The 115,343-nt window shown below is 57.0% G+C and carries 111 protein-coding genes and 1 other RNA gene (1 of these 112 running past the window's edge); 33 read left to right on the top strand and 79 right to left on the bottom strand.

Annotated elements, in window-relative coordinates:
* Positions 1-97, bottom strand: partial view of a cation efflux transmembrane domain-containing protein gene (locus LA5095_RS22995; protein WP_055119257.1) — the 5' end (the start) only. 542 nt of this gene lie to the left of the window's left edge; only the first 97 of its 639 coding nucleotides appear in the window; the start codon lies at positions 95-97; the stop codon falls past the left edge of the window.
* Between the two features lie 85 nt (positions 98-182).
* On the opposite strand from LA5095_RS22995, the gene LA5095_RS32150 reads away from it, so the two are divergent.
* Together LA5095_RS32150 and LA5095_RS22985 are read left to right on the top strand one after the other, a co-directional pair.
* A complete protein-coding gene (locus LA5095_RS32150; RefSeq protein ID WP_082442541.1) occupies positions 183-602 on the top strand; it encodes a MerR family transcriptional regulator in 420 nt (139 codons plus the stop codon).
* A 16-nt stretch (positions 603-618) separates the two neighbouring features.
* Positions 619-1,398 carry a methyltransferase domain-containing protein gene (locus LA5095_RS22985; protein ID WP_055119750.1) on the top strand — a complete coding sequence of 260 codons (780 nt, stop codon included), beginning with the start codon at positions 619-621 and terminating at the stop codon, positions 1,396-1,398.
* 7 nt (positions 1,399-1,405) lie between these two features.
* On the opposite strand, the gene LA5095_RS22980 is transcribed toward LA5095_RS22985, so the two are convergent.
* The 12 genes from LA5095_RS22980 to zapE form a co-directional block, all read right to left on the bottom strand.
* Positions 1,406-2,965 carry a hypothetical protein gene (locus LA5095_RS22980; RefSeq protein ID WP_144436117.1) on the bottom strand — a complete coding sequence of 520 codons (1,560 nt, stop codon included), beginning with the start codon at positions 2,963-2,965 and terminating at the stop codon, positions 1,406-1,408.
* A gap of 89 nt (positions 2,966-3,054) precedes the next feature.
* A complete protein-coding gene (gene lpdA / locus LA5095_RS22975) occupies positions 3,055-4,458 on the bottom strand; it encodes a dihydrolipoyl dehydrogenase (RefSeq protein WP_055119252.1) in 1,404 nt (467 codons plus the stop codon).
* Positions 4,459-4,503: 45 nt separating this feature from the next.
* On the bottom strand, positions 4,504-5,262 hold the full coding sequence (locus tag LA5095_RS22970) for an SDR family oxidoreductase (protein WP_055119250.1): 759 nt from the start codon (positions 5,260-5,262) through the stop codon (positions 4,504-4,506).
* Between the two features lie 51 nt (positions 5,263-5,313).
* Positions 5,314-5,928 (bottom strand): LysE family translocator, encoded by a 615-nt coding sequence (locus LA5095_RS22965; RefSeq protein ID WP_055119248.1) that lies wholly within the window; start codon positions 5,926-5,928, stop codon positions 5,314-5,316.
* A 28-nt stretch (positions 5,929-5,956) separates the two neighbouring features.
* Entirely contained in the window at positions 5,957-6,334 is a 378-nt protein-coding gene (locus LA5095_RS22960) for a hypothetical protein (RefSeq protein ID WP_055119246.1), read from the bottom strand.
* 12 nt (positions 6,335-6,346) lie between these two features.
* On the bottom strand, positions 6,347-7,858 hold the full coding sequence (gene odhB / locus LA5095_RS22955; RefSeq protein ID WP_055119244.1) for a 2-oxoglutarate dehydrogenase complex dihydrolipoyllysine-residue succinyltransferase: 1,512 nt from the start codon (positions 7,856-7,858) through the stop codon (positions 6,347-6,349).
* Between the two features lie 62 nt (positions 7,859-7,920).
* Positions 7,921-10,908, bottom strand: coding sequence for a 2-oxoglutarate dehydrogenase E1 component (locus LA5095_RS22950; protein WP_055119242.1), 2,988 nt, complete (start codon positions 10,906-10,908; stop codon positions 7,921-7,923).
* Positions 10,909-11,109: 201 nt separating this feature from the next.
* Positions 11,110-12,015: a succinate--CoA ligase subunit alpha gene (gene sucD, locus LA5095_RS22945; RefSeq protein ID WP_055119240.1), complete on the bottom strand. Its 906-nt coding sequence runs from the start codon at positions 12,013-12,015 to the stop codon at positions 11,110-11,112.
* Complete coding sequence (locus tag LA5095_RS22940) at positions 12,016-12,474, bottom strand: hypothetical protein (RefSeq protein ID WP_144436116.1); 459 nt, start codon at positions 12,472-12,474, stop codon at positions 12,016-12,018. It lies immediately after the preceding gene.
* Positions 12,475-12,560: 86 nt separating this feature from the next.
* Complete coding sequence (gene sucC, locus LA5095_RS22935; protein ID WP_055119236.1) at positions 12,561-13,754, bottom strand: ADP-forming succinate--CoA ligase subunit beta; 1,194 nt, start codon at positions 13,752-13,754, stop codon at positions 12,561-12,563.
* Between the two features lie 78 nt (positions 13,755-13,832).
* Complete coding sequence (mdh, locus tag LA5095_RS22930; protein WP_055119234.1) at positions 13,833-14,795, bottom strand: malate dehydrogenase; 963 nt, start codon at positions 14,793-14,795, stop codon at positions 13,833-13,835.
* Positions 14,796-14,968: 173 nt separating this feature from the next.
* Positions 14,969-16,126, bottom strand: coding sequence for a cell division protein ZapE (gene zapE, locus LA5095_RS22925; RefSeq protein ID WP_055119748.1), 1,158 nt, complete (start codon positions 16,124-16,126; stop codon positions 14,969-14,971).
* A 183-nt stretch (positions 16,127-16,309) separates the two neighbouring features.
* On the opposite strand from zapE, the gene LA5095_RS22920 reads away from it, so the two are divergent.
* Positions 16,310-16,852, top strand: coding sequence for a GrpB family protein (locus LA5095_RS22920; RefSeq protein ID WP_055119232.1), 543 nt, complete (start codon positions 16,310-16,312; stop codon positions 16,850-16,852).
* A gap of 82 nt (positions 16,853-16,934) precedes the next feature.
* Here LA5095_RS22920 and LA5095_RS22915 read toward each other — a convergent pair whose 3' ends face one another.
* The 3 genes from LA5095_RS22915 to LA5095_RS22905 form a co-directional block, all read right to left on the bottom strand.
* Positions 16,935-17,720, bottom strand: coding sequence for a DUF7662 domain-containing protein (locus LA5095_RS22915; protein WP_055119230.1), 786 nt, complete (start codon positions 17,718-17,720; stop codon positions 16,935-16,937).
* Positions 17,721-17,794: 74 nt separating this feature from the next.
* Positions 17,795-18,322: a protease inhibitor Inh/omp19 family protein gene (locus LA5095_RS22910; RefSeq protein WP_055119228.1), complete on the bottom strand. Its 528-nt coding sequence runs from the start codon at positions 18,320-18,322 to the stop codon at positions 17,795-17,797.
* 99 nt (positions 18,323-18,421) lie between these two features.
* Positions 18,422-18,877, bottom strand: coding sequence for an arsenate-mycothiol transferase ArsC (locus tag LA5095_RS22905; RefSeq protein ID WP_208992834.1), 456 nt, complete (start codon positions 18,875-18,877; stop codon positions 18,422-18,424).
* A 232-nt stretch (positions 18,878-19,109) separates the two neighbouring features.
* Between LA5095_RS22905 and LA5095_RS22900 the strand changes: the two genes are divergently transcribed.
* The 4 genes from LA5095_RS22900 to LA5095_RS22885 all read left to right on the top strand — a co-directional run bounded on the left by LA5095_RS22900 (position 19,110) and on the right by LA5095_RS22885 (position 23,274).
* Complete coding sequence (locus LA5095_RS22900; protein ID WP_055119226.1) at positions 19,110-19,487, top strand: MAPEG family protein; 378 nt, start codon at positions 19,110-19,112, stop codon at positions 19,485-19,487.
* Positions 19,488-19,593: 106 nt separating this feature from the next.
* Positions 19,594-20,487: a GNAT family N-acetyltransferase gene (locus LA5095_RS22895; RefSeq protein WP_055119224.1), complete on the top strand. Its 894-nt coding sequence runs from the start codon at positions 19,594-19,596 to the stop codon at positions 20,485-20,487.
* Between the two features lie 99 nt (positions 20,488-20,586).
* Positions 20,587-22,476: a DNA helicase RecQ gene (recQ, locus tag LA5095_RS22890; RefSeq protein ID WP_055119221.1), complete on the top strand. Its 1,890-nt coding sequence runs from the start codon at positions 20,587-20,589 to the stop codon at positions 22,474-22,476.
* Positions 22,477-22,551: 75 nt separating this feature from the next.
* Positions 22,552-23,274 (top strand): outer membrane protein, encoded by a 723-nt coding sequence (locus LA5095_RS22885; RefSeq protein ID WP_082442540.1) that lies wholly within the window; start codon positions 22,552-22,554, stop codon positions 23,272-23,274.
* Between the two features lie 144 nt (positions 23,275-23,418).
* Here the strand turns inward: LA5095_RS22885 and msrA are convergent, their stop codons facing one another.
* The 8 genes from msrA to sdhC all read right to left on the bottom strand — a co-directional run bounded on the left by msrA (position 23,419) and on the right by sdhC (position 30,770).
* Positions 23,419-24,063 (bottom strand): peptide-methionine (S)-S-oxide reductase MsrA, encoded by a 645-nt coding sequence (gene msrA, locus LA5095_RS22880; protein ID WP_055119216.1) that lies wholly within the window; start codon positions 24,061-24,063, stop codon positions 23,419-23,421.
* Between the two features lie 115 nt (positions 24,064-24,178).
* The gene (locus LA5095_RS22875; RefSeq protein WP_055119214.1) at positions 24,179-24,556 is read right to left on the bottom strand and encodes a VOC family protein; all 378 of its coding nucleotides are present in this window, start codon (positions 24,554-24,556) and stop codon (positions 24,179-24,181) included.
* A 90-nt stretch (positions 24,557-24,646) separates the two neighbouring features.
* Positions 24,647-26,089 (bottom strand): cell envelope integrity protein CreD, encoded by a 1,443-nt coding sequence (gene creD / locus LA5095_RS22870; protein WP_055119212.1) that lies wholly within the window; start codon positions 26,087-26,089, stop codon positions 24,647-24,649.
* 347 nt (positions 26,090-26,436) lie between these two features.
* Positions 26,437-27,219, bottom strand: a complete 783-nt coding sequence (locus LA5095_RS22865; protein WP_029064184.1) for a succinate dehydrogenase iron-sulfur subunit — start codon at positions 27,217-27,219, stop codon at positions 26,437-26,439.
* Between the two features lie 68 nt (positions 27,220-27,287).
* Positions 27,288-28,133, bottom strand: coding sequence for an FkbM family methyltransferase (locus LA5095_RS22860; RefSeq protein WP_208992833.1), 846 nt, complete (start codon positions 28,131-28,133; stop codon positions 27,288-27,290).
* 12 nt (positions 28,134-28,145) lie between these two features.
* A complete protein-coding gene (sdhA, locus tag LA5095_RS22855) occupies positions 28,146-29,972 on the bottom strand; it encodes a succinate dehydrogenase flavoprotein subunit (RefSeq protein WP_055119209.1) in 1,827 nt (608 codons plus the stop codon).
* A gap of 5 nt (positions 29,973-29,977) precedes the next feature.
* A complete protein-coding gene (gene sdhD, locus LA5095_RS22850; protein ID WP_029064181.1) occupies positions 29,978-30,361 on the bottom strand; it encodes a succinate dehydrogenase, hydrophobic membrane anchor protein in 384 nt (127 codons plus the stop codon).
* 10 nt (positions 30,362-30,371) lie between these two features.
* Positions 30,372-30,770, bottom strand: coding sequence for a succinate dehydrogenase, cytochrome b556 subunit (sdhC, locus tag LA5095_RS22845; protein WP_029064180.1), 399 nt, complete (start codon positions 30,768-30,770; stop codon positions 30,372-30,374).
* Between the two features lie 296 nt (positions 30,771-31,066).
* Between sdhC and LA5095_RS22840 the strand changes: the two genes are divergently transcribed.
* Entirely contained in the window at positions 31,067-31,774 is a 708-nt protein-coding gene (locus tag LA5095_RS22840; protein ID WP_055119207.1) for an aquaporin, read from the top strand.
* 63 nt (positions 31,775-31,837) lie between these two features.
* Here the strand turns inward: LA5095_RS22840 and LA5095_RS22835 are convergent, their stop codons facing one another.
* From LA5095_RS22835 to LA5095_RS22820, 4 genes are all read right to left on the bottom strand, one after another.
* Entirely contained in the window at positions 31,838-32,743 is a 906-nt protein-coding gene (locus LA5095_RS22835) for a glutaminase (RefSeq protein ID WP_055119204.1), read from the bottom strand.
* A 55-nt stretch (positions 32,744-32,798) separates the two neighbouring features.
* The gene (locus LA5095_RS22830; RefSeq protein WP_055119744.1) at positions 32,799-33,497 is read right to left on the bottom strand and encodes a sulfate transporter family protein; all 699 of its coding nucleotides are present in this window, start codon (positions 33,495-33,497) and stop codon (positions 32,799-32,801) included.
* Between the two features lie 134 nt (positions 33,498-33,631).
* Entirely contained in the window at positions 33,632-34,558 is a 927-nt protein-coding gene (locus LA5095_RS22825; RefSeq protein WP_055119202.1) for an ornithine cyclodeaminase family protein, read from the bottom strand.
* A gap of 10 nt (positions 34,559-34,568) precedes the next feature.
* Positions 34,569-35,651, bottom strand: coding sequence for an alanine racemase (locus LA5095_RS22820; protein WP_235808785.1), 1,083 nt, complete (start codon positions 35,649-35,651; stop codon positions 34,569-34,571).
* A gap of 164 nt (positions 35,652-35,815) precedes the next feature.
* Here LA5095_RS22820 and LA5095_RS22815 point away from each other — a divergent pair, with 164 nt between their 5' ends.
* Positions 35,816-36,742, top strand: a complete 927-nt coding sequence (locus LA5095_RS22815; protein WP_055119199.1) for a LysR substrate-binding domain-containing protein — start codon at positions 35,816-35,818, stop codon at positions 36,740-36,742.
* Here LA5095_RS22815 and recR read toward each other — a convergent pair.
* Positions 36,739-37,344, bottom strand: coding sequence for a recombination mediator RecR (gene recR / locus LA5095_RS22810; protein ID WP_186009650.1), 606 nt, complete (start codon positions 37,342-37,344; stop codon positions 36,739-36,741). The genes LA5095_RS22815 and recR overlap by 4 nt on opposite strands.
* A gap of 25 nt (positions 37,345-37,369) precedes the next feature.
* Positions 37,370-37,690: a YbaB/EbfC family nucleoid-associated protein gene (locus LA5095_RS22805; protein WP_029064172.1), complete on the bottom strand. Its 321-nt coding sequence runs from the start codon at positions 37,688-37,690 to the stop codon at positions 37,370-37,372.
* A gap of 11 nt (positions 37,691-37,701) precedes the next feature.
* Here LA5095_RS22805 and LA5095_RS32485 point away from each other — a divergent pair, with 11 nt between their 5' ends.
* Complete coding sequence (locus LA5095_RS32485) at positions 37,702-38,016, top strand: hypothetical protein (RefSeq protein ID WP_144436115.1); 315 nt, start codon at positions 37,702-37,704, stop codon at positions 38,014-38,016.
* A 19-nt stretch (positions 38,017-38,035) separates the two neighbouring features.
* On the opposite strand, the gene LA5095_RS22795 is transcribed toward LA5095_RS32485, so the two are convergent.
* The 5 genes from LA5095_RS22795 to LA5095_RS22780 all read right to left on the bottom strand — a co-directional run bounded on the left by LA5095_RS22795 (position 38,036) and on the right by LA5095_RS22780 (position 41,656).
* Positions 38,036-39,967 (bottom strand): DNA polymerase III subunit gamma/tau, encoded by a 1,932-nt coding sequence (locus LA5095_RS22795; RefSeq protein ID WP_208992832.1) that lies wholly within the window; start codon positions 39,965-39,967, stop codon positions 38,036-38,038.
* Between the two features lie 73 nt (positions 39,968-40,040).
* A complete protein-coding gene (locus LA5095_RS22790; protein WP_055119191.1) occupies positions 40,041-40,469 on the bottom strand; it encodes a hypothetical protein in 429 nt (142 codons plus the stop codon).
* A complete protein-coding gene (locus tag LA5095_RS22785) occupies positions 40,459-40,716 on the bottom strand; it encodes a hypothetical protein (RefSeq protein ID WP_055119189.1) in 258 nt (85 codons plus the stop codon). Before LA5095_RS22785 ends, LA5095_RS22790 begins: the two co-directional genes overlap by 11 nt.
* A gap of 130 nt (positions 40,717-40,846) precedes the next feature.
* Positions 40,847-40,944, bottom strand: an RNA gene (ffs, locus tag LA5095_RS32145) — signal recognition particle sRNA small type.
* A 79-nt stretch (positions 40,945-41,023) separates the two neighbouring features.
* Positions 41,024-41,656, bottom strand: coding sequence for a LysE family translocator (locus LA5095_RS22780; RefSeq protein ID WP_055119187.1), 633 nt, complete (start codon positions 41,654-41,656; stop codon positions 41,024-41,026).
* Positions 41,657-41,811: 155 nt separating this feature from the next.
* Between LA5095_RS22780 and LA5095_RS22775 the strand changes: the two genes are divergently transcribed.
* The 7 genes from LA5095_RS22775 (at position 41,812) to LA5095_RS22745 (ending at position 48,886) form a co-directional block, all read left to right on the top strand.
* Positions 41,812-42,231, top strand: a complete 420-nt coding sequence (locus LA5095_RS22775; protein ID WP_055119742.1) for an HIT domain-containing protein — start codon at positions 41,812-41,814, stop codon at positions 42,229-42,231.
* Positions 42,232-42,310: 79 nt separating this feature from the next.
* Positions 42,311-43,258 (top strand): NAD(+) diphosphatase, encoded by a 948-nt coding sequence (nudC, locus tag LA5095_RS22770; protein WP_055119184.1) that lies wholly within the window; start codon positions 42,311-42,313, stop codon positions 43,256-43,258.
* Entirely contained in the window at positions 43,255-43,833 is a 579-nt protein-coding gene (locus LA5095_RS22765) for a histidine phosphatase family protein (protein ID WP_055119182.1), read from the top strand. The genes nudC and LA5095_RS22765 overlap by 4 nt, the downstream gene beginning before the upstream one ends.
* A gap of 99 nt (positions 43,834-43,932) precedes the next feature.
* Positions 43,933-45,114, top strand: coding sequence for a lytic murein transglycosylase (locus LA5095_RS22760; protein WP_055119740.1), 1,182 nt, complete (start codon positions 43,933-43,935; stop codon positions 45,112-45,114).
* Positions 45,115-45,239: 125 nt separating this feature from the next.
* Complete coding sequence (locus tag LA5095_RS22755; protein WP_055119180.1) at positions 45,240-47,267, top strand: putative bifunctional diguanylate cyclase/phosphodiesterase; 2,028 nt, start codon at positions 45,240-45,242, stop codon at positions 47,265-47,267.
* 239 nt (positions 47,268-47,506) lie between these two features.
* A complete protein-coding gene (locus LA5095_RS22750; RefSeq protein ID WP_144436114.1) occupies positions 47,507-48,118 on the top strand; it encodes a hypothetical protein in 612 nt (203 codons plus the stop codon).
* A gap of 147 nt (positions 48,119-48,265) precedes the next feature.
* Positions 48,266-48,886, top strand: coding sequence for a hypothetical protein (locus LA5095_RS22745; RefSeq protein ID WP_055119175.1), 621 nt, complete (start codon positions 48,266-48,268; stop codon positions 48,884-48,886).
* Positions 48,887-48,895: 9 nt separating this feature from the next.
* Here the strand turns inward: LA5095_RS22745 and LA5095_RS22740 are convergent, their stop codons facing one another.
* The 7 genes from LA5095_RS22740 to LA5095_RS22710 form a co-directional block, all read right to left on the bottom strand.
* A complete protein-coding gene (locus tag LA5095_RS22740) occupies positions 48,896-50,527 on the bottom strand; it encodes an ABC transporter ATP-binding protein (protein WP_055119173.1) in 1,632 nt (543 codons plus the stop codon).
* Positions 50,528-50,537: 10 nt separating this feature from the next.
* Positions 50,538-51,641 carry an ABC transporter permease gene (locus LA5095_RS22735; protein ID WP_208992845.1) on the bottom strand — a complete coding sequence of 368 codons (1,104 nt, stop codon included), beginning with the start codon at positions 51,639-51,641 and terminating at the stop codon, positions 50,538-50,540.
* A 93-nt stretch (positions 51,642-51,734) separates the two neighbouring features.
* Complete coding sequence (locus LA5095_RS22730; protein ID WP_055119169.1) at positions 51,735-52,856, bottom strand: microcin C ABC transporter permease YejB; 1,122 nt, start codon at positions 52,854-52,856, stop codon at positions 51,735-51,737.
* Positions 52,857-52,916: 60 nt separating this feature from the next.
* A complete protein-coding gene (locus tag LA5095_RS22725) occupies positions 52,917-54,809 on the bottom strand; it encodes an extracellular solute-binding protein (protein ID WP_055119167.1) in 1,893 nt (630 codons plus the stop codon).
* Positions 54,806-56,686 (bottom strand): extracellular solute-binding protein, encoded by a 1,881-nt coding sequence (locus LA5095_RS22720; protein WP_055119738.1) that lies wholly within the window; start codon positions 56,684-56,686, stop codon positions 54,806-54,808. Before LA5095_RS22720 ends, LA5095_RS22725 begins: the two co-directional genes overlap by 4 nt.
* Positions 56,687-56,800: 114 nt before the next feature.
* Complete coding sequence (locus LA5095_RS22715; RefSeq protein WP_208992831.1) at positions 56,801-58,186, bottom strand: diguanylate cyclase; 1,386 nt, start codon at positions 58,184-58,186, stop codon at positions 56,801-56,803.
* 188 nt (positions 58,187-58,374) lie between these two features.
* A complete protein-coding gene (locus tag LA5095_RS22710) occupies positions 58,375-58,926 on the bottom strand; it encodes a c-type cytochrome (protein ID WP_055119163.1) in 552 nt (183 codons plus the stop codon).
* Between the two features lie 186 nt (positions 58,927-59,112).
* Between LA5095_RS22710 and LA5095_RS22705 the strand changes: the two genes are divergently transcribed.
* The 3 genes from LA5095_RS22705 to LA5095_RS22695 are packed head-to-tail and all read left to right on the top strand — an operon-like array spanning position 59,113 to position 61,813.
* Positions 59,113-59,859, top strand: coding sequence for a 3-deoxy-manno-octulosonate cytidylyltransferase (locus LA5095_RS22705; RefSeq protein WP_055119162.1), 747 nt, complete (start codon positions 59,113-59,115; stop codon positions 59,857-59,859).
* Between the two features lie 29 nt (positions 59,860-59,888).
* Entirely contained in the window at positions 59,889-60,779 is an 891-nt protein-coding gene (locus tag LA5095_RS22700; RefSeq protein ID WP_055119736.1) for a prephenate dehydratase, read from the top strand.
* 32 nt (positions 60,780-60,811) lie between these two features.
* Complete coding sequence (locus LA5095_RS22695; protein ID WP_055119160.1) at positions 60,812-61,813, top strand: adenosine kinase; 1,002 nt, start codon at positions 60,812-60,814, stop codon at positions 61,811-61,813.
* 53 nt (positions 61,814-61,866) lie between these two features.
* Here LA5095_RS22695 and LA5095_RS22690 read toward each other — a convergent pair whose 3' ends face one another.
* The 32 genes from LA5095_RS22690 to dnaK all read right to left on the bottom strand — a co-directional run bounded on the left by LA5095_RS22690 (position 61,867) and on the right by dnaK (position 96,165).
* Positions 61,867-62,487, bottom strand: coding sequence for a 2,3-bisphosphoglycerate-dependent phosphoglycerate mutase (locus tag LA5095_RS22690; RefSeq protein ID WP_055119157.1), 621 nt, complete (start codon positions 62,485-62,487; stop codon positions 61,867-61,869).
* A 22-nt stretch (positions 62,488-62,509) separates the two neighbouring features.
* Positions 62,510-63,322: a 4-hydroxy-tetrahydrodipicolinate reductase gene (gene dapB, locus LA5095_RS22685; protein WP_055119155.1), complete on the bottom strand. Its 813-nt coding sequence runs from the start codon at positions 63,320-63,322 to the stop codon at positions 62,510-62,512.
* Positions 63,323-63,514: 192 nt separating this feature from the next.
* Positions 63,515-65,644, bottom strand: coding sequence for a polyribonucleotide nucleotidyltransferase (pnp, locus tag LA5095_RS22680; RefSeq protein WP_055119734.1), 2,130 nt, complete (start codon positions 65,642-65,644; stop codon positions 63,515-63,517).
* A gap of 329 nt (positions 65,645-65,973) precedes the next feature.
* Positions 65,974-66,243, bottom strand: a complete 270-nt coding sequence (gene rpsO, locus LA5095_RS22675; protein ID WP_055119153.1) for a 30S ribosomal protein S15 — start codon at positions 66,241-66,243, stop codon at positions 65,974-65,976.
* Positions 66,244-66,783: 540 nt separating this feature from the next.
* Positions 66,784-67,728, bottom strand: coding sequence for a tRNA pseudouridine(55) synthase TruB (gene truB / locus LA5095_RS22665; RefSeq protein WP_055119148.1), 945 nt, complete (start codon positions 67,726-67,728; stop codon positions 66,784-66,786).
* Positions 67,729-67,949: 221 nt separating this feature from the next.
* Positions 67,950-68,363, bottom strand: coding sequence for a 30S ribosome-binding factor RbfA (rbfA, locus tag LA5095_RS22660; protein ID WP_055119731.1), 414 nt, complete (start codon positions 68,361-68,363; stop codon positions 67,950-67,952).
* A gap of 193 nt (positions 68,364-68,556) precedes the next feature.
* Positions 68,557-71,298 carry a translation initiation factor IF-2 gene (gene infB / locus LA5095_RS22655; RefSeq protein WP_055119145.1) on the bottom strand — a complete coding sequence of 914 codons (2,742 nt, stop codon included), beginning with the start codon at positions 71,296-71,298 and terminating at the stop codon, positions 68,557-68,559.
* A gap of 29 nt (positions 71,299-71,327) precedes the next feature.
* Entirely contained in the window at positions 71,328-71,963 is a 636-nt protein-coding gene (locus LA5095_RS22650) for an RNA-binding protein (RefSeq protein WP_029064144.1), read from the bottom strand.
* A gap of 91 nt (positions 71,964-72,054) precedes the next feature.
* Positions 72,055-73,710, bottom strand: coding sequence for a transcription termination factor NusA (nusA, locus tag LA5095_RS22645; RefSeq protein WP_055119729.1), 1,656 nt, complete (start codon positions 73,708-73,710; stop codon positions 72,055-72,057).
* Between the two features lie 73 nt (positions 73,711-73,783).
* The gene (rimP, locus tag LA5095_RS22640) at positions 73,784-74,377 is read right to left on the bottom strand and encodes a ribosome maturation factor RimP (protein WP_055119144.1); all 594 of its coding nucleotides are present in this window, start codon (positions 74,375-74,377) and stop codon (positions 73,784-73,786) included.
* A 288-nt stretch (positions 74,378-74,665) separates the two neighbouring features.
* On the bottom strand, positions 74,666-75,352 hold the full coding sequence (gene trmB / locus LA5095_RS22635; RefSeq protein ID WP_055119141.1) for a tRNA (guanine(46)-N(7))-methyltransferase TrmB: 687 nt from the start codon (positions 75,350-75,352) through the stop codon (positions 74,666-74,668).
* Between the two features lie 89 nt (positions 75,353-75,441).
* On the bottom strand, positions 75,442-76,614 hold the full coding sequence (gene metK / locus LA5095_RS22630) for a methionine adenosyltransferase (protein ID WP_055119139.1): 1,173 nt from the start codon (positions 76,612-76,614) through the stop codon (positions 75,442-75,444).
* A gap of 112 nt (positions 76,615-76,726) precedes the next feature.
* On the bottom strand, positions 76,727-77,131 hold the full coding sequence (locus LA5095_RS22625; RefSeq protein WP_029064139.1) for a helix-turn-helix domain-containing protein: 405 nt from the start codon (positions 77,129-77,131) through the stop codon (positions 76,727-76,729).
* A gap of 190 nt (positions 77,132-77,321) precedes the next feature.
* Positions 77,322-78,938: an apolipoprotein N-acyltransferase gene (gene lnt, locus LA5095_RS22620; protein WP_082442538.1), complete on the bottom strand. Its 1,617-nt coding sequence runs from the start codon at positions 78,936-78,938 to the stop codon at positions 77,322-77,324.
* A 105-nt stretch (positions 78,939-79,043) separates the two neighbouring features.
* On the bottom strand, positions 79,044-80,249 hold the full coding sequence (locus LA5095_RS22615; RefSeq protein ID WP_055119137.1) for a hemolysin family protein: 1,206 nt from the start codon (positions 80,247-80,249) through the stop codon (positions 79,044-79,046).
* 36 nt (positions 80,250-80,285) lie between these two features.
* Positions 80,286-80,801, bottom strand: a complete 516-nt coding sequence (gene ybeY, locus LA5095_RS22610) for an rRNA maturation RNase YbeY (RefSeq protein WP_055119135.1) — start codon at positions 80,799-80,801, stop codon at positions 80,286-80,288.
* A 15-nt stretch (positions 80,802-80,816) separates the two neighbouring features.
* Positions 80,817-81,947: a PhoH family protein gene (locus LA5095_RS22605; RefSeq protein WP_209012216.1), complete on the bottom strand. Its 1,131-nt coding sequence runs from the start codon at positions 81,945-81,947 to the stop codon at positions 80,817-80,819.
* Positions 81,944-83,428 (bottom strand): tRNA (N6-isopentenyl adenosine(37)-C2)-methylthiotransferase MiaB, encoded by a 1,485-nt coding sequence (miaB, locus tag LA5095_RS22600; RefSeq protein ID WP_055119133.1) that lies wholly within the window; start codon positions 83,426-83,428, stop codon positions 81,944-81,946. The genes LA5095_RS22605 and miaB overlap by 4 nt, the downstream gene beginning before the upstream one ends.
* A 138-nt stretch (positions 83,429-83,566) precedes the next feature.
* On the bottom strand, positions 83,567-84,430 hold the full coding sequence (gene olsA, locus LA5095_RS22595) for a lyso-ornithine lipid O-acyltransferase (RefSeq protein ID WP_055119131.1): 864 nt from the start codon (positions 84,428-84,430) through the stop codon (positions 83,567-83,569).
* On the bottom strand, positions 84,423-84,872 hold the full coding sequence (locus LA5095_RS22590; RefSeq protein ID WP_055119129.1) for a Fur family transcriptional regulator: 450 nt from the start codon (positions 84,870-84,872) through the stop codon (positions 84,423-84,425). The genes olsA and LA5095_RS22590 overlap by 8 nt, the downstream gene beginning before the upstream one ends.
* 45 nt (positions 84,873-84,917) lie before the next feature.
* On the bottom strand, positions 84,918-85,406 hold the full coding sequence (rimI, locus tag LA5095_RS22585) for a ribosomal protein S18-alanine N-acetyltransferase (protein ID WP_055119126.1): 489 nt from the start codon (positions 85,404-85,406) through the stop codon (positions 84,918-84,920).
* Positions 85,403-86,095: a tRNA (adenosine(37)-N6)-threonylcarbamoyltransferase complex dimerization subunit type 1 TsaB gene (gene tsaB / locus LA5095_RS22580; protein WP_235808782.1), complete on the bottom strand. Its 693-nt coding sequence runs from the start codon at positions 86,093-86,095 to the stop codon at positions 85,403-85,405. The genes rimI and tsaB overlap by 4 nt, the downstream gene beginning before the upstream one ends.
* 162 nt (positions 86,096-86,257) lie before the next feature.
* Complete coding sequence (locus LA5095_RS22575; RefSeq protein WP_029064132.1) at positions 86,258-86,815, bottom strand: NifU family protein; 558 nt, start codon at positions 86,813-86,815, stop codon at positions 86,258-86,260.
* A 187-nt stretch (positions 86,816-87,002) separates the two neighbouring features.
* The gene (locus tag LA5095_RS22570) at positions 87,003-87,497 is read right to left on the bottom strand and encodes a universal stress protein (RefSeq protein WP_055119721.1); all 495 of its coding nucleotides are present in this window, start codon (positions 87,495-87,497) and stop codon (positions 87,003-87,005) included.
* A 68-nt stretch (positions 87,498-87,565) separates the two neighbouring features.
* Positions 87,566-88,870, bottom strand: coding sequence for an ATP-dependent protease ATPase subunit HslU (gene hslU, locus LA5095_RS22565; RefSeq protein WP_055119121.1), 1,305 nt, complete (start codon positions 88,868-88,870; stop codon positions 87,566-87,568).
* A gap of 3 nt (positions 88,871-88,873) precedes the next feature.
* The gene (locus tag LA5095_RS22560; protein ID WP_055119119.1) at positions 88,874-89,392 is read right to left on the bottom strand and encodes a GNAT family N-acetyltransferase; all 519 of its coding nucleotides are present in this window, start codon (positions 89,390-89,392) and stop codon (positions 88,874-88,876) included.
* Between the two features lie 6 nt (positions 89,393-89,398).
* A complete protein-coding gene (hslV, locus tag LA5095_RS22555) occupies positions 89,399-89,959 on the bottom strand; it encodes an ATP-dependent protease subunit HslV (protein WP_029064128.1) in 561 nt (186 codons plus the stop codon).
* Between the two features lie 131 nt (positions 89,960-90,090).
* The gene (locus LA5095_RS22550) at positions 90,091-90,666 is read right to left on the bottom strand and encodes an NADPH-dependent FMN reductase (RefSeq protein ID WP_055119117.1); all 576 of its coding nucleotides are present in this window, start codon (positions 90,664-90,666) and stop codon (positions 90,091-90,093) included.
* A gap of 129 nt (positions 90,667-90,795) precedes the next feature.
* Positions 90,796-91,932 carry a peptidoglycan-binding domain-containing protein gene (locus LA5095_RS22545; protein WP_055119115.1) on the bottom strand — a complete coding sequence of 379 codons (1,137 nt, stop codon included), beginning with the start codon at positions 91,930-91,932 and terminating at the stop codon, positions 90,796-90,798.
* Positions 91,933-92,213: 281 nt separating this feature from the next.
* Entirely contained in the window at positions 92,214-92,876 is a 663-nt protein-coding gene (locus tag LA5095_RS22540) for a class I SAM-dependent methyltransferase (protein WP_108873258.1), read from the bottom strand.
* Between the two features lie 80 nt (positions 92,877-92,956).
* Positions 92,957-94,084 (bottom strand): molecular chaperone DnaJ, encoded by a 1,128-nt coding sequence (gene dnaJ / locus LA5095_RS22535; protein ID WP_055119716.1) that lies wholly within the window; start codon positions 94,082-94,084, stop codon positions 92,957-92,959.
* Between the two features lie 164 nt (positions 94,085-94,248).
* Positions 94,249-96,165 carry a molecular chaperone DnaK gene (dnaK, locus tag LA5095_RS22530; RefSeq protein WP_055119111.1) on the bottom strand — a complete coding sequence of 639 codons (1,917 nt, stop codon included), beginning with the start codon at positions 96,163-96,165 and terminating at the stop codon, positions 94,249-94,251.
* Positions 96,166-96,510: 345 nt separating this feature from the next.
* Between dnaK and LA5095_RS22525 the strand changes: the two genes are divergently transcribed.
* The 3 genes from LA5095_RS22525 to LA5095_RS33310 all read left to right on the top strand — a co-directional run bounded on the left by LA5095_RS22525 (position 96,511) and on the right by LA5095_RS33310 (position 98,365).
* On the top strand, positions 96,511-97,323 hold the full coding sequence (locus tag LA5095_RS22525; protein WP_055119109.1) for a glycine-rich domain-containing protein: 813 nt from the start codon (positions 96,511-96,513) through the stop codon (positions 97,321-97,323).
* A 23-nt stretch (positions 97,324-97,346) separates the two neighbouring features.
* Positions 97,347-97,970 (top strand): alpha-ketoglutarate-dependent dioxygenase AlkB family protein, encoded by a 624-nt coding sequence (locus LA5095_RS22520; protein ID WP_055119714.1) that lies wholly within the window; start codon positions 97,347-97,349, stop codon positions 97,968-97,970.
* A 221-nt stretch (positions 97,971-98,191) separates the two neighbouring features.
* Positions 98,192-98,365 carry a hypothetical protein gene (locus LA5095_RS33310; RefSeq protein WP_235808781.1) on the top strand — a complete coding sequence of 58 codons (174 nt, stop codon included), beginning with the start codon at positions 98,192-98,194 and terminating at the stop codon, positions 98,363-98,365.
* Here the strand turns inward: LA5095_RS33310 and LA5095_RS22510 are convergent.
* The gene (locus LA5095_RS22510; RefSeq protein WP_055119107.1) at positions 98,352-98,792 is read right to left on the bottom strand and encodes an MAPEG family protein; all 441 of its coding nucleotides are present in this window, start codon (positions 98,790-98,792) and stop codon (positions 98,352-98,354) included. The two genes, LA5095_RS33310 and LA5095_RS22510, sit on opposite strands and share 14 nt — an antisense overlap.
* Positions 98,793-98,907: 115 nt before the next feature.
* Here LA5095_RS22510 and LA5095_RS22505 point away from each other — a divergent pair, with 115 nt between their 5' ends.
* Positions 98,908-99,495: a TetR/AcrR family transcriptional regulator gene (locus tag LA5095_RS22505; RefSeq protein WP_055119105.1), complete on the top strand. Its 588-nt coding sequence runs from the start codon at positions 98,908-98,910 to the stop codon at positions 99,493-99,495.
* 79 nt (positions 99,496-99,574) lie between these two features.
* Here the strand turns inward: LA5095_RS22505 and ubiB are convergent, their stop codons facing one another.
* Together ubiB and ubiE are read right to left on the bottom strand one after the other, a co-directional pair.
* Positions 99,575-101,155: a 2-polyprenylphenol 6-hydroxylase gene (gene ubiB / locus LA5095_RS22500; protein WP_055119104.1), complete on the bottom strand. Its 1,581-nt coding sequence runs from the start codon at positions 101,153-101,155 to the stop codon at positions 99,575-99,577.
* A gap of 3 nt (positions 101,156-101,158) precedes the next feature.
* Positions 101,159-101,962, bottom strand: coding sequence for a bifunctional demethylmenaquinone methyltransferase/2-methoxy-6-polyprenyl-1,4-benzoquinol methylase UbiE (ubiE, locus tag LA5095_RS22495; RefSeq protein ID WP_055119102.1), 804 nt, complete (start codon positions 101,960-101,962; stop codon positions 101,159-101,161).
* A 161-nt stretch (positions 101,963-102,123) separates the two neighbouring features.
* Between ubiE and mutM the strand changes: the two genes are divergently transcribed.
* The 9 genes from mutM to gyrB all read left to right on the top strand — a co-directional run bounded on the left by mutM (position 102,124) and on the right by gyrB (position 112,123).
* Positions 102,124-103,017 carry a bifunctional DNA-formamidopyrimidine glycosylase/DNA-(apurinic or apyrimidinic site) lyase gene (gene mutM / locus LA5095_RS22490; RefSeq protein ID WP_055119100.1) on the top strand — a complete coding sequence of 298 codons (894 nt, stop codon included), beginning with the start codon at positions 102,124-102,126 and terminating at the stop codon, positions 103,015-103,017.
* A 113-nt stretch (positions 103,018-103,130) separates the two neighbouring features.
* Positions 103,131-103,904: an enoyl-CoA hydratase gene (locus LA5095_RS22485; protein ID WP_029064115.1), complete on the top strand. Its 774-nt coding sequence runs from the start codon at positions 103,131-103,133 to the stop codon at positions 103,902-103,904.
* Positions 103,905-104,079: 175 nt separating this feature from the next.
* A complete protein-coding gene (rpsT, locus tag LA5095_RS22480; RefSeq protein WP_055119098.1) occupies positions 104,080-104,346 on the top strand; it encodes a 30S ribosomal protein S20 in 267 nt (88 codons plus the stop codon).
* An 82-nt stretch (positions 104,347-104,428) separates the two neighbouring features.
* Complete coding sequence (locus LA5095_RS22475; RefSeq protein ID WP_055119096.1) at positions 104,429-104,761, top strand: hypothetical protein; 333 nt, start codon at positions 104,429-104,431, stop codon at positions 104,759-104,761.
* 230 nt (positions 104,762-104,991) lie between these two features.
* Entirely contained in the window at positions 104,992-105,432 is a 441-nt protein-coding gene (locus LA5095_RS22470) for a rhodanese-like domain-containing protein (RefSeq protein WP_055119093.1), read from the top strand.
* A 155-nt stretch (positions 105,433-105,587) separates the two neighbouring features.
* Positions 105,588-107,063, top strand: a complete 1,476-nt coding sequence (gene dnaA / locus LA5095_RS22465) for a chromosomal replication initiator protein DnaA (protein ID WP_055119092.1) — start codon at positions 105,588-105,590, stop codon at positions 107,061-107,063.
* A gap of 168 nt (positions 107,064-107,231) precedes the next feature.
* Entirely contained in the window at positions 107,232-108,350 is a 1,119-nt protein-coding gene (gene dnaN / locus LA5095_RS22460) for a DNA polymerase III subunit beta (protein ID WP_055119090.1), read from the top strand.
* 38 nt (positions 108,351-108,388) lie between these two features.
* Positions 108,389-109,537, top strand: a complete 1,149-nt coding sequence (gene recF, locus LA5095_RS22455) for a DNA replication/repair protein RecF (protein ID WP_055119088.1) — start codon at positions 108,389-108,391, stop codon at positions 109,535-109,537.
* 132 nt (positions 109,538-109,669) lie between these two features.
* On the top strand, positions 109,670-112,123 hold the full coding sequence (gene gyrB, locus LA5095_RS22450) for a DNA topoisomerase (ATP-hydrolyzing) subunit B (RefSeq protein WP_055119086.1): 2,454 nt from the start codon (positions 109,670-109,672) through the stop codon (positions 112,121-112,123).
* Positions 112,124-112,524: 401 nt separating this feature from the next.
* Here gyrB and LA5095_RS22445 read toward each other — a convergent pair whose 3' ends face one another.
* Positions 112,525-112,821, bottom strand: coding sequence for a hypothetical protein (locus LA5095_RS22445; protein WP_055119084.1), 297 nt, complete (start codon positions 112,819-112,821; stop codon positions 112,525-112,527).
* Positions 112,802-114,832, bottom strand: a complete 2,031-nt coding sequence (locus LA5095_RS22440; protein WP_144436113.1) for a PHP domain-containing protein — start codon at positions 114,830-114,832, stop codon at positions 112,802-112,804. Before LA5095_RS22440 ends, LA5095_RS22445 begins: the two co-directional genes overlap by 20 nt.
* Positions 114,833-115,343: the final 511 nt, after the last annotated feature.

Here is a 115,343-nt window from a genome sequence, read left to right as displayed (position 1 = left end):
TGGCCGCGTTCAAACCGATCACGAGCCAAAGACGCCGGCGGTAGTCTTTCGACATACCGTCAAACGTTCCGTGAGAGTGTCCGCAGCAGGCGCCCATTTCTTTCTCCGTAAAGTGTCTTGATTTCTTCCTTGCAGAGTCTTCTAATCCCTATAGCGACTAGAGCTTCAAGAGGTTTTTTTTGATGCATTTTTCAATCGGCGAACTGTCAAAGCAGACCGGTGTGAAAGTACCGACCATCCGGTATTATGAAAAAGAGGGCCTGATTGACCCGCCTGTGCGCACCGAAGGCAATCAGAGGCGGTACCGGGAAACCGACCGTGAGCGTCTCCGTTTCATCAGGCACAGCCGGGATCTCGGTCTTCCCATGCCGGCGATCCGCGACCTGATCGAACTCAGCCAGCACCCCGACAAGCCCTGTCACGAAGCGGACCGGATTGCGTCCGACCAGCTCAAGTCGATACGCGAGCGTATTGTTCATCTGAAAAAACTGGAGGCGGAACTCGCCCGGATAGCAACGAGTTGCCGAGGCGATCATACGGTGACCCAGTGCAATGTGCTCAAGGCGTTCGGCGATCACAGCCAGTGCCTGGACAATCACTGAAACGGAAGACGATCAGATGCTCCAATTCGACGAACGGACAACGAAGCTTCTGGAGGAGGCCTATCTGGGGGCGGATTTTTCCAGACGCAGGCGTGCCTCATTCGATGCCTTGCGACCAAGACCAGGTGATATCATTGCCGATATCGGCTGCGGCAACGGACTGCTGACGCTCGAACTTTCCCGCACCATCGGAGACGCAGGAAAAGTTCTCGGCATCGACCCGAGTGAAGACATGCGTGACGCTGCCGTCAAGCGCTGTGCACAGTGTTCAAACGTGAAGATCCTGCGCGGCACCGCCACAGAACTGCCGCTTGAGCGAAATTCCGCAGACAAGGCGGTTTCGTTGCAGGTGTTCGAATATCTGGACGATCTTGCCGGCGCCATAGCCGAGGTTAAGCGCATTCTGAAGCCCGGCGGCCGGTTGGTTGTCGGTGACATGCACTGGGACACCACGGCCTGGTTCAGCGACAAGCCGGAGCGCATGAAACTGATGCTCGACACCTGGGACAAACATCTCGTGGAACGTTGCGTCCCCGCCGTGTTGCCGCCCATCTTGCGTGATGCCGGTTTCCGGGTCGACAACGTGACCGCAATCCCGTTCAACAGCACCGAATTGCATCCCGACGGTCTGCCGAACATGATGATCCATCTCATGAAACCATATGTTGTCAGCAAGGGTGCGGTGTCGGAGGACGACGCGAATGACTGGGCCGAGGAACAGGTTCAGCTCTCCAATTCAGGACGCTTCTTTTTCTCGATAACCCACTTTGTCATAACGGCTTCGAAGCCGGGTTGAGGTCTCCTCAATTTGCCGGAACCGTAAACTCGCGATCAGACGCGTAGTCAGTCACCATGATCCGGTCATCATCCCGCTGAAGGCGAAGCATGGTCCATCGTTCCGCCGGAAGGCGGCAGGAATGCCGACCCATGACACAGGAAAGCTGGGGCAATCGCCGGTAGTCGACATCCTCGGCGAGCGCTTTGGCAATTGCGGTGTGTCCCTTGAGATAGGCAAACAGCGTATAGGGGCTCAGATACCAGACTTCACCAGCTCTCAATTCGTTCAATTCCTCTGCGCGCGCCAGCGGGAACTCCCGACCCCATGTCCATGAAACAGCATCGCGGGTCTGATGATCGAGATAGTGATGCGCCATGGTCTCGTCGATGAAGACCCGGTTGTCTGCATCAATATCGTTCCAGTAGTCCCGGGTTGCTGCAACCCGGCCCGACGCACGTTCGGAGAGGACATAAAAAACCAGGAAATTTGCCGTGAGGACGAGGAACACCAGCGTGTAAAGCACGTAAGCGGTTCTCAGGAACCGTTTCCTCGTGACTGCGTCGAGCGCCACCAGAAAAACCATGCTCGCAGCGAGATTGCGTACCAGAACCTTGTCGTGAAGAAATGCAGCAAGTCCCTGACCGGCGGACAATAGCAGGCAGACAAGCGCGGCAGGGCGCGACCATCTTGTCAGCGCAGCTCCGACAACGGCAAATATCGCCGCCCTGCCAAGCGCCTCATCATTGATCCCGTGTCCGGTCGACCTTGCTGCATGGAAGACGATCTGGTCGACGAACTCGCGATACTGAAAGTCGATGCTGAGCGAAAAGATCACCAGTCCCAGAGCAAGCGCGACGGCATTTTCGAAGAACAATGCAACGATCTTTGCTTCCCGGAACACGAACCTCCAGATGTCGTGAACAACAATAGCGCCGAGGCCCCAGGCGAAGAGAGCTGGTGAGGCCAGTGGTGCAAAGACCAAGGCCAGCTTCGCAAGTGTCCTGAGACAGGATACCTGCAAATCCGCCCTTCCGGGGTCCTTCAGTCTTGCAGCCCAGAACAACAGGGAAAGGCCCAACATCCAGAAGACACAGGCAGTGACCTCAAGCCGGAACCCGGTCACGACATAGGTCGGGACGAGTAACAGCGGCGCGACCAGCGCGGCTTTCGGCAATCTGATGGCCAGGCACAGGGCCGTGAAAGCAAGCGTCGTCAGCAGGAAGCAAAGATACTCGTAAGCAACGACGCTTTGTCTGCTGACACCGAACTGATCCAGGAACAAGCCGGAAAGGATCAGATGGAAGCGGGTATAAAGATGATAGTTTTCAAGTCCGGGAAACTGAACTGCAAGCAGTGGATTGCCGTGATTTCCTGTCGTGGCATATTCCGCAGCCCAGGGTATGAAAAAGAGATCATCCACATGCGCAATCGTGTGATCCGGCCAGAAAAAGACAGGTGCCGCCAGGCCGGCAAACAGCAGCCAGAGGCAGGCATGCAGTATCGTGAAGCTGCTGGCGTCGTCATTTCGCACGATAGCCCCCCGGCTTTGCGATCCCTTGTCCGCGAGGCCTATCCGCACCGGCATCGCAACTCCAGCCAATACAAGCAACGGGCGCCGCAGCCAATGATGCCTGCAGCGCCCGAATTCCGTCAATTCTCAGCGCGTTTGCCCACTCAGGAGTGAATTGGCTTTGCAAAAGTGGCAAGCGCGGCTTCCTTGACCGCTTCGGACATGGTCGGGTGCGCGTGACACGTTCTCCCCAGATCTTCCGAAGAGCCACCGAATTCCATTAGAACCGCTGCTTCATGGATCATCTCGCCTGCGCCGAAGCCGACGATGTGAACACCGAGGACCCTGTCTGTCGCGGCATCTGCCAGTACCTTCACAAAACCGTCGGTGTGATTCATGGCACGAGCTCGGCCGTTGGCGGAGAAGTTGAATTTACCGGACTTGTACTCGACGCCGCCCGCCTTCAGTTCCTCTTCGGTCTTGCCGACAGAGGCCACCTCCGGCTGGGTGTAAACGACCCCGGGAATGACATCGTAGTTCACGTGTCCGGCCTGACCTGCGAGAATTTCGGCAATCGCGACGCCTTCGTCTTCTGCCTTGTGCGCCAGCATCGGTCCGGCAACCACGTCGCCAATTGCATAGATGCCGTCGACATTCGTCTTGTAGTGCGCATCAATCTGTACACGGCCGCGATCATCAAGAGCGACACCTGCCGTCTCAAGTCCGAGGCCTTCCGTATAGGGACGGCGGCCGATGGCGACCAGGACAATGTCGGCCTCGATTTCCTGAGCGTCTCCACCCTTGGCGGGCTCGACGCTGACAGAAAGGCCCTTGCCCTTTTTCGTGACGCCGGTGACCTTCGACGACAACTTGAATGTCATGCCCTGCTTTTTCAGCATCCGCTGGAAGTTCTTGGAAACATCCCCGTCCATCGGACCAAGGATCTTGTCCATGAATTCGACCACGGTGACCTCTGATCCGAGCCGGTTCCAAACGGACCCCAGTTCGAGGCCGATGACGCCACCACCCACGACAACCAGCTTGCCCGGAACCTTTTCAAGTTCCAGAGCGCCGGTAGACGACACAATCTGCTTTTCGTCAATCTCGACACCGGGCAGCGGCATGACATCGGAGCCGGTCGCGATCACGATGTTCCTTGCTTCCAAGACGGACGCACTGCCGTCGTCGGCGGTGACCTCCACCTTGCCGGCCCCGAGGACCTTGCCGGTACCGGTGTGAACGTCGATCTTGTTCTTCTTCATCAGGAAGGCGACACCGTTGACGTTGGCATCCACGGTGTCGGTCTTGTGCTCCATCATGCCGGGAAGATCGACCTTCGGTTTCGAGACCTTGATGCCGAGCTTCTCAAAACCATGGCCTGCTTCCTCGAACATCTCCGACGCATATAGGAGCGCCTTGGAGGGAATGCAGCCGATATTGAGGCAGGTGCCGCCAAGGGTTGCGCGTTTTTCGACAACGGCGGTTTTCAGACCAAGCTGAGCCGCCTTGATCGCACATACATAGCCGCCCGGGCCGGTTCCGATGACGACAAGATCATATTGGGACATTTTGGTCGCCTTTGCCTCTTTCAGTTTCAGATCCAGTTTGCCGGATCAAGGTAGGATTGCCCGGCCACCGGACACGTCCAGGATGGCTCCGGTCGTGTAGCTGGACTGGTCGGACATGAGCCAGATGATTGCATCCGCCACTTCATCGGCGGTCCCCGCACGTTTCATGGGGAGTTTCGATTGCACTTGAGCCACCCTGTCAGGCAACCCGCCGGATGCATGAAGTTCCGTGTCGATGATACCGGGTCGAACGGCATTCACGCGAATGCCTTCGTCGGCAACTTCAAGTGCGAGTCCCACCGTCATCGTGTCGATCGCCCCCTTGGAGGCAGCGTAATCGACATATTGCGCCGGCGATCCCAGCTTGGAACCCGCCGAGGCGAGATTGACGATAGAGCCACCCTGTCCGCCGTGTTTCGTCGACATGCGTTTCACGGCCTCTCGGGCACACAGAAAGGAACCGACCACGTTGATCGTGAAGATTCGGTTGAGGCGCTCGACACTCATTTCGTCGACGCGTTGGGAGACGTCGACCACACCGGCATTGTTGACCAGTCCTGCAAGGCCGCCGTGCTTGTCCGCTTCTTCGAACAGGCGGAGGATATCGGCCTCGCTGCCGACATCGCCCTGCACAGCGACAGCCTTTCCGCCCTGCTGCTCGATTTCGGCAACAACCGCATCGGCAGCCGCCTTGTTGGCGGTGTAATTGACAACAACCGTTTGCCCCGGAATACCGAGTTTCCGACTCACGCTGGCGCCAATTCCCCGGCTTCCGCCCGTTACGATGAACACACTGTCAGACATCTACTCTCCAGAACCTGCTTGATTGGACACAAGCCGCCGATTTGAAACCCGTCACTGCTCCGCGACTGCCAGCCTGAGGCCGAATCCGGTGAAGGCAGCTGCGATCGTCCGCCGCATCCAGACCATGACCCGTTCGCTCTTCAGGACCTTTTCTCCGACCAGCGATGCAAACAGCCCATATCCGAGAAAGACGACAAAGGTCATGGCCATGAAGACGCCACCGAGCATCAGCATGTCCTTTGTCGGGTTCACTGCAGAGGGACTGACGAATTGCGGCAAAAACGCCATAAAGAAGACGGTCAGTTTCGGATTGAGAATATTGATCAGGAAGGCGGTTCGTGCCGTCGCGACGAAGCTCTTGCGCACTCCCCTGTCCGCCTTCAGGTCAACAGGACCGCTGTCATTCAGTGTCTTCCAGGCCAGATAAAGCAGGTAGGCGACACCGGCATATTTCACCACCTGAAAGATCAGGGCACTGGTGTGCATGAGAGCTGCCAGTCCGACGACGGACGCCAGGATCGCCGGAACGATCCCGATCGTACAGCCGACGGTGGCGGCAAGAGCCGCCTGCCGTCCCTTGCCGAGCCCGACGGCGACCGTGTAGACGACCCCGGTCCCGGGGACCAGGACGACGATCAGGGCGGTAATCAGAAATTCCAGACTCATTTCGGTCCCCAGACTTTCCCTGCTCTTGTCAAACGTGGTTCTTTGCCTGGTTCTTGAGATAGTGGTAAATCGCAAGCCAGATCGCCGCCAGGATTGTGCCAATTATCGCAGCGGACACAATCCCCTCGTAAAAGCCGCGCGTTGCGAACCCTGCCGCAATCAGGCTGTAATAGACTACCGTGAACCCAAGGTTAGCCAGGGCGGCTCGCAGGATACGGCGGCTCTGCAGCCAAATCTCGATCGCAAGCCATGACGCCAGGCCTGCGATCGCGGCACCAAAAACCGAGTGCAAGGTGACCGAAGAAGCGCCCACACCCAGTGTGGAGACCAAATTCCATGTGGCTCCCAGCGCGATATAGGCCAAGAACCCAAGGATCAACCAGATTGGAATTGGCCTGCCGAACATTTGCGGTGTCCCTTAAAGATCCAGAACCAGGCGTTGCGGATCTTCCAGGCTTTCCTTGACGCGGACCAGGAAGGTCACGGCTTCCTTGCCGTCGACGATCCGGTGGTCATAGGACAGCGCCAGATACATCATCGGACGGATCACCACCTGACCATTCACGGCCATCGGGCGATCCTGGATCTTGTGCATGCCCAGAATGCCGGACTGCGGCGCATTCAGGATCGGAGACGACATCAGCGAACCATAAACACCGCCATTGGAAATGGTGAAGGTACCGCCGGTCATGTCGGCCATGCCGAGCTTGCCGTCACGTGCCTTGCGGCCAAGATTGCCGATCTCCTTTTCGACTTCCGCAATGGACATCTGGTCCGCATCGCGGACAACCGGAACCACGAGACCCTTGGGTGTGCCGACGGCGACGCCGATGTGGCAGAAATTCTTGTAGATGATGTCCGTGCCATCGATCTCGGCGTTGACAGCCGGGATCTCTTTCAGGGCATGGGTGACCGCCTTGGTGAAGAACCCCATGAAGCCGAGCTTGACGCCATGCTTCTTTTCGAACAGGTCCTTGTATTCCTTGCGCAGATCCATGACCGGGCCCATGTCCACTTCATTGTAAGTGGTCAGCATTGCGGCCGTGTTCTGCGCATCCTTCAGGCGGCGCGCGATGGTCTGGCGCAGCTTGGTCATGCGGACGCGCTCTTCACGTCCTTCATCATCAGCTGCAACCGGACCCCGGGCGACCTGCGTCGCTGCCGAAGCGGATGCAGCAGCGGTCGCGCCGGACGCAATCGCTCCAATGACATCTTCCTTCAGAACCTGACCGCGCTTGCCGGAACCTGCAACCTGACCGTCGGCAAGATTGTTTTCCGCCATCATCTTCTGTGCCGAGGGCGCTGCTGGCATCGAAGTACCTGAGGCTGACGGCACCGGTGCCGAAGCGGCTGCAACCGGGGCGGCAGCAGCTGCAGCACCCGAAGGATCGATCTGGCAGAGCAGAACGCCCGGCTCAACCGTGGCACCTGTCTCCGCCGCGATCTTCACGACGGTTCCGCCGACAGGGGCCGGAACTTCCTGGGCGGCCTTGTCTGTTTCCAGTTCGACAAGCGTATCGTCCGTCTTGACGACGTCACCGACCTTGACGCTCCATTCACCGACTTCAGCCTCGGTGACCGATTCACCGGCGCTCGGCGTGATCACGTCCACAAGCTCCGCCTTTGCCGCGGGAGCTGCCTCTGCCTTGGCCGTAGCAGGCGCGGCGGCAGCCGGTGCGGCCGCAGCTCCGGCGCCTTCTGCGATCTGTCCGAGAAGCGCACCGACCTCTACGGTGTCCCCTTCGTTGACCACGATGCTTTCAAGCGTCCCGGCGGTCGGGGCCGGTACTTCAACGGTCACCTTGTCGGTTTCCAGTTCCACGAGCGGCTCGTCCTGACTGACGGCGTCGCCCGGCTTCTTGAACCACTGTGCAATAGTTGCTTCAGAAACGGATTCACCCAGAGTGGGCACGCGAATTTCGGTTGCCATGGTCGCCTTCTCTTAAAATTACCCGGCCAAATTTCGGAAGGGGCCCTCGAGCCCCCTCAAGATCAGTTTCCAAGAGACTCTTCAAGGAATTGCTGCATTTGCGCGAGATGCACGGACATCAGACCTGTCGCGGTCGATGCCATCGCGGAACGACCGGCATAACGCGGCCGCCGGTGCTTGGCGTCGATCTGTTCCAGGACCCATTCGATATAGGGCTCAACGAAGAACCAGCTGCCCATGTTCTTGGGCTCTTCCTGACACCAGACCATTTCGGCCTGGGGGAAGCGGGCAAGCTCAAGCATCAGCGCCTTCTTGGGGAACGGATACAGCTGCTCGACACGCATCAGGTACACGTCATCGACGCCGCGTTTCTCGCGTTCCTCAAACAGGTCGTAGTAGACCTTGCCTGAGCACATCACGACCCGGCGGATCTTGTCGTCCGACACGAGCTTGCCGTCCGAACTCAGATTGGGACCCCAATCATCCCAAAGCAGACGGTGGAATGTGGTGTCCGGACCGAGTTCGTCGATCCTGGAGACCGCTTTCTTGTGGCGCAGGAGCGATTTCGGCGTCATCAGGATCAGCGGCTTGCGGATATCGCGGCGCAACTGCCGCCGCAGGATGTGGAAATAATTCGACGGTGTCGAACAATTGGCAACCTGCATGTTGTCTTCCGCGCAGAGTTGCAGATACCGCTCGAGACGGGCAGAGGAGTGTTCCGGCCCCTGACCTTCATAGCCGTGCGGCAGAAGGCAGACGAGACCGGACATGCGCAGCCACTTGCGTTCCCCTGACGAAATGAACTGGTCGAACAGGACCTGCGCCCCGTTGGCAAAATCGCCGAACTGGGCTTCCCACATGGTCAGAGCACGCGGCTCGGCCAGTGAATAACCGTACTCGAACCCGAGCACCGCCTCTTCGGAGAGCATCGAATTGATGACCTCGTAGCGCTGCTGGTCCGGCGAAACATGGTTGAGCGGGATATAGCGGCTTTCGTCTTCCTGGTCGTAAAGGACCGAATGACGCTGGGAGAATGTACCGCGCTCACAATCCTGGCCCGACAGGCGCACCGGATGGCCTTCCTTCAGCAAAGAGCCGAAGGCAAGCGCTTCCGCTGTTGCCCAGTCAATCCCCTCGCCGGTCTCGATCATGCGTTCACGATGCTTCATGAAGCGCGAGATGGTGCGGTGGATGTTGAAGCCTTCCGGCACATGGGTCAAAGCCCGGCCGATCTCCTTGATCTCGGCAATCGTGAGCCCGGTTTCGCCGCGGCGAGGGTCTTCCTCATCGCGGGCCCTCTTCATGCCGGCCCATTTGCCGTCGAGCCAATCGGCCTTGTTCGGCTTGAATGCCTGACCGGCATCGAATTCGCCATCCAGGTGCTCGCGCCAGTCCGCCTTCATCCGGTCGACGTCTTCCTGACTGAGCACACCTTCCTTGATCAGGCGCTCGGAATAGCGCTGCAACGTCGTCGCGTGCTTGCGGATCTTGCGATACATGATCGGCTGCGTGAACGCAGGCTCGTCGCCCTCGTTGTGACCGAAGCGGCGATAGCAGATGATATCGATGACCACCGGACGCTGGAATGTCTGGCGGTACTCGATCGCGATCTTGGCTGCGAACACGACCGCTTCCGGGTCGTCCGCATTGACGTGGAAAATCGGCGACTCGATCACCTTCGCCATATCGGACGGATAGGGCGAGGACCGCGAGAAGCGCGGGTTGGTGGTAAAGCCGATCTGGTTGTTGATGATGACGTGAACAGAACCACCGGTACGATGGCCGCGCAACGCTGACAGGCCGAAACACTCCGCGACGACACCCTGGCCGGCGAATGCCGCGTCGCCGTGCAGCAGCAGAGGCAAGACGGTGTTACGTTCAACCTCGGTGGTCTCGATGAATTTGCCGTTCTCGTCGGCCGCAAGCTGGTCCTGCTTTGCACGCGCCTTGCCAAGTACGACCGGGTTGACGATTTCCAGGTGAGACGGGTTCGCTGTAAGCGACAGGTGAACGTTGTTACCGTCGAACGTCCGGTCGGATGATGCACCGAGGTGATATTTCACATCGCCGGAACCTTCCACCTCGTCAGGTGCATAGGAACCGCCCTTGAATTCGTGAAAGATGGCGCGATGCGGTTTGCGCATCACCTGGGAAAGCACGTTCAGCCGGCCACGGTGCGCCATGCCGAAAACGATGTCCTTGAGCCCCATCTGGCCACCGCGCTTGATGATCTGCTCAAGTGCGGGGATCAGGGCTTCGCCGCCATCCAGGCCGAAACGCTTGGTGCCGGTGTACTTGACATCCAGGAACTTCTCGAAGCCTTCCGCCTCGACCAGCTTGTTGAGGATTGCCTTCTTGCCCTCGGAGGTAAAGGCAACCTGCTTGTCCGGGCCCTCGATGCGTTCCTGGATCCAGGCTTTGGCCGCCGGGTCGGAAATATGCATGAACTCGACACCTAGTGTCGAGCAATAGGTCCGTTTCAGAATATCCATCATCTCGCGGATGGTGGCGTATTCCAGACCCAGAACATGGTCGATGAAGATCTTGCGGTCCCAGTCGGCTTCCGTGAAGCCGTAGGACGACGGATGCAGCTCTTCGTGATCACCCTTGCCGGCAAGACCCAGCGGATCGAGATCGGCGTGAAGGTGACCGCGCATGCGGTAGGCCCGGATCATCATCAGGGCACGAACCGAATCCCGGGTCGATTGGTGAACCTCGGCGTCGGAAACAGGCTCGCCCCTGGCCTCGGCCTTTTTCTTGAGCTTGTCACCGAGCTGCTGCTCTATCGGTGCCCAGTTGCCGTCAAAGGCATTGACGAGATCGCCATTGGCTTCGATCGGCCAGTCCTTGCGCTTCCAGGGAGCACCGCGTGCTTCCTTGAGCACTGCTTCCTTTTCATCCTGGAAGGCCGCAAAGAAGTCCTGCCACTCGGCATCAACCGAGTTCGGATCCGTCTTGTACTGGGCATAGAGGTCTTCGATATAGGATGCGTTGGCGCCGTAAAGCAACGACGTCAGTGCGAATACGTTGTTCGCTTCCTGCCGTGCCATGTCCTTTAGCGGAGGGCTGCTCCGCCCTTTTTGTTATGGCGGGCCGAAAATAGACCCGCGGCCGGTTCCCTACAAAGACCGGAGAATCACCGGCCCCTCGAAAAGTATTACGACACTTTGTCGCGCCGTAACCTATCCTTTAACCATGCAGCAGGAAACGTAAACAGTTTCCGTCACCTGCTGCATAGAATTCTTGTGATTTCAGCCTTTCAAGGCTTCCAGAAGCGTCTCGCCAAGCTTGGCGGGAGACGGTGACACCCTGATGCCGGCTGCTTCCATCGCCGCGGTCTTGTCTTCCGCGCCGCCCTTGCCGCCGGAAATCACGGCTCCTGCATGGCCCATCGTGCGTCCCGGAGGCGCAGTCCGCCCCGCAATGAAACCGGCCGTCGGTTTCTTGCGGCCCTTCTTTGCCTCATCGATCAGGAACTGAGCTGCATCTTCTTCGGCTGATCCACCGATCTCACCGATCATGATGATCGATTCGGTTTCATCGTCGGCCAGGAACATTTCCAGGACGTCGATGAACTCGGTTCCCTTGACCGGGTCACCACCGATACCGACAGCGGTCGTCTGGCCGAGGCCTGCATTGGTTGTCTGGAAGACGGCTTCATAGGTGAGCGTGCCGGAGCGCGACACGACACCGACAGAACCCTTCTTGAAGATGGAGCCCGGCATGATGCCGATCTTGCACTCTTCCGGTGTCAGGATGCCCGGGCAGTTCGGGCCGAGGAGACGTGAACCGGACTTGTCCAGCTTCGCCTTGACCTTGACCATGTCGGCAACCGGGATGCCTTCGGTAATACAGACGATGAACGGGACTTCCGCATCGATCGCCTCGATGATCGCTGCACCTGCACCTGCCGGCGGCACATAGATCACGGAAGCGTCCGCACCGGTTGCCTCCCTGGCTTCACCAACACTGGCGAAGATCGGCAATTGCGCGGCACTTTCGACAGAGCCCCAGGTTTCGCCGCCCTTTTTCGGGTGAACGCCGGCGACCATCTTGGTGCCATAATATTCAAGCGCCTGTTCCGTATGGAACGTGCCGGTCTTGCCGGTCAGGCCCTGAACAATGATTTTCGTGTCTTTATTGACGAGGATGGACATTTAGCTGCCTTCCTTAAAGATGATCTTCTGAACCGAAAAATTGGAAAACGCACCTTCGATAGACTGAGAGCCGACAATATGAGCTCGTTGCTGCGGCAATTCTAACAATACCCGCACTCCTGTGGTGTTCTGCAAATCGACCCTAGAACTGTCGGGCAAAATTGCCAAAAGAGACTCAGCCAAATTCGAGCAGTGCAGCGGAGGATCGCCCAAGGTTTTAGGCCCCGTATTCTGCCCTCCAAACGGAAGAAAGTTTGTTGAGCAATCAACCAACCTCATGTCCGTAAATTCAACTTCTCGATAGTGAAATTCCAGGCCATCTTGAGTGAACAAGCGAACGAAGTAAGTTTGTTTTGTTTTATGCTCATCGCTTTTGTTCAGCGAATTTGCTTTTGCAAAACTTAAAACCTCTTCTGAATTGTTCCCATTATTCACGCAGAGAGCCACAAATTCGTGCAACGGGCACCTCGCAAACGCGGGGTCCGTTCCGACAACAGCTGAAGCTATTGCTGAAAAGACTATTGCGTTTAGAGCCCGCCGCATGATCAGCCCTTGACCGCTTTCACGATTTTCTGGGCGGCGTCGTCGAGATCATCGGCGGCAATTACGTTCAGACCGCTTTCGTTGATGATCTTCTTGCCGAGTTCCACGTTGGTGCCTTCCAGGCGGACAACGAGCGGAACCTGAAGACCGACTTCCTTGACGGCAGCAACCACGCCTTCCGCGATCACGTCGCAACGCATGATGCCGCCGAAGATATTGACCAGGATGCCCTTCACGTTCGGATCGGACGTGATGATCTTGAAGGCCGCGGTCACCTTCTCCTTGGAGGCACCGCCACCGACATCAAGGAAGTTCGCCGGCTCGGCGCCGTAGAGCTTGATGATGTCCATGGTCGCCATGGCCAACCCGGCCCCGTTGACCATGCAGCCGATGTCGCCGTCGAGCGCGACGTAGGCAAGATCGTGCTTGGACGCTTCGATCTCTTTTGCATCTTCTTCGGTGATGTCGCGCAGTTCCATGATGTCCGGATGACGGAACATGGCGTTGCCGTCAAAGGATACCTTGGCATCGAGGACGCGCAGGCGTCCGTCCTTCATGACGATCAAAGGGTTCACTTCCAGAAGGCTCATGTCCTTTTCGACAAAGGCCTTGTGCAGGATCGGGAACAGGGTCATGCCGTCCTGGCGCGCCGCGCCGTCCAATGCCAGCGCGTCGCAGAGCCTGGCGGCATCTGCTTCGGTCACGCCGGTTTCCGGGTCGATCGGCAAGGTTATGATCTTTTCGGGGGTCTCTTCGGCAACCGCCTCAATGTCCATGCCACCTTCGGTGGAAACGACAAAGGCCGGACGTCCGACCGTGCGGTCCACGAGAATGGAGAGATATAGTTCGCGCTCGATGTCTGCACCGTCCTCGATATAGAGACGGTTGACGACCTTGCCTGCTTCGCCGGTCTGCTTGGTGACAAGCGTGTTGCCGAGCATGTCCTTCGCGTGCGCGGTGACTTCGTCCAGAGAGAAAGCCAGCCGGACACCGCCCTTGGCATCGGCCGGCAGTTCCTTGAACTTGCCCTTGCCACGGCCGCCGGCATGGATCTGTGTCTTGACGACCCAGAGCGGACCGGGAAGTTGCTTTGCCGCGGCTTCCGCCTCATCGGCGGAGAATATGGCGACGCCGTCGGCGACCGGAGCGCCGAAATCCTTCAGCACAGCCTTTGCCTGGTATTCATGAATGTTCATGTGTTTCCCCCGTTGTCGGAGGACCGTCCTTTCCAGGGTTGAAAAGAACGATCGCTGCTTACCCGAGACAGTCGACGCTTAGGCGAGCGCCGGCTGAATTTTCTTACAGGCTTCAACCAGACCGTCGACCGAACCGACGGACTTTTCGAAGTTGGCCTTCTCCTCGCCCTGAAGGTCGATTTCGATGACGCGTTCGACACCGCCGGCCCCAATGACAACAGGGACGCCGACATATGTGTCTTTCAGGCCATACTGACCGTCGAGGGCGGCCGCGCATGGCAGGACACGTTTCTTGTCCTTCAGATAGCTTTCCGCCATCGCGATGGCGGAAGCCGCCGGGGCGTAGAAAGCCGAACCGGTTTTCAAAAGGCCGACGATCTCGGCGCCGCCATCACGTGTGCGCTGAACGATTTCGTCCAGACGCTCGGCGGTGCACCAGCCCATCTTGACCAGATCCGGCAACGGGATACCGGCAATTGTCGAATAGCGGGTCAACGGCACCATCGTGTCGCCGTGACCGCCCAGAACGAATGCCGTCACGTCTTCAACGGAAACGTTGAATTCCTCCGCAAGGAAATACCGGAAGCGGGCGCTGTCGAGCACACCGGCCATGCCGACGACCTTGTTCTTCGGCAGCCCGGAGAACTTCTGCAGGGCCCAGACCATTGCATCCAGCGGGTTGGTGATGCAGATGACGAACGCATCAGGCGCATGTTTGGCGATGCCGGCTCCGACCTGCTCCATGACCTTCAGGTTGATTTCCAGAAGATCGTCGCGGCTCATGCCCGGCTTGCGCGGCACGCCCGCAGTCACGATGACCACGTCCGATCCGCTGATCGCTTCATAGCCGTTTGCACCGGCCAGCTTGGCATCGAAGCCGTCTACCGGGGAAGACTCTGCCAGGTCCAGGGCCTTGCCCTGCGGCACACCTTCCGCGATATCGAAGAGAACGATGTCTCCCAGTTCCTTCAAACCTGCCAGATGAGCGAGCGTGCCACCGATCTGACCTGAGCCGATCAAGGCAATTTTATTTCGCGCCATGTCGAAAGTTTCCCTTTACGTAAGATGGAACTACATGCCATCCGCTGATGACTGAAGATGGCACTACCCCCTTTGCCGCCCCTGCGCAAGTTCGCCAAAAGAATATTGCGTTTGGGGCAGCAAAATTTCTCAATTCCTCTCGCCTGCGTAATTCTCCTATACGGAATGCAGACCTAAGCGTGTATTTCTCGTCTCTCACCCGCAAGGTAGGCTTCGGAGCGCATTTCGATCAAACGCGAGCTCGTCCGGTCGAACTCGAAAGCTTCCGTGCCATCTTCCGACGTGTAAAGTTCCTGGGGTTCCGCCTCAGCGGACACCACAATCCTGATGCCGTTATCGTAAAGCGTGTCGATCAGGTTGATGAAACGTTTGGCCTCGTTCCGACGTGCCTTCGACAGGACCGGGATGTCCTCGATGAAAACCGTGCTGTACGCATTGGCGATCCGAAGATAGTCGCTTGCGCCCAGGGGCTGCATGCACAGGTCGTCAAAGCTGAAACGGGCCGCACCGGACGCAACACAGGGAACCGGAATTTTCCGTCCCTTGTTTTCAAGTTCTTCGGCATGCGATTTCATACCGTGCGTCAGCTTTGTCCAGAGGCGATCCATCTCCGTGTCCGCTTGCTGTCCCAGCGGCGTTACATAGACCGGGGCTCCTGCCAGCTTTTCCAGCCGGTAGTCGGTCGGCGAGTCCAGGTGAAGAACCTCGACCTGCGACTTCAGCATGGTGATGAAGGGAATGAAGAGCTGGCGGTTCAGTCCGTCCTTGTAAAGGTTCGACGGATTGACATTGGAGGTCGCGACAACAATCACGCCCTTTTCGAATAGCTGAGTGAACAGGCGGCCCAGGATCATTGCGTCGGCGATATCCGTCACGGAAAACTCGTCGAAAAGCAACAGCCTGGTTTCGGCAGCAATCTGGTTGGCCACCGGAAGTATGGGGTCATCCCCCTTGACCTCACCGCGTTTGTGAGCCTGCCGATGTTCATGGATGCGCTCGTGTACATCCGTCATGAATTCGTGAAAATGGACCCGGCGCTTCCGCTGGATGACGGTCACCTCGTAATACAGGTCCATCAGCATGGTCTTGCCCCGGCCGACGCCACCCCACATGTAAAGGCCCTTCACCGCAGACCACAACTGGTTCTTCTTCTTGGCGAACAACCAGCCGAGCGAGCTTTTCTTCGAAGCAAGCCGGGTTTCCGCAAGCCGGGTGTTGAGCAGGTCGAGATGCCGGACGGCTTCCCGCTGAACGGGATCTTCCTTGATTTCACCGGATGCGATCAGGGCATCGTAGCGGGCACTCAAGGCGCGGTTAACCGGCAGTTCCATCTTCAAGAGTGCGGCTCCCTCCATGAGAATTCATGGGGCTGTGGCCAGCGAATGGCCTCGACTGTCAACTCGGCGAATAAGGTCATCAGACCACAGATGCAAGTCAAGTTATGGTTTAAAACTGTTACACTGCTTCACGCCGGGGCCTATTCAACCGATTGAAAGCTAACAATATCAAAACAAATGGCTATTAAGCTTTTTTCTCATGACCCAGACTGGATCAAACAGGCCGAATTGCTGATTTTCGACCTGTCGCGCCTGCTCGGAGATAAAGCGTCGAGAATCGATCATGTCGGGTCCACTGCCGTTCCCGGACTTTCAGCCAAACCAAAACTCCACATCGACATTACGCTTCGCCCGGATATCGAACCGGTTTCGCTCTGCCCTCCGTTTTACCTTTTCGGCTACGCGAACCCCGGAATTGTTCGCCGGGAGGGCGAAATTCAGCTCACCAGACCGGCCGGCCGGAGAATGTTTCCATACCTGCCCTGCGGACGCCCAACACTTATGGCCCACAGGCTCTGCCTGTGCCGATCCGGGCGCACAGCATCAAGACACCGGCGTAATTTCAGAGATGCACTCAGGAGCGATCCGGTGACCGCTGCAAACTATCAGCAACTCAAGCAGGAGCTGGTAGCAAGGTTTGGTCCTGCAGAAGACTGGGAGCGCTACAACTCGGGAAAAACGTCATTCATCACGAATGTGCTCAGCCAGCTCCGCACTTGATCTGTGAACAATAAAAACGCCCGCAACCGGCGAGCCGGATGCGGGCGAACTGCACAGGGAGGGGACACTGTGCTGGAGGAAACTACCTCAAAAGCAACGTCGACTTTCGGCCACTTTGCAGTTCCTGCAGATAAAGCAGCTGCGCAACCAGATAACATTCGGACTGATCATCAAGGTTTGCCTTGCGGCCTCGTCCGTCCGTAAGAAGCCATGCGTTTCCGGGTTTGACGACATCGCACTCGATCGGCGCAGCCGGATCAAATCCGGCCTTTTCGATTAACTCCGGGCCAATGCGTGAATCGTCCTCGGCATCAAGACCTTTCATCTCGAGCCGTAATCCCCTGTAAGCACGGGACACCGCGAGCGTGGCGACGATCCCGGTGACGACACTGTCACCCTCCATAGCCGCGAACCGCAGGACACCGCCCTGCTGGGGTATCGAACTGCTCGAGCATGGTGTGTTCTGGACTTCGCCCAGAAGCTCCCATTCCGACCTGAGGGTCACGGTCGCAGGCTGTCGAAGCGCCGCCATCTCCTTCGCAAGCCGCTTTTCAGCAGCCCGTTTCGGATTCTTGGAGTGTTTTTCAGCAACGGCAGCCCGCGCGACGGCGACCGTTCCTCCGATCCGCAACCGTCTGAAAACGATGACGTCGCGCATCAGGTCTGTGCGCTCGACGCGCCACCCCGCATCAAGCCATGAATTCTGGTGAACCAGACTGCCGCCTGAATTCGCCCACCACGTCCGGTGCTCCCGCGCACTTTTCGGCAGGCATGTACCTAGAATTTCTTCCAGTTCGTTGAGCTTGGGAGCCCAGACGACATCTTCAAGACGGGACAGGTGTTCGCGTAAAGGATCGTATTTTGACATTTGCACAGCCTTTCCGATAGCAATGCAAACATACACCTATTACGCGCAGTGTCCAGCAAAAATACTGAGGGTATTTAACGGTAAAGTGAAATGGGTGAGCCAACCGAGGTTTGACCGTTAAACTTCCCGGGTTCGCTGGAATAAAGTTGTGCCACGATCACACCGGATCCGTCCTTAAGAACCACCTGGTTACCGTTCAGGTCCCATGCAGAGATCCCTGACAGAGTTGGCGTACTACAACCTCTGGTGTTAGCCCGGTAGCCGCCTGACCAGGTCGTCAGCGTCATGAAAGCCATGCAGTTGTCACCGGCTGAAGCGAGCTTCCAGCCACCCAGAAGATCCGTACGGCCGACTTGTTGTGCATTGCCCGGAGCCGAGACAGGATTGCTCGCCAGATCAGCAGGCGCTCCCGTGCCATCCGTCGTTGTTCCGACAGGCGGTGCGGCATTCGGATCAAGTGGTGCAAGCGTGCCTGCCCCGACCGGTGTTGTCGGCGTTGCCGGCAAAGGTGCCGCATAGTTCGGGCCTCCGGAAAGTCTCTGGCATCCCGCCGCCAGAACCACCATTCCCAAAACCAAAACCAGTTTTCCCGCGCGCATCATGACGAATCAATCCCTCACCATCGTCCTAATTGGAGGCATCTCTTAGCCTACAATTTGTATAAAATCCAAAACACTGCAAAATTGCGTGTACTTTCCCAGTCACGCAACATTCCACACAGATGATTTCCCCAACCCGTTTGACGGTTCGATCAAAAAATCTATCGCGGAGCGAATTTCCTGAAAGCTCTCGACACAGGCGCCGAATGTTTCCCTTTCGGCAGACGCGCCGACAATACTCCACCAATGGCTGGAGGTGGTAGATTTCCAAAGTGGCGGTAACGTGACGGGAGCCATTTCGGTGAGATAAATGACCCGGTCCGGAATGATGGCATGCGGCATCAGGAATATATCGACGGATTTGGGCGCAAGGCCGCTTGCATCAACTCCGCAGGCCGACAGCAGCCTATTCACGTGCCGGTTCAGGCAGACTGCAGGATTCGTGCCTGCGGAAAATGCCCTCATCAGACCCCTTGCCCTGAAATTCAGATAGGCTTCGGCCAACGGCCCCAGAAAGGCGTTGTCCGGACACAGAAACAGGACGGTTGTCTTTGTCACCAGCAATTCCCCAAATCGGCAGGCGAGAATCATTTCACCTTCTGCGCCTTCGCATAAACGGACGACGGGATGAGAATGTGACAAAGCCTGTGTCCAGATGATTTTCATGAGGATTTCGGGGCCGGCGGTATTTCTGCAAGGGTGATCCGGCAGCGTCGCTTCCAATCTTTTTCTCACAATCTTGCAATTCTGACCTATTTGAAATGGTGACACATTCAACAAGGACCCAAACATGCCGATTGCCATCTGGTGCATTCTCGCCGCCGCAATTCTTCCTGTTCTGTCGATTTTTCCTGCCAAGCTCAGCAAGGACTACGACAACGAGAACCCGAGAAATCCGGATTTTTGGCGTGACGGCTTCCGCGCCCGGGCGCAAGCAGCCCAGGTCAACGGGTTCGAGGCCTTTCCGTTTTTCGCGATTGCCGTTTTCGTTGCCATGAGCCAGGGCGCATCGCTCTACTGGATCGATCAGCTGGCGGTCCTGTTCGTTCTGTTGCGGCTGATCTACGTGTTCTGCTACTGGACGGATCGCGCCACACCACGCTCAATCGCGTGGTTGGCATCCTTCATCACAATTGTGGCACTTTTCACAAGTTCACTGTGGAGTTGATCCGTCCCTAGACCGCAAATTAATTCAGGGAGCATTTGCACCACGCGGCCGATTTCGCTAACGATGCAGGTGAGTAGTACAGGTTACCGATGGGCAGAGGTGCATTGTGCGGACGACAGACCAGACGACAAACACCTTGCCGGCGCACCGTCAGGCAGCGTTGCAGCGGCAGGTAGCCGACCAGCATATCGTTGACGCACTGATAGCGGAACGCGGTAAACTCGTGATGGCGAGCCCCTGGTGGCCCTTCATCAAGCCGTTTGCCTATCGCATTCTGCGTTATCGTTCCGCTGTGGATATGGCCGATACCATTGCCCAGATGGAGGCGGTCGACGTTTTCGCCCGTCTGAGTGACATTCTCACGCTCAACGTCACGACCAAGGGGCTCGACCGCGTTCCAACCGAAGGTCCGGTTGTCCTCGTGTCCAACCACCCGACCGGCATTGCCGACGGCATCGTGCTGTACGACGCGATAAAATCGCGGCGCACCGATCTGGCGATCTTCGCGAACAGGGATGCGATTCGCATCAACCCGCGCCTCGCAGAGATGATCATTCCGGTCGAATGGCGCGCTGATTTCAAGAGCCGCGAAAAGTCCAAGGAGACGATAAAACTGGCGTCCTCCGCGTTTGCAACAGAACGTGTGGTGGTGCTGTTTCCTTCAGGACGCCTTGCCTACTGGCACCAGGGCAAGTTGACGGAACGGCCCTGGATGACATCGGCCCTGGCACTTGCGCGGAAAAACAAGGCGCCGATCATCCCGATGCATATGGGCGGACGAAACTCCGGTCTTTTCTATTTTCTTGCCCGAGTCTCGACCGAGTTGCGGGACATGACGGTCTTCAACGAGTTGCTCAACAAGCAGAACGCGAAATTCAACGTTCATTTCGGCAAACCGATCCGTCCCGACCGGTTGCAGGGCGACCTCACGGAACTCACCGAACAGATGCGCATCCACTGCGCCGAAACCCTGGCCGGCGACCCCGACGCCGAATTCTGATTAAATTTCCGGTCGATTGCGAAAATCATCCACAGGCCGGTTTGCCCTTCGCCTGCGAATAAGACATGGTGCGGAAGACTTTAGGGAAGCAGCCGCCTCATGCCAGTCTCGCCCGCTCTTGCCGCGGATGACTCAACACTCGTTCACCTCAGCGATCCGCCTTCGGTCCGTCCGGAGCCGAAACCGCTTGCCGTTCTGCAGAATGTGTTCGGGTACAGCAGCTTCCGCGGCAAACAGCAAGCCGTCATCGAAACCCTCATTGACGGCAGAGATGCCGTTGTCCTGTTTCCGACAGGAGCCGGGAAGTCACTTTGCTTTCAGATCCCGGCCCTGTGCAGACGTGGTGTCGGAATTGTCGTCTCTCCGCTGATCGCCCTCATGAAGGATCAGGTCGGTGCCCTGTGCGCCGCCGGCGTCCGTGCGGCCGCACTCAACTCGACCCTGTCAGGTGAAGATCAGGCTGCTTTGAGAGAAGAGTTGCGCCGCGGCGAAATCGACCTTCTCTACGTGACACCCGAGCGCCTAGGCAACGAGAGCTTCCGCAAGTTTCTGGATACGCTCGACATAGCACTCTTTGCGATCGACGAGGCGCATTGCGTCAGTCAGTGGGGGCACGATTTCCGCCCTGAATACATGTCGCTTTCATGCCTCGCCGAAAGATACCCCGGCGTCCCCAGGGTCGCCCTCACCGCGACCGCCGACCCGCATACGCAAGAGGACATCCTTTCCAGACTGAAACTGGAAGAGGCAAAGGTTTTCGTTACAAGTTTCGACCGACCCAACATCCGCTATGAAATCGTCGAACGATCGAACCAGCGCCAGCAATTGCTGGACTTCCTCGCAAAGCACAAGGGTGAAAGCGGCATCGTCTACTGCCTGTCACGTGCCAAGGTTGAAGATATCGCCGCGTGGCTGTCTGCCAAGGGAACGAGGGCATTGCCCTATCATGCCGGCTTGCCGGCAGACCAGCGGGCCGCCAACCAGGATGCCTTTCTCCTGGAAGAGGGCCTGTGCCTTGTCGCGACGGTTGCCTTCGGCATGGGGATCGACAAGCCGGATGTGCGCTATGTCGCGCATCTTGACCTGCCCTCCTCCGTCGAAGCCTACTATCAGGAAACGGGTCGGGCAGGACGCGACGGAGCGCCTTCAGAAGCCTTCATGGCCTACGGTATGGCTGATCTGGTGCAGCGGCGGCGCATGATAGCGGAAGGCGACGCTCCGGACGAGGTCAAGCGGGCGGAAAATACGAAGCTGAACGCGTTGCTGGGCATCTGCGAGACGGTAGGATGCCGCAGGCAGGCGCTTCTGGCTCATTTCGGGGAAACCTATCCGCAACCCTGCGGCAATTGCGATACCTGCCTCTCACCGGTTGAGACCTGGGACGGGACGGAGGCGACCCGAAAACTGATGTCCGCAATCTACCGCACGGGTCAGCGTTTCGGCACGGGACACGTGATTGACGTTCTGCTCGGCAAGTCCAATGAAAAGGTCTCCCGGTTCGGACACGAAAACCTGTCTGTCTTCGGCATCGGCCAGGATCTGTCGCAAAAGACATGGCAATCGATCGCACGACAGTTGGTCGCGGCGGGCTTCGTTGATGTGGACCATGCCCAGTTCGGAGCGCTTGTGCTCACCGAAAGCGCGCGGCCGGTCTTGCGCGGAGACAAAACAATTGCCCTGCGCAAGGACAGAAGCGCTGCCGGACTGAAACAGACACGTTCTTCAAGATCGGCATCCGTCGCGGACGAACTCGAGGACGAGGACAAGCTGCTTTTTCAGCGATTGCGGCGTCTCCGGACACAGATCGCGCGGGATCAGAATGTTCCTCCATACGTCGTCTTTCCCGATGCGACGCTCGCCGGGATAGCGGCTGCCAGACCGGTCAGTGCCGACGCACTTTTGGGCATATCAGGCGTGGGTCAGTCCAAGCTGGAGAAATATGGCGAAGCTTTCATGGACCTGGTGGAAGCTTTCGAAGCCGGCGTATGATTTCGTTAACCTTAATCAATTCTTGAGATTTCAGCCCGCATTCTTCTCCGCAATAGTTGTGTGCGGAGCTGATACATGCGGATTTGGATTGCCTGCCTGGCTGTTCTACAAACTTTGGTCTGCGGACAGATTGCGACGGTTTACGCGGCCGACCTGTTGAATGAAGGAATTCCAACCGCCGATGAATTGAGACTTCGGCCACAGACCTGGTCGGGCTTCAGCGGTGTCGCCTTTGCCGGTGGCGGAGTGGTCTCCGGCCGTGACGGTGTCGGATGGGACCTGACCATGCACTCCGGACTTCTTGGTGCCGCGGCCGGCTACGACACCCAGTTCGATCGGATCATCCTGGGTGGCCATCTGGAGGGATTTTTCTCGAACTTTCAAAAAACGACCGACAGCGGCAATGTCCGACAATCCGCGGAATGGATCGCCTCCATCACCGGACGGCTCGGCTACGATGCCGGCCGGTTCATGCCATACCTTACGGGCGGCCTGGGTATTGCCAAATACAAGTTCGAACAGACCCGCCCCCGCGAGGTGATTGATTTACTTGCATACGACTACGCCGTTACCTCGCCTGATAGCTTTTCAGGTGGAACCGTGACCGACACCAGGATGCTTTACGGACCTGTTGTCGGAGCGGGCGTCGAAACCAGACTGACGGACAATCTGTTTCTGCGCCTCGACTACAAGCATTTTCATTTTCTCGACCGGGATTTCCGTTTTCAAAACGGACAGACGTTCGAAGCCGGTGCAACGGCCGACATCGTTGATCTCGGCGTAGGTTTCCGCTTCTGAATAACGGGGACCTGATCCAACACCCCCGATGAACAAGCGAAACACCGCAGATGGTTCTTGCCGTCGATCGGGTCGTTTTCGACACCGGTCACAAAACCCGCCAGCATGCTGGCGGGCCATTTACATCCAGATATCGAAAGTCCTTTACGAACCTGCTTTGGGCAATCCCTTGTAAGCCTCGCCTCCCCACACGGATTTTACCCTCGCATCGCGCCCGCAGGCCTTGCGATAGCCCTTGTATGCCTCAGCCCGGGTAACATAGCCGAACCGCGTCAGCGTCCTGACATCGCTTTTGTAGTAAGCCTGATGGTAATCTTCCGCCGGCCAGAACACGGCCGCCCCCTCGACAGGCGTAACGACCTTTCCGCCAAGAGACTTGTTGGCCTTGTCGATTTCCGCTTTCGCCGCCTCGGCCTGTTTTTCATCCAGGGGATGAATGGCAGTGGAATAGCCAAAACCGCGATCACAGAACTGGCCGCCTGCGTCTGTTACGTCAACCGTGCGCAGAAAAATACCTACAAGGTCGCCATAACTGATCTTGGTCTCGTCGAAGTCAACCTGGACAACTTCCCTGTGTCCGCCGCGCTCATAGTTCTTGTAAGTCGGGTTTTGTGTCTTGCCGCCGGCATAACCGGACACGACGTCACGGACGCCAGGCAGTTTTTCAAGATCCGATTCAACACACCAGAAACAGCCTCCGGCAAATACGGCTGTTTCCGCCTGTGCCGGTGCAAATGGTGCAGCAACGGAAAGAGCGGCTACGAGAGAAAGCGGTAGAAGTCGCATCATGACAGTCCTCCATGAGTTGCCGGTAGAGGTAACGCATCCGTGCGCCAAGGCAACTCAACTCCATTTCCCTGCCTCGCACATCCGTGTGAGCAGATCGTGACCTGCCCGGCTCCGGTCAGGTGTCCCACTCGGTCGCCGCATCCTCGAACCCGGGCAATTGCGGATGGACCACGCAGAAACGATGCCCGCTGGTGGCCTGCATCACCGTCCAGCGATCCAGCTTGCTGACGATCGTTGCGCCAAGCGTTTCGAGCCGCTCGACCTCCCTGTCGGGATTGTCTGCTTCGATATCCAGGTGAACGCGTGGTGCGTGTTCGACCAGTTGCAACAAGATGCCGATTTCACCCTCCTTGCCATAGAGGCGGCGATAACGCGGACTTTTCGGTTTCTCCTCTACGGTTCTGCCGAGAGCACCCGCCCAGAATGCGGCATGGTCGTCAATATTTCCTCCCTGGCAATCGATCACCAGATCTCCCAAGCGACTCTTGTGCATGCAATCCTCCAACAAATTTCAAGAGAACAAATATCGAACAAAACGAGGCGAGCCGCAAGACCCGCCTCGCTCCCTTCGCGTCTTTTCGGGTCAAGCCGGCTCAGTTGCCGAGCGGTCGTTCGATTTTTCGTGGCCGGACCAATCGATCTTCTGGGTGACGAACATTGTGATCGCCAGCGCGACGAACCCTATGACAGACCCGATCAGCAGCGCGTAGTCCTGCTCGCGCATCAAGGCAAACAGGACACCGAAGATGCTTGCGAGAACCGCGAGCATCACAAGACCCGCTGTGCGGCTTTTCAGCGAGGTACCGACATAGACCGCATTGAGAACGGTCGCCGCGCCTGCGGCAGTCAGATACGCCAGCGCATAACCGACATGTTCAGCGAATGCGAGCAGCATGACATAGAAAATAATCAGGGAAAGGCCGACCAGTGCATACTGGATCCAGTGAAAGCGCCAACCGGACCGCATCTCCAGAACAAAGACGGCAAGGAAAGTCAGACTGATAAACCCGATCGCGTATTTCAGCGATCTGGAAATCGTCTGGTAGAAATTGACCGGTTCCACGAACTTCACACCCAGGAGCTTGTCCTGAAGCGGTATATTGCTAGTTTCCAGCATCTTCGGAATGCCGCGGGCGAGATAGGGAATGGTCCAGGCGGCGTCAAAACCGCTATCGGTAATGGTTCGCGTTTCGGGTAAAAACGCGCCAGTGAATCCGGGGTGCGGCCAATCGGATTGGAGCGCCACCTTGGTAGTCTGTCCCGCGGGAGCAAAATAGATTGCAGTCGAACCGTTGAGCTGCAGGGGGATGTCAAAGGCAAAACCCCTTTGCCAGGTTCCAGGCGGCACGGCAGCATTGATCCCCGATGCCTTGAAGGAGCGGTAGGCATCCCGGTCGCTCGTCATTTTCAAGGGACCGGATCCCGGCTCGAACGGAATGGATCGTTTCCCGTCGAGCCCGAGAGCGATCTCACTCTTGAGTGCCCGAACGTCGCCGATACCGATGACCAGAACCGCCTTGTCCGCGGCAACGTCGATCGTGCCGCCATGCTTCGGTTCGAACATATCGTCTGCAGGTGCGGAAAACGCTCCGCTCAGATTGACCCGGCCGTTGTAAACCGGAAGCGCATAAATGGATTTCCTGCGTTCTTCAACGGTGATGTCGCCGGTTACATCCAGACGCTGCGGGAAGAGCACGGCTGTCCGGCGCACCGTTTCGGTCTTCAATTTGTCGCTCGGCCCGGTGGTGTAGGTCTCCGTGAACGGGATCACCAGATAGGGGCCGTTGATCTCCTGGGTTCCGCCCCAGGATCTGGCGATGTCACGTGCGACTTCGGTTGCCCTGTGCGAACGTTCTTCAACCAGCACCCAGACAAAAACACTGGGAACGAGAAGCAGGAAGGTGAGCAGACCGATCAGGACGAATTTTACCGCGGGTGAGTTCAGGAAAGTCAAAAACCTGGGCGCACTGGATCGCTGCGTTGCCTCAGGACCATCCGGCGCATTGTGGCTTAGATCGTCAGTCATCAATAATCCCTCTGCCAAGCGGGTGCGAAACGGAAACGGCACCCGTCAATCGGCGAGACCCTCGCATTGCACTTGGGAGATTGCCGGGCGAAACCGGGCAGGGATTTCAGGGATTTTGTGCAAATTCCGTGCAGGCGCCAAAGAAACGATGAGATACTCTATCGGGTCTTGAATTGTCGTTTAACGAGACATCGAAAGACGCACATTTGTCACCCCGGCCCTGCGAAACTGAGACCGGGATTCGTCTTGGCGCACCACGTCAAGCCGGAATGACAAGCTGAACCACCAATACGCAAAAGGCCGCCCGGAGGGCGGCCTTCGCAAATTGTATGGGAACCAACCGAAACTCAAACCCGGCGTTCGACCATCATCTTCTTGATTTCGGCGATCGCCTTGGCCGGGTTGAGGCCCTTCGGGCAGGCTTCGGAACAGTTCATGATGGTGTGACAGCGGTAGAGGCGGAAAGGGTCTTCCAGATTGTCCAGACGCTCACCCGTCGCCTCGTCACGGCTGTCGATCAGCCAGCGATAGGCCTGAAGCAAGATCGCCGGGCCGAGATACCGGTCTCCGTTCCACCAGTAGCTCGGGCACGAAGTGGAGCAGCAGGCGCAGAGGATGCATTCGTAAAGACCATCCAGTTTGACGCGGTCATCGTGGGACTGGAGCCATTCCTTTTCCGGTGCAGGAGAAACGGTTTTGAGCCAGGGTTCGATGGATCGGTGCTGGGCATAGAAGCGGGTCAGATCCGGCACCAGATCCTTGACAACTGCCATATGCGGCAGCGGGTAGATCTTGACAACGTCGCCGGCGATCTCGTCCATGCCCTTGGTACAGGCCAGGGTGTTGGTGCCGTCGATATTCATGGCGCAGGAGCCGCAGATGCCCTCGCGGCATGAACGCCGGAACGTCAGCGTCGGGTCGACCTTGTCCTTGATGTAGATAAGCCCGTCCAGCACCATCGGACCACAGTCGTCGGCATCGATGAAATAGGTATCGACCCGCGGATTTCGTCCATCGTCCGGGTTCCAGCGGTAGATCCGGTATTCGCGCAGGTTGGTTGCCCCTTCCGGCTTGTCCCATACCTTGCCTTCCGTCACCGTGGAGTTCCGGGGAAGCGTCAGCTGAACCATCTCGTTACTGCTCCGCGTTGGGCCCTCAATTCGCGTCAAGGCGCATTCGGGCCGGTATTTCTTCTCGCTCAGCCCTTGAGTTCGAAGATCATGTTGTCATCGGTCCGGCCCGTTACCTCATAGCCGCGGCTTGCCAGTTCGGGCAGGCAATCCTCGGACCAGTAGGGCCGGCAATTCGTCTCAAGAAGGATCACGCGGGGCCATTGCTGCCTGTCCGCGTGTCTGAGGAAAGGCAGCACCACCCGGTCCTCAAAACCTTCCACGTCAACTTTCAGGATATCAATCGCCGCAACGCCATGCTGGTCGGCAATCGCCGTCAGGGGTCGAACCTTCACATAAGTCGGCTCCCAGTTTCCCGCCCACTCGCCTGTGGTCAGGTCCTTGACGAAGGTGGCGAACCCGCAATTGCTCGGCTCGAGCCAGAGCGGCAGCGTGTCTTCCTGGGCCCCGACCGCAGAATGGACCACCGTAACGTTGTCCAGATCATTGGCCGTGACATTGAAGCTCAGCTTGTGTGCCGTCTGCGGATTGGCCTCGATCGCCAGCACACTTGCCCCGCGTCTTGCCGCAAAGACCGAATAGGAGCCAATGTTGGCACCAACATCGACAAAGACCGTTCCCTCTCCCAGATGCGGTTCGAGCAATTCATGCTCCGCGCGCTCCGGCAATCTGCCCTTGGCGAGCATCTTGCGGTCGTCATAGTTTTCGCCGGGATAGATCCGGAACTTGAGACCCTCGGCCTCCAGATCGTATGGACCCTTGAAAATATACGCAACGAAGGCGCGGATGCGCTTGCGCAACCCGCGGGAAAGGTCGTGACGGTCGGCAAGGCGCCAGGCGGCACGAACCATGCGTTCGGCAGGATAGGTGCCAAACGGGCTTCTGGTGTCCAGTTCTGTTGCGGCCTGGCTCACGAACCGGTCTCCCTAGTAGACACGCGCTTTCGGCGCGATCTTTTTCGGGTCGATGCCGCCTTCCTCGAAGGTGGTCAGCGGGTCGGTCACGACCGGACGGTAGTCAAGTTTCACATCGCCCGCCTCGTTGACCCAGGCAAGCGTGTGCTTGCGCCAGTTCTCATCGTCACGGCCTGAGAACGGACCATCCTTGTAGTCCTCGCGTGCATGGGCACCGCGGCTTTCCTTGCGGGCTTCCGCGCCATAGACGGTGGTGATCGCGTTTGCCATCAGGTTTTCCAGTTCCAGCGTTTCCACCAGATCGGAATTCCAGATCAGCGAGCGGTCGGACACCTTGAGATCCTTCATTTCACCCCAGATCGCGCTAAGCCGCTGGCAACCGGCTTCAAGGCTTTCCTGGGTGCGGAACACGGCAGCGTCTTCCTGCATCGCATGCTGCATCTTGTCCCGCAATTTTGCTGTCGGGATCGAGCCGCTGGCATTCCGCAGCGTGTCAAACCGGTCCATGATCTTTTCACAGGAGGCTTCGCTGGGGGCAGGGGTCGCCTCCTTCGGGTCGACCACTTCTCCAGCCTTGATCGCAGCTGCACGGCCAAACACCACCAGATCGATGAGAGAGTTCGATCCAAGACGGTTTGCGCCGTGAACCGACGCGCAACCGGCTTCGCCGACCGCCATCAGGCCTTCCTGAATGCGGTCGGGGTTCTTGCCGTCGGCATTGAGAACCTCTCCCCAGTAGTTGGTCGGCACACCGCCCATGTTGTAGTGAACCGTCGGCAGCACCGGGATCGGGTCCTTGGTCACGTCGACACCTGCGAAAATACGGGCACTTTCGGAAATGCCCGGCAAGCGCTCCGCCAGCAAGGCAGGGTCCAGGTGATCAAGATGCAGGAAGATATGGTCACCCTTTTTGCCGACGCCGCGGTTTTCCCGGATTTCCATGGTCATGCAGCGCGAAACGACATCGCGGGATGCAAGATCCTTGGCCGAAGGAGCGTAGCGTTCCATGAAACGCTCGCCTTCGGAATTGACCAGATAGCCACCCTCCCCGCGCGCACCTTCCGTAATAAGGCAACCTGAACCGTAAATGCCGGTCGGATGGAACTGGACAAATTCCATATCCTGAAGCGGCAGGCCGGCACGGGCGACCATGCCTCCACCGTCACCGGTGCAGGTGTGCGCCGACGTTGCGGAGAAATAGGCGCGGCCATAGCCACCTGTTGCCAGAACCACCATCTTGGCGGCAAAGCGGTGCATGGTGCCGTCATCAAGGTTCCATGCGATCACACCCTGGCAGACGCCATCGTCGGACATGATCAGGTCGAGCGCGAAATACTCAATGTAGAATTCGGCGTTGTGTCGCAGGGACTGGCCGTAGAGCGTGTGCAGGATTGCGTGACCGGTCCGGTCAGCCGCCGCGCAGGTGCGCTGAACGGGGGGGCCTTCGCCGTAATTTTGCATATGGCCACCGAACGGGCGCTGGTAGATCTTGCCTTCCTCTGTGCGCGAAAACGGAACGCCGTAGTGTTCCAGCTCATAGACCGCCTTCGGTGCCTCCCGGGCAAGATATTCCATGGCGTCGGTGTCGCCGAGCCAGTCCGACCCCTTCACGGTATCGTACATGTGCCATTCCCAGCAGTCCGGCGTCATGTTGGTCAAAGAGGCGGCAATTCCGCCCTGGGCCGCCACTGTGTGAGATCGCGTCGGAAAGACCTTGGTGATGCAGGCCGTGCGCAATCCCTGCTCCGCCATGCCGAGTGTCGCGCGCAGGCCGGCGCCACCCGCACCGATAACAACCACGTCATAGGTGTGGTCGACAAATTCATACGTTTTGGCCATGCGGGTTAGCCTCCAAAGCCAATCTTGAGCACTGCGAAGATGCAGCCGAAACCGATAAAGGCGCAGAAAAAGGTGTTTGCCATCAGCGTCAGAAACTTGAGGCCTTCACCATGGATGTAATCCTCGATGATCACCTGCATGCCAAGCTTCATGTGATAAACGCCGGACAGGATCACCAGAAGAAGGATGATCGAAACGAGCGGGTTCCGGAGTGTCTCAACGACATCGCCATGGGTGGACCCCTGCATCGCGATCACCAGGATCACGAAGAATGAAATCAGGAACACATTGGCGACGGCCGTCACACGCTGTTTCCAGAAGTGATCCGTCCCTTCCTTGGCTGAACCGAGGCCGCGAACCTTGTTGAGGGGGGTGCGCATATCCGTCATGACACTCTCCTTATCGAACCATATAGCCGATGATCCAAAGGATCAGCGTGAGAGAAACGGAACCGATGATGGTGGCTTTTGCCAGCCACTCGCGGGCTTCCTTGCCGAACCCGGCACCCATGTCCCAGATGAAATGACGCAACCCGCCGAGCATGTGATGCACCAGCGCCCAGGTAAAGCCGAACAGGATCAGCCTGCCGAGAATCGAGCCGTAGATCTCGTTGACGAAATCAAAATAGGAGGGACCTGCGGCGGCGGCGATCAGCCACCACGCCAGCAGGATTGTTCCGAAATAGAGCGCTGCTCCGGTGATACGGTGCAGGATGGACATGACCATCGTCAGAATTGGCTTGTAGATCTGAAGATGGGGCGATAGCGGGCGGTTGCCTCGCAAATCGGCGTTCGACATGGAATTCCTCTCCCGTACGACGCAACCTCACGTTTACGCAAACGTAAGGAAATCAGAGCGTTACATAGAACGGTTCTAGCGCCAAGAAGGCGTCGCGTCAAAACATCAAAAAGGTGAATCTGAGACGTCACTTTCCCCGGCGGTGCACTTAAATCGTTAAAAACCGCGAAAACTCTTGTCGCAGTGCACAACATCAAAGAACTTTCCAGACGATCAAATTTGGGTAACTCTCTCGTACGTCACCGCAATTCCGGTGATCTTGTCCGGATTCCCGGCCTGATTTGGAGGCAAGTAGAATGAAAAAAGCGATTGCTGAATTTGTCGGTACCTTCACCCTCGTGCTCTTTGGTTGCGGCGCGGCTGTCATCGCGGGAATGGGTACCGGTGCGACTTCAATTGACGTACTTGGAATTGCGTTTGCATTTGGACTTTCCATTGTCGCAATGGCTTACGGCATCGGAATGATCTCGGGATGTCACATCAATCCGGCTGTCAGCCTCGGGGTCCATCTGGCTGGACGCATGTCCGCCGGAGAGATGGTCACCTACTGGATCGCCCAGGTGCTTGGAGCCCTTGCAGGGGCCGCGGTCCTGGCCATCATCCTGAGCGGCAAGGCCAGCGGCTGGGACGGCGGCCTTGGCCAGAATGGCTGGGGGGCCGGATATCTCGGCGAATACAACTTGCTGTCCGCGCTTGTCTTTGAGGTTGTCGCAACCTTTCTGTTTCTTGTCTGCATTCTTGGCGTTACGCAGAAAGGCGCACCGTCCCATCTCGCCGGACTGGCCATCGGCCTGACGCTGGTCGTCATTCACATTGTCGGTATCAACGTCACCGGCGTATCGGTGAACCCGGCGCGATCCCTCGGCCCCGCAATCATAGGCGCGGGAAGCAATCCCGGAGCGCTGGCCCAGGTCTGGCTGTTTATCGTCGCCCCCCTCATCGGCGGAGCTGCGGCGGGAATCCTATTCAAGACCGGCCTGCTTTCAGCCGAATCGGAAGACTGACCACTGTCCCTGCGAATTGGCAGCCGGATGCTGTTCCGGCTGCCAGCCAGTCCCAGGCCCCACCTATCCGAAAACGGACCAACCGGTGCGTTTTGCGAACATTTCCATTGCCTCGGTTCCCAGCTTGGAGTTGCCGTAGCGGTTGAGGCCCGGCGACCAGACGGCAATCGATGCCCGGCCGGGTGCGATCACCAGTATTCCACCCCCAACGCCACTCTTGCCGGGAAGCCCCACGCGAAATGCGAAGTCGCCCGAACCGTCATAGTGACCGCAGGTCATCATCATCGCGTTGATGCGACGCCGCCGCAGTGCCGCAACGAGCGGCGGTGTGTTTGCTGATTCGATCAGAAACCGGCCTGCCATGGCCAGTTGCCGGCAGCTCATTTCAATGCCGCACTGGTGACAATAGGTCCCCAGAACCTTGTCGACGGATGACCGCAGGTTGCCGCAAGAAGCCAGATAATGCGCAAGGGAGAAATTCCGGTGCCCGGTGGTCAACTCCGATTGCGCAACTTTTTCATTGATGTGGATGCTGTCATCGTCGGCGGCCGCACGGATAAACCCCAGCAATTCACCAAGCGCTTCGCGGGGATTGGACCCGGCAAGGTAGGTATCCGTCGTCACGAGGGCACCAGCATTGATGAAGGGATTGCGCGGTATCCCGTCTTCACGCTCCAGCAGGAGGATTGAATCAAAGGAAAGACCGGAAGGTTCCCGACCGACGCGATACCAAAGCTGATCTCCGACGCGGCCAAGTGCAAGAGCAAGTGCGAACACTTTTGAAACGGACTGGATGGAAAACGGAACTTCAGCGTCACCCGCTGTCAGGAGGCGGCCGTCCTCAAACGCGACGGCTATTCCGAACTGGTCGGGAATCACGCCGGCCAGTTCAGGGATGTAGGTTGCGACCTCACCCTTGTCCGGACTGGCTTCAGCAACTTTGGCGATTTCAGACAGCAGTTCCTGCATGGGCCCCTCCGGTCAGCCTCGATCCTGAAAACGCCGACCCGCGGCCCGCAGTTCGTCAGATAGCTGCGCCGGATGCAAGTTTCTTGTAAAGATGCAGCATGAAAATGGTCGCGAATATCGGCGTGACAAGGTTCAGGATCGGCACCGCCAGAAGACAGGCAATGACAAGGCCGCCGAGGAAAACCGTCCCTCCACGCGCCTTTCGGAAAGCTCTTGCTTCGGCTGGAGGCATGTACCGCATGGCCGCGAACTCGAAGAATTCACGACCGAGAAGGTAACCGTTGACCACGAAAAACGCGACGAGATTGATACCCGGCACCAAGAGCAACAGCAGCGCGAACAGGTTGCCGAGAATGACAACGCCGGTGAACTTGATTGTCTGCACCAGGGATTTGGAGAGAGGCAGGGCATTGCCGGGGCGATCCCCGGGATAATCCTTCCCGTCGACAATGTCGGCAATGTCGTCCTGAAAGAGGCCTGCCAGCAGTGCCGAGATCGGCGCGATCAGAAAACCGAGTACAAAGACAGCACCGATACCGGTCAGGATGGAAATCGACCATTCCGTCCAGCTGATCCATGCGCTGCCGTCCCCCCACTCGTTTGCAGCAACACCCAGGAAATGCCCGACGATTCCCTGCAGTGCGATCCAGATTATGATCAGGATTGCCAGCGTAAAACCCAGCATTTTCCAGAAAATCGCCCGGAATTGTTGTTCGAATACCTCGGACATGGCGCGGGAAGCGGCTTGAAACATGAAACCCCTGTGAGAATAGACACTGCTGGATGGGAGATAGGAGATGAACCGATTGATCGCAAGGTTGCCAGGGACCGCATCCCCGACATTCACCGACCGTTACCGCCCGACATTTCCGTTCCGAGATCCGGCCTTTAGCTCTGCTCGCGTTCGACAAGCTCGAGAACGGTCCTGGCAACATAGAGGTCCTGGACGGACAAGCCTGAACTGTCAAAGATGGTGATCTCATCGTCGTCAGTCCGCCCGGGTGCGCGACCACACAACACGTCTCCAATCGCGGCAAGGTACAAGTTTTCAGCTGCATGCTGGAACTCTCCGATGCTGCGCGATTGACCGGGCAGGTCGCAAAAGAGGCTGGCATTTTCGAACAATCCCGGAGGGAGTTCCTGCTTGCCGGAAGTGTCTGACCCCATTGATGCGACATGTGATCCGGGCTTTACCCAGTCCGCCTCAAACAACGGTTCGCAAGAGGGAGTTGCAGTAACGACAATATCCGCCCGGCGACAAGCTTCCTCGGCCGAGCAAACGGATGCTTCCAGTCCTCCCCGCCGGAGGCCGTCTGCAAATCTCGCCCCTTTTTCCCGGTTTCTTGCAACGACAAGAACATGCGTGATCCCGCGTATGCGCGACAAGGCCTGAACCTCGAACCCGGCCTGATGGCCTGCGCCAAATATCGCGAGGGTTGATGCATCTTTCCTCGCCAGAATTTCGGCAGCAACGGCGTCGGCTGCCGCGGTGCGAAAAGCATTTAGGTGCCCAGCCTCGACCGCCGCGCCGATGCGTCCGGTATCCTGGTCAAACAAGAAGATAATCGAGTTGTGCCGCGGAACACCCAGTCTGTCATTGCCCGGCCAATAGGAACCGATCTTTAGACCCGCAATCTCGGCAACTGCGCAGGACTTGATTGCATAGACGTTGTTCGGGTCACTGCCATGACCAATCACGACCGGAAAGGTTGCCGTCTCGCGATCGGCGGCGGCTATGAGCGCGTTTCGAACGGCTTCGTATGCCAATTCATGTGTGGCCAACCGGGAGGACACTTCTTCCGGGACGTATTTCATGATCTTTTCCTCACCAGCCGCTGAACCGTTGCCAGGTTTTCAATGACACGCCCGAACCTGCGGGCAGGACGTTGTAGACGCCAAAGTTGCCGGCGGTCGCGCAGGCATGCACCGGCAATATTCTGAGCAATGCACCAACGGGCAGTTCCGGCAGTGCAGAACTGCTCCCGGGCCGCACGGAAACAATTCCATGTTCCTGATTGGCCTTGACTACGATCAGATCGGAATAGGGTTTTCCGGAAGCGTCACACACCAGCCCCAATCCCTGATCGACCCGCTGCCGGGAAGTTCCCTTGTCCTGCGACAGCGCCATCCAGCCTGCGTCCGTGATGATCCAGCCCTTTTCGCGTTGATGTCCGACAACGGTGGTCAGGACAGACAGTGCAATATCATCGATCGTGCAAACGCCGATGCCAGCCTGGAAAAGGTCGAAGAATACATAGACGCCGGCGCGGACTTCGCTGACGCCGGTGAGGTCTTGCGCTGCATGCGCCGTCGGCGTCGACCCGACACTGACGACCGGGCACGGCAAACCTGCCGATCTTAGGGTTTCAGCTGCAAGAACGGCTGCTCGCCGCTCCCTTTCGGCAAAATCTGAATGTGCCGCATGACCACTCACTTCATAGCTTTCACCAGCATGTGTCAGAACGCCCCGGAGTTCGGCAGCTCCCTCATCAAGGATACGGCCCACCTCCACAAGCACCGGGTCGCCTGGATCAATTCCGCTTCTATGGCCATCACAATCGAGTTCGATCAAGGCCGGAATGGATTTGCCGGCTTGCCGAGAAGCCTCTGACACAGCCCTTGCCTGCTCCACGCTGTCGAGAATGACTGAAAGATCACAGCCCTTTTCACGAATCTCAGCCACACGTCTCAGTTTTTGCGGGGTAATTCCGACGGCGTAGACAATGTCCCTGACACCGGCGGCGGCAAACACCTCGGCCTCGGCCAACGTGGATACCGTTGCAGGTCCCGTTCCTCCCGCGAGCAGCACTTTGGCAACATCAACGGATTTTGCCGTTTTGAGATGAGGCCGCAGCAGCGCTCCCTTACCGGAAACGTGAGTTTCGAGCCTTTGGATGTTTCTCCGCATTCGGCTCTCGTCCAAAAGAAGAGCGGGTGTTTGCAGGTCGGACAACGGGCCGTGTTCCATCTTGAGTGATTTCCTCGCGGGACAGGTGGAGGACACCAGAATACAATTTCAATACCCATAGTTTCCATTAATCATTTCTTTATTTTATGATAAGCTGCCACTTAATGCTGGAAACCAAAGATCTTCGTTTCTTTTTAGTTGTTGCCGCGTCCAGTTCCCTGGCTGCGGCGGCCCGGGCCCTTGATGTCACGCCGCCTGCCGTGTCCCAGCGCCTTGCACAAATCGAGACGCGAATAGGCCTGCAGCTTGTTGAGCGCGGTCGCGGTCGTCTCACATTGACGACAATCGGCGATGCGCTGGCTCAACGCGCTGAGATTGTGCTCGATGAAATCGAAAACATAAACGAAGAGATCCTTGCCCATAGAGACAGGATCTCCGGGCCTCTGCACGTGATCGCGCCTTTCGGTTTCGGTCGAGCGCATGTTGCACCCGTGCTGTCACAATTGGTGCAAGACCACCCGGACGTTTCCCTGAATCTCACATTGAGTGATGCACCCTATCGGGAAATCGCGTCAGGTAACTGGGACCTTCTCATCCATGTGGGTCAGTTGAGAGACTCGTCGCATATTCAGCGAAAGCTGGCCTCGAACCGGCGGTTTCTGGTCGCCTCGCCGGCGTATCTGGAAAATTGGGGAACACCCGCACATCCCGGAGATCTTTCCTCGCATAGATGCGGAGTGGTTCGAGAAGATTTGGCAGACGTCACCATGTGGAGTTTTTCCGAGGTTGACGGGCCGGAGCATTCCATTCGGATTCATCCGGTTTTTGCCAGCAACGACGGTGGAGTGATCAAGTCCTGGGCACTCGATGACCTGGGAATCATCCAGAGATCGGAGTGGAATGTTGCAAGAGAAATTGGCCAGGGCCAGCTTGTCCAGCTGTTGCCGGACTTCCGGCTGCCAAATGCCGACATCGTCGCCCTTCTCAGCCCCAGAACCCTTCGGACTGCCCGCGTAGATCACGCATTGAAACGCCTTGTCGACGCTTATTCATCGCCTCCCTGGAACGCGCCTGCGAGCAATGAGAGTTAAAACTGCGTGCGCGCCTTCAGCGCCTGGGCGAGCGTGCCCTCGTCGAGGTAATCGAGTTCGCCGCCGACAGGAACACCGTGGGCCAGCTTGGTGACATTCACACCAAGTGGTGACAGCTGATCCATGATGTAATGGGCCGTCGTCTGGCCTTCGACCGTTGCGCTGATCGCCAGGATGACTTCACTGAAATCCCCGGAACCGCAGCGATCGACCAGCGCGGTCAGGTTGAGGTCTTCCGGGCCAACACCGTCGAGCGGGGACAGCGTACCGCCAAGCACATGATAACGTGCCTTGACGGCACCGGCGCGTTCCAGCGCCCAGAGGTCGGCAACATCCTCCACGACAACAAGTACGGAGCTGTCACGCTTTGGATCGGCGCAGATCGTGCAAGGATCGGACGTGTCCACGGTGCCACATATTGAGCAAATACCTATTTCGCTGACCGCGACACCCATGGCATCTGCCAGCGGAACCAGCAACTGCTCCTTCTTCTTGATCAGATGAAGAGCCGCACGACGGGCTGAGCGCGGGCCAAGACCGGGCAGCTTCGTCAGAAGCTGGATCAACCGCTCGATTTCCGGTCCCGCTACACTCTTTTGCACCATCAACTGCCTCCCCAAACGGTTGTCAGAATGGAAGCTTCATGCCTGCAGGAAGCCCAAGCCCACCCATCAGTTCCTGGGTTTTTTCCTGGATTGCCATCTCGATCTTCGCGCGAGCGTCGGTATGGGCGGCCATGATCAGGTCTTCAAGGATTTCGCCTTCATCCTCTTTCAGGAGCGACGGGTCGATCTTGAGGCCTTTCAGGTCGCTTTTACCGTTGAGCGTGACCCTGACAAGGCCGGCACCCGCGACACCTTCTGCCTCGATCTCGACGATCTGTTCCTGCAGCGAGCCCATCTGCTCCTGCATTTCCTTGGCCTGCTTCATCATCTTGAGGAAGTCCATGGGATCTCTCCTTGAGTAACCGGTTGCGCCGGATCGATATCTTTCATCTGGGGATAGCGTTTAGAAGAACAATAGGGGAATTACCACCCCTGTTCCCATTGTGCCCCAGCCCGCTACGGCTTTTTGAAACAGAGAAAAAATATCCTGGCGATAAAATAGAGACCCAGACAAAAGAAGCCGCAGACAATTCCGAGAACAATCAGGAATTTCGTGAAATCTTCAATTCCGCTTTTGGAGATTGCAAACATTGCAAGGAAGCAGGTTATTCCTGTCACGAAAAACAGGATAATGTTCCGCTTTATTTTTTCCTCTCTCGCTATATCTGAGCTGGCGCTGCGGCTCTCGTCAATCGTCTTCATCGTCGCCCAACGCTTCGTTCAGCAGAGGATCCGCCACCATTGGATCGGACATCGCAGCCTCGTCTTCCTCCGTCACCTGTACCTTGACGTCAACTACCCGGGCGCCCGGAAACTGCGCAAGCAAGGCGGCGACGGTCGGGTGGGACTTGGCATCGGACAAAAGTTGCTGCTGGTTGGCTTCCTGCTCCTCATGGATCGTTGGACGGCCGTGCTCGCGCGACACGACGACAAACCATCTTTGTCCGGTCCATTCCAGCAGTTTGCGGCCGAATTCGCCTGCGATATCGGCAGGGGCATCGTCCGTTGGCTGGATCTCGATCTTGCCGGGTTCAAACTTTACCAGCCGCATTTGCCGCTGGATCGCGACCTTCATCGGGATATCGCGTTTTTCCGAAGCCAGCGCCACACAATCGTGAAGGGTCTTGAGGGAATAGGCCGGCTGTTGGGGAGCCTCCTCCCGAGGCCTGACGTCGGGCGCCACCTGCTGACCGGGCATGCCCCCCTGAATTGTTGCGAGCTGTGGCCTGACGGCGCCCTGCATTGCAGGTCCATTGCCTTCGGTTCCGGGAGACTGACCGGCGGAAGAGCGCGGCATCCCGACCGCCATCGCCTGGGCACCACCTCCGGACGGACCTGTTGTGGTGTTAGCGTCACCGGATTGGACTGGTCCGCTCGCGAAGGGGTTCCGGCCGTCTTTGACCTGCGCCAGCAAATCACCCGGATCGGGTAGATCCGCCGCATAGGCGAGGCGCACCAATACCATATCGGCAGCTGCCAGCGGCTTGGAGGAGGCCTGTACTTCCTGAACACCCTTCAGCAGGATCTGCCAGGCCCTGGACAAAAGACGGATCGAGATTGCATCGGCGAATTCCCGTCCACGTGCTCTTTCCGCCTCGGTGACAGACGCTTCGTCTGCCGATTTCGGTGCCACCTTCATCCGGGTCACAAGGTGGGTGAAGTCGGCAAGGTCCGTCAGAACAATCGCCGGATCGGCGCCCACCTCATACTGAGCCTGAAGTTCCGCAAGCGCGTCTTCGATCCGCCCTGCCATCAGATGTCCGAACAGATCGATCACCCGCGCCCTGTCGGCAAGACCGAGCATCTGCCGAAGGTCATCGGCTTCGATCGCACCGGTTCCATGCGCCATCGCCTGATCGAGCAACGACAGCGAATCGCGTGCAGAGCCTTCACCCGCCCTGGCGATCAGCAACAGGGCGTCATCGGAAATCGCAATGCCTTCGGCATCCGAAATACGGCGCAGCAATCCGATCAGTTTCGACTGTTCGATCCGCCTGAGGTCGAACCTTTGACAGCGCGACAGCACCGTAATCGGAACTTTCCGGATTTCGGTTGTTGCAAAGATAAACTTCACATGCTCCGGCGGCTCTTCCAGCGTCTTCAAGAGACCATTGAAGGCGGCGTTCGAAAGCATATGCACTTCGTCGATGATATAGACCTTGTATCGCGCCGTTGCCGGGCGATAGCGTGCGGCATCGATGATTTCTCGAATGTCGCTGATGCCGGTATGAGACGCCGCGTCCATCTCGATGACATCGACATGGCGGCCTTCCATGATCGCCTTGCAGTGCGCCCCTTCCCGGTCAAGCCTGACCGTGGGTCTGTCGGCTTCGCCCGGAACTTCATAATTGAGGCCACGTGCCAGGATCCGGGCGGTTGTCGTCTTTCCGACCCCGCGCACACCGGTCAGCATCCAAGCCTGTGCAATGCGACCCGTTTCGAAGGCATTTTCCAGCGTCTGGACCATCGGCTCCTGGCCGACCAGGTCTTCGAAGGTTTTCGGCCGGTATTTGCGCGCCAGAACGCGGTACGCGCCGTCCAGGCCCTGTGCGCCGGATTCAGTATTGCCTGTCGTGCCCGGCGCCGGCGCGCCTTCATTCGGAAAACCTGACTCATCCATGAGCCGCACCATACCGACTTTTTCGAAAATGGGGACGGGCTTTTGAAAGTTTTTCTGTGAACTCTGGAAGGGTCTATGCGTTCGTCGGCCCAACTGTCCCGCTGATTTCAAACCTGTCGGGCAACAGGAACATCTGTCTGGCATTTTCGCTGGAGACACGCTCCTTCGAGTACCAGGCGTCCATAAGAGAGCGCGAGAAAAGGTCCGGGTTCCTTTCCAGAAACTCATCGAAATTCGCGTGCGGGGTAACTTCCATGCGTTCAGCCAGCAATCCAAGAAAGGCGAGTGTTACCGTCGTGTTGAATTTGCCGCTCGCGCCTGCCTTTGTGGCAATCTCCTTCAACGCGCTGCCATAGCGCGCGGCCGCCTCGAGAAAGTCGTATCTTTGAAGCATCTGGCAAGCGACACCGATGTGATCACGGTGTGTGAAGGACCTCGCGTCCAGGATGCGCGCCTCGAACAGATCAGTCAGGTCGCCGTAGTTTCCCGGTTCAGCTTTCATCTGTCCGATCCTTTAGTTTGTGACTGTCCGAGGCGCCCAGATCGAGGTCGTAAACGCTTTTCAGCTGTTCGATCTTGCGGAGCGTTTCTTCAGTAAACGGCGGTTTGTTTTCAAAGCAATGAAGCGCCAGGCCTTCAATCAGATCGCCCAACGACATGTCCAGATGCTCTGCGAGGCCTTTGAGAACCTTCAAAAGCCGCTTCTCGAGACGGACGCCGGTCTGGATACGTTCAACGGATTTACTCATGATTGTTACATTGGTACCAAGGTAACAATTTGTCAAGCAATGCCGCGTTCACGCAGGTCCTGGTGATGCACGCAAACAAAAAACACCGCACGATGCCGGGCGGTGTTCGAAACAGGACAATTGAAGAAGGGTGGGAGGCTGGCACGATGACCCGTGCCGAGGCTCGTTAGGGCTGCTTCCTTCCGGATCTGACCCGGTTGGCGAGTGGCTCGTCCACCACCAACCTCCCGAGCGCCTTATATCAGAAACAGCATGGGGTTTGGCAAGGGGCTCGTCGAGTTTTTTATTTGCACCGAATGATTGGCGTTCATGGACGCAAACTTGCCAGTTTCAGCCCAAAGGCCATGAACACCAGACCGGTAACACCTTTCAACCAGCGCTGGAACGACGGACTGCCGGCAGCCTTTGACATGCGCGCAAGCAACATGACCATCGCGCCGAACCAGACCACATTGATCAATGCGTGGATGCCGACCAGCGTAAACGCAGCGAACATTGCGCCGTCTCCTACCGGAATGAATTGGGGAAACGCAGCCAGGTAAAACATGGAAACTTTTGGGTTCAAGGCATTGGTCAGGAAACCTTCACCGAATGCCCGCGCCAGCGTGCGACGGTGTCTTGCAGGACGTGACGAGGGTGCAAGTACCTTTCCTGAAAATGCATCCCGCAGCGCCTTCATGCCGATCCATATCAAATACGCCGCACCGATCATCTTGACGACAAAGAAAGCGTCAGCGGAGTGGACCAGGATCATTGATATTCCGAGAACCGACAAGGTTCCGTGCAAAAAGAAGGCAGCCACGAAGCCACCGATATTCGAAACCGCGGCCAAACGACCCGAAGTCGGAACGGTCTTGGCAATCAGCACGCCGTTCGGCCCCGGCGACAGCACCAAAAGACCCGCAACAACAGCAAAACTCAATATTGTATCCAATGGCATGACACTATCCGGAACAGAGGAATGAAAGGCGGGATAGGCGGTTCTGGAAAACCGGTTCGCATCTGTCGCAATCTACCCATATGCTGGTTAAAAGCAATCTGAGCGATACCCCCCGGTCGAGCGTTTACTCGATCAACATTACCGGATCACGTTTCATGTCTTCATTCGCCCTCAATCCCCGTCTGGAAGGTGACAGTCTTTTTGTCGCCGACTTGCCGCTGTCAATGCTCCGGCTGATGAAGGATGCCAACTACCCCTGGCTGCTGCTCGTCCCGCGGAAATCCGACCTCGTTGAAATCATAGATCTGGATGAAGCGGAACAGGGGCAGTTGATGCAGGAGATCGCGCTGGTGAGCAAGCTCCTGAGAACCGTGTCGAATTGTGAAAAACTCAACATCGGAGCACTCGGCAACCAGGTCTCTCAGTTGCATGTCCATGTCATTGCCCGTTTCCGGGACGATGCGGCGTGGCCAGGTCCTGTCTGGGGCGTCGTGCCTCCCCGCGAATACGATCCGGAGAGCGCAGACAATCTGATCGATCATCTTCAGGACGCCCTGGCCGACGCAATTCGCTAGGCCTTGCTGGACAGTCTCATCATGCCGCCCTAGGGTACGGCCCAGATTATGACCCGCCAGATTTTCCAGGGATCCCAACATGAATCCAGCAGCAGCCAGTCTCCAGGCAATGGAGATGAGCTTTATTGCAAATACCCTCGATCGGCAATCAGAACGGCGCGGGAACACAAATTACATCAATGAATTACTTGAACGGCCGGGCACTCGGATCGTTCTGTCCACCGACAAGACGCTCGTCTTCAAGGCCGCATCGGAACCGGAAATCGGGCACGACCTGGCTTCGGCACTGGCACTTGGCGCGGCTGCCGATGAAATGGTGTTTCTCGGCCTGAGACCGAAAAACGGTCAGGCCATGTTCGCCACTACCGTGCCACACGACGATGAGGAACTTGCCGAGCGAGCAGATCTGAATGTGCAGGACCTCAGGACGCTGGCCCTTCAAAACGCATTTTCCGACGAAGACCTGAGCGCCCTTGCCCAGGCGCGTGCGCTGATCCACTGGCATCGAACCCACCGGCATTGCTCCAGTTGCGGCGAAAAATCCGTCATGGCCGAAGCGGGTTACCGGCGCGACTGTCCATCCTGCGGCACACCGCATTTTCCACGTACCGACCCTTGCGTGATCATGCTGATTACCCACCAGGATCGTGCCCTGCTTGGCCGCCCTGCCCGCTTGCCTGAGGGCATCTACACGACGCTGGCAGGTTTCATGGAGCCAGGCGAAACCATCGAAGGGGCGGTTCGCCGGGAAGTCTTCGAGGAAAGCAGAATTGAGGTGGGAGATGTCAACCTTGTCTCCAACCAGCCGTGGCCGTTTCCCGCGAACCTGATGCTTGGGTGTATTGGAACGGCAACATCATTGGATATCGAGATCGCGGATGATGAACTGGAAGCCTGCAAATGGTGTGACAGGGCCGAAGTCAGGCAGATGCTCGACGGAACCCATCCCGAAGGCCACAGGATACCGCCGTCGATCTCGATAGCCTACGAATTGATCATGGGATGGCTGGAAGGCTCCGCGTCATGACCTGGTGCATTTACCTGACCCATCCGGAGGTCGCCATCGACCCTTCTGTACCCGTCCCGGAATGGGGGCTCTCGCCACTCGGGCAGGAACGGGCTGCAAAAGCAACCGATCTTCCATTCGCGAAAGAGATCGGCGCTGTTGTTACGAGTGCGGAAACAAAGGCTATCGAAACGGCATGGTTTTTTACCGGCAAACTGGATGTTCCGCTCCACACACGGAAAGACCTTCATGAAAACGACCGTTCGGCGACCGGTTTTCTGCCGCCGGACGAATTCGAGCAGGTGGCAAACCGGTTCTTTGCCGAGCCACAGACCTCGGTTCGCGGTTGGGAACGCGCAGAAGATGCGCAAAACCGGATCGTTGGCGGTATCCGCGACGTGCTGTCCGGTATGGACAGGGATATCCCGGTTCTTTTTACCGGCCATGGTGCTGCCGGTACGCTGCTCATGTGCCATCTCATGGGCCGTCCCATTTCCCGGGCATACGACCAGAAACGCGGTGGATGCTGGTACCGGTTCGAAAAAGACTGGCTCAGCACGCAAACCGGGAGCGATTTAAGCTGGATTGAGGTTTGAGGCCGGTCGGCGTTGCCGCTGGATCGTGATAGGCTTCCATCAGAAAATGAATCTCTGGAGCCTGCCGTGATCCGTGGTCTGACGTTTGTCCTTGCCGCAATGCTGATTGCATTCATCTCCCAGCCGGAACCTGCAAACGCCGGAAAGTACGATGCCCAGTTCCGGCAGTTCCTGAATTCCGACGTTATCCCTGCCGCGCGACGGGCGGGTGTCTCGCAAGCAACTCTTGACCGGGAACTCGCCGGCCTTACGCCCGATACATCGCTTCCCGGCCTTGTCGGCCCCGGCGGCAAGGGCGCGCCTCCCAAAATCAACTTCCAGGCGGAATTCCGTTCACCCCAGCGCTATTTCCGGAACAGCCAGTTCAACTCTCTTGTACCCGGCGGCCGCCGCCTCATGAAGAAACACGCTGCAACGCTGAAAAAGATAGAAGCCCGGTATGGTGTCCCCAAGCGCATCATTCTGGCGATCTGGGCGCGGGAGTCCGGCTACGGCGGCGCCAAAATTCCACATGACGCCCTCCGCGTCCTGGCCACTCAGGCCTTCATGGGTCAGCGCGCCGATTTCTTCAAGGGCGAACTGATCGCCGCGCTGAAGATCCTGCAAAAGGGCGACGTGTCGCGCCGCACGATGAAGAGTTCCTGGGGCGGTGCCATGGGACAACCCCAGTTTCTGCCCTCTTCCTATCTGAAATACGCTGTCGATTTCGATGGCGACGGCAAGCGCAATATCTGGACATCGGAAGTCGATACAATGGCCTCGATTGCCAACTACCTTTCTGAACATGGCTGGGTAAAAGGACGCGACTGGGGCTATGAGGTCTTTTTGCCGGAAACCCTGTCCTGCACGCGTGAAGGACCGGACAATCGCCAGAAGATCTCGGCCTTCGTCAAGGAAGGCGTGAAGCGGGTCAGCGGCAAGCCGTTTCCGAGCCAGGAGCTCGGCCAGCCAGGCAATGTACTCCTGCCCGCAGGCCGCTACGGCCCGGCGTTCATAGCGACCGAAAACTTCTATGTTCTGAAGGAGTACAACGAGAGCGACACCTACGCGCTCTTTGTCGGTCACCTTGCGGACCGATACAGCGGCAACAAGGCCTTCGTGGCCGACTGGAAACCGATGAAGGACACGACAAGGGGAGCGGTACGCAACCTGCAGGTCCGTCTTGAAGGACTTGGCCATGACGTCGGCGGTGCTGACGGCCTGATCGGCTTCAAGACTCGTCGTTCAATCGGCAAGGACCAGGAGAAGAATGGATTCTTCGCGACGTGTTGGGTCGGGTGACTGGATCGATCAAAGTAATTTCCATGCTGCCCTGACAAAAGGCATGCTTACTTTTCAATCATTTGGTAATTCAGAATATGTAGTGTGCGGTAATCTGCTCCAAACATCTGCGATACGGGATGTCAATGAGACAATTACGGCAACAGTCCCTTGGGTCCGCCGCGCTCGTATTTGCCGGAGCACTCATTCTTGCACTTTCATTCTTTGCCGTTTCCCTGTGGGAGTTCAGCCGCACTGAAGCTGATGATCGTGCCCGGATCGTCCAGCTTTCCGAAGCCTTCGTGAAACAATATGCAAATTCTCACTCTGAGGGAATGCCGCTACCGGCAGCGTTCCGCCGCATGGGACTGGAGAATTTTCTGCAATCAAGGCTGGGAGACACAACGCACGCTCCCATGAAAATACGGGTCCCCGGTCTTCCGGGTCGCGAGCTTGGCTTCAGCGAAACCAGCCCTCATGTTGCAGAACAAATTTCGCAGATTGCCAGGCACAACGATGCGGCCATCCACGAAGAACTTCGTTTCGAAAACTCGAAAGTCATAGGCCGATCCATCTTCCCGACATTCGCCTCGTCGGAGGTTTGTGTTTCCTGCCACAACCGTGAACTCGGTGAAGACGTCTACCAGGCCGGAGACGTCATGGGGGCATTTGTCGTCGAATCCGACCTCACGGGTTATGTCGCCAGAAGCCTTGCCTATTCTGGCGTTGCATTCGGCCTCCTGATACTTGGCTACCAGTTGCTCGCAATCCGCGAAAACCGTCGAACCCGCTCGATTGTAGAACTTGAAGGCCAGGTCAAGCTGGAACGGCAAAGGCGGGAAGCCGAGGCTCATTCAAATTTCGTGCTGTCGCACGATTCGCTCACCGGTCTTGCCAGACGTTCGGTATTCATGGACAGGCTTCAGGCGTTGTGCTCGGAGCATCTTGAAACCGGGTTCTTTCTTGCGCTGGTCGATCTAGACGATTTCAAATCCATCAACGACACAATGGGCCACGATGCAGGGGATGCATTGCTGGTTGCCGTTGGAACGCGACTAAGGCAAATCGCTGTCGAAAGCGGCGGCCTGGCCGCGCGCTTCGGAGGCGATGAGTTCGCTTTGATTGTCCCGCAGTCCGATCAGTTTCCCTCCATGCAGTCTCTCGGATCGAGAATCGTCGAATTCTTGCGCTGTGAAGTGAACCACAACGGATTCTCAATCCATCCCAGCTGCTCGGTCGGCCTCTCGGCTTGCGGCATGGGATACCTTGAGGACACGACCGGATTGCTGAAATATGCCGACGCGGCGCTTTATGCGGCGAAAGACGGCGGCAAGAATCAATACTGCCAATTCAATGATCATATCCTCAGGGACCTGAACCGGCGTACCCTCATAACAAAAGCTCTTGCACAGGCGATCCAGCACGACGAGTTGCAGGTCGCATTTCAGCCAAAAATCTGTCTTGCCAGTGGAAGGCCCGTCGAACTTGAGGCCCTTGCCCGGTGGGATCTGGATTCAAAATGCGTGTCTCCAAGCGAATTCGTCAGGGTCGCGGAAGAAACCGGCTCCATTCTCGACCTGGACCTCGCCACTCTCACGAAGGGCGCCCGTTTCGCCGCGACTGCCTCCAGCCAGATCTGTGCCCCTGTCAGGATCAGCTCGAATGTCTCTGCGCTTGGTTTCCGCTCGCCTCACATAGCCGAGAAGATTGTCCAGTGCCTGAAACAGGCCGGCCTGCCTCCAAACCACCTGACGATCGAAGTCACCGAAAGTGTTCTTGTGGAAAATGTTGCTTCCGCGAACGAAAGCCTGAGCCGTCTGCGGGCCAGTGGCGTCCGCGTCGCACTCGACGATTTCGGGGTCGGGTATTCTTCGCTGCGCTATCTGCAACAGCTGGTCTTCGACGAAATCAAGATCGACCGGTCGTTCTTGCAGGACATCACCACAGACAACGAAAAGCACTTTTTGTTCCTGAAAATTGTCGAGATGGCAAAAGGCCTGAACAAGGAAGTTGTCGTTGAGGGCATTGAGACTCGCGCTCAACTCGACCTGGCCCAACTGACCGGAGCAAGATTGGGTCAAGGCTACTTTTTCTCAGAACCGATGGGTCAGGAAGAATGTCTTGACTATCTGCAACGATCGATCGGTCAACAGACCCGTTCCCAGCTTGGCTGAAGCCTGCCGGTGCCTTCAAGACGGACCAGTCAGTTGATGGCTCCGACCAGGTTCTGACTGATCGGGTCATGGCCTCGCGAATGGTCAACGAAAACCCTGCAACATTCCGGTTTTGAATGACCGAGCCGGCTCCCGCACTCGGCACTAGTATTTGATTTCGCGATTTTAAAACTTTTTGCTTTTAATTATTATTGTTTTACGATAATTAATCACTATCGATCAAAGATAGAGAATTCCAGATGCTTAAATTGATGTTTCAGCGTGCGACACGGTCGGCGCGCACCGGATCCCTGTTGATTGCCGCAAGCCTTGCTGTTCTTTTTGCGTCTCCGGTTCACAGCAGCGAACTGGACAAATTCAATCCCGCAACGACTGACCCCGAACTGTTCCGGATTGCGGTCCGCCATTCAGAACGACTCAAGGTTCCCGAAAAGGGGGTCAAAATGCTGGTTGTGATGACGGACAGAAAAAATGGCCGTGTCCTCAAAGAGAAGAAAGTCTTTTTGCAAAAGACGACGGCCACAGCAGACGCTGCGAAGTTGGCAAACAGCCAGAATGGATTGGTTTCGATCTACCGGATACCGGACCGCCAGATCAGCAAGATAAGGGCGCTGCAGGCAAAATTCCTGACATTGCCCGAAACGCGCCGGGACGAAATCGCCGGGTCGCTGTCCATCGACGTTACCGGCTGCAAGCTCGACCCGGACGATACCGGTCAAATGTTGATTTCCACTTTCCTGAAGTCTTCCGAGTTTTCAGACTTTGTTGCTCTTGCGACGGATTATGACCTGCGCAACGTGCCGTCAGGCGACCTGGCGACGAATGCCGACCCGGTTCGACCCTGCCGCTGATCCACACAATTCAGTCCCGACTGACCGTCCAGGCAATCAGAAACACGGACGAACCTGTTTTGCCAACGTATCCCGGCGAATTTCAGCGCCTGAAGAAACACCCAACCACGGATTCGATCAATGCCTTTCCCGCATTCAAAGACCAGAATGGTCCTCAGGATCCTTCTGCTGCTTCCCCTCCTGGGACTTTTGGCTGCGGCCTGCAGTCATGTTCCGTTGGCCACCATGGTCAAATTGAGAGATTTCGATCTGCTCAAGACCGACCCGGACGGCATTCGTGTGGCGGTCCGATATCCAGACAGTATCAATATTCCCGAGGGCGCCGCCGGAATGCACCTTACGGTCAGGACGAAATCAGACGGCGTGCTGGTGCTGGAGGAAAAAGTCGCTTTCGAGGAAATGTTATCAAATGCAGAAAAGGCAGAACTCGGCGCGGAACTAAAAGACGGCACGCGGATCGGCATTTACCGGATTCCGCCTGAAAACATCGCGTTTTTCAGAAGCTTCCAGGAGTTCATGCTATCGAAGTCAAAAGCAGAACGCGAAACGATGGAAGGAAACATGTCGGTCAGCGTGTCAGGATGCCGTGTCTCCCGGCAAATGCCGGGAAAAATTCCGGTGAGCACTTATCTGAAGACGTCAGAACTCGGCAGCTATGTTCCGTTGATGCGGGATGTTGACCTGGTGGAAGTCATGGCCGATGCACCAGACGCAGACACACCGGGTCTCCTCCCTTGTGACAAACCGGAACTGCCGGAGATGAATTGAACGATGGTGTCAGGCGTTCACCACGCCTTCCGGAGCAGTTTCCAGACGGAATGCGGCTGCCATCAGGGCCTTGGTATAGTCGGTCTGCGGCGCGTCGAAAATCTGTTCCGAGGGACCGGACTCCACGACCTTGCCCTGCCGCATCACGATCACTTCGTTGGCAAGGGCACGCACCACCTTGAGATCGTGCGAGATGAACAGATAAGCAAGGCCATGCGCTTTCTGAAGGTCCCTGAGCAGATCGACGACCTGGGCCTGCACGCTCATGTCGAGCGCAGAGGTGGGTTCATCCAGCATCACGAATTTCGGCTCCAGAACCATGGCGCGTGCGATCGAAATGCGCTGACGCTGGCCACCGGAAAATTCATGCGGATATCGATTGCGGGTCGACGCGTCCAGTCCAACTTCCTCAAGTGTTGAGGCAACCTTGCGGTCCCGTTCTTCAGCAGAAATACGCGGAAAATGCACCTTGAGACCTTCGCCGACAATATCGGCGACCGACATGCGGGGCGAGAGCGCTCCGAACGGGTCCTGAAACACGATTTGCATGTCGCGCCGCAGGGGGCGCATCTCCTTCCAGGAATTTTCCTGGATGTCCTGACCGCTGAAGGAAATACGGCCGGTCGAGGAAATCATCCTAAGGATGGCAAGGCCGAGTGTCGTCTTGCCGGACCCGCTTTCGCCGACAATGCCGAGAGTCTGGCCCTGCCTCACCTTCACATCGATGCCGTCGACCGCCTTGATGTGATCGACTGTCTTGCGCAACAGTCCCCGCTTGACCGGAAACCAGACCTTCAAATCATCCGCCTGCACAACGATCGGTTTGGAATTGTCTGTTGCCGGCGGCTCGCCTTTCGGCTCAGCGGCAAGCAGGTGTTTCGTGTAATCGTGTTGCGGGCGCTCGAAAATGTCGGCGACCGGCCCCTGTTCGACGATCTTGCCGTCGGTCATGACACAGACGCGGTCCGAGAACTTCCTCACGATGCCCAGGTCGTGCGTGATGAACAGCATGGCCATGCCCTGCTGGCGCTGGATCTGCTTCAGAAGCTCCAGGATCTGCGCCTGGACGGTAACGTCGAGCGCCGTTGTCGGTTCATCGGCAATCAGGAGTTCCGGCTCATTGGCGAGCGCCATCGCAATCATGACGCGTTGACGCTGACCGCCGGAAAGCTGGTGCGGAAACGACTTGAGTCTCTTTTCCGGTTCGCGGATGCCGACCTGGTTGAGCAACTCCAGCACCCGCTGACGCGCCTGCGTCTCACCCATGCCACGGTGTATCTTCAGGATTTCCGATATCTGCCGTTCGACCGAATGAAGCGGATTGAGCGATGTCATCGGTTCCTGAAAAATCATCGAAACAGCGTTGCCGCGGATCTTGCGCATTTCGCTGTCATCTGCCTTCAGCATATCCTGACCGTTCATCAGGATTTCACCTGTGGGGTGTGAGGCCGAGGGATAGGGAAGCAGTTTCAGGACCGAAAGTGCGGTCACGGACTTTCCGGATCCGCTTTCACCGACAAGAGCAACTGTTTCGCCTTTTTTGATATCGAAGGAAATCCGGTCGACTGCCAGCGTTTTTTCGTCGCCCTGGGTAAAGGCGACCGACAGGTCTTTTACGGAAATGAGGGCCTTGTCAGTCATGTTCACCCTCTCAAGCCAACGTTTTGCGTGGGTCGAACGCATCGCGCACGGCCTCACCGATAAAGATCAGCAGACTGAGCATCAAGGAGATCACCACAAATCCGGAAATGCCTAACCAGGGTGCGCTCAGGTTGTTCTTGCCCTGTGCCATCATTTCGCCGAGGGATGCCGAACCCGCCGGAAGGCCGAATCCGAGAAAGTCGAGTGCGGTCAGCGTGGAGATCGATCCATTCAAAATGAAGGGCATGAAGGTGAGCGTTGCGACCATGGCGTTGGGCAACAGATGTCGCCACATGATGACCGGGTTGGAGACACCCAGTGCACGCGCCGCCGCAATATATTCGAAGTTTCTTCCCCTGAGGAATTCAGCCCGAACGACACCAACAAGCGCAACCCAGGAAAACGCCAGCAGGATCAGGAACAGGGTCCAGAACCCGGGTATGAAAAACGAGGATACGATCATGATCAGGTAAAGGGAGGGCACTGCGGTCCAGATTTCGATGAATCGCTGCGAGAGAAGGTCAATCAGGCCGCCGTAGTAGCCCTGTACCGCACCTGCCGCGATGCCGATGACCGATGATGCGAGTGTCAGGACAAGCCCGAAGAGAACCGACACCCTGAATCCGTAGATCACACGGGCCAGCACATCACGCGCCTGGTCATCCGTTCCAAGCCAGTTCCAGTTTCCGATGATGCAGTTCGGATCATCAACGCCCAGCGGGTACTGCTTGCAGCGGGTTTCCTTGTCCATCGTCCAGGACGGAGGCGTTGGCGCCGTGGTGGGTATTTCCCGATTGACGGTTCTGTAGTTGTAGCGCACCGGCGGCCAGATCATCCAGCCGTCCTCGTTGATCAGGTCCTGGATAAAGGGATCCCGATAGTCGGTCACCGCCAATGCCAGCTCGTCGTCATAAAACCTGTCTTCGGGGTAGTCGATCACGGTCGGGAACAGGAAATCGCCCTTGAAATAGACCAGCACCGGCCGATCATTCGCCAGAAAGTCCGCAAAAAGCGTCAGGACGAACAGGACCAGAAAAATCCAAAGCGACCAGTAGCCGCGCTTGTTTGCCTTGAAGTTTGCCAGACGCCGCTGGTTGATGGGCGACATGCGCATCTTCACCGGTGGCGGAACCGTTTCCTCCGGCAAGGGATTGTAGACATCGTATCCGGCGGTTTCCAACTCGTCGCGAGCTTGCGAATCCATGGATCAGACCTCCCTGCTCTCAAAGTCGATCCGGGGATCGATCCAGGTGTAGGTGAGGTCTGAAATCAGACCGATGACCAGGGCCATCAGACCGAAGATATAGGCGATCGCAAAAACCACCGCGTAATCCCGACCCAGGACGGACTCAAACCCGAGAAGACCGAGCCCATCCAGCGCGAAGACCGTCTCGATCAACAGGGAACCGGCAAAGAAGGCTGAGATAAATGCCCCCGGAAAACCGGCGACGATGATCAGCATGGCATTTCTGAAGACGTGGCCGTAGAGAACCTGTTTTTCCGTCAGCCCCTTGGCGCGCGCCGTGACCACATATTGCTTTCTGATTTCATCAAGAAACGAGTTTTTCGTCAAAAGGGTCGTCGTTGCGAAAGCGGAAAGTACCATCGCGGTCAATGGCAGCACCAGATGCCACAGATAGTCCACGATCCGCTCGGGCCAGGACAGTTCCGACCAATTGTCGGATACAAGCCCTCTTAGCGGGAATATGTCCCAGAAGGTTCCTCCGGCGAACAGAACGATCAGCAGGATCGCAAAAAGGAAGCCGGGAATAGCGTATCCCACAACGATCACGCCCGATGTCCAGACATCGAAGCGCGATCCGTCACTCACCGCCTTTCGAATGCCGAGCGGGATGGAAACGATGTAGGAAATGAAAGTGATCCATAGGCCAAGGGACACCGAAACCGGGAGCTTTTCCTTGATCAGGTCTAGAATGTCTATGTCCCGGAAGTAGCTCTCACCGAAGTCGAAACGGGCATAATTCCAGAGCATGGTCAAAAAACGCTCCAGAGGTGGCTTGTCGAACCCGAATTGCTTTTCAAGCTGCGCGATGAACTCCGGGTCAAGGCCTTGCGCGCCACGGTATTTTGACGTGACGCTGTCAGCCGCCGAGCCTGACCCACCCGAGGCATCATTGCCGGTACCGGCAAAATCGCTGCCTCCGCCGCCAATTCGCGAACTGGCAGATACGTCTGTTCCCTGCAATTGCGCGATGACACGTTCGACCGGACCGCCGGGAGCGAATTGGATAATCACGAAATTGACCGCCATGATCCCGACCAGCGTCGGTATCATCAACAGCAATCGGCGAAGGATATAGGCGCCCATGGGGTTTGTGCGTTCCCTTTTCTTTGGCCTTCTGAAGCGGGCTCAGGTCATCCTGGAAGATTAACCGGCTTTGCCGAGTTTTTCCGCTTTTTCCTGATCTATCCACCACAGATCTTCTACGGGAAAATCGTAGCGTGGCGGCTCGGCGGGATATCCGAACATATCCCACAAGGCGACCGTGTGGATCGGTTTGGTCCATTGCGGCACCCAGTAGTGTCCGGATCTGAGCACGCGATCGAGCGCTCTGGCCGCAACGTTCATGTCCTCGCGCGTCTGCGCTTCGAGCGCCTTGTCCAGAAGCGCGTCGATCACCGGATCGGAGATCCCGGCAATGTTACTGGTTCCCGGTATCTTCGCCGCTTCCGATCCCCAAAATGTCCTGATCGTCTCCGACAGCGTCGGTGTCAGCGAATACCGGCGCGAACAGATGTCGAAATCGTAGTCGTTCAGGCGAGACTGGTATTGGGCCGCATCAACGAGCCGGAACGTAGCCTTGATCCCCAGTCTTTCGAGGTTCTTGATGTATGGCAGTATGATGCGTTTGAATGACGGCGAGTTGTTCAGGAACTCGATGGTCAACTGGGTGCCGTCAGGTCCGATCAACTCACTGCCCTGCCGTTCAAAACCCGCCTGCTTGAACAACCTGCCGGCTTCACGCAGCAGGCTTCGGTCACTTCCCGAACCGTTGCTGACCGGCTGAATGTAGGGCTCGCCGAAAACGCTTTCAGGGAGCTGATCGCGAAATGGATCCAAGAGCTTCAGCTCTTGCGGTCCAGGCATTCCTTCCGCCTTCATCTCGGAATTTTCAAAGAATGACTGTGTCCGCTGATAGACACCAAAGAACAGGTTCTTGTTCGACCACTCGAAATCGAAAGCGTAGCTGAGCGCACGCCGGACATCCGGATCCTTGAATTTTTCGCGCCGCGTGTTGATGAACCATCCTTGTGCACCGGAGGGGCGACCGTCGGGAAACTCCCGTTTGACGACGCGGCCTTCCTCAAAAGCGGGAAAATTGTATTCGGACGCCCAGATCTTCGAAAAGAACTCTTCTCGGTAGTTCATCTCGCCTTTCTTGAAGGCTTCGAAGGACACCTGGCGATCGCGGTAGAAATCTATGCGGACGATGTCGAAATTCTTCTGGCCCTTCAGGACCGGCAGGTCGTTGCCCCAATAGTCGGGAAAGCGCTGATACTCGACATAGCGGCCGACAGCGTGTTTGCCGACCTTGTAGGCGCCTGACGACAGCGGAGCCGTCAGGGTACTCTGGCTGAAGTCGTAACGCGTATAATATCTCTTGGAGAATATGGGCAAGGCAGCCACGAAAAGCGGCATCTGGCGCGACTGATTTCCGGTGAAATGAACTGCCACACGGTGCTCGTCCAGAACCTCCGTATCCTGAAGCTCCTGAATGTTCTGACTGATCTGGGGATGCCCGTCTCCCTTCAGCAACATCAGCGAAAACGCGACATCCTCGGCGGTCAGCTTGGAGCCATCATGAAATCTGGCTTCAGGCCGCAGGTTGAATATGTAGGTGTTTCCGTCTTCGGAAATCTCGACGGTTTCGGCGACCAGTCCGTACATTGCGTCCGGCTCGTCGAACGCGCGCACCATGAGTGTGTCGAAACACAGTTCCATGCGCGGCGGCGCATCGCCTTTGAGGATAAAGGAATTGAAGGTGTTGTAGGTCAGAGGATTCTGATTGTATCCCCATGACGGCGCCGTAAAGATGAATTTTCCACCTTGCGGGGCTTCCGGGTTGGCATAGTCGAAATGGGTGAAATCCGGAGCGTATTTCAGATCACCGAACACGGAGAGACCGTGACGGGCCTGACCGGTCTCGGTTCCGGATGCCAGCCGGGTCACACCTGGCACGAACGGGACGGAGGCGGCAACGGCGGCAGCTCCGGTCAGTTTCAGGAGTTGCCGGCGCGAGGGCGTAGACGTGTTGCTCATCTGGCTGCTCCCGTCTTGTCGGCCAACGCCTGATCGTACCACCATATTGCCGGGAACCCTGTGCTGAATTCCGGCATTTCCTCCGGGTGACCGAAGCGGTTCCAGCGGGCTGTCCTGGTTTCATCGGTGTAGAACTGAGGTACCAGATAGTGGTTCCACAGGAGCACCCGGTCCAATGCATGGGTCGCCGCGACAAGCGTCTCGCGATCCTCGGCAAAGATGATCTTGTCGATCAGATGATCCACCGCCGGGTTCTTGATGCCCATGTAGTTTGCCGAGCTCGGATTGTCGGCTGCTTCCGTTCCCCAGTATTCACGCTGCTCGTTGCCGGGCGACAGCGACTGACCGATTGCAAGTGTCGTGGCATCGAAATCCCGGCTGCGAATGCGGTTGATGAATTGCGACGGATCGACAATGCGCAGGATCGGCTTCACCCCGATCGCTTCCAGGTTCTTGGCGTAAGGCAACAATGTGCGCTCGGCTCCCTTGTCGCGATAGAGAAACTCGATGCTTAGCTGTTCACCTGTCGCCGGATCGATCATCTTGCGATCTTTCAGCTCGTACCCGGCCTTGCGGAACAGATTGACGGCCTCGCGCAGATTGGTTCTGACCTTGCGCGGATCGCCGCCAATCGGGTTCTTGAACTCCTCGGTAAAGACTTCAGGCGGAACCTGGTCCCTGACTTCCTCGAGAATTTCCAGCTCCTTGCCCTCAGGCAATCCTGAAGAGGCAAGTTCCGTTCCGGAAAAATAGGAATTGATTCGCTTCAGAAGGTTTGCAGAGACGATCTTGTTTGTGGTTTCGAAATCGTAGGCATAGTTCAGTGCCCGGCGAACGTCCGGATCTCGAAATTTGTCGCGGCGCAGGTTCAGGAAGAAGCCCTGCATGACACCGGAGGATTTGTCCGGAAAAACTTCCTTGACCACCCGGCCATCCTCGATCGCAGGAAAGTTGTAGCGTTTTGCCCATTGGCTGGAACTGCGCTCGACATGATAGTCGTACTGATCGCCCTTGAAGGCTTCAAACTGAACAGAATCGTCGAGAAAAACGATATAGCGAAGCTCGTCGAAGTTGCCGGTTCCGACCCTGATTGGCAGATCCTTGCCCCAATAGTCCTCGACCCGTTCATAGGTCACGCTTCTGTTCGGGGAAAAGTCTTTGATCCGGTACTGGCCAGACCCGAGAGGCGCTTCAAGGGATCCTTTGGAAATATCGCGCTTTTCACCCTTTTCATTTGTACCCTCCCACCAGTGTTTCGGCAGAATGAACAGTTGCCCCATGATCTTCGGCAGTTCCCGATTGCCGATTGTGTCGAACGTGAACCTGACAACACTGTCACCAACAGGTTCGGCACTTGTCACGTTTTGGAAATAAAACTTTCTTTGCGGGTTGAGTTCTATCCATTTTTCGAACGACCAGATCACGTCTTCGGCCGTCACAGGCTCGCCATCGTGCCATTTGGCCTCGGGATTCAGCCGATATTCCACCCATGAATAGTCGTCCGGAAACCTGACGGCATCTGCAAGCGCGCCGTATTGGGCGCTGATGTCGTCTTCATCCAGAGAGGGCTCCATAAGGTTCTCGTAAATATTCTGGATGCCGGGAGCGATGTTTCCCTTGGGTGGAACGATGTTAAACGTGTCAAACCCGCCTCGGCTGGCAAGGCGCACCGACCCAGCCTTGGGTGCTTCGGGGTTGACGTAATCGAAATGTGGAACGTCGGCTGCGTATTTGGGAGTACCGTTCAGGGCCGATGCATGATGCCATTCAGGCTCTTCCGCTTTTGCCGGCAAAGCGGCCAGGGCCGTGACAGATAAAACACCCGCGAAAACTGCTATTGCAGCCGTCGCTTTCCATGCGCGCCGTCCAATCACTATCGGTTTCTCCGTGCCGTTCCATCTCACTGCCCCCAAATTTATAGGGCCGCTTTGAGACCAGTGTAGGGACCGGTCGGTCAAACGTCACGTGCTGGTTTCCATTATGACAGAAATTTAACCGGCTTGGGGAACGCCGTCTTCGCGAATGTCAGCTGATGCCTGCTTGGATTTGGCCTTCTGAGCATACATGCGTCCGTCTGCTACACGCAGCAGATCCTCGACTGTCATCGCGTCCTTTGGAAAGCTGGCACTTCCGATGCTCGCCCTGACGTCAATGAAGGTCCCCGAGAACTCGAAATCCTTTGAAACGCGCTCCGACAAGCGTGTCACAAAAGCCTCCCTTTCAAGCCGCCGCATGCTCCCGGGGGTCAGGACGATAAATTCATCACCGCCAACTCTTGCAACGGTATCATATTGCCGTGTCTGGCTCTGCAACCGGTCACCGACCGCTATCAGGAGCTGATCACCAACCGAGTGGCCATAGTTGTCGTTGACCGGCTTGAAAGCATCCAGGTCCACGTAAAATATCTCGAATCCGACACCGGATCGCTCACACATGGCCGCAAGTTGATACATGCGCTCTTCGAGAAGGCGCCTGTTGGCAAGTCCAGTCAGCGGATCATGCAGTGCCATTGATCTGACCTTGTAGATTTCACTGATCAGAAGGAATGCCATTACACCGAATATCAACGAGATCAGACTGCCGACAAACTGTGTGATCCACACCTGCTTGCCCGTACTCGACCAGCCTTCCTTCGGGTAGCCCAGAAGTTTCCAGTTCAGTCCTCCGGGCAGAAACAGCGGCAGTGAAACAAAATCCGTTCCTTCGGGCGGCAGATTTCCGAACAGAACCTTTGAGGCCGCGTCACCTGCGTCCCCATCAACGATGGACAAGCTGGTTCCGTTTACCACCGCATTGATGCCCGAGGCCTGCATCAGCGTTTCTTCGTCGAGAGCGAGCGTGGCAACACCCCAATAGCTGCGATCCTTCAGAGGCTGGTCCGCAAATGCCGCGGGATAGACCGGTATCCGTATCAGGAGCGCGCGGCCGCCCTGCACAAGCTGCAACGGGCCGCTGATTACGGTTTCTCTTGAATTCATGGCCCGTTCGACCGCCGGCCACTGCGAAGCGTTCGACCGATAATCCAGGCCAAGCGCTGCCTGGTTCGGCTCCATCGGGTATACAGCCCGGACAATATTGCCCGGAGCCAGCCCAATCGACCTGATCGCGGGATTTTCCGCGAACAGTTCATTGGCGATATTCTGATAGTCAGCGGGCACAAAAGGCCTGTCATTGAACTCTGCAAGGAAAGCCCTGAACCCCAGGCCATGCGCAACAATGCGGCTGATTTCACCTTCCAGCCGCGCTCGCGCCTCGGACAATTCGGTCCTGACGGTCTGCTTGTGCTGGGAAACAAGTTCGTTGCGAACCAGAAGACCGACATGTGCGGTGACGGCTATGCCTGTCAGAAAACAAATGATCGCTACAACGGAGGCCACCCAGGCTCCATTGGACGTGAATGCAAATTTTCCCGTCAGCCGTCTGCCCATATGGCCCCTGTCCGACGTCAGCCGAGACGTCACCCTACTACGGAACCCGAACTTCGTTAAATTTTCTTATAATCCAAACAAAAAGCCGGGCTATTCACCCGGCTTTCCAGATTATTCGCAGGCATTCAACCGGCTTGCTATTCCGCCGGCAGCGGCTTCGGCGCGCCTGATTGCTCCCTGAGATAGGCAATCATGTTGGCACGGTCTTCAGGTTTGCGAAGTCCGGCAAAACCCATCGACGTGCCATTTATGTACTTTTTCGGCGCTGCCAGAAAGTTGTCCAGGGACTCGTATGTCCATTCGGCATTTTCATCACCGTAAGCGGTCATGGCCGAGGAATAACGGAAACCCTCGTGGCCACCAGGCTTGCGACCCACGATGTCCCAAAGGGCCGGACCGACCCTGTTGGCACCGCCATCATCAAACGTGTGACATGCGGTGCATTTCTTTGCAACGTTCGCACCGTCCGTGGCGGACGCAGCGATCAAGCGCTCTGAAATCGGCACGACGTCAGGTTCTGCTTCCACAGTCGACGTTGCATCCGGTGAAGACTCCAGCACGATCTCGTAGCCCGGCTTGCCGGGGATCGTCGGGTGAAAGATGATGTCGGATACGATCCCAACACCCATTGTCAGAATAAGAACCATCAGAACCGCACCAGCGGCCTTGTTCAGCGTGAAGGAATCCATTCTCTCCGGCTCCAAGCTCATACGCGCCCGGGCCCGCAGCCATGGCAACGGACCCTATCAGCTTCTATAAAGTCGCCGGAACCTACAAATTTTTTGACCTTGCTGTCCATAGCTTTAAAAGGACAACAGATACGACAAACGGACGCGGCAGGTCTTTTTCACACGAAATACAGTCTGACCGGCCAAATGGAGACCCGATTGACTTCAGCACTGGTGATAATTCCAGCACGACTTGCAGCTTCGCGCCTGCCACGGAAAATTCTTGCCGACATCTGCGGAAAACCAATGATCGTGCGCGTTCTCGAGCAAGCGCAACAATCCGATATCGGCCCGGTAGCGGTTGCCTGCGATGACAAGGAGATCGCAGATGCCGTCATGGATCATGGTGGCCGGGCTGTCATGACCAGAACCGATCACGTTTCAGGTTCTGACCGTATTCAGGAGGCTGCCGACCTTCTGGATCCGGAAAACCGCTTCGACGTCATCCTGAATGTGCAGGGTGATGTGCCGCTCATCGAGCCGAATGCGATTCGCGCCGCCTTCGTCCCGCTGGCAATACCGGACGTCTCGATTGGCACGATAATGACCGAAATTACCGATCCGAGGTTCCGGCAGGACCCCAGTTTCGTGAAGGCCGTCACGACACCCAACGGTCAAGGACAACACAAGGCGCTCTATTTCACGCGCACAACGGCGCCGGGCGGCGACGGTCCACTCTTCCAGCACGTCGGGATCTACGCCTATCGCAGAACCGCGCTCGACCGTTTCGTGAAACTTGCCCCGTCGCCACTCGAGCTTCGCGAGAAGCTGGAACAGTTGCGCGCTCTTGAAGCGGGGATGCGGATTGACGTGTCAGTCATTGACAGCGCCCCCATGGATGTGAACACACCTGAAGACCTGGAACGTGCCCGTGCGGCCTACCAGACCCTATGAACCAGATTGCCGAAAATGCGAACAGATCGATGACAGACAGAAAGAGAATAGTATTTCAGGGAGAAACCGGGGCCAATTCCCACATGGCCTGCCGCAGCGTTTACCCCGACTATGAGGCGATCCCCTGTGCCACCTTCGAAGACTGCTTTTCCTCAATGGCGGACGGTTCGGCAGATCTTGCCATGATTCCGATCGAAAACTCGGTTGCCGGTCGCGTTGCCGATATTCACCACCTTCTCCCCAAGTCTAATCTGCACATTATCGGCGAATATTTCATGCCGATTCGCTTTCAGCTCATGGCGACCAGCGGAACGAACCTGGAAACGCTTGAAAAAGTCCAGAGCCACATCCATGCACTCGGACAGTGCCGGAACATCATTCGGGAACTTGGCCTGAAGGCCGTCGTCGGAGGTGATACGGCAGGATCTGCCCGCCAGGTCGCGGAACTCGACGATCCGACAGTGGCTGCGCTCGCCCCCGAAATGGCGGCGGAAATCTATGGCCTTGATATCTTGCGCAGGGACGTTGAGGACGCGGCTCACAACACGACCCGCTTCGTGATCCTGTCGCGTGAAAAGCTCGAAGCAGCACATAACGGTCAATCGGTCATCACGACATTCATCTTCCGAGTTCGCAACGTACCGGCTGCGCTCTACAAGGCACTCGGAGGATTTGCGACCAACGGCGTCAACATGACCAAACTGGAATCCTACCAGCTGGAAGGACAGTTTTTCGCTTCCATGTTCTATGCCGACGTGGAAGGTCACCCCGAAGACCCTGCGGTGAGCCTTGCAATGGAAGAACTTGCCTTCTTCTGCGCCGAACTCAACGTTCTCGGCGTCTACCGTGCCAGTCCGTTCCGCGACAAGATCAAGGAACCGGAAGCCAATCGCGCCCTGCGACCCAATCCCCATTCCTGAGACTGCACCGGCAGTCGAAAACAGAGGTATTCATGACCGAAGTGAAATTTGATGCGCTATGCATCGGCAATGCTATCTGCGACGTGTTCGCCCATGTCGAGGAAGACTTCCTTGTCCGGGAAAACCTGGTCAAGGGCTCGATGCGCCTGATCGATACGGAAGAAGCCGTACGGCTTTTCGACAAGATGGGACAGACCGTGCGCATTTCCGGCGGGAGCGCCGGCAACACGGCCGCAGGCATTGCCTCTCTGGGCGGCAACCCCGCCTATTTCGGAAAGGTTGCTCAAGACGAACTCGGTGACAGCTACTCTCATGACATGAATGGCACGGGCGTTTATTTCAACACGCCCCGGTTGATCGACGGCAACCCGACCGCTCGCTCCATGATCCTGATCACGCCGGACGGCGAACGGACCATGAATACCTATCTTGGTGCCTGCGTCGAATTCGGCACGTCAGACGTCGACGAGACGGTCGTGGCGGCCTCCGCAGTTACCTACATGGAAGGATATCTGTGGGACCCGGAAGAAGCGAAGAAGGCATTCCTGAAAGCAGCTGACGTCGCCCATGCAAATGGCCGCAAGGTTGCAATCACACTTTCCGATTCATTTTGTGTCGACCGGTATCGAAGCGAATTCCAGGCGCTTTTGACAGACAAGGTCGTCGACCTGATGTTCGCGAACGAACACGAACTCAAGGCGCTCTACGAGACCGGGGATCTGGACACTGCGATTGCGGCGGCACGGGATTCGGGTGCCCTGACCGCCCTTACGCTCGGGGAAAACGGGGCAATGGCGTTTGACCGGAACGAAACAGTGAAAGTGTCCGCGCGGGAGGTCGACAATGTGGTGGACCTGACCGGAGCCGGCGACCTTTTCGCGTCCGGTTTCCTGTTCGGCCTTGCTCGGGACTACAAGCTCGGCGACGCGGCGGAGCTCGGCTGCCTGTGTGCTGCAAACGTGATCAGCCATGTTGGCGCCCGGCCGGAAAAACCCCTGAAGAACGTTGCCGCCCAGGGTGGTTTCGAAGTCTGACACAAAAAAGGCGGTCGCAACGACCGCCTTTTTTCCAAATTTTCCAGTTCAGATCAGTCCGCCAGATCCTGGACACTCAGCACACCGCCATTTTCGTCAATGCGGTAGACGATCGGTGTTCCGGTTCCAAGTTCGCGCTTGAGAATTTCCTCGGGACTCAGGTTTTCCAGTTCCATGATCAGCGACCTGAGAGAATTGCCGTGGGCGGACACGAGCGTGCGTTTGCCCTCCAGCACCCTGGGAAGGATTTCAGACTTGTAGTAGGGCAGAACCCGTTCCGCGGTCATTTTCAGGCTTTCACCGCCCGGAGGCGGGACATCGTAGGACCGCCGCCAGATGTGAACTTGTTCCTCGCCGAACTCCTCGCGGGCCTGGTCCTTGTTCATGCCCGTCAGGTCACCGTAGTCGCGCTCGTTCAGAGCCTGGTCCTTGAGTGTTTCCAGACCGGTCTGGCCAAGTTCTTCCAGCATGATGTCCAGCGTTCTTTGTGCACGCGACAGAACGGACGTGAACGCAATATCGAATGTCAGCTTCAGGTCCCTGAGTTGCTGACCGGCCTTGTGGGCTTCAGTAACTCCCTGCTCCGTCAAACCAGGGTCTTTCCAGCCGGTGAAAAGGTTTTTCAAATTCCATTCGCTCTGCCCGTGGCGGACAAGCACAAGAAGGCGCTCCATGCCTTTCTCCCTAAATTCACTGTTATGCATTGAGGCCGAGAACATCGGCCATCGAATAAAATCCGGGTTTCTGGTCAAATCCCCATAACGCAGACTTCACGGCACCGCGTGCAAACAACTGCCGGTCTTCCGAACGATGGGTCAATTCGATGCGCTCGCCTTCGCCGGCGAAGATGACGGAATGTTCGCCAATGACCGAACCGCCACGTAACGTCGCAAAGCCGATGTCCCCGGTCTTTCTCGGATCCATGATACCGTCGCGTGAGCGAACGGAATGAGACGAGAGGTCTATCCCGCGCCCGTCCGCTGCTGCCTGCCCCAGCAGGAGGGCCGTTCCCGACGGTGCATCGACCTTGTGTTTGTGATGCATTTCAAGGACTTCAATGTCAAAGTCGGAGTCCAGCGCAGCAGCGGCCTTGCGCACAAGGTTCGCAAGCAGATTCACGCCCAGGCTCATGTTGCCCGACTTGATGATGCGTGCATGCCGGGCTGCCGCCTTCAAAGGCTCGTCCTCGCCTTCAGACCAGCCTGTGGTGCCGATGACATGCACAATCCTTGCCTGGGCCGACAATTCGGCGAACCAGAGGCTCGCTTTGGGCGTGGTAAAATCCAGAACACCGTCCGACTGCGCAAAAGCCGCCAGCGGATCATCGGATATGGGAACACCGATATTGCCGACCCCGGCAAGTTCCCCGACATCCTGACCCAGAGATTCAGAGCCTTCCCGCTCAACGCCTGCGACGACCTCGGCTCCTGCCATTTCCGTCACGGCCCGTGTCAGCGCGCGGCCCATCCGACCGCCTGCACCTACGACAACCAAGCGCATTTGCCTCATGCCAGTCCTCTTGTTCGACGTTTGCCAGCGGGTATAGCAGCTTCAACAACAGAGGCAAATGCGTGTTGTTCACCTGCATCTGAGACAGTGTCCGCAAGAAGCCGGTTGACCTGAATTTTTTTCAAAGGCAAGTCCAACAAAAAACGCGCGGGAGAAGCTCTCCCGCGCGTACTTTTTTTATAGAATTGCCGCTTATTCGGCGGCGTTTTCTTTCGGAATTTCCTTGCCGGTTTCCTGGTCGACAACCTTCATGGAAAGGCGAACCTTGCCGCGCTCGTCGAAGCCCATGAGCTTGACCCAGACCTTGTCGCCTTCCTTGACAACATCGGTGACCTTGCCAACCTTCCGCGGGGCAAGCTGGGAAATGTGCACCAGGCCGTCCTTGGCCCCGAAGAAGTTGACGAATGCGCCGAAGTCAACGCACTTGACGACGGTGCCTTCATAGATCACACCCACTTCCGGCTCAGCCGCGATGGAGTTGATCCAGTTGACGGCTGCCTTGATAGCCTTGCCATCTGCAGACGCGATCTTCACGGTACCATCATCTTCGATATTGACCTTCGCACCGGTCTTCTCGACGATTTCACGAATGACTTTACCGCCGGAGCCGATGACTTCACGGATCTTGTCTACCGGGATCTTCATCATTTCGATGCGCGGCGCGTGTTCGCCGAGTTCCGAGCGGGCTTCCGTGATCGCCTTGGCCATTTCACCAAGAATATGGATACGGCCATCCTTGGCCTGACCCAGAGCGACTTTCATGATCTCTTCGGTGATACCGTCGATCTTGATGTCCATCTGGAGCGACGTGATACCGTCCTCGGTACCGGCCACCTTGAAGTCCATGTCGCCAAGGTGATCTTCATCACCAAGAATGTCGGAAAGAACCGCATAACGGTCGCCGTCCTTGATCAGGCCCATCGCAATACCGGCGACCGGCGCCTTGAGCGGCACACCGGCATCCATCAGTGCAAGAGAGGTGCCGCAAACGGTTGCCATCGACGAAGAACCGTTGGATTCGGTGATTTCCGAAACAACGCGAAGCGTATAAGGGAAATCGTGGTGCTGCGGCAGCATCGGATTAATCGCACGCCAGGCCAGTTTGCCGTGACCGATTTCACGGCGTCCCGGCGAACCCATACGACCGGTCTCTCCGACGGAATAGGGCGGGAAGTTGTAGTGCAGCATGAAATGGGACTTCACGGTGCCTTCGAGCAGATCGATGAATTGCTCGTCTTCGCCTGTCCCCAGCGTTGCGACCACAAGTCCCTGGGTCTCGCCACGGGTAAACAGGGAGGATCCATGCGCCCTGGGCAGGATACCGACTTCCGAAGAAATTGCACGGACCGTGGAAAGGTCGCGTCCATCGATACGCGTGCTGGTGTCGAGGATTGCGCCACGAACGATCTCTGCTTCCATCTTCTTGAACTGTTCGCCAAGAACTGTGGACTCAGGTGCTTCACCCTCTGCAGCGTTCGTGATCAGTGCTTCAACTACCTTTGCCTTGGCAGCGTCTACCGCATTCTTGCGGTCGGTCTTTGATGTGATCTTGTAGGCTGCCGAGAGCTCTTCAGCTGCAAGCGACTTGACCTGTTCAAAGAGCGCTGAGTGATCCGGAATGGACAGCTCACGAGGTTCCTTGGCTGCTGTTTCGGCCAGCTTGATGATCGCATCGATGACGGTCTGGAAACCCTTGTGACCAAACATCACCGCGCCGAGCATGGTGTCTTCGTCGAGTTCACTGGCTTCCGATTCAACCATGAGAACAGCGTCATTGGTGCCGGCCACAACAAGGTCCAGAGCGCTTTCCGGCATGTCGTCCACAGGCGGGTTCAGAACGTACTCGCCGTCGATGAAGCCGACGCGCGCGCCGCCGATCGGACCCATGAAGGGAACGCCGGACAACGTCAGTGCGGCGGAAGCTGCAACCAATGCCAGGATGTCCGGTGCGTTTTCCATGTCATGAGACAAAACCGTGATCACGACCTGGGTGTCGTTCTTGTAGCCGTCTGCAAACAACGGGCGGATCGGGCGGTCGATCAGGCGGGAGGTGAGCGTTTCATGCTCCGACGGCCGGCCTTCGCGCTTGAAGTAGCCGCCCGGAATCTTGCCGGCGGCAAAGGCCTTTTCCTGATAGTTCACGGTCAGCGGAAAGAAATCCTGTCCTGCACGCGGCGCCTTCGCGGAAACGACAGTCGCCAGTACCTTGGTTTCGCCATAGGTCGCCATGACGGCGCCGTCGGCTTGACGGGCAACCTTGCCTGTTTCGAGTATCAGCGGCCGTCCGCCCCACTCGACTTCCACACGATGAATATCAAACATCATCTGTCCTTACGTGTTTGCCTGTCCAGTGCTGCTTTCGGTACAGCATCGCGAACAGACACATTCCCGGTCGGCCCCGGATGGGCCGGTTACCGGCGGACAGGTCACGGGCAAGACAACGGGCTGCTTTCAAAGTTCGAATCCGAAAGCGGCCGGCAATCCTGCCCCATGACTTGTCACGAAGCTTCTGTAGAGCGTTTGCGGTCGATTGGAAACGCGCTACTTTTCTTATGCATTTCCGAACCGCAAAACCGGCTTTCGCCTTTGCAGGAAACGCTGTGAATCAAAACGCGGCGGGAACATGCCCACCGCGCTTCGTTTTTCAGACCTTAGCGGCGGATGCCAAGACGCTCGATGAGCGACTTGTAACGTTCCTCGCTCTTGCCGCGCGTGTAGTCCAGAAGGGACCGGCGCTGCGCAACCATCTTCAGAAGGCCGCGACGGGAATGGTTGTCCTTGCCATGCCCTTTAAAATGTTCGGTCAGGTTGTTGATGCGCTCTGTCAGGATCGCTACCTGGACTTCCGGAGAGCCAGTATCGCCTTCCTTCGTCGCAAATTCCTTCATGAGCTCAGCTTTACGCTCTGCTGTAATCGACATCGCTCTTCCTTTCAAAGAGTGGTGGTCCGTTGACCGGACACGTTGAACCGCCGAAATTCCGGCCAGATCCGAATGTTTCCAGAGCCGAGATGTCGTTCAGCAAAGGATCCTTCCGGACGTATTGGACCTTAGTATCCAATGGCGGCGGTATATGGCAGAAAACACGGGGAAAAGCTAGGGAAATCTTTGAACAAAGTGACCAGAAGCATCTCATAGTCCTGGAACTGCGGTGGGGAAAATTATTCCTGCAATTCCGCCTCGATTTCGACCGGCGAAACTCCTGCGCGCACCTAAAGATCCGTCAGACACATCTTCAATGGTTACCTGTCCACGCTCCAGATTGATTTGAACAGCGAACCTGTCGAATTCAAACATCGAAACGTGGTGCGCATTCTGTTTTTCGCTCTTGCAAGGCAGTCCGGCGATCACTGCGAATAGCGCCCGATTGTTCTTCAACAACTAGTGTCTCGCGCTATCTACCAATCATCGCAGTGATGTCCGAAAAAAACCTGAGTATTCCTGGTGCTTCCGATTGCAACGCTACAAGTGAAACACGCGCGTCGGCTGGAAGCGGCCCTTGTCGATCGAGCCGATCGCGACCGGAACATTCGCATGGCTGGCAAAGGCGACGTCCGAATTCAACGGCGCCTCGCGGCCGCGCAACAGCACCGCCATACCCTTGCGGATTTTGGCCGCATCATCCAGCGAAACAGGTATTTCGACAAGCTCGTCCATGGCCTCGCGCACGGGCAAGACAAACTCATTCACCAGGGCGTCCACTCCGGCTCCCTCTTCCAGCTCCTCGGCCATCGCGAGAATTTCGTCAAGCTTGACGAGATCCTGTTCGCCAAACGGACCGACAAGGAGACGGCGAAGTTCGGTAACGTGGCCGCGTGTCCCCAGACGCTGCCCCAGATCACGCGCCAGTGCACGTACATAAGTTCCTTTGCCGCATTCTGCTTCGAACACTGCACGGTCCTCATCAGGGCAGTCGACAAGATCCAGCCGATGCACATCGATCGGGCGGGCCTCGAGCACGACCTCCGCACCGTCACGCGCAAGATCATAGGCGCGTTCACCGGCAATCTTGATCGCCGAAAACTTCGGCGGGACCTGCATGATCGTTCCGGTAAATTCGGCAAGTACAGCTGCGATGGCATCCTCCCCCGGGCGAATTTCCGACGTCGCAATCACTTCACCTTCGGTGTCGTCCGTATCGGTCTCGGCACCCCAGGTCACTTCGAACCGGTAGACCTTGCGGCCATCCATAACGAACGGAACCGTCTTGGTTGCCTCTCCGAAGGCAACAGGCAGCAAGCCCGACGCGCGTGGATCGAGCGTACCCGCGTGACCGACTTTCTGCGGCGAGAAAACCCGCTTGAGCTTGCCGAGTGCTTCGTTCGACGTGATACCGAACGGCTTGTCCAGCGCCAGCCAGCCGTTGATGGGATTCTTTATTCTTTTGACTTGTTTCTGGCGTGCCATGTGTTCGCTTCAAAAACCGGTGAATTGTTCAGGCAGGCATGCCCGACTTGCGATTGTCATTCCCGTTGCCCGTTTGCCATCCCGGTTCGAACCTCGCGAAAGACCGGGGTCCAAAATCGCCTGTTTCAGCAAGGTCAGAAAACCTACAGGCAGAAGGTGTTTACCGGATCTTGGCCTGCACAGGTATGCAACGCCGAACAGCTGCGGTCACATTCGACAAATCAGTCTTCGGCGATCTCGTCGCTTCCCAGATCCCGCGAAACCTCGGGCGAGTGCAGCAGCGTTCCGATACGATCGTCGTCATCAAAACGGGTGTCGAGTATGAAACGCAGGTCCGGCATGTATTTCATCGTCAGCCTGCGGGAAACCTGCCCGCGCAAATACTTGGCGCTCCGATTGAGTGCCTTTTCAACTTTTTCCGCGTTCTTGCCACCCAGCGGCATGACGAGACACGTCGCCACTCTCAGGTCGGGCGTCATGCGCACTTCCGGAATGGTGACGATTGCGCCTTCCAGATCCGGATCGGAGAATTCGCCGCGCGTCAGAATGTCGGACAGTTCCTTGCGCACCGTCTCGCCAACCTTGAGCTGGCGCTGAGACGGGCCACGGTTGTCCTGACCGTGATGTCTAGCCATTTTCTTTGTCCTGTTTGCCGTCATTCCAGACACTTGCAGCCAGGCTGCAGGGTTTTTGAGGAAACCGGCCTATGCTGCGCCAAAGGCGCGGCCAACTAAAAAGAGCGCGCTTTCGCGCGCCCTCAATTCTGGTTTCCGGGTCGGTGTGCGGCAAGAGCCGCACCTTTCCGGAATGAAGAGAGTCTCCCTGGTGTCAGAGCGTTCTTGCGATCTGCTCGACACGGAAACACTCGATGATGTCGCCCGGGCGCATGTCCTGGTACTTGACGAAGTTCATGCCGCATTCCTGACCGGATTCGACCGTCTTGACCTCGTCCTTGAAGCGCTTGAGCGTGCCGAGTTCGCCTTCGTGGATAACCACGTCGTCGCGAATAAGGCGGACATTTGCACCACGTTCGACGACACCCTCCGTGACCAGACAACCCGCCACCTTGCCGACTTTGGAAATATGGAAGATCTCCTTGATCTCCGCATTTCCGAGGAAGGTTTCGCGACGTTCCGGCGACAACAGTCCGGACATGGCAGCCTTGATGTCGTCCACCAGGTCGTAGATCACATTGTAGTAGCGAACCTCGATACCGTCGCGGGACGCCGCCTCACGAGCCTGCTTGTTGGCGCGCACGTTGAACCCGAGGATCGGTGCGTTGGAGGCCGCGGCCAGCGTAATGTCGCTTTCCGTGATCCCGCCAACACCGGACAGCAGGATACGTGCACCCACTTCCTCGGTACCGAGTTCGTGTAGCGCATGTGCTATCGCTTCTGCCGATCCCTGCACGTCTGCCTTCAGAACCAGCGGGAATTCCTTACGGCCGGTCTCCTGAAGACGGTTCATCATCTGCTCAAGAGAGCCGCGGGCACCGGAGGCGACCACAGAGGCCTTCTCTCGGATCTGACGCAGGCGGTAGTCGGTGATTTCACGGGCGCGAGCCTCGTTTTCAACAACAGCCACCTGATCACCTGCGGCAGGTGTTCCCTGGAACCCGAGAACCTCGACCGGCTTGGCCGGACCCGCTTCCTTCACCTGTTTGCCATTCTCGTCGAGCATTGCCCTGACGCGGCCCCACTCGGAGCCGGCTACCAGAATGTCACCAGGCTTGAGCGTACCCTTTTGAACCAGCACCGTCGCAACCGGTCCGCGGCCGCGGTCGAGCTGGGCTTCAATGACGATACCCTCGGCTGTACGTTCAGGATTGGCCTGAAGTTCCAGAACCTCAGCCTGCAGCAGGATCATTTCAAGCAACTTGTCGAGATTGGTTCCATTGAGAGCGGAAACCTCGACATCGATGATGTCACCGCCCATGGATTCCGTGACGAGTTCCTCGCTCAGCAGTTCCGTGCGCACACGGTTCGGATCGGCTCCGGGCTTGTCGATCTTGTTGATGGCAACAATGATCGGTGCTTCGGCCGCCTTGGCGTGCGCAATCGCTTCCTTGGTCTGCGGCATGACGCCGTCATCGGCAGCTACTACGAGAATGACGATATCGGTCGATTTCGCGCCGCGGGCACGCATCTGCGAGAACGCAGCGTGGCCCGGAGTATCGATGAAGGTGATCTTCTGACCATCCTGATCGACCTGATAGGCACCGATATGCTGCGTGATGCCGCCGGCTTCACCTGTAACGACCTTGGATTTGCGGATCGCGTCGAGCAAGGATGTCTTGCCGTGGTCGACGTGCCCCATGATCGTCACGACCGGCGGACGTGATTGCAGTGTCGATGTGTCATCTTCCTGCGTGAAGAGACCCTCTTCAACATCCGCCTCGGAAACGCGCTTGACCGTATGGCCCATCTCTTCCGCGATCAGTTCTGCCGTATCGGCGTCGATCACGTCGTTGATCTTGAGCATCTGGCCCTGCTTCATCAGCAGCTTGATCACATCCACGGCACGCTCAGCCATACGGTTGGCGAGTTCCTGGATCGTAATTGCTTCAGGCAGTGTGACTTCGCGCGAAATTTTTTCGCGAACAACCTGCTGCTGACCACGCTTGGCCTTTTCCTGACGGCGGCGCATCGACGCAAGAGAGCGTGCACGCTGTCCGTCATCGCCTCCCGTTGCCGCGGAAATCGTTAGTTTCGAACGGCGGCGGTCGTCACCAGCGCGCGGGCGCGTGGTCGGCGTCGGCGCCTGCTTGGGCCGTTTGACAGAGCGCAAGCCCTTGTTCGCGCGATCGTCTTCCGGTGCCGCAGGCTGTGCTTCGGGTTTGGGACGTGGCGACGGCGCGGTCTTGCGCTTGCCCATGTCATCCAGGCTACGCGGTTTGTTGCCGTTGGATGGAGCAGGTCTGCGCTGAGCTTCCCTGCCGGCTGCTGCCGCTTTTTGGGCATCAGCACCGGCTGGTTCGCGTTGCTCGGCGTCACCGGGAGCTTCAGCACTTGCTGGCTCCGCCTTGGCCTTTTCCTCGGCATGACGCGCTTCTTCAGCTTCGCGCTGTGCACGCTCTTGCGCCTCTACCTTGGCACGTTCTTCTTCTTCCGCCTGGCGCTGCGCAGCTTCCACTGCCCTGCGCTTTTCGTCCTCTTCGCGCTGCTTGCGCTCGACAACTTCCCGTTCCTTGGCCATCTGAAGCGCAGCAGCACGGGCCGCAGCTTCTTCCTTGGTCAAGGTGCGCAGCACGTTGCCGTTACCCTTCTGGCGCTGACCAGAGGCAGCGCGGCGGGCCTGCTTGGCTGCCTGCGGGTCGGGTTGTTGCGGCTTGCGCGGAGCTTCGGAGGGTTTTTCAAGACGCTGTGTCGTCGGCGCGGGCGCTTCCGGTTTCGGGTCCTGACCCGGAATTACAACACGGCGCTTCTTCTTCTCCACGACGACGGCCTTCGACCGGCCATGCGAAAAAGATTGCCGAACAGTTCCCTGATCGCCGCCCCCACGCTTAAGGCCAAGAGTCTTGCCACGCTCAACGCTGATAGTTTTGTCGCCCGGATTTTTCGTATCGCTCATATTGCCTTCAGTCCTGCGCAACCGCCCTGCTATGCGTTGCTCTGTTCGTCGCTTGCTGCGGAATACCCGCGAAAACGCTCCATGTCACGCACTCGTGCCAGAAAGTTTTCACTCGCTTGTCCCGCAAGCAGTGCAGCATGTATCACATTTGACCGGCCCAATGCCAAATCCAATTGGGTCGAATCGAACAAACGGACGATTTGGCATCCGTTTGCCAGTTCTTCTCTGCCAGCAGCTACTGCCGCCAGCTTGCGTATTCCATCCCCGGCAGCATCCGAGGCATGGATCAGCCCAACAACGGCGTCGCGCCGCAAGGCTGCTTCAACCTTTGCGTAGCCAGTGACGAGTTCGCCGGCCTTGCGCGTCATGGAAAGCGCCTGTAGCGCCACCCTTTGCAGAAGCGCATCCACGCGATCCGCCAGTCCGGTTTCGATCAGGGCCTCACTCTTGAACCCCCGGCCGAACACCTTCTTCCGGCTTTTCTCGGCAGCAGCGACACTTTCCATTGTCGCCGTTACCCAAACACCGCGTCCCGGGAGCGTCCGCTTCAGGTCCGGAACCACCTGCCCTTCGGGGTCAAGCACGAACCGGATCAGCGAACTAACGGGTTGAACCTCCCTTGTCACGGCACATTGCCGCTCGGTGGGTTCATTCTTCCTCGGCACGCAGCCACTCCTTCAGATCAATCGACCGTTGTCCGATTTCGTTCAACTAACAGCCGATCGACACAAATTCCCAAAAAAGGCGCAGTCGTTATCAGCCGTTCAGAATAGCGCCGCTCGGTGCTTCTTCTTCTGGCAACTCGACGACCTCTTCCACTTCCTCTTCGATTTCTTCCGCTTCGGCTGCCATCGCTGCGAGCTCTTCCTCGGTAATCCAGCCAGCTGCAAGACGCGCCGCCATTACCATGTTTTCAGCATCAACGCGAGACACGTCTGAACCGGACAACGCTCCTTCGAAACGTTTGGTTTCGCCATCCTTGCGCTCTGTCCAGCCGACAAGGTCGTCTGCCGCACAACCGGCGAGGTCTTCCATCGACTTGATGTCTTCCTTGCCGAGGGCGACCAGCATCGCTGTCGTAAGACCGTCAATCGAACGGAGTTCGTCTGACACTCCCAGTTCGATCCGCTCCTCATCTAGCTTGGCTTCCAATTCGCCGAGATAGTCGCGCGCACGCGCCTGGATCTCAACGGCAGTATCATCGTCGAAACCCTCGATCATGGAAATTTCCTCAATCTCCACGTAGGCGACTTCTTCAACGGACGTGAAGCCTTCGGTTGCCAGCAACTGGCCAACCATCTCGTCCACGTTGAGCGCTTCCATGAAGAGCTGTGAGCGTTCGAGGAATTCTTTCTGGCGCCGGTCCGACTCTTCCTGCTCGGTCATGATATCGATCGCCCAACCCGTCAACTGGGAGGCGAGACGCACATTTTGACCACGGCGACCGATCGCAAGCGACAATTGGTCATCGGGTACGACAACTTCAATACGCTCGGCGTCTTCATCCAGAACAACCTTTGCGACTTCCGCCGGCTGAAGTGCATTGACGATGAAGGTCGCTGCTTCGTCGTTCCAGGGAATGATATCGATTTTCTCACCCTGCAGCTCACCGACAACCGCCTGAACGCGGCTACCGCGCATACCGACACAGGCCCCGACAGGGTCGATGGAAGAGTCCTTCGAAATCACCGCGATCTTCGCGCGTGACCCTGGATCGCGGGCAACCGACTTGATCTCGATAACGCCGTCATAAATTTCCGGCACTTCCTGTGCAAACAGCTTTGCCATGAATTGCGGGTGGGTGCGGGAGAGGAATATCTGCGGTCCACGCTGTTCGCGGCGCACATCATAAATGAATGCGCGAATGCGATCACCGGTCCGGAAGATCTCACGCGGGATCAGTTCATCCCGGCGCACGATGCCTTCGCCACGGCCCAGATCGACAATGACATTGCCGTATTCAGCACGTTTCACAACACCGTTGATGACGTCACCGACGCGGTCCTTGAATTCATCGAACTGACGGTCGCGCTCGGCCTCGCGCACTTTCTGAACAATCACCTGTTTGGCGGATTGTGCGGCAATACGACCAAAATCGAGCGGTGGCAGCGGTTCGGCGATGAAATCGCCAAGACTGGCTTCCGGGTTCCGTACCAGTGCATCGGCGAGAGAAATATCGGTCGACACATTTTCAACCGCTTCAACAACCTGCAAAAGGCGCTGCAAACGGATCTCACCGGTCTTCGGATTGATCTCAGCGCGCACTTCGGTTTCCGTGCCGTAGCGGGAGCGGGCTGCCTTCTGGATCGCATCTTCCATCGCGTTGATCACGATCATCCGGTCGATCGACTTCTCCCGGGCAACCGCATCAGCAATTTGCAGCAGTTCCAGCCGGTTCGCGCTGATTGCCATATTCCACTCCTCTTGCGCCAGGTTCGTGCCTTGGTCTTTTTGGCGCATTTCTTTTCGCCGCTAAGCCGGATGCCTAGTTGGGCGCGTTGTCCTGTGTCAGGTCATCTTCCTGGCCTCGGGCTGCAAGCGCAGCCTTTTCCGCCTGAAGAGCCGCGGTAATCAATTCGTCGGTGAGAACAAGCTTGGCCTCTCCGATGTTCTCCAATGGCAGAGACACCGTTTCGTCCTCACCTTCGCGCGCGTCGGGCAGGCGAACTTTCGCCGCGCCGGCAGCAGCGCCGAGCAAGGTTCCCCGGAATCGCTTCCGGCCATCAAGCATGACGGCCATTTCCACTTTCAACTCATGTCCGGACCAGCGATCAAAATCACCAGCACGCACGAGCGGGCGGTCAATTCCAGGAGAAGAAACTTCCAGATGATAGGCCCGATTGATCGGGTCCTCGACGTCAAGTGCAGGGGACACGGCACGGCTGACTGATTCACAATCCTCAACCGTCATCGTGCCATCCGGGCGTTCAGCCATGATCTGAAGCGTGCAGCCATTGGCCGCGCTGATCTTGGTGCGCACAAGACGAAAGCCGAGATCCTCGATCACCGGCTCAACAATTGCGGCAACACGGGCATCAAGGCCCTGCTCCGTAACAATTCTCGGTTCGTGTGCGCTCACACTTGGCTCCTGTCAAAACCGTTTCCGGTCATTAGCATCAGATGCGCCGTTCATCGGTCTACATAAGGCTATCCTGCTTGGTTCGTACGTTCCCGGCCTGTGCTTAAGCAAAAAAGAGCGGGTCCCCGGCGGGCCCACTCTCAAAACGCTCTGATTAAGCCGTTTGAGGTGAAACACGGGCTGTATAACGCCAAAGGCAGTCTGAAAGCAAGTCTCCTGCATCGAATCCGCAAAAGAACTTTTCCGGTCTCTGGACGCGGGCAGTTTCCCGGGAGTTTTCGCGTTGCGTCAGGTGCGCAGGAAAGTCAGATAGCGCCCTGCACGGCCCTCGCGGATCGCCTTGGCTTCATACCGGGTTCCCGGCCAGTCATGCCAGGGCGTTTTCCAGTCGGCTGCGGTCTCGGCACGCCAATCGAAAGCATGGTGGTCCCGGCAGTGGCGCAAGGTCCAGTCGATATAGGTGTCAATGTCACTGGCAAAGCGGAATTCACTTCCATGTTTCAACACGCGAGCGTAGCGGTCCAGATTCTGCGGGTTGATGAATCTGCGCTTCCAGTGCCGCTTTTTTGGCCAGGGATCCGGGTAAAGCTGATAGGCCAGGTCCAGCGACGACCGAGGGAGCCAATCCAACACATTGACGGCATCGTCATCATAAAGCCTGACGTTTTGCAGACCTTCCTCGACCACCGCAACAACCGCTTTTGCCATGCTGCCGACAAACGGCTCGATACCGATAAACCCCGTTTCGGGGCTGGTGCGCGCCCTGTGCAGCAAATGCTCTCCGCCGCCGAAACCTACTTCGAGGCAGGTATCCTTTACATCTGCCTCAAACAGATCCCTGAGATCTGCAGGAGCAGAACGGTCCAGATCGAGGATCAGGCGCGGCAGCTCATTTTCCATAAGCGCCTCGCGGCGCGGGCTCAACGGCTTGCCCTTGCGGCGGCCGAAAAAAGAACCTTCGTAGCGGTCGGTCATCTCAATACAAGCTGTATCTTAAAGCAGCAGATCGCCGGCACGAAACCGGCGATCTGATTGTTCGGGATCTCGATGCGTCTTGAAGGGATTTACCCAGCAAGCGGACGCAGAGTGTCAACAAGATCCGTTTTTTCCCAAGAGAACCCACCGTCGGCATCCGGTTGACGGCCAAAATGGCCGTAAGCAGCAGTGCGCTCATAAATCGGTTTGTTGAGGTTCAGATGCTCTCGAATACCACGCGGACTCAAACCCATGACATCGCGAAGCGTTGACTCAAGTCTGGCTTCGTCGCAGCGGCCCGTTCCGTGCAGATCGACATAGACCGAAAGCGGTTCGGACACGCCAATCGCGTAGGACAACTGAATGGTGCAACGGTCAGCCAGATCCGCAGCGACAACATTTTTCGCAAGGTATCGCGCAGCATAGGCTGCAGACCGGTCAACCTTTGTCGGGTCCTTGCCGGAAAAGGCACCGCCGCCATGCGGTGCAGCGCCACCATACGTGTCGACGATGATCTTGCGGCCGGTAAGTCCGGCATCACCATCGGGGCCGCCAATGACGAAAGCGCCCGTCGGGTTCACGTGCCAGGCAGTTTCACCGGTGATCCAGCCATCTGGAAGCGCTGTGCGAATATAGGGCTCAACAATCCTGCGAACATCTTCAGATGTCAGCGCGGGATCCAGGTGCTGTGTCGACAGAACAATCGATGTTGCCGCAACAGGGACACCGTTCTCGTAGCGAACCGTTACCTGACTTTTTGCGTCCGGGCCGAGAACCGGCTCCTTGCCGGACTTTCGTGCATCAGCCAGAAGACTCAAGATTCTGTGGGAGTAGAGGATCGGAGCCGGCATCAGTTCTTCGGTCTCGCGGCAAGCGTACCCGAACATGATGCCCTGGTCGCCAGCGCCCTCATCCTTGTTGCCACCAGCATCAACGCCCTGCGCGATGTGCGCCGATTGCGCATGGAGATGAACCGCGACATCGCAGTTCTCCCAATGGAAGCCATCCTGCTCATATCCGATATCCTTGACGGCCATACGGGCAAGATGAGCGATGTAATCGTTGGTAATGCTTGCCGGGCCGCGCGTCTCACCGGCAACCACGATGCGATTGGTGGTTGCCAGGGTTTCACAGGCAACGCGCGCTTCAGGCATTTCCTTGAGATAAGCGTCAACAACTGCATCTGAAATGCGGTCGCAGACTTTGTCCGGATGTCCTTCGGACACGGATTCAGATGTAAACAGGTAATTCTGACGTGCCATTGGCGATCGTCCTTCTGGGAATGAATATAGCTGAAGCGGCAAATGACATCGCCGCTTCAGGTGCATCAATCTTAGAAGTTTTTCGCTGCGTCAAGCGTATTGTGCAAAATTCTCAGTCGTCACCGCCAAGAGAACGCACAAGATCGACGATCCGGCGTCGCACCTTGGGATCTTCAATACGTACAAAAGCTTTGTTCAGTGACAGACCTTCGGACGACGACAGGAAATCAACCACATAGGATGTGGGCTGCGTCTCTCCAAAGCCTTCCGCTTCCTCAGGTGTCCCCGGTGCATCCTCGAAGAAGAAGGAAACCGGCACTTTCAGAACAGTCGCAATGTGCTGCAGGCGGCTGGCGCCAATACGGTTCGTGCCTTTTTCGTATTTTTGTATTTGCTGGAAGGTGATGCCTAGGCTTTCACCCAGTTTTTCCTGACTCATGCCGAGCATCATCCGCCTGAGGCGAACACGGCTGCCGACGTGTATGTCAATTGGATTTGGTGATTTCTTACTGGGCATTTACGTCGCTCTTTCTTTTTCTCTTGGCGAATGTCCGCTCGTTTTCGTCTGTACAAGCATCTCCAAGTCCTCCCACGAGACCCAAGAGAATAAAGCGAGCCCGCAACCCCTCACTTGCACATGAATCAACCTTCAATCGGCGATTTCACGGTTGTATCACACTTTAATCACTCAACTCAAACAAAAAAAATCAATTTTTACGCGAGTAGCGGTTGTATTTTGAAGTACCCGCAAATACCACAAGTGTTATTGAAATAAACAACACTGGAAGATCGCCAAAACTGCCGTAGAGGGTTTTGCCAAAACTCTGTGGAAGCTTTGCATCGACAACACCTCGCTCGAATATTACCAACTCGTTAACAACAGCCCCCCTGCCATCAACAACCGCCGAAATACCCGTATTTGCGGCTCTTACAAGGGGAAGTCCCGTTTCGACGGCTCTCATGCGCGCCTGGGCAAAATGCTGGTAAGGACCTGGTGTCCGACCAAACCAGGCGTCGTTGGTCACATTCAAGAGGAAGGACGGTTCTGCGGATTCCCCCGCGCCAACCCCCGGAAAAATCGCTTCATAGCAAATCAGGGGTAGAAAACTGAAACTATCGGAAGTGGACAGTACACGCTGCTGATAGCCGGCTTGGAAACCATCCATCGGACCTGCAAGATTGGTAATTCCGATTCTTTCCAGCAAAGGTTTGAGCGGGACAAATTCCCCAAATGGAACCAACCGGACCTTGTCGTAAAGGCCTTTTACCGTGCCGTCGCCAGCTACGACAAAGACGCTATTGAAGTATTCAATGCCTTTGTCCCCTGTCTCTGCCCGAACGGCGCCGGTTACAAGTTCCGTGTTCTCACCAAGCGCCAGACCGATGCGAAAGAGAGCACCCGGTTCCTGCGTCAGGAGAAAGGGAAGGGCCGATTCGGGCCAGACGACCAGTCGCTGCTGACCGACCCGGGCGTCACCGCCAAGCGGCGCTTCGGTCATGTCCAGATAGGTTTGAAAAATCTCTTCCTTGAGGTCCGGTCGCCACTTGTCCTTCTGATCGATCGCGGGCTGTACTATCCGGATATCAAGCGCGGTGTTCTGCGGCTCAACCGACCAGACCCGCAGCGACCCATAGACCATGACGACAACAAAAGCCGCTGAAGCAACCAGGATGGCATTGATGCGCTTGTGAAACGGTTTTGCATCGGCAAGCATTGCAGGAGCGGCGCCAATTGCGATGACCAGAAAGGTCAACCCGTAGATGCCGAACAGACTTGCGACCTGAACAAGTACCAGATAGTCCGAAACGCCATAGCCAAATGCATTCCACGGAAATCCCGTCAGAAAATGGCCACGACCCCAGTCTGCCAGTGTCAGACAGGCTGCGAGTAACAGTATGCGGCTGAACCGATCGCTCCAGAAAACAGCAGCAAGGGCGACACCTGCGGCCGTGAAAAGCGCAAGTCCGGCCGGCATCGCAACGACGGCGAAAGGCATGAGCCAGGCAAAACGATCGGCTTCCACGAGAAAGGCAGCGCCGATCCACCAAAGGCCGGACAGGAAATAACCAAAGCCAAACAACCAGCCCAGCGCGAACCCGGCCCGTGCTCTTGCCCGCCTTTGCCCGCTTCCCGGTTCCAGCGCACCGTCCAGCATCCACACCAGGCCCGGTAAGGTGATCAGCAACACGGGGGAAACATCGTAGGGTGGCAGGGCGAAAGCTGTGAGCGCACCGCAAATCAGGCAAAGGAAACGTCGCGGCCATCCCCAAGCCAGCAAAAACGTGTTTGGAAAGACAGACAGTTTTTGCGCTAACCAGTTCATTGATACCGATCCCCAAGCCAGGCATGGAGATTTGTCGGCTCAGTGCGGACCGGTCAAGCGCTAATATCCCGCGGGCTGACCTGTGCTATCGGAAATTGTCTTTGCTCAGGTGCTGCTGTCGGGGGATGCCGACCGCTCTGACACCGCCTCGGCACTCGTTCCCGCTGATGCTTCGCCCTGAATCGCACCCGTTTTTTTCGGCCTCCGCCTCAGGTCCTGAGGTCTCGGCTCGGCGCGCCTTCGCCGGATCTTCAGGCGCTTGATGCGTCTGGGATCCGCGTCCATAACCTCGAATTCGAAACCAGGAACTTCGCCGGGCACGAACAAGAGTTCCCCGCGTACCGGAACCCGTCCGATTGTGACATAGAGCAGGCCTCCGAGCGTATCGACATCTTCGGAAATTTCACCGTCGTTCAGATGTGTTCCAAGAGCCTTGTCGAGGTCTTCCAGCGGCAATCTGGGATCGGCGATCCAGACGCCTTCTTCTGCGGAGGCAAGCATGGCCTCCTCGTCTTCATCATGTTCGTCTTCAATATCGCCGACGACTTCCTCTACGAGGTCCTCCAGCGAAACGAGGCCGTCGGTACCGCCATACTCGTCGATAACAACCGCCATCTGGATACGGCCTGCCTGCATTTTCGCCATCAGATCGGTTGCCGGCATTGATGGCGGAACAAACAGGAGGTTCCTCAACAGATCCGTTTCCTTCAGCGTGACCGACAGGTCGACGCAGGACAGATCCAGGTCCGGTGCATTGTGGCCCTTACGGGCCGAGCCGTTTTCAAGAGGCGCGAATTCCATTTCCCTGGCGCTGCCATTTTCCACAGCAGTTGCAACGCGTCTGCTTGCTCCCCGCTCGGCAATAAACGCCATAAGGTCCTTGATGTGAACCATGCCGCGGGGATCGTCCAGCGTTTCCTCATAGACCGGCATGCGCGAGTGGCCACTCTTTTGAAAGAGCTCCATCAGTCTGCTGAGGCTGGTGTCAAGATCTACCGCATCGATATCGGCACGCGGGATCATGACATCGTCGACCCGCAACTCGCGCAATCGCAAGATGTTGCCGAGCAAAAGGCGTTCTTCCGGAGAGAAGGCAGCGTCGCCGCTTCCTTCGCGCGCCAACTCGTCCTGGAGGTTTTCGCGAAGGCTCGAGGACTGGCGCCCCAAGCGCAAAACGCGTTTGAATTTGTCGAGAAAGGCCGCAGTCCGCTGCGGCTTTGTCTGTTGCGGATCTTCTCCATCAGGAGATTGTCCGGCCTCGGTGGCCTTGGGCTCGCCCGCCGGACTTTGCGGTTCAACTGCGCTCATCATCTATCAATACAAGAACTTTATGCCCCATGATGCCATCTATTCACCGTCTCCCACAAGAGGGCTGTCGGCGTAAGGGTCATCAATGTCTATCGACGCCAGAATGGTCTTTTCAAGACTTTCCATCAATTCGGCTTCGTCACTTTCCTGATGATCATAGTCGAAAAGATGAAGCAAACCATGAACGGTCAAATGGGAAATGTGATCGGAGAATTCAACTCCCATCTCCTTTGCTTCGAGTGAAATGGTCTCGTAGCCGAAAACGATATCGCCCAGAAGCGGCCCGTAGGCATCCCCTTTCGGATCACTGCCCGGGAACGACAGAACATTTGTCGGCTTGTCCTTGTTCCGCCATTGACCATTCAGTTTTCGGATCGCGGTATCGTCCGTGAAAAGCAGCGAGACTTCGGTGTGTTTCAATACCTGCAGGTTCGCACTTGCAAATGCCGCGCCTATCGCGCGCACGGCAAGCGGCTCAAGCTCTTCCTTCGTGGGCCAATCACCGGCCTCTATCGACAGGTCGACTTGAAATCCCTCGGGCAGCACCTCTGTCATTTCGGCTCAGCCATTTCAGGATGCTGCCACCTTGGGTGATCGGGATGTCGTCTTGTCGCTTCCGGTTTCGCGCCGGCGATCCGCGTATTGCCGCTCACGGGCCTGGGATTCCTCGCGCGACGCGTTGTCGTAGGCTGTCACGATCCTGCCGACGAGTTCGTGACGGACAACATCCGTTTCGTTGAAGCGGATATGGGAGACTGCCTGAATATCGGTCAACAGGCCTAGTGCCTCCCGAAGACCCGATTTCTGGCCGGCCGGAAGGTCGATCTGACTGGGATCGCCAGTGACAATCATTTTCGAACCTTCGCCAAGGCGGGTCAGAAACATCTTCATCTGCATCGACGTCGTGTTCTGGGCCTCGTCCAGCAGAACGACAGCGTTCGACAAAGTCCGTCCGCGCATGAATGCGAGCGGCGCGACTTCGATCATGCCGGACTGGAGTCCACGGTCGACCTTTTCCGCAGGCATCATCTCGTAAAGTGCATCGTAGATCGGCCGCAGGTACGGATCGACCTTGTCTTTCATTTCGCCAGGAAGGAACCCAAGACGCTCGCCAGCTTCCACTGCCGGGCGGGACAGGATCAGACGCGCAACGTCACCACGCTCCAGCAGGGCTGCAGCATAGGCAACAGCAAGGAAGGTCTTGCCGGTTCCGGCAGGGCCGGTGCCGAAAATAAGGTCGGCCCGGTCCATCGAGCGGATATAGGCATCCTGTGTCGGGGTCCGAGCCACGATCGTCTTGCGCCGGGTGGCGATCTGGGCAAAGGCAAGCCGCGACTTCGGCTCAAGGGTTGGCAACGGCAGCTGCGCCTCGGCGGCGGCGGCCATCCGAAGAGCACCGTCCACGTCGCCAGGATGAATTTCCTGACCCTGCAAGAGCCGTTGATACAACGCCTCGAGTGCGGTACGCGCCTGGGCGCAGCCAGCCTGGGAACCTTTCAGTGTTACCTGATTGCCCCTGGCGATGGCGTCGACGCCGACCCGCTGTTCGATCAGCGCGAGATTCTGGTCGAACTGACCGAACAGATCCCCAATCAGACGGTTGTCTTCAAACGCAAGCACGATGTGCGTCGCGTCGGACGCCGAACCGGAGGATGCAGCTTGATCCGTTTGCTTGCGGGAAGAAGAGCTGTCGCGCGTCAAATGACGTCTCCTTTAGAGCGTAGCCGGGGTAAACCGGGATTCGCATGATCATCTTGCCCGGCAATCAATTGCCCGAACAGCGAATTAGATCCGATCTCAACGATTTCCACCGCTTGTATGCTGCCGATCAGGTCTTCCGCTGCATCCAGCTGTACCGGCTGCAGCCAGGGAGATTTGCCGACAATCTGGCCTGGATTGCGTCCCTTCTTTTCGAGAAGGACATCGCAGACCATTCCGCGACGCGATGCGTTGAAGGCTTTCTGCTGCCCGGATATCAGCGCCTGAAGTTCGGCGAGCCGTGCAGATTTCACGTCTTCGGGCACCTGATTGTCCATCGTTGCTCCCGGTGTTCCAGGACGTTGGCTGTACTTGAACGAAAATGCAGAGCCGTACTCGACGCGGCGGATCAGATCCATTGTGTCTGCGAAGTCCTGATCCGTTTCGTCCGGGAAACCGACGATGAAATCGCCCGAAAGTGCGATGTCCGGAGCGGCTTCGCGAATTCGGTCGATCAGCCGGAAATACTCGTCTCTGGTATGACGGCGGTTCATGGATTTCAGGATCTTGTCGGAGCCGGACTGTACGGGAAGATGCAGATAGGGCATCAGGCTTTTCAGATCCCGATGCGCCAGGATGAGATCATCATCCATGTCCCGTGGGTGGCTCGTGGTGTAGCGAAGCCGGTCCAGGCCGTCAATATCCGCAAGCCGGCGCAACAAACGACCAAGTCCCCAGATCGATCCGTCCTTTGCCTCACCGTGATAGGCGTTCACATTCTGGCCCAGCAAGGTGACCTCGCGCACGCCCGCTGCCGCCATGCGTTCGGCTTCAGCGACAATCTGCTCGACGGATCGTGAAACTTCAGCGCCTCTGGTGTAGGGCACCACACAGAAGGTACAGAACTTGTCGCATCCCTCCTGCACCGTCAAAAAAGCCGCGGGCGGGCGTTTCATGACCGGTCTTTCGGCGCGCGCCGACAGGTGATCGAACTTCGCATCGATATCGAATTCGGTTTCCACAACCTTGTTGCCGTTTCGCACCTTCGACAGGAGACCGGGAAGCTGATGGTAGCTCTGCGGCCCGACCACCAGATCGACGATCGGAGCGCGCCGGGATATTTCCTCGCCTTCAGCCTGCGCCACGCATCCGGCGACACCGACCATCATGTCCTTGCCGTGCCGGGCGCGTTCCTGCTTCACTTTCCGGATCCGGCCCAGTTCCGAATAGACCTTTTCGGCAGCCTTTTCGCGGATGTGACACGTGTTGAGGATGACGAGGTCCGCGTCTTCCATGTCGTCCGTCGCCTCAAATCCTTCAGGCGCCAGCACGTCGGTCATCCGCTCACTGTCATAAACATTCATCTGACAGCCGTAGGTTCGCACAAACACCTTTCGTGTGTTCGTGCCCTTCACTGTCTGGTCTTGTGCGGGGGAAACGGCGGAAGGTGTCGTTTCTTGTTCTGCTTCCGGACGGCTTGTCATTCGCTCCTCGTGGCCTTGATCAGTCGGCCGACATGTCTTGATGGCAGGTGCCCGGACTTGCTCCGGTATAGCGGGCGATCGGAAAATTTCCGTTCGCTTCGTCCCTCAGACAGTCACTGCTGCGGACGGCACTCAAAATCAGGCGCCAGCTTTAGCGGGTTTTTCGTCGTTTGAGAAGAACTCGCGGGGTCCGATTTCGCCAGAATCTGTACTCTCGACCGGTTTTTGCAGCAAAGAAGAGATCGTCATCGCGCGAACTTCATTTTCCAGACGCTGTGTGAGTTCCTTGCGATCCGTCGTTTTGCCAACAAGAACCGGTTCTCCCCAGGACACGATAACATCCAGAGCACCTCGCGAGAATATTCCCCAAAGATGGCCGGGAAGTTCCATATCCCCGTACCAGGCCACGTGCGGCCGGTGTGCCCGGCCCATCGGAAGTCCGTAAAAGCCCTGGTAGGCAATCGAAAGAGGCTGGACCCAAACGTTGGTTTCGTCGTCTCCAATTGCTCGCGTGGCTGCGCCCAGCAAAGCGGAGCGGAAAGGAAGCACGCAATTGCCGTCGTTCGACGTTCCCTCCGCGAACAGAACCATCGCGTCGCCTTCCGCCATGCGTTCGGCGATCACGTCCGCAACCTGGCCCGTCTCGCTCCGTCGCGTGCGATTGACGAAAACGGTCTGTTGAAGCTTTGCGAGCAGACCGAAGATCGGCCAGCCGGACACTTCCGACTTTGCGATGAAGGAAAGGGGGATCAGGGAACCGACAACGGCAATATCAACCCACGAAGCGTGATTTGCCGTGATGAGCAGCGGACGGTCCGTCGAGGGAACACCGATCTGCCTGATCTTGATCCCGACCAGGCGCGTGGCGATCCGGTGCCAGATCTGGGGAAGTTTTTTCCGGGCGCGAAGCTTGAGCTTCAGCGATATCCACTGCAGCGGGATCAGGACCAGCGAGACGAGCGTCAGAACGAAAATTGTCCAGGCGGCCTTGACTTCAGCCATCACCTTTTTCACCTTTTGAAGCCTCCAGCGGAACACCATAGAGTTCCAGCCGGTGATCGACCAGCTTGTAACCGAGCTTCTTGGCGATGAATTCCTGCAGCGCCTCGATTTCCTCGCTCCGGAATTCAATCACCCGACCGCTGCGCAGATCGATCAGATGGTCGTGATGCTCGTCCGGCACCGTCTCGTAGCGTGACCGACCGTCCCGGAAGTCGTGTCGTTCGATCATTCCGGCATCTTCGAAAAGCTTGACGGTGCGATAGACGGTCGAAATGGATATTCCCTTGTCGATCGCGACAGACCGGCGGTAGAGTTCCTCGACATCAGGGTGGTCGTCGGAAGCTTCCTCGATCACCGTAGCTATGATGCGGCGCTGCTCGGTCATGCGCATACCCTTTGCCACGCACATTTCCGCCAGCGTTGTTTGCCGCTCATCCGTCATTGGTTCGTCGCCTGCTGATTGACCGGAATTTTCGTAATACAGCGCTTAGCGAAGATCGATGCGCATGACAAGCGCCGTACCGTCACCGCCACTCTCGCTGTAATAACCTTTTCTCTGGCCAACCTGCTTGAAGCCGAGGCTGCGATAGAGCAGCAATGCAGCGTTGTTCGCCGCGTCCACTTCCAAAAACAGATGGCTGCAGCGTTCGCCATAAAGCCTGAACAGGCCGGCTTCCATCAGTTTTTTGCCGATGCCCCGCCCGCGCTGTCTTGGATGCACGGCAATTGTGATTACCTCTGCTTCATCGGCCACCGTGCGCAAAATGAGAAATCCCAGCGGAGCGCGCGTTCCGTATGGACTGGCACGGCGTGCGACCAGGATCGCGACACCCTCCTGCGCCTTCATGCGCGCAAGTTCTTCGGAATTCCACTTGTTCGGAAACGAGGCAGCGTGGATATCGGCTATCTTCGGCAGGTCCTCGTCCAGCGCTTCTTCCACAACCGGCGGCTGGGCCCAGAACCACCAGAAACTCATTGCCGTTCAATCCTTCCTCTGGTCTGCGGCGTCGCATCGGGTGGTCGCAGATATAGCGGTGACGGTGTGGAAACGACCGGATCAGCAACAAGGCCGAGTTCGGCAACCTCCCGTATCGCCGCAAATTCCATCCTCGAGATGATCTGATCCTGCGGCAGATCCAGCGCCTGAGCGATTTTTTCTGCGGCCGACCCTGCCAATCTTATGCTCCGTGGCAGTGTTGCCGCAAGATCGTCAAGTGTCCGCACGGCAGCCTCGCCAGACTTGTCCCCTAAAGACGTAAATTCCTGACAGTATACCTCGTTTCCCTTGCCAGTCAGCGCCACGAGCAGCGGCGCACCGTTATCCGCCGGCGCGTTGGAACGCGCAATTGCGGCAAGTGTGGTGATGCCCACGACCGGCTTGCCGAGGACGAGACCGAATCCTCGGGCGACAGCAAGCCCGACACGCAGTCCCGTGAAACTGCCCGGCCCGACCGTGACGGCCACACGATCCAGATCGGAAAAGGCTGTGGACGTTTCCGCCATGACCTCGCCGATCATGTCCATCAGCACCTCGGCATGCCCGCGACCGATTTCCTCATTACAGGCTTCGAAACACGCAGTTTCTGCACCGTTGTCGAGAACTGCGGCAGCGCAATTGGCGAGTGCTGTATCGATGGCAAGAACACGCATGTCGGCCTGGCTCAAGGGTTTTTGTCCTTCTTGCCACTACCGCGGCGAGGCGCTCGAGTCGAGCCGAGCTTTGGACCTAAGTCCAATTGAGGGCTTGCGTTCCGGAAAGAATGCGGTATCGGAATGCAAAAGGCCCGGCATGAAGGCCGAGCCTTTGAAAAAACCGGGAAAATCCAATCAGATCGGCCGGACTTCCTCGACTTCCGGTACAAAGTGGCGCAACAGATTTTGAATTCCGTGCTGCAGCGTTGCCGTCGAGGACGGGCATCCCGCACACGCGCCGCGCATCGACAGATACACGATCCCTTCCTTGAAGCCCTTGAAGGTAATGTCTCCCCCATCCTGGGCAACGGCCGGGCGAACACGTGTTTCAAGAAGCTCCTTGATCGTGTTTACGGTCTCTTCGGCACCTTCATCGAAAAACTCGCCTTCCTCGATGTCTTCCACCTGACCGGCGGCCATGACAGGTTGCCCCGACATGAATTGCTCCATGATGACGCCAAGAATGGCGGGCTTCATGTGCTGCCAGTCCGTGTCGTCTTTCGTTACCGTCACGAAGTCGTGGCCGAAAAACACCGCGGCTACGCCCGGTACATCGAAGAGCCTTTCCGCGAGCGGAGACACTCCGGCATCTGCCCTGGTGCGGAAGTCATAAGTGCCTTCCGGCAGGACGACCCGTCCTGGCAGGAATTTCAATGTGGCCGGATTTGGAGTTGCTTCGGTTTGAATGAACATGATCTTTGTCCTTGCGTTTGATCAACGCGTCCAAGGTCTGGTGTCCTGCGCCTCTCGTCCATCGCAAAACACCGATGGATTGTTGTAACCCATCTGGCAGCAGTTTGGAATAGTTAAAAACTAGATAGGTCCTGATCCTTCCAGATCAAGTTCCTACAGTGATTTCACTTCGTTCATGGCGCCCAAACTAGGCAAGAGCGGCGATCGAGTCGTCGTCCAGATTGCCCGGTACGATGGTCACCGGGATCGGAAACGTGCCGGCTGCCTTGCCCGCAATGGAAGACACCAGTGGTCCGGGACCTTCCGACCCTGTGCTGGCTGCCAGTACAAGGATTGCGATGTCGGCATCCGCCTCGATCAATTCCAGAATTTCTTCCGAATTGGTGCCTTCGCGAACAACTGTTTCCGGTTCCGTTCTGGCCACCGACCTGACGCGCTCGGCAGCCTTTGCAAGCGTTGATTCCGCTTCTTCCAGCGCTTCAGCCCGCATGATGTCCTCGACACCGAGCCAGTGCTGGAAGTCGCCCGGCGCAATCATGAACACGAGCGTGACCACCCCACCGGTTCGCGCTGCACGCTTTGCGGCATAGACAATTGCCCTGTCGCATTCGGGCGTCTCGTCGACCACGACCAGAAATTTCCGGCGATGGCCTTCCTCGTTACTTTTCCGTATCGCTACCATAAACGCATGCTGCCATCGGTGCGCGCGCATCGCAAGCGGCGAAATCGTCGCTTGCGTCAACCCTGGCGTTACAGAATAAACTTCGACAGATCGACGTTCTTTGCCAGGTCGCCGATGTTTTCCTTCACGAATTCCGCCGTTATCTCAATAGCTTCTCCCGATCTGTCGGGGGCCGTAAAGGAAATTTCGTCAAGTATCCGCTCCATGACGGTCTGGAGACGACGCGCGCCGATGTTTTCAACAGATGCATTGAGATCAACCGCGACGGATGCAATTTCCTCAATCGCCTCTTCGGTGAAAGCGAGCGTGACTTCTTCCGTCTCCATCAAGGCAACATACTGCTTGATCAGGCTGGCCTCGGGCTCCGTCAGGATTGCGCGGAAGTCATCCTTGTCAAGCGCACGCAATTCAACCCGGATCGGCAGACGTCCCTGCAATTCCGGCAACAGGTCGGACGGCTTGGCGACATGGAAGGCACCGGACGCAATGAACAGGATATGGTCAGTCTTCACCGGGCCGTGTTTCGTGGAAACGACCGTTCCCTCGATCAGGGGCAGAAGATCCCGCTGAACACCTTCGCGCGACACATCCGCACCAGCTCGGCCTTCGCGCGCACATATCTTGTCGATCTCGTCCAGGAAAACGATGCCTGAATTTTCGACAAGCGCAATCGCTTCTTCAACGACCTTGTCTTCGTCAAGCAGCTTGTCGGATTCCTCATTGATCAGAAGTTCATAACTTTCGCGAACGGTCGTCCGCTTGGTCTTGGTCTGGCCACCGAACGCCTTGCCGAGAATATCCGACATGTTCATGACGCCGACGCTTGCGCCGGGCATCCCGGGCAATTCGAAACTCGGCATCTGAGCCTGGGCGCGGACCTCGACTTCGATTTCCTTGTCGTCCATTTCGCCGTCGCGCAGTTTCGTTCGGAAACTATCTCGGGTAGCCGGGCTCGCATTCGATCCAACCAGCGCATCCAGGACCCGCTCTTCGGCGAGGACATGGGCCTTGGCCTTCACTTCGTCGCGCTTTTTGTCCCGGATGAGGGTAATGCCCGCTTCAACAAGATCACGAACAATCTGTTCCACATCACGGCCAACATAGCCGACCTCGGTGAATTTCGTCGCTTCCACCTTGGAAAAAGGCGCGTTCGCAAGCTTGGCGAGACGACGCGAAATCTCTGTCTTGCCGACGCCGGTCGGTCCGATCATGAGAATATTCTTCGGCAGAACCTCTTCCCGCATCTGGCCCTGCAACTGTTGACGGCGCCAACGGTTGCGCAGGGCAATCGCCACCGCCCGCTTGGCATCCTTCTGGCCAACAATGTAGCGATCGAGTTCGGAAACGATCTCGCGCGGAGAAAAATCGGTCATTTTTTACGATACGCCTTCCGTATTCATGTGTTCCATAAGCAGGCTGTCATCCGTTTTACCCAGAAGATCCGGTATCTCCCGAAATCCGGCTTTACGATAAGCCTTTACCGCTCTCTGGTTGGCCGGGTCCGGATCGATGATGATCCGATCATAGCCGTCCTGGCGCAGTTTCCGGACGAACGCCTGCAATACTCTTGTTCCAATTCCCTTTGAAAGGTCTTCCTCATCGGCAATGGAGAGGTCAACCCCAACAGCTTCACGTGGCAGTAAATTGAGCCAGGGATAATCCTTGGCAAAGTCCGTTTCCAACTGGTCCTTTACGTACCAGACCTGAATGTAACCCTTGTCCAGGCCATCAAGTCGGAAGATGAAAGGCAGCGTTGTATCGCGCCCTTCGACCATCTCCCTGACATATCCGGTTTCCTCGATCGGTTCTCCCCACCATTTACGCCAATGCGGTCTTGCCATCCAGATTTCAAGTGTCGGCAAATCCTCATGGGTGACGGGACGAAACGTGATCATGGCCGGCTAGTCGGTCACTTCAAGCATTTCCAGGGTTACGCTTGAGTTGGTGTAAACGCAGATCTCGGCGGCAACAGCCATCGCCTTGCGGGCAATGGTTTCCGCGTCGAAATCGGTATCGGCGAGTGCCCTGCCCGCGGCCAGTGCATAGTTACCACCGGATCCGATACCCATTATGCCTCCTTCTGGCTCGAGTACATCACCTGTCCCGGTAAGAACCAGTGACACGTTCTTGTCGGCCACCAGCATCATCGCTTCAAGGCGTCGCAAGTACCGGTCTGTCCGCCAGTCCTTGGCGAGTTCGACACAGGCGCGCATCAGTTGTCCGGGATATTGTTCAAGCTTCGCTTCCAGGCGTTCGAACAAGGTGAAAGCGTCTGCGGTCGCACCGGCGAACCCGGCGATCACTTCACCCTTGGCCAGGGGTCTCACCTTTCGGGCGGAATGCTTGATCACGGTCTGTCCGAGGGATACCTGTCCGTCGCCTGCAATGACGACCCTGTCGCCCTTGCGTACCATCATGATCGTCGTCCCGTGCCATTGAGCCGGTTCGCGCGTTTCGCTCATTCATTCCTCTTGGGTTCTTGATTGCTGCTCGGTTTCATCAATGCTGCCGCCCTATGTAGGCGGCATTTCCGGCTTTTCCAAGCCATCAGTTTGCTGCGAGACGCATCACGACAATTCAAGCGTGACGTTTTCTAGTGCGACATCTCGATTCTCGCTGCGCGCAGAAGCGCCTCGACCAGTTTGTCGAGCTGCCCGCTGTCCCGTTCTTCAGCCAACTCGTCCCTGTCGTCGAATGAGGTCATTGCCTTTGGCACGGACACCATCTGCGGCAGCACCGGTGCACCCAATCCGACTTCCAGGATCGTTCGCATGCCGATCAGACCGCGCATGCCGCCAAATCCGCCCGGAGAGGCTGCGCCCAGTGCGAACACGCTGTTCCTGTAAGGCTCGCCCGGTTCCTTGACCCGGCTGATCCAGTCGAGCGTATTTTTCAGGAGGGGTGTCACGCCGGCATTGTATTCGGGACAAGACAGGAAAATTCCGTCATGCCCGACAAAGAGCCGCTGAAGCTTTTTGGCATTTTCGGGTACACCATTCGCTTCTTCCAGATCTCCGTCATAGATCGGCAAGGGGTAGTCTTTCAGCGAAAGATGCGTGACCTCGGCGTCCAGGATTGCAAGCCGCTTGGCGACGAGTGCAGCAAGTTTTCCGTTGTGGGAGCCGCTCCGCACGGACCCGGAACAAACAAGTATCTTTGGACTGCGCATCAACAGGCCCTTTCAGCCGTAAACAGGACAATTCGGTCTTATTGATATGGCAAAAGCCAACTCGTTTACCAGTGTTTCCGCCACAAGGACCAGCAGGCGGACACATTTGGCATGCCCGCCTCCCTCCGATCAGAACAGGCTTGCAATAAACCCCGGTATGCTCTTGACGGCATATGTCCAGTCGTCCTTTCGCCACCTGGACATTTCATAGGCCGAATCGCCAAGATCTTCTCCCATGTCGGCAAACAGTTTTGTCGGTCCCTGTTTCATGCGGTCGACCAGACGGCTCAAACGGGCGATGTCGATGTCGCCTGTCTGAATGAGGTGGACAGCTCCAAGGACCAGGGTCGTCATGCTGTCGACGCCCGAAGCGCCTAGGCCGATCGGGTCGCAGGCACGGATTACCTGAAAAACCTTGCTGTTCTTGACCGATCCGGGAGCGATTGCCTCGACGAGGCTCTGCAGACCCTCCACCATGCCGGCCCAGGGAATGGCCTTGCCCATGAAGTGCTTGTAAAGCTCAGAGGTGCCATAAAGATAGTCGCCCTGTTCGAACTTGTCCGCGACCTCGATCAGGGTAACAACCTGTCCCACAGCACCGACCTTGCTGCCAAGGCTCCCCAGGAACCTGCCAAATTTCGACGCCGGTGACCCGATCGCATCCAGGGCTCCGAACTGGCGCCCTTTCATTCCGGAAATGGCCTTCATCACGTCCCGCGCTTCGGAAACGGAAAAGCCCCACTTGCGCAATTGCGACCAGGCGGCAATGACCTTGCGTGCATCCTCGGCACGCCCGATCGTACCAAGAAACTTCTTCATGCCGGGGATGCTCTTGTCGATCAGCTCACGTCTGAACTCGTCAAAAGCATCACTATCACCGAGTTTGGCCGCTTCCTTGGCCAGCATTTTTTCCGCCGGGGTCAGGCGATCGTCGCGCATCGTATCATTGGCAACCGTGGATGGATGAGCTGCGGGCGGGATGCACATCCGTTGCCAGACCGAGGCCGAGTTCGGGTCGTTGAGCGCCTGAATGGTCCGGTTGCCCCGATCCACGCGGCCGTCGGGATAACGCAGCCGGACGACACTCGCCTGAAAGTCCTTGATTGTTCCTATGGTCTTCGAGCCGACCTTTCCGTCGACCGACAATTCCTTGCGTGAAGATCCCATGAGGGCGTTCAACCGGGTCTGAACCGTCTTGACATCCAACTGTTCATTCGTTCCGAACCGGCCTACGGAGCCGCCAATACCAATGCATGAATTGATCATTTGAAAATTGTCCAATCATTAAAAAACAATACCAAGCAACGCTTATTCACGAATACTGCTGAAAGGACCTGTGACTCACGTCACCGTGAATGCAAATGAGACTGCAATTCGCACGGAAGCAAAGGATTTCGACACGATGTCGGCGCTGCGGCAAACGGGAAAGCGTTCGCACAAACAACGGACTAAAGTGAAAAGGCAACCGATGTGAAGACCGGTCGCCATCAACATGATAATTCAGAAATGGATGTGCTCAGGCACCAGGGTACCGATGGGCACCGGCCTCAGTGCCCTTTGCGATAAACCCATACCCGTGCCGGCGGCAGGTTTTTCCAGACCCATTCGGAACTGTAGACCGATACCGCCCGGTTATCCGGTTTGATCGGCGCAACCAGTCCATAGGAGAACTGGATAAAGGGTGCGCCCGGCTTCAGCAGATGAAAAGCTTCGTCCAGCAAGGCCCGGCGGACCGGCTCCGATCTCGTGAGCAGCGGAAGCGACGAAACAATTCCATCCAGAGTGTGTTTGACCTGCGTCTCGCCGGTGAGGAACCCTTTCGGCTTGCGGAGGGTCTCTGTCAATGTGTAGGCATCGCCCTGCTGAATGGGCAACCCCGGATATCTGAGGCTCAAGAGCTCACAGAACTCTTCGCTGTACTCGATCAGGTTGAGGTGTTTGTGCGTGAAACCACGATCAATCAGTGCCTTCGTGACAACACCGGTTCCAGGACCCAGTTCGACAACCCGTGAGTGGGGTCGTGGTGTCAGGTATGACGCCATTTTGGTCGCCAGGTCGGATCCTGACGGTGAGACCGCACCGGTTCGCAGGGGATTTTGCGCCCAGGACCGGATGAACTTCATCTCATCCAGAACCTTCGTGCGCACGGCATTGGCCTTGCCCAGCTTCTCCCGAAGACGTTCGACGCGAATACTGTTGCGTTTCAGCATGTTACCTCACCAAACCCCAGGGAATCGAATATAGGGGCAATTGTAAGGATTTGCTATATCCTGACGCACAGAATGCACAGTCACGCGCCCAGATTGTCAATAAAATCCTTCACTTTCGAAAAGAACCCCGCCGATTCGGGATGATTTTCGCCAGACGATTCCGTTTCGAATTCCGCAAGAAGTTCTCTTTGCCGGCGCGTCAGGTTCGTCGGTGTCTCAACCGTTACCTGAATGTACATGTCGCCATGCTGGCTGGAACGCATGACCGGCATGCCCTTGCCGCGCAGACGGAACTGCTTTCCGGTCTGGGTTCCTTCGGGAACCTTGACGCGGCTTGTGCTTCCCTGAACGGTGGGAACATCAAATTGACCGCCAAGTGTTGCCGTACTCATGGAAATAGGAACGCGGCAATAAAGGTCTGCGCCATCGCGCTGGAACAGGTCGTGCGGCTTGATCGTCAGGAAGATATAAAGGTCTCCCGCAGGGCCACCACGGACCCCGGCTTCACCTTCGCCAGCAAGACGAATACGGGTACCGTCCTCGATGCCGGCCGGTATGTTCACGGACAATGTCCGGTCCTGCGTCTTGCGGCCGGCTCCGCTGCAACTTTCGCAAGGATCGGAAATAACCTGACCGCGGCCCTGACAGCTGGGACAGGTGCGTTCAAGCGTGAAGAACCCCTGCGCCGCGCGGACCCGGCCTGCTCCGCCACATGTTCTGCATGTGGTCGGGCTTGTTCCCGGCTTGGCGCCGGAGCCGGAACATGTGTCGCAGGTGGTGCTTGTCGGCACCTCGATTTCCACGGTCTTCCCGGAAAATGCATCTTCCAGCGTTATGTCGAGATTGTATCGAAGATCGGCGCCGCGTTCGCGGCCACCGGAGCGGCGCCCGCCGCCCATGCCGAAAAATTCCTCGAAAATGTCGGACATGGTTGACGAAAAATCGTGCGCCCCGGCACCACCGCCACCGCCGAATCCGCCGTTTTCGAAGGCAGCATGCCCGAACCGGTCATATGCTGCGCGCTTCTGGCCGTCCTTCAGCGTGTCGTAAGCCTCGTTGACTTCCTTGAAACGGGTTTCGGCCTCTGCATCCCCGGGGTTCCGGTCGGGATGGTATTGCATCGCCATCTTGCGGTAAGCGCTTTTGAGCGCCTTTTCATCCGCCTCGCGAGATACCCCCAGTACCTCGTAGAAATCACGTTTGGACATCAAGAGCTCTCGGTCTTGTTGTTGCGCCACCGGCGGCCAGGATATCTCCGGCGCCCAGGACGGCGAAAGCGCCGGACACGAGAACCCGTATTACCGGGTAATCAAGCGACCGGCGCCAGACTTGAACAGCCAGCCGGACATCCGGCTGGCTACAGTTTCTTGGTTTAAGCGGACTTCTTGTCGTCTTCGTCTTTGACTTCCTCGAAATCCGCGTCGACGACGTCATCCTCGGCTTCGGAAGCGGCTTCCTCGCCACCCTCGGCTTCGGCGTCAGCCTGGGCTGCCTGATACATGGCTTCCCCGAGCTTCATCGACGCTTCCGCAAGAGCCTGCGTCTTGGCCTTGATGTCTTCCAGGTCCTCGCCTTCAAGCGTGGATTTCAGATCTTCCAGAGCGCTTTCGATCGCGGCCTTGTCTTCCTCGGAAACCTTGTCGCCGTAATCCTTGAGCGACTTGTCCGTGGAATGCACCAGCGATTCACCCTGGTTTTTGGCTTCGACAAGTTCCTTGCGTTTCTTGTCTTCATCCGCGTGGGATTCCGCGTCCTTGATCATCTGGTCGATGTCAGTGTCGCTGAGACCACCGGAAGCCTGGATACGGATCTGCTGCTCCTTGCCGGTACCCTTGTCCTTTGCGGACACGTTGACGATACCGTTGGCATCGATGTCGAAGGTGACCTCGATCTGCGGTACGCCGCGCGGTGCCGGTGGCAGGCCGACCAGGTCGAACTGACCAAGAACCTTGTTGTCCGCCGCCATTTCACGCTCACCCTGGAAAACGCGGATGGTCACAGCCGTCTGATTGTCTTCGGCTGTAGAGAACACCTGGCCTTTTTTGGTCGGGATCGTCGTGTTGCGGTCGATCAGACGGGTGAAGACACCACCAAGCGTCTCAATACCCAGCGACAACGGGGTGACGTCGAGCAGCAGAACGTCCTTGACGTCGCCCTGCAGAACGCCGGCCTGGATCGCAGCACCCATGGCCACGACTTCGTCGGGGTTCACGCCCTTGTGCGGCTCTTTACCGAAGAAGGCCTTAACGGTCTCCTGGATCTTCGGCATACGGGTCATGCCGCCGACCAGAACCACTTCGTCGATTTCACCGGCAGCCAGACCTGCGTCCTTCAGAGCCGCCTTCATCGGATTGCTGGTCCGCTTGACCAGATCTTCGACCAGCGATTCGAATTTCGCACGTGTCAGCTTGAGCGTCAGGTGTTTCGGACCGGATGCGTCAGCCGTAATGAACGGCAGGTTGATTTCGGTCTGAGACGACGAAGACAGCTCGATCTTTGCCTTTTCTGCCGCCTCTTTCAGACGCTGCAGGGCCAGCTTGTCGTTTTTCAGGTCAATGCCCTGGTCCTTCTTGAACTCAGCGGCAAGATAGTCGACGAGAACCATGTCGAAATCTTCACCACCGAGGAAGGTATCGCCGTTGGTGGACTTCACTTCAAAGACACCGTCGCCGATTTCCAGGATGGAGACGTCGAACGTACCACCACCAAGGTCATAAACCGCGATGGTCTTGCCGTCGTTCTTTTCCAGTCCGTAGGCAAGCGCTGCCGCGGTCGGCTCGTTGATGATGCGCAGCACTTCCAGACCGGCAATCTTGCCTGCATCCTTGGTGGCCTGACGCTGGGCATCATTGAAATACGCCGGAACGGTAATGACCGCCTGGGTTACCGTTTCGCCGAGATAGCTCTCGGCGGTTTCCTTCATCTTCTGCAAGATGAAAGCGGAGACCTGGGACGGGGAGTACTTGTCGCCGTTGGCTTCCACCCACGCATCGCCATTGTCGGCCTTGACGATTTCGAACGGGACAAGTTTCTTGTCCTTGCCGACGGTCGGGTCGTCGTAGCGGCGACCGATCAGCCGCTTGACTGCAAACAGCGTGTTTGTCGGATTGGTGACTGCCTGACGTTTCGCCGGCTGGCCTACAAGCCGTTCACCGTCGTCGGAAAACGCCACCATCGATGGAGTGGTACGGGCGCCTTCTGCGTTTTCGATAACTTTTGGTTCCTTGCCGTCCATGACGGCGACGCACGAGTTGGTCGTGCCGAGGTCGATACCAATGACCTTTGCCATATGTGCCTCTCTTTCTAGCAAACCGGATAGACCCGTGAAGGCGTCAAATCCGGCTCCTCTCACTTGGGTTCCGGGAAAAACCCGGACATCACGCCAGAGCGAATGCTCAGGATTTAGCGCGAAGCTTGACCGCTATATAGGTGGATGAAACTTTGCCTGCAAGACATCTGTCCACTGACAATTGCCTGACATGGCGGATAATTCTTCCCAGATGGTTACTGTTCGGGTGTCGATAGCAAATCCAGAACCATTTGCAAGCGTTTCTCCCGGTTTTCGGAAATGCTTTAAACTTTTGACCTAGGGTCTCGACAAAAATCGGGATTTGCCCTGCCAAAGGAGGCTGCCGTGAATGATCCTGAACTCTGGAATCGTATCCATAGCTGCCATCCCGACGTCGTGGAGGCCGACCTTCCCTTCTCGAAGCGTCTGGCCCGTGACAACAACTGGACACATGATTACGCCCTCAAGGTAATAGTCGAATATCTTCGATTTGCATATCTGAGCCGGATGAAGGCCGGAATGGTGACCCCAAGCGACGAGGTGGACCAGGCCTGGCACCTGCACCTCACCTATACGCGCCATTACTGGGGACCGTTCAAGGACGCACTCGGTGGTCCGCTCCATCACATGCCAACCAAAGGCGGCGCCGACCAGTCCGCGCTTTTCCGCGATGCCTATCAAAAGACGCTGGAGCTTTACCAGTCCGAATTCGGCAATCCACCGCCTGAAGATATCTGGCCACCAGCGGACATCCGGTTCGGCAGGGCACCGCATTTCATGCGGATCAACTCGAAGGATGTCTGGCTCCTCCCAAAACCTCGATTGCCCTACTCGGTCTTGCTGACATGTCAAAGGCTCACAAACATTCCGGCACGGGTTTATGGTGCGCTGATTTCCCTGTTCGCCCTTTTGTTCGGTACCGGTCTTGCCTTTGCGCATGGACAGCCCGCGGGTGACACGCTTCTGGAAAAACTGCGCAATATGGTCTGGCACTGGGCAAGCGAGCACACATTGTGGTTCATTCTCGGCGTGGTCGTCATTGTTCTTCTCGTCCGCGCGATCTTCATCAAGGCGACCGGGAGTTCGTCCGGATGCGGCGCCGGATGCGGTGGGGGTGACAGCGGAGGCGGGTCGGGCTGTGGAGGCTGCGGAGACTGAGTTTATACTTTATGGGAAAGAGCATGCAGGACATTCCGATAAACGGCCTGACCGGCCTTGCCTATCATCCCGGATATTTCGACCGCACAGCTCAGGAACACCTTCTGGAGCAAATCCGCTCGATTGTTGCCGCTGCGCCGCTTTACCAACCGGTGATGCCAAAGACAGGCAAGCCTTTTTCAGTGAAAATGAGCAATTGCGGGCCACTTGGCTGGGTTTCGGATATCAACGGCTACCGCTACCAGGAAGGCCATCCTGCAACCGGGGACGCCTGGCCGGAGATCCCGGAGAGCCTGCTGGCTTTGTGGAGTGATCTTGCACCCGAAGCTCCCCGGCCTGAAGCCTGTCTCGTCAATTTCTACGAACCCGGTGCAAAGATGGGCCTTCATCAGGACCGGGACGAGCAGACTTTCGCTGCTCCGGTCATTTCCGTTTCGCTCGGCGACACAGCAACATTCCGGGTCGGTGGCCTTAAGCGGACCGGCCCCACCAGGTCTTTCCGGCTTCAGTCGGGAGACGTCGTGGTTTTGGGTGGTGACGCCCGCCTTGCCTATCATGGTATCGACCGCGTCCTCAAAGGAACGTCGACGTTGCTGAAGAATGGCGGGCGCATCAATCTGACGCTCAGGCGGGTAACAAAGCCATAGTCACAGCTCATCCATGACCAAAAGAGGGGCCAGATTCATCGATGCGCGATGAAACCATCAATGTCCTGTTTGTATGCAGCCGTAACAGGTGGCGAAGCCCGACCGCAGAAACCCTCTTCAGGTCGTTTCCCGGCATTCGTGCACGCTCTTGCGGAACAAGCAAGGCTGCGCGCAAGTAGGTACAGAACGCCGACATTGACTGGGCGGATCTCGTCCTTGTGATGGAGGATGAGCATTCCTCAAGACTAAAAGCCCGCTTTCGTCAGCTCCTGAATTCCGAAGTTGTTTACGTGCTCGATATCCCGGACGAGTTCCAATTCATGGATCCCGACCTGGTGGATATTCTTGAGCAGACCGTTCCTCCCATCCTCCTGGCTGCACTCAAACAAGACTGATCAGTCCTGCAACCGCGATCACGATATTGGCCAGGAGGCACGTGACGAACGCAATTGTGCGCGGACCGCCTGCGATCCTGCCAATCCCGCCATAGTAAAATGCCCAGAACAGGATGCGTGCGAGGAGATAGATCCCGGATATCGAATTGACGACAAGTGGTGAGGCGCCAGCCGCCACCGCAACAAGCACAGCTGCAAGAAATGCGGGGAAACTCTCGGCGGAATTCTGATAGGTCCTGATTGCCCTGAAACTCAGCTTCGAATGATCGAACTGTAGCGGCATGACCGGCGTCTGCTCTTCTTTGGCAAATGCCAGCGGGGCAGTCAGAAAGCTCTGGATCAGAACGACCAGAGCCAACGCGCCGAGAACGAGAAATGTTGGCTTGTATGCGTTGATATAAGGGATTGCTTCGAACAGGTTTTCCATATCGCGGTCCGGTTTGATTTCAAAAAAGACAAACCGTTCTTGCCACTTTTCTATTTATGTTAAAGAACATTTTTTGTGCCTCACTAGAATGAGACGTCACGCTTTGGAGGTTTGATTGCCTTATAGTGCCCAACACAAGTCGGCGACACGGAACCGGATCGTGGAATGTGCCCGTATCCTGTTTAACCGACATGGATTTTCAGAGGTTTCCATCGACACGATCATGGCGGAAGCCGGCCTGACACGAGGCGGGTTCTACAACCATTTCAGGAACAAGGAAGAGCTCTACGCAGAAGCGGTTGCCTCGTTTCTGAACGGACGGGGGAAGACCTGGCGGGACGAAGCCGGTGTCGATCCGGCAAATGGCGGCCCGCAAACCGTTCGCGACATGATAGAAAGCTATCTTTCAGACAAGCATCTCGGGGATCTTGAAGGGCAGTGCCCGATGATCGCTCTGCCGTCTGATGTCGCGCGTGCAACGTCCGAAGTCCGGACCGCCTACGAGGCGTTGTTGCGGGCCATGATCTGGCTGTTCGAACACAATCTGCCCGACCGGGCCGACAAACGCGAAAAAGCCATTGGTTTGGCCGCGACCTGCATCGGCGGCATGGTTTTGTCGCGGACGATCGACGACAGGGTACTTGCTGAAGAAATCCGAACGATTTCGAAAAAGATTGCTCTCGATCACATCGAAACGTGCTAGCGGAACGATCAGCGGCCGGCCACACGCGCAGCTCTGCTCAACCCGATACCCGTCTCGACGGGTCGACCGGATCCACCGTTCATATCGCGAGATATGTCAGCACCAATGCACAGGCTGCGATCACCCACAGGGCGATGCGTCCGGATCGGGTGTGACGGGCTTCCGCCTTGCCGATAGTTTCCGCCGTTTCCCGGTCGAACCGCAAGCCGTCTCTTGTCATTCTTTCAAGCGCTTCCGACATGTGCCCGATCCTGTCGGCAAAGATCGGCAAGTCGTTCGCGGCTCGTGTCAGGGCCGACACGACATCCCCGGCGTCACGCAACTTGCCGACCGGACCCAGATGCTCCTTTATCCAGCTGCCGACGACCGGTTCGGCGGTCCGCCACATATCGAGGTTCGGATTGAGTGAGCGGGCAACGCCCTCCACAACAACCATCGTCTTTTGAAGCATGATCAACTGCGTCTGGGTGCGCATGTCGAAGAGCTCGGTCACCTCGAACAGCTGGGTCAACAGGCGCGCCATGGAGATTTCGCTGGCGTCGTGACCGTGGATGGGTTCTCCGATGGCCCGGATGGCCTGGGCAAACATGTCGACATCCTGATCAGCCGGGACGTAACCAGCCTCGAAATGAACTTCGGCTACGCGTCTGTAGTTACGCGTGATGAAACCGAAAAGGATCTCGGCCAGAAAGCGCCGTTCACGCTTGTTCAGCCGGCCGGTGATGCCAAAATCGACGGCGACAAGCGTACCGTCCGGGTGAACGAACAGATTGCCCTGGTGCATATCCGCATGAAAAAAGCCATCGCGCAGGGTATGACGCAGGAAACTCTGGATAACAGCGGCACCCAGCGCTTCCAGATCGTGTCCGTCCTCGATCAACCCGTCGACGTCCGACATCTTGCGGCCGTCGATCCATTCCATGGTCAGGACGCCCTTTGCCGTGTGCATCCAGTTAACGGATGGAACGCGGAAACCGGGATCATCGGATGTGTTTTCCGCCATTTCGGAAAGAGCTGCTGCTTCGAGACGGAAATCCATTTCAATCGCGACCGACTGCGCCAGCGTGTCGACGATGGCCACGGGGCGAAGCCTGCGGGACGGGGCGTGGAACCGTTCGGCCAGCCTGGCGACCAGGTAGTAGCTCTGCAGGTCACGTTGAAACCGGCGGGCAACGCCGGGGCGCAGAACCTTTACGGCAACCTTTTCTTCCGACCCGTCCTTCTGCCTGATGATGGCGGGATGAACCTGTGCGATGGATGCTGCGGCGACGGCCTCACCGAATTCATCGAAGATTTCGTCGACCGGGCGCCCGAGTTGCTCGCAAATGGCTGCTCTTGCCGCTTCGTGATCGAAAGCCGGCAGCCGGTCCTGCAGCGCAGACAATTCCCGTGCCGCATCCTTGCCGACCACATCTGCCCTCGTCGCGAGAAACTGGCCAAGCTTGACGTAGGAGGGGCCAAGCTTGTTGAGTGCATCCGACAGGCGCAGTTCCGCACTCTTGTCCTTGACCGACCGGCGCTCCAGCAGACGGGCCATTGCGATGCCAATGCGCGGACCGGTCGGAAGGTCCGGCAAGGCAACAAGACCGAACACGCCTTCGCGCGCCATCACAAATCCCGCCCGCGCCAGACGGAAAAAAGACATTACCGGAAGCGTCATCGATCAGAATTTCCAGCCAAAATGCAAGGCGGCAATCCCACCTGAATAATTGCGATACCCCACGCGCTCGAACCCGGCCTCACGGATCATTTCAACAAAACGTTCCTGACCCGGAAACTTGCGAATCGATTCCACCAGGTACTGATAGGGATCCGCGTCGCCGGTCACCCACTTGCCGATCGGCGGGATCGCGTTGAAGGAAAAAGTGTCATAGACCTTGTCCAGGAAAGGGATGTCCACTTCGGAAAACTCAAGACAGAGAAAACGGCCGCCGCGCTTCAAAACCCGGTGGGCTTCGCCAAGGGCTTTCGGGATATCCGGAACGTTGCGGATCCCGAACGCAATTGTGTAGGCGTCGAAACTCTTGTCGGGAAACGGCAGCTCCTCGGCATTGCCCTGCGAAAAGGTTATCAGATCGGAGAGGCCCGCCTTGGCAGCCCGGTCCCGTCCGACGGACAACATGGATTCGTTGATGTCGCAAACCACCGCCTCGACGGCTTCGTTCGACCGGCGAACCACCCTGGTGGCAATGTCACCGGTGCCACCGGCGACATCGAGAAGACGCCAGCCGGACGCCGACGATTTGGGCGGCGCCAGATAGGACACCATTGCGTCTTTCCACACCCTGTGGAAACCACCCGACATGAGATCGTTCATCAGGTCGTAGCGGTCCGCAACCTTGTGAAAGACGTCATCCACCAGCGACTGCTTCTGTCCTTCGGCAACCCTGGTGAAGCCAAAGCTTGTCGGCATGTCCTCGGGTGTGCGGCCCGATGTCCCCGACTGTCCCTGGGTCTGTTGCGTCATGAATGCGCCTCCTGGCGGATACTTGTCTCGAATTCACTTCAAATCGCGCCGGACAATAGTACAAGCACCCGACAAGCGCTATCTTTGCCAGCCTTCAAAGCCATATGCCGCAGGCCTATAGCGTGCAAAAGAAACAGAAACCAGTGTTGAGAGATTCGTAGATGCCTGAATTGCCGGAAGTTGAAACGGTCAAGCGGGGACTTGCTCCGACCTTCGAAGGTGCAAAAATCGTCTCCGTCGATCAGAACCGTCCGGACCTCAGGTTTGCGTTCCCCGACCGGTTCGCAAGCCGACTTGCCGGGCAGCGGGTCGCTGCCCTGTCACGGCGCTCAAAGTATCTTCTGGCTGACATCGACAGTGGTGATGTTCTCGTCATGCACCTTGGAATGTCCGGATCATTCCGGGTCGAGAACGATTCCGTGCTACACGAACCCGGTGATTTTGCACATGAGAGAAACAAGGACCCGAAACACGATCACGTGGTGTTTCACCTGAAGACGAGTGAAAGTGCCACTGCGCGCATCATATATAATGATCCGCGCAGGTTTGGCTTCATGACCCTGATCCCCCGCCCACAACTGGACGAACACGCATACTTCAAGGATCTGGGAATGGAGCCGCTTGGAAACGATCTCAGCGGCGAAACCCTGGCTCGCCTGTTTGCAGGCCGCAAGTCACCGCTCAAGGCAGCGCTCCTGAACCAGAAACTTATCGCCGGGCTCGGAAACATTTATGTGTGCGAAGCGCTGTGGCGCAGCGGTCTCAGTCCGGAACGTATCGCAGGCACCCTGACGGCGACGTCCGGAAAGCCGACGAAAAAGGCTGAGGAACTTGCAATCCACATTCGCGAGACGCTTCATGATGCCATCCGTGCAGGCGGTTCCTCGCTGCGCGACCATACCAAGGCAGACGGTACTCTCGGTTACTTCCAGCATTCCTTCGCCGTTTACGATCGGGAAGGCGAAGCTTGCCGGAAAAAGGGCTGCAAAGGCACAATTGCACGCCTCGTCCAATCCAATCGCTCCACCTTTCATTGCCCGGTTTGCCAGTCCTGAAAGACAAGACCGAACGCCGGCCACCTCCTTTTTGCCAACCTTGCCAGACGTGCCCCCGGTCGGCTAGGCATGTCGCGTCTATTTGATATGTGCTGGCACTGGGAGCAGGCGAAATGGGATACAAGAACATCCGTGTTGAAAAACGCGGCAAAGTCGGTCTGATCACGCTCGACCGGCCTGAGGCGCTGAATGCGCTGAATTCGGAGTTGATCGCGGAACTTGGAACAGCATTGGACGGGTACGACGCCGATGAGAGAATCGGCTGCGTGGTGGTCACCGGTTCGGAGAAAGCCTTTGCCGCGGGTGCGGATATCAAGGAAATGCTGCCGCATGACTTCTCATCCGCCTATCAGACCGATCTGATCACCCCGTTCGACCGGGTATCCAGAAACCGCAAGCCGATCATTGCCGCCGTTGCCGGCTACGCACTCGGGGGCGGATGTGAACTGGCAATGCTGTGCGATTTCATCATTGCCGCAGACACGGCCAAATTCGGCCAACCGGAAATCACGCTCGGCGTGATACCTGGCGCCGGCGGCACACAAAGGCTCACGCGGTTTGTCGGCAAGTCGAAAGCCATGGAGATGGTCCTGACAGGCCGCATGATGGATGCCGAAGAAGCCGAACGCAGCGGCCTTGTCAGCCGGATTGTCCCGGCAGACGATCTGCTTGAGGAAACGCTGAAAGCGGCGGAGAAAATCGCGGAGTTCTCGTTGCCGGTCGTCATGATGGCAAAAGAGAGCGTAGACCGGGCCTACGAAACAACCCTTTCCGAGGGTGTCCGGTTCGAACGACGCGTTTTCCAGGCGATGTTTGCACTGGAAGATCAGAAAGAGGGTATGACCGCCTTTTCCGAGAAGCGTACCCCCCAGTTCCGCAACAAATAAACTTATCGGTATCAACGATAAGCCGTTGACGGCGGGCCCAAGCGCGATTATAAGCAGCGCCCAATCGGTGGCGGACTTCTGCCGCCGTTGTTATTTGATCGGGTCTTACCGCCTTCGCGCCTTTGTCCCGATTGTCACCGGACACTAGTCCCATTTACCGATCAGGATTGAGCCCATGGCCAACACACCATCGGCCAAGAAGGCGGCCCGCAAGATTGCCCGCCGGACGGCCACGAACAAATCTCGCCGGAGCCGCATGCGCACCTACCTGCGTCAGGTCGAAGAAGCAATTGCTTCCGGTGACCAGACTGCCGCCAATGAGGCCTTCAAGTCAGCGCAGCCGGAAATCATGCGCGCAGCTTCCAAAGGCGTTCTGCATGCCAACACAGCATCGCGGAAGGTTTCCCGCCTGAATGCTCGCATCAAGGCACTTGGCGCATAGTTTTCGCGTCAGATAAGTGTTATAAAAGCCCGGCAGTACTGCCGGGTTTTTTTTAGCCATGCAATTTTGTGGATGACGAGATTTGACAACCGGCGCAGGCAATATCGTCAATTTTACCGCCCTCGATGCTGTCACGGAAAATGTAATAATTTCAAAGCTTTACGCACATGTAGGTGTTCCAAAAGGCAATCGAACCGGATTCGATACGAGTCAAGCTATTCCTTCTGAAAATTTTTTTGAAAATGTTGTTTTCGAGTTGCGACGGCGCACCAAAATGCAAAAAGTCATTGCCGCAGAAAGCGTTTGCTCGATCGCCCACAATGCGCAAAAAACTCTCACCTGCGGCCAAAAACCTGACATATCCGGAAATCGTCAGGAGACGCTGTTGCCCCCGTCATCTTCGTCTGTATATTAAGGATGCGGCTGGCGACGAAGACCAGCAAACGACTTGAAAATGGTGCTTGGATCAAAAATGAATAAGTCTAAAAGATGTATAGCTGAGCACGTAGCACCAAGACCTTGGACTGGATACATGAATGTATTCGACAGCCAGGGCAGTTAGCTCCAATCTGGACTAATTCTCTTTCCCGGAATTCTTGATTTTACTTTTACTCGATAGCCTACGGCTATTGAAGGGGGCAGATTGTGCGAAGTGAGGGTGGCTACGCTGGGAATGTGACATCACAGGAAGCTTTCACCGAGCTTTCCGGCGACGAGACCTCGGTGCTTGTTGACGTGCGCACCCAGGCAGAATGGGCATTTGTCGGACTGCCGGACCTGCGACCGATTGGCAAGGAACCGATGCTGGTGGAATGGCAGAGTTTTCCGCCTTCCGGTCCGAATCCGGAGTTTGGCGCGGCGGTTTCAGACCTTTTGGCAAAAAAAGGACTTGACCGGAGCGCGCCAATCTATTTTCTGTGCCGCTCCGGCGCGCGGAGCCAGGCAGCAGCCATTGCCCTGACGCAAGCCGGCTATACAAATTGCTTCAATATCTCTGATGGTTTCGAAGGGCCGCTCGATGCAGACGGTCACCGCGGAACCCGGTCCGGATGGAAAGCTGCCGGACTGCCCTGGACTCAAAGTTAGTTACCCTGCAGCTAGACAGGGGCGAGGTGGCGGAACTATTTCGGCTGCCAGCACTATAACCGTCCCAAATGGGACAAAATAATGCTGCACAAGCAGCGAGGCGTCGAAGAACGGCTGTGGCGGACCGTTCTTCATGATTACAGGAGGCAAATGACATGCAGGTTCAGGAGGCAGGCGGCTCCGAACAGTGGAAGCGCGTAAAGAAGCAGCTTCGCGCAGAATTGGGCGATGATGTGTTTACCAGTTGGTTTGCGCGCGTAGACCTCGAGGAACATCAGGACGGCACTGTGCGCCTGTCCGTTCCAACACGATTTCTCAAACAGTGGATCCAGAACAACTACAACGACCAGCTTATGGGACTGTGGCAGCGCGAATGCGACAATGTTCATCGCATCGAACTGACCGTGCGCGGTGCCATTCGCCCCCGTCAGACCCCGGTTGCACAGCCGAGCCTGGCCACACCGGCAGGAATGAAACCGGCGACGGCAGACGCACGTGTCGATGTGCTCTCGGATGCATCCCAGGTTACACGGGCACAGGCAGCCACCGCAGCACTCGGTCGCGGCGACACGGGCACCGACAGCGCGCGTGACGTGCTGCAAGGGGCAGCGCTGGATCCCAAATACACGTTCGATACATTTGTCGAAGGCGAATCCAACAATCTGGCACTGGCTGCGGCCCGTCAGGTTGCTGCTGGAGGCTCCGTCACTTTCAATCCGCTTTACCTGCATGCTTCCGTTGGTCTCGGAAAAACCCATCTCATGCAGGCCGTCGCGGCAAAGGCACGCGCCAACGGACACAAGGTGCTTTACCTGACCGCCGAGCATTTCATGTACAAGTTTGTCGCGGCGCTGAAGTCCCAGTCTGCACTGGCTTTCAAGGACACGTTGCGTACAATTGATCTCCTCCTGATCGATGACATGCAGTTTCTGCACGGCAAGCAAGTCCAGCAGGAATTCTGTCACACCCTGAACGCACTTATCGACGGTGCGCGTCAGGTCATCGTTGCCGCCGACCGCGCGCCTTCCGAACTCGATACGCTTGATGACCGCGTCCGCTCCCGGCTTTCGGGCGGGCTTGTCGTCGGCATTCAGGAACCTGACTTCGCTCTGCGCCGGAATATTCTCACGTCGCGTGTCGAAACGGCGCAAAGGTCATATCCGCAATTCGATGTGCCCGAAGGTGTTCTGGACTACGTGGCGCGTCACGTCGCTTCATCCGGACGCGATCTTGAAGGCGCCCTCAACCGCCTGATCGCACATAATCAACTTACCAATCAGCCGATCACACAGGAAATGGCGGAATTGACCCTGCGCGATCTGGTTCGCTCCAGCGAACCACGCCGCGTCAAGATCGAAGATATCCAGCGCGTTGTTTCAAAGCACTACAACGTTACAAAGGCTGATCTTCTCTCTGCCCGCCGCACCCGCACTATCGTGCGTCCACGCCAGATCGCCATGTACCTTGCCAAGGTCATGACACCACGCTCGCTTCCGGAAATCGGGCGCCGTTTCGGCAACCGGGACCACACAACTGTTCTTCATGCAGTGCGCAAAATCGAGGAAATGGCGCGGGGTGATTATGCTCTTGCGCAGGAGCTTGAGCTGCTGAAGCGGATGCTGGATGCATAAGGACTAGTTTAGACTATTTTCGATCAAATTTGGGGGCGTTCCGGGCGGGCGCCCCCTTGCTTTTGGCAGCGGTTAAGGGCAGTGTCTTCCCCCCGCTCCCTAAGGAGCCTGAATGTCCAGTTTGGTCAGGCATCTCTGCCTGACTCTTCACGAGTATGGAAGAAGCGTATGAAAGCGACCCTCGAGCGGACCGATCTCCTCAAGTCCTTGACCCATGTTCATCGTGTGGTCGAGCGCCGGAATACAATTCCCATCCTGTCCAACGTGTTGTTGCGCGCCGATGGCGGCGCGATCAACCTCAAGGCCACGGATCTGGACCTCGAAATCGTTGAATCGGTGCCCGCCATGATCGAACTGCCGGGTGCGACAACCGTCCCGGCGCACATGTTCTACGATATCGTTCGGAAGCTGCCGGAAGGCTCGCAGGTCGTCCTGGAAACCACCAGCGACAATGCCACGCTGGAGATCCGGGCCGGGCGCTCCAAATTCACACTGCAGATGTTGCCGGAGACCGATTTTCCGGACCTCACCGCCGGCGATTTCAGTCATGGTTTTGCGCTTACCGGAGCCGATACCCGCAAGCTTATCGATACCACCCAATTCGCGATATCCACGGAAGAAACGCGCTACTATCTGAACGGCATCTACCTCCACACGGTTGATGCGGCCAGCGGCCAGCACTTCCGCGCCGTTGCGACTGACGGTCACCGTCTGGCGCAGGCAGAAGTTCCTGCTCCCCAGGGCGCGTCGGGAATGCCGGGCATCATCGTGCCGCGCAAAACCGTTGGCGAGATCCAGAAACTTCTGGAAGACCCGGAAGCCAATGTCCAGATCGAACTCTCCGAGACCAAGATCAGACTGACCACGGGATCCGTTGTCCTGACCTCGAAACTGATAGACGGCACGTTCCCCGATTACGGCCGGGTCATTCCACAAGGCAACGACAAGGAAATGCGCGTTGACCGCGACGAGTTCAAGGAAGCCGTCGATCGAGTATCGACGATTTCGTCGGAACGCGGGCGAGCAGTCAAACTGTCGCTGAGCGAAGGCCGCATGGTTCTGACCGTGAACAACCCGGATTCGGGAAGTGCAACAGAGGAAGTGGCCGTCGAGTTCGATGCCGAACCGCTCGAAATCGGTTTCAATTCCCGATACCTGCTCGACATAGCCAACCAGCTCAGCAGCGACACCGCGCTGTTCCGGCTGGCGGATTCCGGTTCACCGACACTTATTCAGGACAACACGGTCGAAGATTGCCTGTTCGTTCTCATGCCGATGCGCGTCTGATTTCCGCAGAGGCTGCCAGATAAAGCGGAAGTGGGTAGATGAGTGAATTCCGGACGGCGAGGCTGACCCGGCTGTCTCTGACCGACTTTCGCAACCATGCAACTCTTTCGTTTCCCGTATCCGGGAAGATGGCAGCCTTTGTTGGTGCCAATGGGGTTGGCAAGACCAACATTCTTGAGGCAGTTTCCTTCCTGACGGCCGGCAGAGGCCTGCGCCGTGCCGCCCTGGCCGACGTTGCCCGCGCGACCGGCGACGGGGGCTGGAGCGTAGCAGCCACGGTTGAGCTCGACGGGCTGGAGACCAGAATCGGGACAGGGATCAGTGCCGGGTCGCCGGGCCGCAAGGTGCGGATCGACGGTGAAGACGTTCGCGGGTCGGAAACCCTGCTGGACTACATGCGCGTCCTCTGGCTCGTTCCTGCCATGGATGGCCTGTTCACCGGTTCCGGATCGGCCCGCCGCCGGTTTCTCGACCGCCTGACGCTCGCCATTGATCCGACACATGGCCGCAGGGTCGGCGATTTCGAAAATGCCCTGCGGCAGCGAAACCGGCTGCTGGATCAGGGTGGCACAGACGCCTATCTGAGTGCTCTTGAACAACAGGTGGCCGAACTCGGTACAGCCGTCTCGATCGCTCGGCAGGAAACGGTCGGCCTGCTTGAGCAAATGATCCGCGAGGGGACAGACCAGGCCCTGCCCTTTCCGCGGGCGACCCTGACGCTGGAAGGTGCATTCGAGGCTGAAACAATCGGCCTGAGCGCGGCAGACCGCGAGGAACACTATCGGCATGCCCTGGTCGACGGTCGTGCCCGTGATCGCGCCGCAGGACGGACCCTCAACGGTCCGCACCTGAGTGATCTGAAAGTCCGACACGCTGCCAAGGACATGCCGGCGGCCCATTCCTCGACCGGTGAACAGAAAGCCCTTCTGATCGGGCTCATTCTCGCCCACGCGGAACTGACGGCAAAAGTCAGTGGCATGACACCGGTTCTGCTGCTCGACGAAGTTGCCGCGCACCTTGATCCTTCCCGCCGCGCCGCCTTGTTTTCCAGATTGGCTTCGCTCGGCGGTCAGGTGTTTATGACCGGAACGGACGAGGCCCTTTTCGAAGCATTGCCGCGCGATGCCGAGATCTTCGAGATTGACGCGGGCGAAGGTCATCTGATCCGACCGGGCCAAACCTCATAAATCCGCCTGAATCTTATGGTTTTCCACCAGAATCGCTTCGCTGGCTTGCCTACAGCCTGCGCGTGGTTGAACACCCCGGGGAACGCCGTATAACGGGGTGAGAAAAGATAAACCGATTGGTGATTGATTCGCATGAGCGACACGTCCACGTCAGAGCCTGTTCCGACCCCTGAATCCGACAATGGTACCGAATATGGAGCGGACTCCATCAAGGTACTCAAAGGGCTGGATGCCGTGCGCAAGCGGCCGGGAATGTATATCGGCGATACCGACGACGGGTCGGGATTGCACCACATGGTGTACGAGGTGGTCGACAACGCGATCGATGAAGCGCTCGCAGGTCACGCCGACCATGTGACCGTTACACTCAATCCGGACGGTTCCGTCACCGTTTCCGACAATGGCCGCGGCATCCCGACGGATGTTCACTCGGAAGAGGGCGTATCGGCAGCGGAAGTCATCATGACCCAGTTGCATGCGGGCGGAAAATTCGACCAGAACTCCTACAAGGTCTCCGGCGGTCTGCACGGTGTGGGCGTTTCTGTGGTCAACGCACTCTCCACAAAGCTGGAATTGCGCATCTGGCGCAACGACCAGGAACACACCATGACTTTCGCCCATGGCGAGGCACAGGATCCGCTGAAAGTCGTCGGGCCTGCGAACGGGCAAAAGGGAACCGAAGTCACGTTCCTGCCGTCTACCGAGACCTTCAGCAAAACCGAATTCGACTTCAACACGCTGGAGCACAGGCTGCGCGAACTTGCGTTTCTCAATTCCGGTGTCCGCATCATCCTGACGGACAAGCGCGGCGTTGAGGACGTGGTCGAGGAACTGCTCTACGAAGGCGGTCTTGAAGCCTTCGTGCGCTACCTTGATCGCGCCAAGCACCCGTTGATCGAAGAACCGATCAACATGAAGGCCGAAAAAGACGGCATCACCGTCGAGACGGCTATGTGGTGGAATGACAGCTATCACGAGCAGGTGCTGTGTTTCACCAACAACATTCCCCAACGCGACGGCGGCACACACCTTGCCGGTTTCCGCGCTGCGCTGACACGCCAGGTCACGGGCTACGCGGAATCAACCGGCCTGATGAAAAAGGAAAAGGTTTCGCTTTCCGGCGATGACTGCCGTGAAGGACTGACCTGCGTCCTGTCCGTGAAGGTTCCCGACCCGAAATTCTCATCGCAGACCAAGGACAAGCTGGTTTCCTCCGAGGTCCGGCCCGTTGTCGAAAACCTGATTTCGCAAATCGTCAGCGAGTGGCTGGAAGAAAATCCCGCGCCGGCCAGGGCGATCGTTTCGAAGGTGGTCGAAGCCGCTTCCGCCCGTGAAGCCGCACGCAAGGCGCGTGAACTGACGCGCCGCAAGGGTGCGCTTGACGTCGCGTCCCTGCCCGGCAAGCTCGCCGACTGTCAGGAACGCGATGCATCCAAGGCCGAACTCTTCCTGGTGGAGGGCGATTCGGCGGGTGGTTCAGCCAAGCAGGGCCGGCACAGGAAAAACCAGGCTGTCCTGCCACTGCGCGGTAAGATTCTCAACGTCGAGCGCGCCCGTTTTGACAAGATGCTGTCGTCCAACGAGATCGGGACCCTGATCACGGCTCTGGGGACCGGTATCGGCAAAGAAGAATTCAATATCGAGAAGCTGCGTTACCACAAGATCATCATCATGACCGATGCTGACGTCGACGGCGCTCACATCCGCACCCTTCTCCTGACCTTTTTCTTCCGGCAGATGCCCGAACTGATAGAAAACGGATATGTCTATATCGCTCAGCCGCCACTCTACAAGGTGAAGCGCGGCCAGTCGGAACAGTACCTCAAGGACCAGCTGGCGCTTGAGGACTATCTGATCGCACAGGGCCTTGACGATACCTCCCTGACGCTCGCCGATGGCGAGGTCCGGACAGGACAGGATCTGCGGTCCGTTGTGGAAACAGCCCGAAAGATCGCGGAAATATTCGACGGACTGCATTCGCGGTATAACCGTGACGTTGTTGAACAGGCGGCAATCGCCGGTGCCCTGAACGCCGAGATCCTTGAAGACCGTTCCAAGGCGGAGGAAGCAGCGGCCTATATCGCGCGGCGCATGGACATTCTGGCCGATGAATTCGAACGGGGCTGGGTGGGCGAAGCCAGGGACGACGGCAGCCTCGTGTTCCGGCGCACGGTTCGCGGCGTGGAAGAAGCTGCAACCATTGACGCGGCACTGCTGGATTCCGCAGATGCCCGCCGGCTCGCGACCCATGCGGACCACTTGAGCGAAATCTACGGCAAGGCTGCGGTGCTTCGACGCAAGGATGTCCCGACAGAAATTCGCGGCCCGAGAGCCCTGCTGGATCAGGTTTATTCCTTTGGCCAGAAAGGCATCTCGTTGCAGCGCTACAAGGGCCTCGGCGAGATGAACCCTGAGCAACTCTGGGAAACGACGCTCGATCCCAATGTCCGGTCGCTGTTGCAGGTCAAGGTGAAGGAAGCAGACGATGCCGACGACATCTTCACCAAGCTGATGGGTGACGAGGTCGAGCCGCGCCGCGAGTTCATTCAGGACAATGCGCTCACGGTGGCCAATCTTGACGTCTGATCCTTTTGTAGGGAAGCACATAAAGTTTCGCCGAGCGCATTTAATTTCGCGAAACGTCGGACTGGCATCAACCTGTCTTCATAAATTACAACAACTTAGGCGGAATGTTTGATTTCGCTTGAGTTGTTAGGGCGCATGTTTCGTCTCGGCTCCATACAATGTCTCCTGATTGCGAAATAATCAGGAAGATCCGATTCCAGCCATTGCCCATCATACACTTATCAAAACGCATTACCCTGATATTACGACGCAATTCGCCGTGTCGATTAAAATCTGCCGCAAATCCGGTTGCGGACTAAAGCCGACCTTTGCCACGACAGCAAGGGAACTTAAGCGACAAGCGCAAGCTGCAATCACGGATACAACGGTAAAGTCGAAAACTGAACGCAGCGGTCGACCGCTCACTGAGCAGCGTATTTCTTCATCTCGTCAAGATAGAGAGTTTCGCTCTCGTCCTTGAACCGACTCTTTTCTTCAACAAGCTGCGACAACTTATCGAAGATGCCACGATATATGATGGCATGCGCCTGATTGCTCAAACTCTGTTCATCTGGGGAGTCCATCTCAACATCGTTTTCAAGATACAAGTCCAGCAGTTTAAGCAACGCGACTTTGTCAATCGAGTCGATAGGCTTCCATTCACTACCTTGTTCCAGGCAAAAGTATCCCTGCTCTTTCTCAATCTTTAAGATTTTCATAGCTATGCCTCCTTTCGTCATATGCTTTTGAACCAGCTTCGAGGCTTCCAAGCACTATATCGAACGTAGCGACGTCCGTTCCGTCGGGGGATGTCAGCTTTTTACTGGTAGGATAGCCTGAGTATGTCCGCCAGACGACTTCACCGTCTTCGATGGCTTTCTCAGTAAACAGCAAATAATCGGGCTTGATGGTCATCCCTACAGTGTTGTTATGCGTCACCACAACAACAGGCATTTTTTTTGCCATCTCTTTGATGAGAGAGTTTACGTCGTCCTTCAGAAATGAGTTGTCAAAAGATGACTCAGGTTCATCGATCAGCAGCATTTCATGCTCCGCAGCACCTTCAATCTCGTCGAGCAGGAAGAACTCGGACCTTTCGCCACCCGACGCATCAAACCCATCTTTGTTCAAGATCCGGTAGTCGATTTTCACGAAGTACTTGCAGAAATCAGGAGGTTTCACATCTCCGCCAATTGCTTTCAACTCTTGCAAAAACCGATAAGGCTCGCCGTATGCCTTGAAGGCATTTGCGAATGATGCCGGGCGTCGCCTCAACACGTTCCACATCTCTTGGGTTCCTCTAAAGGGCCCTACTTCGGCAACAACAGAGAAACCGCGCATACTTTTGCGCAGGGGTGTCTTCGGCATCTGCGCCAGCTTTGAGATTTCTTCAAATTTGGCGACTTTCCTCTTATTCAAAGCAACTTCATACAAGTCGACATCAGAAATCCTGGGTGCTGCGGATCGCAATTGGAGTTTGGCTTTGATGTTTTGAACGAGGTCGTTGACCCAGACCTTTTTCAGTCGCAGCTCTTCTTGGCGCGCATACTGCTGCATAAGGTCGACATAGAGAGAGACAAGGCTTTCGCGAGCCAGATGCTTTGCAATGGTTTCTTTGAACTCAACATTGCTGATAAGATTCTTGGTCGAAGCGATCAGATCTCGAAGGCCTTTAAGGTTCCGATCTGGAAATAGATCTTCTCTGTAGATTCTGGCCTTTGAAAAAGCGTCATGCCGCTCCCGCTCGCGCGCGAACTCCAAAAGGGAGGAGAGATACGCTTCAACCTGACGCGTATCTCCGTCTAAGTCGATGTCCAGAACATCTTCGATGACCTGTTGCAAGTCTGTGAGGTAGTCCTTCGAGAAGAGACCCTGCTTGCGCGTCAAGTATGAATTGAACTTCTTCTCGTCTTCGTCAGCATCTCGAGCTACCAAAGCAAATTGCCGTATATGATGAGCTTCCGGAAAGCGTTTCTTCAGCGCTTCAAGCGTATGCGACTTGCCAGATGATCGGTCCCCCAAAATCACATTGAGACCTGTTGAAAGCTGTTGGCCGTTTTCAAATACTTGAAATAATCGGTTTCCGTCTGCTTTTGAAAGGGCGACTTTGGTTTTGTCGCGAAGGCATTCTTTAATCGCGCTAAACGTCGGTTCGCTACAATCCAGGTAAGTTTGTCGCGTGGGTAAGGGATCTAGATCATCCCGCACACGACAGTCACTAAAGTACACGGGAACCAGCCTCTCAGCGCTGTTCATGCTGTATATGAACTTCTTTACGCTGCTCACCTCTCCAGCCGTTACATGTGGCGCAAGTTGTGCAAGCGTATTCTCTTTGATGGCTGGCTTTTTGTCATAATGAGGGATCAAAATGTAGTTGCTAAGATCACCGAAGATGCTTTTAAAATCTTCAACTGTGATGGACGCGCCAACCTCATCGCATTTAGCAGATACCTGTCTACACTGTTCTTCGAAACTATCGAGATCCTGTCCGTCGGTGAAAACGAGAATTTGAGCTCCGCAAAGATCAACTTCGATACCCGGGAAAACAGGCACGGTGACCGCGTCTCTGATTGCGGCAAACTGCTCTTTGTCAAAAAGGTTGTGGTTGGTTATCGCAATGCAATCAAGACCTGCATTCTCAATGTATTCATCGAGCTTTGTTTGAGAAAAATCAAACGCAGCATCGAGAATGCTTGTTTTGGTATGAATGTGAAAATCTATCTTTATCAATAGTAAGAACTCGCACCGTCTGAACCCTTGCAAAAAAGTACACGTGTAGGGAGGTCTTTAAAACCCCCATAAGATGTACCTCTGTCCAATGCTCGCCTTGAGTTAGCCGCGGATCGGTCTAGTGCGACAGGCCGAGGTCTGCTTGGGGCCGGAACCTTCCGGATCTTTACCGAAGTAATTGTCTGCTTCCCTAATTTCATGACCGAAAGTCGACAGTCTGTTCTTGACCCTGTTAAAGACAGGCTAGTCCTATTGTGAACCGCCTGTCCGGTTCGCGCTCCCTATATGTACGTTCGCCAATACCAGACCCGATCGCAAAAGCAGCCTTGGCTGTATGGCACTCACATATGATAGTCTGCACCTATGACTGACGATCCAAAAACTACGCTGGAAATTTTGGCATCCGCAGTGAACGAGTTACTTCGCGACAAGGACTTGGCTTACGCGGACCCTTCCTGATCAGCCCCACTTGAGTGGTCCGTTTTGATTGTTATTGCAAGACTGGGCTTTG

The sequence above is a fragment of the Roseibium album genome (assembly GCF_001404515.1).
Taxonomy (GTDB): Bacteria; Pseudomonadota; Alphaproteobacteria; order Rhizobiales; family Stappiaceae; genus Roseibium; species Roseibium album.
This window is presented reverse-complemented; position numbering and strand designations above follow the sequence as displayed.

Coding starts and splice junctions, on each gene's coding strand:
- LA5095_RS32150 (WP_082442541.1), top strand. CDS start 183: ATGCATTTTTCAATCGGCGAACTGTCAAAGCAGACCGGTGTGAAAGTA.
- LA5095_RS22985 (WP_055119750.1), top strand. CDS start 619: ATGCTCCAATTCGACGAACGGACAACGAAGCTTCTGGAGGAGGCCTAT.
- LA5095_RS22980 (WP_144436117.1), bottom strand. CDS start 2,965: ATGCCGGTGCGGATAGGCCTCGCGGACAAGGGATCGCAAAGCCGGGGG.
- lpdA (WP_055119252.1), bottom strand. CDS start 4,458: ATGTCCCAATATGATCTTGTCGTCATCGGAACCGGCCCGGGCGGCTAT.
- LA5095_RS22970 (WP_055119250.1), bottom strand. CDS start 5,262: ATGTCTGACAGTGTGTTCATCGTAACGGGCGGAAGCCGGGGAATTGGC.
- LA5095_RS22965 (WP_055119248.1), bottom strand. CDS start 5,928: ATGAGTCTGGAATTTCTGATTACCGCCCTGATCGTCGTCCTGGTCCCC.
- LA5095_RS22960 (WP_055119246.1), bottom strand. CDS start 6,334: ATGTTCGGCAGGCCAATTCCAATCTGGTTGATCCTTGGGTTCTTGGCC.
- odhB (WP_055119244.1), bottom strand. CDS start 7,858: ATGGCAACCGAAATTCGCGTGCCCACTCTGGGTGAATCCGTTTCTGAA.
- LA5095_RS22950 (WP_055119242.1), bottom strand. CDS start 10,908: ATGGCACGGCAGGAAGCGAACAACGTATTCGCACTGACGTCGTTGCTT.
- sucD (WP_055119240.1), bottom strand. CDS start 12,015: ATGTCCATCCTCGTCAATAAAGACACGAAAATCATTGTTCAGGGCCTG.
- sucC (WP_055119236.1), bottom strand. CDS start 13,754: ATGAACATTCATGAATACCAGGCAAAGGCTGTGCTGAAGGATTTCGGC.
- mdh (WP_055119234.1), bottom strand. CDS start 14,795: ATGGCGCGAAATAAAATTGCCTTGATCGGCTCAGGTCAGATCGGTGGC.
- zapE (WP_055119748.1), bottom strand. CDS start 16,126: ATGGAACTGCCGGTTAACCGCGCCTTGAGTGCCCGCTACGATGCCCTG.
- LA5095_RS22920 (WP_055119232.1), top strand. CDS start 16,310: ATGGCTATTAAGCTTTTTTCTCATGACCCAGACTGGATCAAACAGGCC.
- LA5095_RS22915 (WP_055119230.1), bottom strand. CDS start 17,720: ATGTCAAAATACGATCCTTTACGCGAACACCTGTCCCGTCTTGAAGAT.
- LA5095_RS22910 (WP_055119228.1), bottom strand. CDS start 18,322: ATGATGCGCGCGGGAAAACTGGTTTTGGTTTTGGGAATGGTGGTTCTG.
- LA5095_RS22900 (WP_055119226.1), top strand. CDS start 19,110: ATGCCGATTGCCATCTGGTGCATTCTCGCCGCCGCAATTCTTCCTGTT.
- recQ (WP_055119221.1), top strand. CDS start 20,587: ATGCCAGTCTCGCCCGCTCTTGCCGCGGATGACTCAACACTCGTTCAC.
- LA5095_RS22885 (WP_082442540.1), top strand. CDS start 22,552: ATGCGGATTTGGATTGCCTGCCTGGCTGTTCTACAAACTTTGGTCTGC.
- msrA (WP_055119216.1), bottom strand. CDS start 24,063: ATGATGCGACTTCTACCGCTTTCTCTCGTAGCCGCTCTTTCCGTTGCT.
- LA5095_RS22875 (WP_055119214.1), bottom strand. CDS start 24,556: ATGCACAAGAGTCGCTTGGGAGATCTGGTGATCGATTGCCAGGGAGGA.
- creD (WP_055119212.1), bottom strand. CDS start 26,089: ATGACTGACGATCTAAGCCACAATGCGCCGGATGGTCCTGAGGCAACG.
- LA5095_RS22865 (WP_029064184.1), bottom strand. CDS start 27,219: ATGGTTCAGCTGACGCTTCCCCGGAACTCCACGGTGACGGAAGGCAAG.
- sdhA (WP_055119209.1), bottom strand. CDS start 29,972: ATGGCCAAAACGTATGAATTTGTCGACCACACCTATGACGTGGTTGTT.
- sdhD (WP_029064181.1), bottom strand. CDS start 30,361: ATGACGGATATGCGCACCCCCCTCAACAAGGTTCGCGGCCTCGGTTCA.
- sdhC (WP_029064180.1), bottom strand. CDS start 30,770: ATGTCGAACGCCGATTTGCGAGGCAACCGCCCGCTATCGCCCCATCTT.
- LA5095_RS22840 (WP_055119207.1), top strand. CDS start 31,067: ATGAAAAAAGCGATTGCTGAATTTGTCGGTACCTTCACCCTCGTGCTC.
- LA5095_RS22835 (WP_055119204.1), bottom strand. CDS start 32,743: ATGCAGGAACTGCTGTCTGAAATCGCCAAAGTTGCTGAAGCCAGTCCG.
- LA5095_RS22830 (WP_055119744.1), bottom strand. CDS start 33,497: ATGTTTCAAGCCGCTTCCCGCGCCATGTCCGAGGTATTCGAACAACAA.
- LA5095_RS22825 (WP_055119202.1), bottom strand. CDS start 34,558: ATGAAATACGTCCCGGAAGAAGTGTCCTCCCGGTTGGCCACACATGAA.
- LA5095_RS22820 (WP_235808785.1), bottom strand. CDS start 35,651: ATGCGGAGAAACATCCAAAGGCTCGAAACTCACGTTTCCGGTAAGGGA.
- LA5095_RS22815 (WP_055119199.1), top strand. CDS start 35,816: ATGCTGGAAACCAAAGATCTTCGTTTCTTTTTAGTTGTTGCCGCGTCC.
- LA5095_RS22805 (WP_029064172.1), bottom strand. CDS start 37,690: ATGGACTTCCTCAAGATGATGAAGCAGGCCAAGGAAATGCAGGAGCAG.
- LA5095_RS22795 (WP_208992832.1), bottom strand. CDS start 39,967: ATGGATGAGTCAGGTTTTCCGAATGAAGGCGCGCCGGCGCCGGGCACG.
- LA5095_RS22790 (WP_055119191.1), bottom strand. CDS start 40,469: ATGAAAGCTGAACCGGGAAACTACGGCGACCTGACTGATCTGTTCGAG.
- LA5095_RS22785 (WP_055119189.1), bottom strand. CDS start 40,716: ATGAGTAAATCCGTTGAACGTATCCAGACCGGCGTCCGTCTCGAGAAG.
- LA5095_RS22780 (WP_055119187.1), bottom strand. CDS start 41,656: ATGCCATTGGATACAATATTGAGTTTTGCTGTTGTTGCGGGTCTTTTG.
- LA5095_RS22775 (WP_055119742.1), top strand. CDS start 41,812: ATGTCTTCATTCGCCCTCAATCCCCGTCTGGAAGGTGACAGTCTTTTT.
- nudC (WP_055119184.1), top strand. CDS start 42,311: ATGAATCCAGCAGCAGCCAGTCTCCAGGCAATGGAGATGAGCTTTATT.
- LA5095_RS22765 (WP_055119182.1), top strand. CDS start 43,255: ATGACCTGGTGCATTTACCTGACCCATCCGGAGGTCGCCATCGACCCT.
- LA5095_RS22760 (WP_055119740.1), top strand. CDS start 43,933: ATGCTGATTGCATTCATCTCCCAGCCGGAACCTGCAAACGCCGGAAAG.
- LA5095_RS22755 (WP_055119180.1), top strand. CDS start 45,240: ATGAGACAATTACGGCAACAGTCCCTTGGGTCCGCCGCGCTCGTATTT.
- LA5095_RS22750 (WP_144436114.1), top strand. CDS start 47,507: ATGCTTAAATTGATGTTTCAGCGTGCGACACGGTCGGCGCGCACCGGA.
- LA5095_RS22745 (WP_055119175.1), top strand. CDS start 48,266: ATGGTCCTCAGGATCCTTCTGCTGCTTCCCCTCCTGGGACTTTTGGCT.
- LA5095_RS22740 (WP_055119173.1), bottom strand. CDS start 50,527: ATGACTGACAAGGCCCTCATTTCCGTAAAAGACCTGTCGGTCGCCTTT.
- LA5095_RS22735 (WP_208992845.1), bottom strand. CDS start 51,641: ATGCGCATGTCGCCCATCAACCAGCGGCGTCTGGCAAACTTCAAGGCA.
- LA5095_RS22730 (WP_055119169.1), bottom strand. CDS start 52,856: ATGGGCGCCTATATCCTTCGCCGATTGCTGTTGATGATACCGACGCTG.
- LA5095_RS22725 (WP_055119167.1), bottom strand. CDS start 54,809: ATGAGCAACACGTCTACGCCCTCGCGCCGGCAACTCCTGAAACTGACC.
- LA5095_RS22710 (WP_055119163.1), bottom strand. CDS start 58,926: ATGGATTCCTTCACGCTGAACAAGGCCGCTGGTGCGGTTCTGATGGTT.
- LA5095_RS22705 (WP_055119162.1), top strand. CDS start 59,113: ATGGAGACCCGATTGACTTCAGCACTGGTGATAATTCCAGCACGACTT.
- LA5095_RS22700 (WP_055119736.1), top strand. CDS start 59,889: ATGACAGACAGAAAGAGAATAGTATTTCAGGGAGAAACCGGGGCCAAT.
- LA5095_RS22695 (WP_055119160.1), top strand. CDS start 60,812: ATGACCGAAGTGAAATTTGATGCGCTATGCATCGGCAATGCTATCTGC.
- LA5095_RS22690 (WP_055119157.1), bottom strand. CDS start 62,487: ATGGAGCGCCTTCTTGTGCTTGTCCGCCACGGGCAGAGCGAATGGAAT.
- dapB (WP_055119155.1), bottom strand. CDS start 63,322: ATGAGGCAAATGCGCTTGGTTGTCGTAGGTGCAGGCGGTCGGATGGGC.
- pnp (WP_055119734.1), bottom strand. CDS start 65,644: ATGTTTGATATTCATCGTGTGGAAGTCGAGTGGGGCGGACGGCCGCTG.
- rpsO (WP_055119153.1), bottom strand. CDS start 66,243: ATGTCGATTACAGCAGAGCGTAAAGCTGAGCTCATGAAGGAATTTGCG.
- truB (WP_055119148.1), bottom strand. CDS start 67,728: ATGGCACGCCAGAAACAAGTCAAAAGAATAAAGAATCCCATCAACGGC.
- rbfA (WP_055119731.1), bottom strand. CDS start 68,363: ATGGCTAGACATCACGGTCAGGACAACCGTGGCCCGTCTCAGCGCCAG.
- infB (WP_055119145.1), bottom strand. CDS start 71,298: ATGAGCGATACGAAAAATCCGGGCGACAAAACTATCAGCGTTGAGCGT.
- nusA (WP_055119729.1), bottom strand. CDS start 73,710: ATGGCAATCAGCGCGAACCGGCTGGAACTGCTGCAAATTGCTGATGCG.
- trmB (WP_055119141.1), bottom strand. CDS start 75,352: ATGACCGACCGCTACGAAGGTTCTTTTTTCGGCCGCCGCAAGGGCAAG.
- metK (WP_055119139.1), bottom strand. CDS start 76,614: ATGGCACGTCAGAATTACCTGTTTACATCTGAATCCGTGTCCGAAGGA.
- LA5095_RS22625 (WP_029064139.1), bottom strand. CDS start 77,131: ATGCCCAGTAAGAAATCACCAAATCCAATTGACATACACGTCGGCAGC.
- lnt (WP_082442538.1), bottom strand. CDS start 78,938: ATGAACTGGTTAGCGCAAAAACTGTCTGTCTTTCCAAACACGTTTTTG.
- LA5095_RS22615 (WP_055119137.1), bottom strand. CDS start 80,249: ATGATGAGCGCAGTTGAACCGCAAAGTCCGGCGGGCGAGCCCAAGGCC.
- ybeY (WP_055119135.1), bottom strand. CDS start 80,801: ATGACAGAGGTGCTGCCCGAGGGATTTCAAGTCGACCTGTCGATAGAG.
- miaB (WP_055119133.1), bottom strand. CDS start 83,428: ATGACAAGCCGTCCGGAAGCAGAACAAGAAACGACACCTTCCGCCGTT.
- olsA (WP_055119131.1), bottom strand. CDS start 84,430: ATGGCTGAAGTCAAGGCCGCCTGGACAATTTTCGTTCTGACGCTCGTC.
- LA5095_RS22590 (WP_055119129.1), bottom strand. CDS start 84,872: ATGACGGATGAGCGGCAAACAACGCTGGCGGAAATGTGCGTGGCAAAG.
- rimI (WP_055119126.1), bottom strand. CDS start 85,406: ATGAGTTTCTGGTGGTTCTGGGCCCAGCCGCCGGTTGTGGAAGAAGCG.
- LA5095_RS22575 (WP_029064132.1), bottom strand. CDS start 86,815: ATGTTCATTCAAACCGAAGCAACTCCAAATCCGGCCACATTGAAATTC.
- LA5095_RS22570 (WP_055119721.1), bottom strand. CDS start 87,497: ATGGTAGCGATACGGAAAAGTAACGAGGAAGGCCATCGCCGGAAATTT.
- hslU (WP_055119121.1), bottom strand. CDS start 88,870: ATGACCGATTTTTCTCCGCGCGAGATCGTTTCCGAACTCGATCGCTAC.
- LA5095_RS22560 (WP_055119119.1), bottom strand. CDS start 89,392: ATGATCACGTTTCGTCCCGTCACCCATGAGGATTTGCCGACACTTGAA.
- hslV (WP_029064128.1), bottom strand. CDS start 89,959: ATGAGCGAAACGCGCGAACCGGCTCAATGGCACGGGACGACGATCATG.
- LA5095_RS22550 (WP_055119117.1), bottom strand. CDS start 90,666: ATGCGCAGTCCAAAGATACTTGTTTGTTCCGGGTCCGTGCGGAGCGGC.
- LA5095_RS22545 (WP_055119115.1), bottom strand. CDS start 91,932: ATGATCAATTCATGCATTGGTATTGGCGGCTCCGTAGGCCGGTTCGGA.
- LA5095_RS22540 (WP_108873258.1), bottom strand. CDS start 92,876: ATGCTGAAACGCAACAGTATTCGCGTCGAACGTCTTCGGGAGAAGCTG.
- dnaJ (WP_055119716.1), bottom strand. CDS start 94,084: ATGTCCAAACGTGATTTCTACGAGGTACTGGGGGTATCTCGCGAGGCG.
- dnaK (WP_055119111.1), bottom strand. CDS start 96,165: ATGGCAAAGGTCATTGGTATCGACCTCGGCACGACCAACTCGTGCGTC.
- LA5095_RS22520 (WP_055119714.1), top strand. CDS start 97,347: ATGCAGGACATTCCGATAAACGGCCTGACCGGCCTTGCCTATCATCCC.
- LA5095_RS33310 (WP_235808781.1), top strand. CDS start 98,192: ATGGAGGATGAGCATTCCTCAAGACTAAAAGCCCGCTTTCGTCAGCTC.
- LA5095_RS22510 (WP_055119107.1), bottom strand. CDS start 98,792: ATGGAAAACCTGTTCGAAGCAATCCCTTATATCAACGCATACAAGCCA.
- ubiB (WP_055119104.1), bottom strand. CDS start 101,155: ATGACGCTTCCGGTAATGTCTTTTTTCCGTCTGGCGCGGGCGGGATTT.
- ubiE (WP_055119102.1), bottom strand. CDS start 101,962: ATGACGCAACAGACCCAGGGACAGTCGGGGACATCGGGCCGCACACCC.
- mutM (WP_055119100.1), top strand. CDS start 102,124: ATGCCTGAATTGCCGGAAGTTGAAACGGTCAAGCGGGGACTTGCTCCG.
- LA5095_RS22485 (WP_029064115.1), top strand. CDS start 103,131: ATGGGATACAAGAACATCCGTGTTGAAAAACGCGGCAAAGTCGGTCTG.
- rpsT (WP_055119098.1), top strand. CDS start 104,080: ATGGCCAACACACCATCGGCCAAGAAGGCGGCCCGCAAGATTGCCCGC.
- dnaA (WP_055119092.1), top strand. CDS start 105,588: ATGCAGGTTCAGGAGGCAGGCGGCTCCGAACAGTGGAAGCGCGTAAAG.
- dnaN (WP_055119090.1), top strand. CDS start 107,232: ATGAAAGCGACCCTCGAGCGGACCGATCTCCTCAAGTCCTTGACCCAT.
- recF (WP_055119088.1), top strand. CDS start 108,389: ATGAGTGAATTCCGGACGGCGAGGCTGACCCGGCTGTCTCTGACCGAC.
- gyrB (WP_055119086.1), top strand. CDS start 109,670: ATGAGCGACACGTCCACGTCAGAGCCTGTTCCGACCCCTGAATCCGAC.
- LA5095_RS22445 (WP_055119084.1), bottom strand. CDS start 112,821: ATGAAAATCTTAAAGATTGAGAAAGAGCAGGGATACTTTTGCCTGGAA.